Here is a 115,343-nt window from a genome sequence, read left to right as displayed (position 1 = left end):
GATAAGTAAGTGGTCACAAACGTACCGTTGCGGAATTTGTCCGCCATCTGATAGTTGCCGGCCAGCAGTGCTTCAAGGGTATAGCTGTGCCCTTTGGCCTGCAGCAGTTTGTCTTCTTCGATGTTTCCTAACTGGTTAATCACGCCGTCAGCAGGCATGACCAGTACGTTTGGATCGGTGTTAATCGGGCGAACGTCGTCGCGCAGTGGGCGAACAAAGAAGTCGTTAAAGGTACGATAGCTGGCGGTGTCCGGCTTTTGCGCCTCTTTCATATCGACCTTGTAATATTTCACGAACAGATCGATAACCAGTTTAGTCAGCCATCCCGCTCGTTTGCTCGCACCCCAACCCGCCAGGCGAGTGAGCCATAGTTTCGGCAGAATGTATTGTAGCGAAAGCTTAAATGAGTTTAACAAGGTAGCCTCCAGGCCATAATTTGTTCCCGATCCGGCATACGGGCCGGATCCTGAAAAAAGGGGGACGATTCTAGCGATGCTTAGCTTAGTTGTCAGTTGTCTGTATCAGAAAAGTTTTTACGTGTTTTTACCTGCGCCATGCTTTCCAGGATGCGGTGATAATTTTCAAACCGAGTTTCAGCTATTGCCCCTTTTTCTACGGCCTCACGGATAGCGCAGCCTGGATCGGTATCATGCTTGCAGTCGCGGTATTTGCAGTGGCCCAGGTAGTCATGGAATTCGACAAAACCATGTGTGATTTGTTCCGGCTCCAGATGCCACAACCCGAACTCACGTACGCCAGGGGAGTCGATAACGTCGCCACCGTGCGGGAAATGATACAGGCGAGAGGCAGTGGTGGTGTGCTGTCCAAGGCCGGAGTTGTCGGAGACATCGTTGGTCAGGATCTCTTCCTGCAGACCGAGAAGATTATTGAGCAGGCTAGATTTACCAACGCCCGACTGACCGGCAAAAATGCTGATGCGATCGGTTAATGCTTCTTCAAGCGGTTTCAGGCCGTCTTTCGTGCGGCTTGATACCATCAACACGCGATAGCCAATGTGGCGATAAATATCCATCTGTTCGTTAACAAAGGCCATGCCTTCGTCATCTAGCAGATCGATCTTATTCAATACGATAATTGGTTCAACGTGTAGCGTTTCACAGGCTACCAGATACCGGTCGATAATATTGAGTGACAGCTCGGGTAAGATGGCTGAGACAATAACGATCTGGTTGATGTTGGCGGCAATGGGTTTCACCCCGTCGTAAAAGTCGGGACGTGTCAGTACCGAGGTACGCTCGTGTACCGCCTCAACGATGCCTTTGACATTCACGCCTTCTGCTGCTGCTTTTCCCGGGCGCCAGACAACGCGATCGCCGGTCACCAGCGAGCGAATTGTACGGCGGATGTTGCAGCGGTGAATCTCACCGTCAGCAGATTCCACGTCGGCATGCATGCCAAAACGGCTGATAACGATGCCTTCAGCGGTTTCGCCAAACAGGTTGTCGTCGTAGTCTGGCTTCTCCGTGGACGTTTTCAGACGACGCTGGTGATTGGCGTTCACACGGCGCTGTTGGCCTTTGGAGAGTTTATTCTTACTCAATCGGACTGACTCCTGGTCGCCCATAATGGGCAAAACATTTATGATACACGCAATTTTAGATGAATATAGTCACACTGAATGTGACGCTGAAGGGTGGAAAATAGCATGAGTGCCAATGAAAACAACCTGATTTGGATCGATCTGGAGATGACAGGTCTGGATCCCGAGCGCGATCGCATAATTGAGATAGCCACGCTGGTGACGGATGCCAACCTGAATATTCTGGCTGAAGGACCGACAATTGCGGTGCACCAGTCCGACGAACAGTTGGCATTAATGGATGACTGGAACGTACGTACGCATACCGGTAGTGGGCTAGTGGATCGCGTGAAGGCGAGCACCATGGGGGATCGTGAAGCTGAACTGGCTACGCTGGCTTTTTTGAAAGAGTGGGTTCCAGAAGGGAAATCACCTATCTGCGGCAACAGCATCGGTCAGGATCGTCGTTTCCTGTTTAAATACATGCCGGAGCTGGAGGCGTATTTCCATTATCGCTATCTTGACGTCAGTACGTTGAAAGAGCTGGCGCGTCGTTGGAAGCCGGAAATTCTTGCTGGCTTCACCAAGCAGGGAACGCATCAGGCGATGGACGATATTCGTGAATCTGTTGCTGAGCTTGCTTACTATCGCGAACATTTTATTAAGCTTTGATTTTGTGGATGGCCGGACGGCGCTGCGGCTTACCCGGCCTACGAATATCGTTCCTGCGCGCTTGCACTGAGGCTGGATTGTCGCTAAATTAGACGACTTGCCGATAAATTCAGCATTTAAACAGAAAAACGAAAAAATCGCTTTTAGGGGGGTTGCAGCTAAACGGATTTCTCGTATAATGCGCCTCCCGTAACGACAGAGAATTACACGTTACGGCAGCAGCAAAAGCAGTACAAATTTGCGGGAATAGCTCAGTTGGTAGAGCACGACCTTGCCAAGGTCGGGGTCGCGAGTTCGAGTCTCGTTTCCCGCTCCAAAATTTGAAAGTGCTTGTAAAGCACAGACCACCAATCGCAGAATTTCGAATTCCGACAAGGCGGCAACTGAATGAGTCCTTAGAAGCTTACTAAAGTAAGTGACTTAAGCGAATGAAGGCAGCCAACGCAGTAGCGGTTCGAAAGACGAAGATTAAGCGGGAATAGCTCAGTTGGTAGAGCACGACCTTGCCAAGGTCGGGGTCGCGAGTTCGAGTCTCGTTCCCCGCTCCAAAATTTGAAAGTGCTTTTGTCTACAAAGCACAGACACACCCAAGCGGGAATAGCTCAGTTGGTAGAGCACGACCTTGCCAAGGTCGGGGTCGCGAGTTCGAGTCTCGTTTCCCGCTCCAAATTCTTACCCCAATAAAAATATCCACAACGAATAAATACGTTGGGGACGTTTTGTTTCGTCATTGACATACTCTTGTAAACAGACTTATCCACAGGTTCGGGTATTATTCCTGGAATGCAAAAAACTTAGTCGGGTGAATAGTATCATTTTAACTCTTTGAAAATATTGAATTAATTATCATTTCAAATTGTTAATGCGATCACTTGACGATTTTTTCCCTCTTGAATATCAATGTGTTTTTATTTTTATACACAAGCTGTGGATGACTTAAGCGTCACGCGGCAGACCCTTTTCAATGACCCTGACCAAACGTTGTTTCTTCGGTAACTGCACTTCAACTACGCAGGCATTTCGCTTCTCGATTTGCTGAGCAACCGCCCACTCTATGTGTTCGTTGAGAAGTGGGTGCTCACCTCTGCGACTTTCCAGCGCGTGAATAACGGCTTCATCCCATGGGGCATTACCCAGCGCAACAGCGATATTTCGCAGCCAGCGCAGGTGACCAATACGACGAATAGCAGACCCCTCCGTGACTTTTAAAAACCACGCTTCGCTCCAGCTAAACAGCTCTATTAACTCTGGAGCATGAAGTTGTTTGCGTGGGTTGAAGTCATCCTCTGTCGTCAACTGAGAGTAACGGTTCCACGGGCAAATGAGTTGGCAATCATCGCAGCCGTAAATTCGATTCCCCAACAGGGGACGAAACTCTTCCGGGATCGCACCTTCCAGTTCGATAGTGAGATAAGAGATACAGCGGCGCGCATCTACCGTGTAGGGTTCAACGATGGCTCCGGTGGGACAGATGGTCATACAGGCGACGCATTTCCCGCATCCTTCTTCTACTGGGTTGTCGACCGGCAGGGGCAAATCGATCAGTAATTCCCCGAGGAAGAAAAATGAACCAGCTTCGCGATTGAGGATAAGTGAGTGCTTACCTGTCCAGCCAAGCCCGGCTTTTTCCGCTAATGGACGCTCAAGAATGGGCGCAGAATCGACAAAAGGTCTAAAATTCAGCGAAACGCAGTGCTGTTGAATCCTCTCTCCCAGCTTTTTTAAGCGGTTACGCAGCAGTTTATGGTAGTCGCGCCCAAGCGCGTAACGGCTGACGTAACCCAGAGAGGGGTTTTTCAACGTGCTGGCAAAGGCCGCATTGGCAGGAAGATAGTTCATACGTACGCTGATGACACGTAACGTACCGGGTAATAATTCGTGAGGTCGGGCGCGCATCATGCCGTGACGGGCCATCCAGTCCATCTCGCCGTGATAGTGTTTATCCAGCCAGGCCTGCAGTTTGGGCTCCGCTTCGCTGAGGTCGGTGTCGGCAATACCGACCTGCTGAAAGCCAAGCTCCAGCCCCCACTGCTTAATATTTTGCGCTAACTGATTGAGATCGAGGGGCTCTGACATGACGGACCATACAATGAAGAAAAACCCCGCAAGTATACCACACTCCATTTGGCACGCCGATGACATCAGGCGGATGGAGCGAGAGGCGGCAGACAGTTTAGGACTGACGTTGTACGAGCTGATGCAACGGGCGGGAGAGGCGGCGTTTCAGGTCACCCGCAAGACATATCCAAACGCTCAGCACTGGCTGGTGCTATGTGGTCATGGCAAAAACGGTGGTGATGGTTACGTGGTGGCAAGGCTTGCCAAAGCTCAGGGTCTTGATATTACGTTGCTGGCACAGGAGAGTGATAAAGCGTTCCCCGAGGAAGCACAGCAGGCGCGCGACGCCTGGCTTAACGCCGGTGGCGTCATTCATGCTGCGGATATCAATTGGCCAGATCGCGTGGACGTCATTATTGATGCGCTGTCAGGCACAGGCTTAAAACACGCGCCGCGTGAGCCTCTCTCGGCATTGATCGAACGTGCCAATCACCATCCTGCCCCTGTCGTGGCGATAGACATTCCATCCGGCTTGCTGGCGCAGACGGGCGCGGCGCCGGGCGCGGTTATCAATGCTGCGCACACCGTGACCTTTATTGCGTTAAAGCCTGGTCTGCTAACCGGTAAAGCGCGCGATGTCACCGGACGCCTGCATGTTAACGCACTCGGACTGGACGACTGGCTGGCGGGGCAGAACGCGCCGCTGCAACGGTTTGATGCTCAACAGCTTGTAAACTGGTTAACGCCGCGTCGACCCACCTCGCACAAAGGCTCCCACGGTCGGCTGGTGATCATCGGTGGTGACCACGGCACGGCTGGCGCAATACGCATGGCCGGTGAAGCGGCGCTGCGTGCAGGAGCCGGGTTGGTCAAAGTGCTGACCCGAAGTGAAAATATTGCGCCTATTCTGACTGCCAGACCGGAACTGATGGTCGATGCGCTGACGCCGCAGACTCTGGAAGAGAGCCTGGCGTGGGCGGATGTTGTGGTGATAGGACCAGGGCTTGGTCAGCAGGAGTGGGGTAAAAAAGCGCTGCAAAAGGTAGAGAATTTTCGCAAACCGATGCTCTGGGATGCGGATGCGCTGAACCTGCTGGCAATCAACCCCGATAAACGTCACAATCGCGTGATCACGCCGCATCCTGGTGAAGCCGCGCGACTTCTGGGCTGTTCCATTGCAGAAATTGAAGACGATCGATTACTTTGTGCACAACGTCTGGTAAAACGGTACGGAGGCGTCGTCGTGCTGAAAGGCGCGGGTACGGTTGTTGCTGCCGAACAGGCCGAATTGGGTATTATTGATACCGGCAATGCTGGAATGGCCAGCGGCGGAATGGGTGATGTGCTTTCCGGTATTATTGGCGCATTGCTCGGACAGAAGCTTACCCCGTATGATGCGGCATGTGCGGGATGTGTCGCGCACGGTGCGGCGGCGGATGTGCTGGCAGCGCGTTATGGTACGCGCGGCATGCTGGCGACAGATCTCTTTACCACGCTACAGCGTATTGTTAACCCTGATGTGATTGACGTTTATCATGATGAATCGAGTAATTCCACTACCTGATGAGCAGGCGACTTTAGACCTGGGACTGCGGGTAGCCAAAGCCTGTGATGGCGCGACGGTAATTTATTTGTACGGCGACCTGGGGGCGGGTAAAACCACTTTCAGCCGGGGATTCCTGCAGGCGTTAGGTCACAAAGGAAATGTAAAAAGCCCCACCTATACGCTGGTTGAACCCTATTCGCTCGATAATTTGATGGTATATCACTTCGATCTGTACCGACTTGCGGACCCAGAGGAGCTGGAATTTATGGGGATCCGCGATTATTTTGCCAATGACGCCATCTGCCTGGTGGAATGGCCGCAACAAGGTAAAGGTGTACTGCCAGACCCGGACGTCGAAATACACATTGAATATCAGGCGCAAGGTCGAGAGGCGCGCATAAGCGCAGTCTCCTCATCGGGTGATTTATTGCTGGCGCGTTTAGCCGATTAACCTTAAGGGTGGCGGGATGATTTATCGCATCAGAAACTGGCTGATGGCAACACTGGTCCTGCTGTGCGCGCAGGCAGGGGCCGCCAGCCTCTCCGATCTTCAGGTGTCCAATGGCGATCAACAAGCGCGGATTACGCTGAGCTTTATTGGCGATCCTGAATACGCAGTTTCGCAGGACGGGAAACGAACCGTCGCGTTGGATATTAAACAAACCGGTGTGATTCAGGGGTTACCGCTGCTGTTTAGCGGCAATAATCTGGTGAAATCTATCCGTTCCGGCACGCCAAAAGATGCGCAGTCTCTGCGCCTGGTGGTGGATTTAACCGAGAACGGCAAAGCCGAAGCCGTAAAACGCCAGAACGGCGGCAATTATACCGTCGTGTTTACCATCAAAGCTGATGCGCCTCCGCCGCCTCCACCACCTCCAATGGTTGCGAAGCGTGTTGAAGCGCCGGTTATCGCCCCGCGCCCTGCCGAGCCTGCGCGTAATCCGTTTAAAGCGGAAAACGATCGCACCACGATGGTAACCAACAGTAATACCTCCACACGACCTGCGGCGCGCTCCAGTACCAGTAACGGCGAAAAAGTAGTTATCGCCATTGATGCCGGACACGGCGGGCAGGATCCTGGCGCTATTGGTCCCGGTGGCACACGTGAGAAAAACGTCACGATTGCCGTGGCGCGTAAACTGCGCAGTTTGCTCAATGATGACCCGATGTTTAAAGGCGTACTCACCCGTGATGGCGATTACTTTATCTCGGTGATGGGGCGTTCAGACGTTGCGCGTAAACAAAACGCCAACTTCCTGGTCTCTATTCATGCGGATGCTGCGCCAAACCGGGATGCCACTGGTGCTTCCGTCTGGGTACTGTCAAACCGTCGGGCAAACAGTGAGATGGCCGGCTGGCTGGAACAGCACGAAAAGCAATCGGAACTGTTGGGTGGGGCGGGCGATGTTCTGGCAAACAGCCAGTCCGATCCTTATCTCAGCCAGGCCGTGTTGGATCTGCAGTTCGGTCATTCGCAACGCGTTGGGTATGATGTGGCGACCAGCATGATCGGCCAGTTAGAACGTATTGGCTCGATGCATAAGCGTCGTCCGGAACACGCCAGCCTTGGGGTATTACGTTCGCCTGATATCCCGTCAGTGCTGGTTGAAACCGGCTTTATCAGTAACAACAGCGAAGAGCGTCTGTTGGCGAGTGATGACTACCAGCAGCAACTGGCCGAGGCAATTTACAAAGGATTGCGTAACTATTTCCAGGCGCACCCGATGCAAACCGGGCCTCAGGGCACACAGGCGCAAACCGCCAGTGCGGTATCGCCTGGTAACACGTTAACAAATTAAGGATTAGCCATGCCGATTCAGGTTCTACCGCCACAGCTGGCGAACCAGATTGCCGCAGGCGAGGTGGTAGAACGGCCTGCGTCAGTGGTGAAGGAGCTGGTGGAAAACAGTATCGATGCCGGTGCGACGCGCATTGATATTGATATTGAGCGCGGCGGCGCGAAGCTTATCCGTATTCGTGACAACGGCTGCGGGATTAAAAAAGACGAGCTGGCGCTGGCGCTGGCGCGTCATGCCACCAGTAAAATTTCCTCGCTTGACGATCTCGAAGCCATCGTGAGCCTCGGGTTTCGCGGCGAAGCGCTGGCCAGTATCAGCTCCGTTTCTCGTTTAACCCTGACGTCGCGTACGCAAGAACAACCTGAAGCCTGGCAAGCCTATGCCGAAGGGCGCGACATGGATGTGACGGTTAAACCCGCTGCGCATCCGGTGGGAACCACGCTGGAGGTGTTAGATCTGTTCTACAACACTCCGGCGCGGCGCAAGTTTATGCGCACCGAGAAAACTGAATTTAATCATATCGACGAAATAATCCGCCGCATTGCGCTGGCACGTTTTGATGTGACGATTAATTTGTCGCACAACGGCAAAGTGGTGCGTCAGTACCGGGCAGTGGCTGCGGATGGGCAGCAAGAGCGCCGACTGGGCGCGATTTGCGGCACGCCGTTTCTGGAACATGCGCTGGCGATTGAATGGCAGCATGGCGATTTAACGCTGCGCGGCTGGGTGGCCGATCCTAACCACACAACGGCGGCGCTGGCGGAAATCCAGTACTGCTATGTGAATGGCCGGATGATGCGCGACCGGTTGATCAACCATGCTATTCGTCAGGCCTGTGAAGATAAGCTGGGAGCCGATCAGCAGCCCGCTTTTGTGTTGTATCTGGAAATCGACCCACATCAGGTGGATGTTAACGTACATCCCGCCAAACATGAGGTCCGTTTTCATCAGTCCCGCCTGGTGCATGATTTTATTTACCAGGGCGTCGTTTGCGCTCAGCCGTTACTGATCCCTTTACGTCTAAAAGTAAACGCTGATGAAAAAGCGGCGCTGCAAAAAGGGCAGAGCCAACTGGCTGAGTTGGGTATTGAATTTCAACTGGATGCACAGCATGTGACCATCCGGGCGGTGCCTTTACCCTTACGCCAACAAAATTTACAAATCTTGATTCCTGAACTGATAGGCTACCTGGCGCAGCAGTCCGAATTCGAACCGGGCAATATTGCACAGTGGATTGCACGTAATCTGATTAGCGAGCATCCGCAGTGGAGTATGGCTCAGGCGATTACGCTGTTAGCGGATGTTGAGCGGCTTTGCCCACAACTCGTGAAGGCGCCGCCGGGTGGTTTGTTACAACCTGTTGATTTACATTCGGTAATGAATGCCCTGAAACATGAGTGATACCCGTAAGGCGAGCCTGCCAAAGGCGATTTTTTTGATGGGGCCGACGGCCTCCGGTAAAACGGCACTGGCAATTGAATTGCGTAAAGTTTTGCCTGTAGAGTTGATAAGCGTTGATTCCGCCCTTATTTACAAGGGGATGGATATCGGTACAGCCAAGCCTGATGCAGATGAATTACAGGCCGCGCCGCACCGGTTGCTGGATATCCGCGATCCGTCCCAGGCGTACTCTGCTGCGGATTTTCGCCGCGATGCGTTAGCCGAGATGGCCGATATCACCGCCGCGGGGCGTATTCCGCTGCTGGTGGGCGGCACAATGTTATATTTCAAAGCCTTGCTTGAAGGGCTGTCGCCGTTACCGTCGGCAGATCCGGAAGTCAGGGCCAGAATTGAGCAGCAGGCGGCAGAGCATGGGTGGGACGCGTTACACCGACAGCTTCAGGAAATAGATCCGGTGGCTGCGGCGCGTATTCATCCAAATGATCCGCAAAGACTTTCCCGGGCACTGGAAGTTTTTTTCATTTCGGGTAAAACTTTAACGGAGCTGACGCAAACGTCAGGAGATGCTTTGCCGTATCAGGTGCATCAGTTTGCTATCGCCCCGGCGAGCCGTGAACTGCTCCATCAGCGAATTGAGCAGCGTTTTCATCAGATGTTGGCTTCAGGTTTTGAAGCAGAAGTCCGGGCGCTATTTGCCCGTGGAGATTTGCATACGGATTTGCCTTCCATTCGTTGTGTAGGGTATCGCCAGATGTGGTCATACATTGAAGGCGAAATTTCATACGATGAAATGGTTTATAGAGGTGTTTGCGCCACGAGGCAGTTGGCGAAGCGACAGGTAACCTGGTTGCGTGGTTGGGAAGGGGTGCACTGGCTTGACAGTGAAAAGCCTGACCAGGCGCGAAACGAAGTATTACAGGTTGTTGGTGCTATCGCGAACTGAATGTGTACAATTGAAACGTATCGTGCGCAATTTTTCAGAATCGAAAGGTTCAAAGTACAAATAAGCATATAAGGAAAAGAGAGAATGGCTAAGGGGCAATCTTTACAAGATCCGTTCCTGAACGCACTGCGTCGGGAACGTGTTCCAGTTTCTATTTATTTGGTGAATGGTATTAAGCTGCAAGGTCAAATCGAGTCTTTTGATCAGTTCGTGATCCTGTTGAAAAACACGGTCAGCCAGATGGTTTATAAGCACGCGATTTCTACTGTTGTCCCGTCTCGCCCGGTTTCTCATCACAGCAATAATGCCACCGGCGGCACTGGCAGCAACTACCATCACGGTAGCAACGCGCAAGGTTCATCTGCGCAACAGGACAGCGAAGAAACCGAATAAGGTTGTTAGCTGTTTTACACACGGGGAGCCAGCGATCCTGCGTTCCCCGTTGATATATATTAAGGGGTTGACGCTTGTTTGACCGTTATGATGCCGGTGAGCAGGCGGTACTGGTACACATCTATTTTTCGCAAGACAAAGATATGGAAGACCTCCAGGAGTTTGAATCTCTGGTTTCTTCCGCCGGTGTCGAAGCAATGCAGGTGATTACCGGGAGCCGTAAAGCACCGCACCCGAAGTATTTTGTTGGTGAAGGTAAGGCAATCGAAATTGCGGAAGCCGTAAAAGCGACTGGCGCTGCGGTGGTGATTTTTGATCATGCTCTAAGCCCCGCCCAGGAACGTAACCTGGAACAGTTGTGCCAGTGTCTTGTTATCGACAGGACAGGTCTTATTTTAGATATTTTTGCCCAGCGTGCGCGCACCCATGAGGGTAAGTTGCAGGTTGAGCTGGCGCAGTTGCGCCATATGGCTACTCGTCTGGTCCGTGGCTGGACCCACCTTGAAAGGCAAAAGGGCGGGATTGGTTTGCGCGGTCCGGGTGAAACCCAGCTCGAAACCGACCGTCGTTTGCTGCGTAATCGCATTTTGCAAATACAGTCGCGCCTGGAAAAAGTTGAAAAGCAACGTGAGCAGGGGCGACAGTCGCGCAAGAAAGCGGATGTCCCAACCGTATCACTGGTGGGATATACCAACGCCGGAAAATCCACCCTGTTCAACCAGATCACCGAAGCCCGGGTTTACGCAGCGGATCAGCTGTTTGCAACCCTGGACCCAACGCTGCGCCGTATAGACGTAGCGGACGTCGGTGAAACCGTGCTGGCGGATACCGTAGGGTTTATCCGTCATTTGCCGCACGACCTGGTGGCGGCGTTTAAAGCCACCCTGCAGGAAACGCGTCAGGCGACATTGCTGCTGCATGTTATTGATGCTGCAGATTTTCGTGTGCAGGAAAACATCGAGGCCGTCGACACGGTGCTCGAAGAGATCGATGCGCATGAGATCCCGACTCTGCTGGTGATGAATAAAATCGATATGCTGGATGATTTTGAACCACGTATCGACAGAGATGAAGAGAATAAACCCATTCGCGTTTGGGTTTCAGCGCAAACGGGAATAGGTATACCACAGCTTTTTCAGGCTTTGACTGAGCGACTTTCCGGTGAGGTGGCGCAGCATACGTTGCGTTTGCCGCCGCAGGAAGGGCGTCTGAGAAGCCGGTTTTACCAACTTCAGGCAATAGAAAGAGAGTGGATGGAGGAGGACGGCAGCGTGGGTCTGCAGGTTCGTATGCCGATCGTAGACTGGCGTCGCCTCTGTAAACAAGAACCGGCACTGGAAGACTATATTGTCTGACCTGACGGATATGGCCTGAAGATTTTTTCGCCTCTATACCTTGTGGGTTTTGTGCAGCATGAAGGTGGCAAGTCCTGAAATCTTCAGGAGCATAGTCAACTATGTGACTGAGATTAAGGGGCGTAGCCAACGCATCGGCAGCGCAAAATACGCAGGTATAGCATCGCATAACAAATATGGAGCACAAAAATGGCGTGGAATCAGCCCGGTAATAACGGACAAGACCGCGACCCGTGGGGAAGCAGCAAACCTGGCGGCAACCCTGAGGGAAATGGAAACAAAGGTGGTCGCGATCAGGGACCTCCCGATCTGGATGATATCTTCCGCAAACTGAGTAAAAAGCTCGGTGGTCTGGGTGGCGGTAAAGGTGCTGGTTCTGGCGGCGGTAGCTCATCGCAAGGCCCGCGTCCGCAATTGGGTGGTCGAGTCTTTACTATCGCAGCGGCAGCTATCGTCATTATCTGGGCGGCCAGCGGTTTCTACACCATTAAAGAAGCGGAACGCGGCGTGGTGACACGCTTCGGTAAATTCAGCCATTTGGTTGAACCGGGTCTGAACTGGAAACCGACCTTTGTCGACGAAGTGACCCCGGTCAACGTGGAAGCCGTGCGTGAACTTGCCGCATCCGGCGTGATGCTGACCTCTGACGAAAACGTCGTACGCGTTGAAATGAACGTGCAGTACCGCGTGACCGATCCGCAGCGTTACCTGTTTAGCGTAACCAGCGCGGATGACAGTCTGCGTCAGGCAACCGACAGCGCCCTGCGTGGGGTTATCGGTAAATACACCATGGACCGTATCCTGACCGAAGGGCGTACCGTTATTCGTAGCGATACCCAGCGTGAACTGGAAGAAACGATCCGTCCGTACAACATGGGTATCACCCTGCTGGACGTCAACTTCCAGGCAGCACGTCCGCCGGAAGAAGTAAAAGCCGCGTTTGACGATGCCATTGCAGCACGTGAAAACGAGCAGCAGTACATCCGTGAAGCAGAAGCGTACACCAACGAAGTTCAGCCACGTGCTAACGGTCAGGCGCAGCGTATTCTGGAAGAAGCGCGTGCTTACAAAACGCGAACCATCCTGGAAGCACAGGGTGAAGTGGCTCGTTTCGCAAAAATTCTGCCGGAATATAAAGCCGCACCGCAAATTACTCGCGAGCGTCTGTATATCGAAACCATGGAAAAAGTGCTGAGCAATACCCGCAAAGTCCTGGTTAACGATAAGGGCAGCAATCTGATGGTTCTGCCGCTGGATCAAATGCTGAAAGGCGGTAGTGCGCCAGCAGCAAAGAGTGACAGCAGTTCAAACCTGCTGCGTCTGCCGCCAGCAACGACGTCCGGCACTGGAGCAAGCAATACCTCGTCCACCAGTCAGGGCGATATTATGGACCAACGCCGCGCGAACGCGCAGCGTAACGACTACCAGCGTCAGGGGGAATAACGATGCGTAAGTCAGTTATTGCGATTATCATCATCGTTCTGGTAGTTCTGTTCATGTCTGTCTTTGTGGTCAAAGAAGGCGAGCGCGGGATTACTCTGCGCTTTGGTAAAGTTCTGCGTGACGATGAAAACAAGCCGCTGGTTGTTGCACCAGGCCTGCACTTCAAGATTCCGTTTATTGAATCTGTGAAGATGCTGGATGCGCGTATTCAGACCATGGACAACCAGGCCGATCGCTTTGTTACCAAAGAGAAGAAAGACCTGATCGTTGACTCCTACATTAAGTGGCGCATCAGTGACTTTAGCCGTTACTACCTGGCAACGGGCGGTGGCGATGTTTCTCAGGCAGAAGTCCTGCTGAAACGTAAGTTCTCTGACCGTCTGCGTTCTGAAATTGGTCGTCTGGACGTGAAAGACATCGTTACCGATTCCCGCGGTCGTCTGACGCTGGAAGTTCGTGATGCGCTAAACTCCGGTTCTGCTGGCACGGAAGATGAAGTCGCGACACCAGCGGCAGATAGCGCGATTGCCGAAGCGGCTGAGCGTGTTCAGGCTGAAACAAACGGTAAAGTACCGGTCATCAACCCGAACAGTATGGCGGCATTGGGCATCGAAGTGGTTGACGTGCGTATCAAGCAAATCAACCTGCCTGCTGAAGTGTCTGAGGCTATCTACAACCGTATGCGCGCTGAGCGTGAAGCGGTAGCGCGTCGCCATCGTTCACAAGGTCAGGAAGAAGCGGAAAAACTGCGTGCCACGGCGGATTATGAAGTGACTAAAACGCTGGCAGAATCTGAGCGTCAAGGCCGCATCATGCGCGGTGAAGGCGATGCAGAAGCCGCTAAACTGTTTGCCGATGCGTTCAGCCAGGATCCTGACTTCTACGCCTTCATCCGTAGCCTGCGTGCTTACGAGAAGAGCTTCGAAGGCAACCAGGACGTGATGGTCATGAGCCCGGACAGCGATTTCTTCCGCTACATGAAGACACCGAGCACTACGACACGCTAATAAAGTTCCAGCGGTTTTAAACCAGCAAAACCACCGGCATCCCCAGGGATGCGGTGGTTTTCTTTTTATAAAAGGACGATGGATGAATTCAACAATTTTGCTGGCGCTCGCGCTGGTTTTGGTGCTGGAAGGCCTGGGCCCTATGCTTTATCCCCGCGCGTGGAAGAAAATGATTTCCGCAATGGCGCAACTTCCCGAAAATACTTTGCGTCGTTTTGGTGGAGGTCTTGTGGTTGCGGGCGTTGTGGTCTACTACATGTTGAGGAAAACGATTGGCTGATCAATAAGTAGCCTATTTTGCGGATTTTCGCATGCAAAAAGTGCTGTATATCTGAAAAAGCGGTGGTAGAATCCATTTTTAAGCAAACGGTGATTTTGAAAAATGGGTAACAACGTCGTCGTACTGGGCACCCAATGGGGTGACGAAGGTAAAGGGAAGATCGTCGATCTTCTGACTGAACGGGCTAAATATGTTGTGCGCTACCAGGGTGGTCACAACGCAGGCCATACTCTCGTAATCAACGGTGAAAAAACCGTCCTCCATCTTATTCCATCAGGTATTCTTCGCGAGAATGTCATCAGCATCATCGGTAACGGTGTTGTACTGTCTCCGTCCGCGCTGATGAAAGAAATGAAAGGACTGGAAGATCGTGGCATCCCGGTTCGCGAGCGCCTGCTGTTGTCTGAAGCTTGTCCGCTGATCCTTGATTATCACGTTGCGTTGGATAATGCTCGTGAGAAAGCGCGTGGCGAGAAAGCGATCGGTACTACCGGTCGTGGCATCGGTCCGGCTTATGAAGACAAAGTAGCTCGTCGCGGTCTGCGCGTTGGCGATCTGTTTGATAAAGCAACCTTCGCTGAAAAACTGAAAGAAGTGATGGAATATCACAACTTCCAGCTGGTGAATTTCTATAAAGTTGAAGCAGTTGACTACCAGAAAGTGCTGGATGATGTGATGGCGATTGCCGACATCCTGACCTCTATGGTTGTTGATGTTTCCGATCTGCTGGACCAGGCGCGTAAGCGTGGCGATTTCGTCATGTTCGAAGGCGCACAGGGTACCCTGCTGGATATCGACCACGGTACCTATCCGTACGTAACGTCTTCCAACACCACCGCAGGTGGCGTGGCGACCGGCTCCGGCCTGGGTCCACGTTATGTGGATTACGTTCTGGGTATCATCAAAGCTTACTCTACACGTGTAGGCGCGGGTCCGTTCCCGACCGAGCTGTTTGATGACGTTGGCGAGTTCCTGTGCAAACAAGGTAACGAGTATGGCGCGACCACCGGTCGTCGTCGTCGCACCGGTTGGCTGGACTCCGTTGCGGTACGCCGTGCAGTACAGATTAACTCCCTGTCTGGCTTCTGCCTGACCAAACTGGACGTACTGGACGGTTTGAAAGAGGTGAAAATCTGTGTCGCTTACCGTATGCCGGATGGCCGTGAAGTAACGACTACCCCGCTGGCTGCAGACGACTGGAAAGGTATCGAGCCGATCTACGAAACCATGCCGGGCTGGTCTGAATCCACCTTCGGTGTGAAGGAACGTAGCGGTCTGCCGCAGGCAGCACTGAACTACATCAAGCGTATTGAAGAACTGACCGGTGTGCCGATTGATATTATCTCAACTGGCCCAGACCGTACTGAAACCATGATCCTGCGCGACCCGTTCGACGCATAATTCTGGTTATAGCGTGGCGTCGAATGGCGCTGCGCTTGCACTATCTTAGGCCGGATGAGGCGCTTTGCATCATAATCCGGCTTAAAATCACGTAAGTTCCTCGCTTTTTTCCTTCCTGAACTGAAATAAATTAGCGACCTGGCTGGTGGCTGGTTTATCATCAATGTAATTAATACCACCAGGTTTATCCGTTTTGTCCCTTTTCCTGAGGTTGATGTGCAGTTAACAAGTTTCACCGATTACGGATTACGTGCGCTAATCTACATGGCGTCACTTCCCGAAGGACGTATGACCAGTATTTCTGAGGTGACAGAAGTCTACGGCGTGTCCCGTAATCATATGGTCAAAATAATCAATCAACTTAGCCGTGCGGGCTTCGTTACTGCTATTCGAGGAAAAAATGGCGGTATCCGCCTGGGTAAACCAGCTAAGGATATTGGTATTGGTGATGTGGTTCGCGAGCTGGAACCACTATCGTTGGTCAATTGTAGCAGCGAGTTTTGCCACATTACCCCAGCCTGTCGACTTAAACAGGCGCTTTCTAAGGCAGTGCAAAGTTTTCTCACGGAACTGGACAACTACACACTTGCTGATTTGGTTGAAGAGAATCAACCGCTTTATAAATTATTGCTGGTGGAGTGACGAAAATCTTCATCAGAGCTGACAATGGAGGAACCTCGATGTCACAAGATCCTTTCCAGGAACGCGAAGCAGAAAAATACGCGAATCCTATCCCGAGCCGGGAATTTATCCTCGAACATTTAACTAAACGTGAAAAACCGGCCAACCGCGATGAGCTGGCCGCTGAACTCAACATTGAAGGTGAAGAGCAGCAAGAAGCGCTGCGTCGCCGCCTGCGCGCCATGGAGCGTGACGGGCAACTGGTCTTCACTCGTCGTCAGTGCTATGCGCTGCCGGAGCGTCTTGACCTGCTGAAAGGTACCGTTATTGGCCACCGTGATGGCTACGGCTTTCTGCGCGTTGAAGGCCGCAAAGATGACCTGTACCTGTCCAGCGAGCAGATGAAAACCTGCATTCATGGCGATCAGGTGTTGGCACAGCCGCTGGGAGCGGACCGTAAAGGTCGTCGCGAAGCGCGTATTGTGCGCGTACTGGTACCGAAAACCAGCCAGATTGTCGGTCGCTACTTCACCGACGCTGGCGTTGGGTTTGTCGTCCCTGACGACAGCCGCCTGAGCTTTGATATCCTGATCCCGCCGGAAGAGGTGATGGGTGCTCGTATGGGTTTTGTGGTCGTGGTTGAGCTGACCCAGCGTCCGACGCGTCGCACTAAAGCGGTGGGTAAAATTGTTGAAGTCCTGGGCGACAACATGGGAACCAGCATGGCCGTTGATATGGCTCTGCGTACTCATGAAATCCCGTATATCTGGCCTCAGGCGGTCGAAAAACAGGTCGCCGGACTGAAAGAAGAAGTGCCGGAAGAAGCGAAAGCCGGACGTGTCGATCTGCGCTCCCTGCCGCTGGTCACTATCGATGGCGAAGATGCGCGTGACTTCGACGATGCGGTTTACTGCGAGAAGAAGCGCGGCGGCGGCTGGCGTTTATGGGTGGCGATTGCTGACGTAAGCTATTACGTTCGCCCGCCGACTCCGCTGGACCAGGAAGCGCGCAGCCGTGGCACATCCGTCTACTTCCCATCGCAGGTTGTTCCGATGCTACCGGAAGTGCTGTCTAACGGATTGTGTTCGCTCAACCCGCAGGTGGACAGGCTGTGTATGGTCTGTGAAATGACCATTTCGTCGAAAGGCCGCTTAACAGGCTTTAAATTCTACGAAGCGGTTATGAGCTCCCATGCGCGTCTGACCTACACCAAGGTCTGGCACATGCTGCAGGGCGATCAGGAACTGCGTGAGCAGTACGCGCCGTTGGTTAAACACATTGAAGAGCTGCATAACCTCTACAAAGTGCTGGATAAAGCGCGTGAAGAGCGTGGCGGTATCTCGTTTGAAAGTGAAGAAGCGAAGTTTATCTTCAATGCTGAACGCCGTATTGAGCGTATTGAGCAGACGCAGCGTAATGACGCGCACAAACTGATTGAAGAGTGCATGATCATGGCGAACATCTCAGCGGCGCGATTCGTTGAGAAAGCCAAAGAGCCGGCACTGTTCCGCATTCACGATAAGCCGACGACCGAAGCGATTAATTCGTTCCGTTCGGTGTTGGCGGAGCTGGGGCTGGAGCTGCCCGGCGGTAATAAACCCGAGCCGCGTGATTACGCCGAACTGCTGGAGTCGATTGCTGACCGTCCTGACGCAGAAATGCTGCAAACTATGCTGCTGCGTTCAATGAAGCAGGCGATTTACGATCCGGAAAACCGCGGTCACTTTGGCCTTGCGTTGCAATCTTATGCACACTTCACCTCGCCGATCCGTCGTTACCCGGATCTCTCCTTGCACCGGGCGATTAAGTATCTGCTGGCGCAGGAGCAGGGCCATAAAGGCAACACCACGGAAACGGGGGGCTACCATTATTCGATGGAAGAGATGCTGCAGCTGGGTCAACACTGTTCGATGGCCGAGCGCCGTGCTGACGAAGCCACACGCGACGTCTCTGACTGGCTGAAGTGCGACTTTATGCTGGATCAGGTAGGTAATGTCTTCAAAGGCGTGATCGCCAGCGTGACCGGGTTTGGTTTCTTCGTCCGTCTTGATGAGCTGTTTATCGACGGTCTGGTGCATGTCTCCTCCCTGGATAACGACTACTATCGTTTTGACCAGGTTGGGCAGCGTCTGACGGGGGAATCCAGCGGTCAAATGTATCGCCTGGGCGATCGCGTGGAAGTTCGCGTGGAAGCGGTCAACATGGACGAGCGTAAAATCGACTTCAGTTTGATCTCCAGCGAACGTGCACCGCGCAATGAAGGTAAAACCGCGCGTGAAAAAGCGAAAAAAGGCGATGCGGGTAAAAATACCGGTAAGCGTCGTCAGATGGGCAAAAAAGTAAATTTCGAGCCGGATAGCGCTTTCCGCGGCGAGAAGAAAGGCAGAGCCAAACCTCAGGCGGATAAAAAAACGGCTGAGAAGAAAGGCGATAAAAAAGCGAAAAAGCCATCGGCAAAAACGCTTAAAATCGCTGCCGCCACCAAAGCTAAACGCGCGACGAAAAAGAAAGTCGCGCAATAACAGCCATAAACAGTAAGTCGGGCAACCTCGCGTTGCCCGCGTTACGCATAAACTATTAACGAGTACATTCATGAGTGAAATGATTTACGGCATCCATGCGGTGCAGGCTCTGCTGGAACGTGCGCCTGAGCGCTTCCAGGACGTCTTTATTCTCAAAGGTCGTGAAGATAAACGCCTGCTGCCGCTGATCCACGCACTGGAAGCACAGGGTGTTGTCATTCAACTGGCTAACCGCCAGTTCCTGGATGAGAAAAGCGAGGGTGCGGTACATCAGGGAATTATTGCTCGCGTGAAGCCGGGTCGTCAGTATCAGGAAAACGATCTGCCGGATCTGATTGCTACGCTCGATCAGCCGTTCTTTTTGATCCTCGATGGTGTTACCGATCCGCATAACCTGGGGGCATGCCTGCGTAGCGCCGATGCTGCTGGCGTCCATGCTGTTATCGTACCGAAGGATCGTTCTGCGCAGTTGAATGCAACGGCGAAAAAAGTGGCCTGCGGCGCGGCAGAAAGCGTACCGCTGATCCGTGTGACCAACCTGGCGCGCACTATGCGTATGCTGCAGGAAGAGAATATCTGGATCGTCGGAACCGCAGGTGAAGCTGATCATACTCTCTACCAGAGCAAAATGACCGGACGTCTGGCGCTGGTGATGGGCGCAGAGGGTGAAGGTATGCGTCGTTTGACCCGCGAACACTGTGACGAACTGATCAGCATCCCGATGGCTGGGAGCGTTTCGTCGCTGAACGTTTCAGTTGCGACGGGCATCTGCCTGTTTGAGGCGGTACGCCAGCGCGGCTAAACTATCTCCCTCATTTCTCTCTTCTCTCAAGCCATCCTTCGGGATGGCTTTTTTGTGACCGTTGTCCCATGCGTGCTCCCCTCTGCCTGACCATACTTAAGGTGACGGCCATTGACGGAGGGAGACACAATGCACTGGCAAACGCATACCGTTTTTAACCAACCTGTACCGCTCAATAACAGCAACTTATATCTGTCCGATGGCGCGCTGTGTGAAGCGGTTATCCGTGAAGGCGCTGGTTGGGACAGCGATCTTCTCGCCAGTATTGGTCAGCAGCTAGGGACTGCCGAGTCGCTCGAGCTTGGCCGTCTGGCCAATGCTTTTCCACCCGAGTTGTTGCGCTACGACTCGCAGGGTCAGCGGCTGGATGATGTGCGTTTTCATCCTGCCTGGCATTTACTGATGCAGGGATTGTGCGCCAATCGCGTACATAATCTGGCCTGGGAAGAAGACGCGAGGCAGGGAACATTTGTTGCCCGGGCGGCCCGTTTCATGCTGCATGCGCAGGTGGAAGCGGGCACGTTGTGTCCGGTTACCATGACTTTTGCCGCCACGCCGTTGTTACTTCAGATGTTACCTGCACCCTTTCACGACTGGTTTACGCCGCTGCTAAGCGACCGTTATGACTCGCATTTACTGCCCGGAGGGCAAAAGCGTGGGTTATTGATCGGCATGGGAATGACCGAGAAGCAGGGGGGGTCAGATGTGCTAAGCAATACCACTCAGGCAGAACGTCTTACAGACGGCTCGTATCGGCTGGTGGGACATAAGTGGTTTTTCTCCGTGCCGCAAAGCGATGCCCATTTGGTACTGGCCCAGGCAAAGGGAGGCTTATCCTGCTTTTTTGTACCGCGATTTTTACCCGACGGGCAGCGTAATGCTATCCGTCTGGAGCGGCTGAAAGATAAGTTAGGCAATCGCTCCAACGCCAGCTGCGAGGTTGAATTCCACGATGCGATTGGCTGGCTATTGGGTGAAGAAGGGGAAGGTATACGTCATATCCTGAAAATGGGCGGGATGACGCGTTTTGACTGTGCGCTCGGCAGTCATGGCATGATGCGACGTGCTTTTTCTGTCGCGATTTACCATGCGCACCAGCGACAGGTTTTTGGCAAACCATTGATCGAACAACCGATGATGCGCCAGGTATTAGGTCGGATGGCGCTCCAACTGGAAGGTCAGACTGCGTTACTGTTCCGACTGGCACGGGCCTGGGACCGTCGCGCTGATGCCAAAGAATCTCTGTGGGCCAGGTTGTTCACGCCAGCAGCGAAATTCTCTGTTTGCAAAGCCGGTATGCCGTTTGTTGCAGAGGCGATGGAAGTGCTCGGCGGGATTGGCTACTGCGAGGAGAGTGAATTGCCGCGCCTGTATCGTGAGATGCCGGTAAACAGTATCTGGGAGGGCTCTGGCAACATTATGTGCCTCGATGTATTGCGGGTGCTGACAAAACAACCCGGCATATACGATATGCTCAGCGAAGCCTTTGCTGAGGTAAAAGGGCAAGACCGGCATTACGATCGAAGGGTACGTCAACTACAGCAGCGTTTACGTAAACCGAGCGAGGAGTTGGGACGGGAGATTACACAGCAGCTTTTCCTGCTCGGTTGCGGGGCGCAGATGTTGCGCTATGCCTCTCCGCCAGTGGCGCAGGCCTGGTGTCAAATGATGCTCGATACGCGTGGTGGACTACGATTGTCCGAGCAGGTGCTGAACGACTTGCTCCTGCGGGCAACGGGGGGATTACGGTAATAATATACCTGATGGCGACGCTGGCGCGCCTTATCATGCCTACATTCAATGTAGGCCGGATAAGTTTACGCCATCCGGCAATCTGTTAAGCATAGAGTATGGCCTGTACGCGCCAGTTGTCGGGCTGCTGGTCTTCGTACATCTGAATGATCCGATACCATGAGGCACCCTGTTCATCCGCTTTTAACGCGATTACTCGTTCTACATCCTGCGGATTCCCTGCAATGTTACTGACAGATATCAGGCCAATTTCGTTCAGGCCTGTAACGCAGTCAGCACTGGCGAACTCGGCAGACTGCGCCGTAGTACCTACCAGTCCGGCAGAAAGCAGCAGTGAGGATAAGGCAAGTGATTGTTTCATCGTCAGCTCCATTATTCGTACCCCTACACACGGCAGGGCATTCCATCGCGATAATAAACCTCAAGCTTCCTGCTGTTGGTTTATTGTGCACAGGTAAACGCATAGCGGCGCAAAGCAATGTAAAGCTGACTAAATTCCAACCCAATGTTATTTACGATACAAAATAGCCTGTGAATACCATTGGCCTGTCACGATGGTTTCATCCACTAATAAAACCACGTAGTAATCAGCTTTAGCCGCGACGGCTTTGTCACGGATCTCTGCCAGCGCATCATCCGGAGAGCCTCTTACCAGCGCGCTGACCGTTCCTATTCGCTGTAACCCATTACTCTGGTCACGGCGGATCTCCTGCGGGTGGTCGGCAACGGGCGGTGCGGGTTGCGGCGTTCCCTGTAGCACGCTACAGGCGCTTAAAAGCATCACCAGCAATAAAGAGGCAAACCGACGCATAACTCTATCTCGTTTCCTGATAGCCATAGTGTAGTGCCTTATCAATTTCCCTTTAGGGGAATGCTCCCGAAGTGTTATCTCTCACGCGATTTTCGAATGAAAATGTTGCGAAAGCGTAACCCAGTTCTCAACATTATGAATCATTGCCGAACACATTCGCTTGCGTTAAGTATTGCTGCATGGCATACCAGAAAAAAAGAGGCGACAAATGATTGAAATTGAAACACGACAGTTGGCTGGTATCCCTGTCCTGCACGCCGTTCCGGCTGGTAAACGCGAGTGTTCACTCCCTTGCATTATTTTCTATCACGGGTTTACATCTTCAAGTCTGGTTTATAGCTATTTTGCCGTTGCTCTGGCTCAGGCCGGATTCCGGGTTGTCATGCCCGATGCGCCTGACCATGGTGCCCGCTTCAACGGTGATGCTCAGGAGCGAATGTTCCGCTTCTGGCATATATTGCAGCAAAACATGCAGGAGTTTACGACGTTACGTGCGGCGCTGGTGGCGGAAAATTGGCTATCAGATGAAAGACTTGCTGTTGCGGGGGCGTCGATGGGAGGCATGACGGCGTTGGGCATTATGGCCCGCCATCCCGAGGTTAAATGTGTAGCCAGCCTGATGGGTTCGGGCTATTTTACCCGTCTTGCACAAACGCTTTTTCCCCCTTTACGGGTCCAGACGCCAGAGCAGCAGGCAGAGTTCGATGCCGTTATCGCACCGCTCGCCGAATGGGACGTTACGCATCAACTACAACGCCTGGCCGACCGACCGTTGCTGTTGTGGCATGGACAGGAGGACGATGTGGTGCCCGCGGTTGAAACCTTCCGCTTACAGCAGGCGCTGATTCAGGCAGGGCTGGATAACAATTTAACCTGCCTGTGGGAAGCGGGCGTGCGCCACCGCATCACGCCAGAGGCGCTGGCTGCGACGGTAACGTTTTTTCGCCAGCACCTTTAAACGCGCATGATGCTTACGCCCTGAGCTTCAAGTTGTTGCAGAATCTCAGGGTTAGCGTTTTTGCCGGTAATGAGCATATCGATTTGATCGGCGCGACTGAACAGCATCCCCGCGCGTTCACCGACCTTACTGCTATCGACCAGCACCACCAGTTTACCCACTACGTTAAGCATCTTCTGCTCAGCCATCGCGGTTAGCATATCGGTTTTATACAGTCCGTCCGCGGTCAACCCTTTACCGCTGGTAAACATCCAGTGTCCGGCATACAGGCTATTTTCGCTGCCTTGCGGACTAAGCGTGATGGACTGGCTTTTGTTGTATTGCCCTCCCATGATGATCACGCTGTCATGCTCCTGGTCGATCAGATAGTTCGCCAGCGGCAGATAATTGGTGATGATCTGCACTGGCTTGCCGCACATTTCACGACCAAGCAGGAAGGCGGTTGATCCGCAGTTGATCACCACGCTTTCACCCGCATTTACAAGCTGGGATGCGGCCTTGGCAATGCGAACTTTTTCATCGTGGTTCTGCGCCTGATGCAGATTCATAGGTGTCCAGCGCGGACGTTGCTGGGTGATGGCTTCTGCGCCATTGCGGACTTTCTTGAGTTTGCCGCTTTCGTCGAGTTTATTGATGTCCCGGCGTGCTGTGGCTGGTGAAATCCCCAGACGCTCAATCACGTTCTCAACGGTAACAAAGCCCAACTGCGCCAGCATATCCAGCAATATTTGATGTCTTTGTGCTTCAGTCATGAGCTATTCCGATACAAATTGATTTGAAAAGATGATATTTGAAATAGCCTGGAAATACTAAAGTAAATGGGAAAAAATGCCGGAATAGCCCGGCATTTTGTAGGGGTCACAAGAAGGATTTAAACGGCAGATCCGGTTCAATCGTGAAGCAGTCATCAAAGCCGCGCGGATAGTGATATTCAAAGTTGTCTTTGTCCAGCGGCCAGGTGAACTTACCGCCCACCTGCCAGATAAACGGCTTAAAGCCATACTTCAGTCGATCTTTTTTCATCTCCCACAGTACGCGGATCTCCTGAGGGTCGGCCTGGAAGTTTGACCAGATGTCATGATGGAAAGGGATCACCACTTTCGTATTCAACGCTTCCGCCATGCGCAGCATGTCGGAGCTGGTCATTTTGTCCGTAATCCCGCGCGGATTCTCACCATAGGAGCCGAGCGCAACGTCGATCTGGTGCTCGTTGCCATGCTTTGCGTAGTAGTTAGAGTAGTGCGAGTCTCCGCTGTGGTACAGCGTACCGCCCGGTGTTTTGAACAGGTAGTTTACCGCACGGGCATCCATACCATCCGGCAGCACACCTGCCGCTTTTTGATCGGCAGGTAGCGTGATTAATGCCGTACGATCAAACGCGTCAAGCGCATGAATTTCAATATCTTTCACTTTCACCACATCGCCTGGTTTTACCACGATGCAGCGCTCTTTTGGCACACCCCAACCGATCCACAGATCCACACAGGTTTGCGGCCCGATAAATGGCACGTCATCAGCGCAGTTTTGCATGACGGCGGCCGCGACATTCACGTCGATGTGATCGTTATGATCGTGTGTCGCCAGCACCGCATCGATCTGTCGAATTGCAAACGGATCAAGAACAAACGGCGTGGTGCGCAGGTTTGGCTGCAGTTTCTTCACCCCAGCCATGCGCTGCATCTGGTGGCCGGTTTTCATTAGCGGGTTACCGTGACTCTGTTTACCCGTTCCGCACCAGAAATCGACGCAGATGTTCGTCCCGCCTTCCGACTTCAGCCAGATGCCGGTACAGCCAAGCCACCACATAGCGAATGTGCCCGGGGCGACCTGCTCCTGTTCGATCTCTTCATTCAGCCAACTTCCCCACTCCGGGAATGTGCTCAGGATCCATGATTCACGCGTGATGCTTTTTACTTTACTCATCGCATTTACCTTCATGTCTATTCAGATTAAGTCAATTTGTGATTTATTTTGATTGATATTGACATCATTTTTTCAAGAAGGCAATGCGTTGATTTTACCTGTTCAACGGGGAAATGTGATCAAATCACAGCGTGACAGGATGGTTTGCATGAGTGTTTGTTTTGTATTTTATTGTTTTAATAGGTTTTATTTTGGAAACGATGAATTAGAAGTAAAGCCGCTCTGCAAGTGTGTGAATTATTTGCGTACTGCATCACATTTAATCAAATTCAATCTTGTTGTGATTACTTTTGAAAATTAGAGTGAGGGCACAACATCCTGGGCATCTGTAATGAATGTTCAGCAACTTCGTCTACTGGAGATCGTTATGGAGATCCTCTACAACATCTTTACCGTCTTTTTTAATCAGGTTATGACCAACGCGCCCTTGCTGTTGGGTATTGTGACCTGTCTTGGTTACATCCTGCTGCGTAAAAGCGTCAGCGTTATTATCAAAGGCACGATCAAAACGATTATCGGTTTTATGTTGTTGCAAGCGGGATCGGGCATTCTGACCAGCACGTTTAAACCGGTGGTGGCGAAGATGTCCGAAGTTTACGGTATCAATGGTGCGATTTCCGATACCTATGCCTCCATGATGGCAACCATCGAACGTATGGGCGATGCCTATAGTTGGGTGGGTTATGCTGTGCTGTTGGCGCTGGCGATGAATATTTGTTACGTACTGCTACGGCGTATTACCGGCATTCGCACCATCATGCTGACCGGCCACATTATGTTCCAGCAGGCGGGCCTGATTGCCGTCTCTCTCTACATCTTTGGTTACCCGATGTGGACCACCATCATCTGCACCGCGGTGCTGGTGTCCCTCTACTGGGGCATTACTTCCAATATGATGTACAAGCCGACGCAGGAAGTGACCGACGGCTGCGGTTTCTCCATCGGTCACCAGCAGCAGTTCGCTTCATGGATTGCCTACAAAGTCGCGCCTTATCTGGGTAAGAAAGAGGAGAGTGTTGAAGATCTGAAGCTGCCGGGCTGGCTGAATATCTTCCATGACAACATCGTTTCTACCGCGATTGTTATGACCCTCTTCTTCGGCGCGATCCTGCTCTCTTTCGGCATTGATGTGGTTCAGGCGATGGCGGGTAAAACCCACTGGACGGTCTATATTCTGCAGACCGGTTTTTCGTTTGCCGTCGCTATTTTCATCATCACTCAGGGCGTACGTATGTTCGTTGCTGAGCTTTCAGAAGCGTTCAACGGTATCTCTCAACGTCTGATCCCGGGTGCAGTGCTGGCTATCGACTGCGCGGCGATTTATAGCTTTGCGCCCAACGCGGTGGTCTGGGGCTTTATGTGGGGCACCATCGGCCAACTGATTGCGGTGGGCATCCTGGTGGGTTGCGGCTCTTCTATTCTGATTATCCCTGGCTTTATTCCGATGTTCTTCTCGAACGCGACTATCGGCGTGTTTGCTAACCACTTTGGCGGCTGGCGTGCGGCACTCAAGATTTGCCTGGTGATGGGGATGATCGAAATCTTCGGCTGCGTCTGGGCGGTGAAGCTCACCGGGATGAGCGCCTGGATGGGCATGGCGGACTGGTCAATTCTGGCGCCGCCGATGATGCAGGGCTTTGCCTCCATCGGCATCGTGTTTATGGCCGTCATTATTCTGATTGCACTGGCTTATATGTTTTTCGCAGGACGCACCTTGCGCGCTGAGGAAGACGCAGAAAAACAACTGGCAGAACACTCTGCTTAATAAGGAGTTCCGATTATGACCGTACGTATTTTGGCTGTATGTGGCAATGGGCAGGGGAGTTCCATGATCATGAAGATGAAGGTGGATCAGTTTTTAACCCAGTCAAATATTGACCATACGGTAAACAGTTGCGCAGTAGGCGAATACAAAAGTGAACTGAGCGGCGCGGATATCATCATCGCTTCTACCCATATCGCCGGTGAGATTACCGTATCGGGCAATAAATATGTTGTTGGCGTACGCAACATGCTGTCTCCCGCCGATTTTGGACCAAAACTGCTGGAAGTGATCAACGCGCATTTCCCTCAGGACGTGAAGTAAGGAGGCGGCCTATGAAATTACGTGATTCGCTGGCAGACAATAACACCATCCTTTTACAGGCCGAGGCCAGTTCCTGGCAGGAAGCGGTAAAGCTGAGCGTGGATCTGCTGGTTAAGGCTGATGTGGTTGAACCACGCTACTACCAGGCCATCCTCGACGGAGTCGAACAGTTCGGCCCGTATTTTGTGATTGCGCCCGGCCTGGCAATGCCGCACGGCCGTCCGGAGGAAGGGGTCAAGAAAACCGGTTTTGCGCTGGTGACGCTGAAAACACCGCTGGTGTTTAACCACGAAGATAACGACCCGGTCGACATCCTGATCACCATGGCGGCAGTAGACGCCAACACACATCAGGAAGTCGGCATCATGCAGATCGTGAATCTCTTTGACGACGAAGCCAATTTCGACCGTTTACGTGCCTGCCGTACCGCGCAGGAAGTGCTGGATTTAATTGATAACGCCACTGCGGCGGCTGTTTAAAAGGATACCAAAATGTCATTACCTATGTTGCAGGTTGCGCTGGATAACCAATCAATGTCTTCCGCCTATGAAACGACGCGTCTGATTGCCGAAGAGGTCGATATCATTGAGGTGGGGACGATTCTTTGCGTGGCTGAGGGGGTGCGCGCCGTACGCGATCTGAAGGCGCTTTATCCGCATAAAATTGTGCTGGCGGATGCCAAAATCGCCGACGCGGGTAAAATCCTCTCGCGCATGTGTTTCGAAGCCAATGCTGACTGGGTTACCGTCATCTGCTGCGCGGATATCAACACCACCAGGGGGCGCTGGAGGTGGCGAAAGAATTTAATGGCGACGTGCAGATTGAACTGACTGGTTACTGGACCTGGGAGCAGGCGCAGGAGTGGCGTGACGCGGGCATTGGGCAAGTGGTATATCACCGCAGCCGTGACGCGCAGGCGGCGGGTGTGGCATGGGGAGAGGCAGATATTAGCGCCATCAAACGCCTTTCTTATATGGGCTTTAAGGTCACCGTCACCGGTGGCCTGGCGCTGGAGGATCTGCCGCTGTTCCAGGGGATCCCTATCCACGTCTTTATTGCCGGACGTAGTATTCGCGATGCCGCCTCTCCGGTAGACGCTGCGCGTCAGTTCAAACGTTCCATCGCCCAACTGTGGGGATAAGGAGCGACTATGTTGTCGAAACAGGTCCCGCTCGGTATCTATGAAAAAGCGCTCCCCGGCGGGGAGTGCTGGCTGGAACGCTTGCAGCTGGCGAAGGAACTGGGCTTTGATTTTGTCGAAATATCGGTTGATGAAACCGACGATCGCCTGGCGCGTCTTGACTGGCGCCGCGAGCAGCGACTGGCGCTGGTGGCCGCTATCGCTGAGACAGGGATACGCGTACCGTCCATGTGCCTGAGCGCTCATCGTCGTTTCCCGCTTGGCAGTGAAGATGATGCGGTGCGCGAACAGGGGCTGGAGATCATGCGTAAAGCCATTCAGTTTGCGCAGGATATCGGTATTCGCGTTATTCAACTGGCGGGTTACGACGTCTATTACCAGCAGGCCAATAACGAAACGCGTCGTCGGTTTCGCGATGGGCTGAAAGAGAGCGTGGAGATGGCGAGCCGCGCGCTGGTGACGCTGGCGATGGAAATCATGGATTATCCGCTGATGAATTCGATCAGCAAGGCACTGGGTTATGCCCACTATCTCAACAATCCGTGGTTCCAGCTGTATCCCGATATTGGCAATTTGTCGGCGTGGGATAACGACGTGCAGATGGAGCTGCAGGCTGGGATGGGTCATATCGTTGCCGTACACGTGAAGGATACCAAACCCGGTGTATTCAAAAATGTGCCGTTTGGTGAAGGGGTTGTTGAGTTCGAACGTTGTTTTGCGACGCTCAAACAGAGTGGGTACTGCGGACCATACCTGATTGAGATGTGGAGTGAAACGTCGGACGACCCGGCACGTGAAGTCGCGAAGGCGCGCGACTGGGTGAAGGCTCGAATGGCCAGCGCAGGTCTGGTGGAGGCGGTGTAATGCAAAAACTTAAACAGCAGGTTTTTGAGGCCAATATGGATTTGCCGCGCTACGGGCTGGTGACGTTCACCTGGGGGAACGTCAGCGCCATTGACCGCGAGCGCGGTCTGGTGGTGATTAAGCCTAGCGGCGTCGACTACCAAACGATGCAGGTAGATGACATGGTGGTTGTGGATCTGGCCGGCAACGTAGTGGAAGGGCGCTATCGTCCTTCTTCTGATACCGTCACCCATCTGGAGCTGTATCGCCGCTATTCTTCTCTCGGCGGCGTGGTGCACACCCACTCAACGCACGCGACGGCATGGGCGCAGGCGGGTCTGGCAATTCCCTCGTTCGGCACGACGCATGCGGATTACTTCTTTGGCGATATTCCTTGCACCAGGGCGTTAACTGAAGCTGAAGTTCAGGGCGAGTATGAGCTAAATACCGGTAAGGTGATTGTCGAAACGCTGGGGGAGGTGGAACCTTTGCATACGCCTGGCGTAGTGGTGTACCAGCATGGCCTGTTTGCCTGGGGCAAGGATGCTCACGATGCGGTACATAACGCCGTGGTGATGGAGGAAGTGGCAAAAATGGCATGGATTGCGCGTGGCATTAATCCGGCGCTTAGCCCCATCGACAGTTATCTGATGAATAAGCATTTCATGCGTAAGCACGGTCCAAACGCCTATTACGGACAGAAGTAACGACTAAGTCCTGGAGCCCAATCATTCAGGGGATGTTATTGATCTGGCTGTGGGACTTTGTTGCAAAAAAAGCCCCCTGTGAAGGGGGCAAATTAAACTGCGGCAATGTTCTCGTTGGTTATTTCTGGTGCTAGCGGTAAATATCTGCACTGGCGTGCATATTTCCGTTACTACCGGGTTCCCTGGTGAGGATCACGTGGTAGTAGGTTGCGCCTTGCGCATCGGTCTCTTCATTCAGGGCCTGAGTGGCTTCACTTTCAGTGGCGAAGTTATGATTTATGTAAATGACGCCTAAGCTCTGCACATCATCCATATTCCTGGCCTGATGATTGTCAATTTTGATGGCTGCCGTTGCATTTGCACTAAGCAAAAGCATAGCCAGAAGGGTCAAAACACGGGCTCGCATATGTACCTCCTCGACTGCGGTCTCTGGTTGCCTCTCTCCTGTGAGTGATTAGCTTCTGATGTAATTTTAACCGTTACCGGCGCAGTCGATAGCGACCATTTCTGATGCAGTTGTTCAAAAAATTACCGCATGACCATCTTTTCTTTTATTAACAGGCCGCTGGTGTGTACCGCGCGGTGAAAAATACCTGTCTTTCGCGCATAAGCACTTACCAAATAGTCAATTTAATCGGGTGAGTACGCCGTTTATAGTGAGCCGGATAATTAATATAACTTTATGATAATAAGGCAAAAACTTATGGATACTTCATTCATGGATTTCAGCTACTTTGTGATTATGTTTATGGTCGCGCTGGTGGCAGGCTTTATTAACGTGGTGTCGGGCGGCGGTGGTTTTCTCTCGATTGGCGCACTGTTAATTTCTGGTTTACCCCCGGCGAATGCGCTGGCAACCAATAAAATTCAGGCGCTGGGCAGCTCGCTGACCTCCGGGATTTATTTTTTACGCCGGGGGCATATCAACGTGCAGGAGCACAAGTATGTGTTTTTATCTGCCTTTATCGGTTCTGCGATGGGAACGACGCTTATCCAGTTCATTGAACCGGAACTGCTGAAGAAACTGCTCCCGATCCTGATTATCGCGGTCGCTATCTACTTTATTTTTGCGCCAAATCTCAGCGAACCGAAAAGAAAGCAGCAGGTATCCCTGTTTCTCTTCTCATTGATTGGCGGGGGATGCATTGGTTTTTATGACGGCTTTCTCGGTGCCGGGGCTGGCTCCTTTTATACCCTCAGCTATATCCTACTGTGGGGATACAGTATCGATAAGGCGCAAATTCACTCGAATTTTATTAACCTGGCGTCCAACATCGCCTCGATTTTGTTCTTCATTTTTGGCGGTAAAATGATCTGGTCGCTGGGGCTGGTGATGTTTGCCGGGCAGTCCCTCGGCGCACGTCTTGGCGCGACGGTCGTACTAACGCGCGGCAAGAAAGTTATCCGACCCATGATTGTCATTGTCTCCATTTGCATCAGCGTCAAAATGCTGCTGGATATGTATTAATGGCGACATGATAAATAATCGTACAATTACCTTGAGTTTAGTGGCAGGCGCCAGTATTATGACGCGTCAATTTTTCAGCCGACCTTTAACACGTTCCTTGCCTCCCCGGGCCTCGGCTGACCCAGACAGGAGGCTGAATAATCCGTAAGGAGCAATTCGATGCGTCATTACGAAATCGTTTTTATGGTCCATCCTGACCAGAGCGAACAGGTTCCGGGTATGATCGAACGCTACACTGCTGCCATCACTGGTGCAGAAGGCACGATCCACCGTCTGGAAGACTGGGGCCGCCGTCAGCTGGCTTACCCGATCAACAAACTGCACAAAGCTCACTACGTTCTGCTGAACGTTGAAGCGCCGCAGGAAGTGATCGATGAGCTGGAAACTACCTTCCGCTTCAACGATGCCGTTATCCGCAGCATGGTTATGCGTACTAAACACGCTGTTACCGAAGCATCTCCGATGGTTAAAGCGAAAGACGAGCGTCGTGAACGTCGCGATGATTTCGCTAACGAAACCGCAGATGATGCTGAAGCTGGGGATTCTGAAGAGTAATTTCTGATGACCAACCGTCTGGCGTTGTCCGGCACCGTGTGCAGGGCTCCCCTTCGAAAGGTCAGTCCATCAGGAATTCCTCATTGCCAGTTCGTGCTTGAGCATCGTTCTGTGCAGGAGGAAGCCGGGTTTCACCGGCAGGCGTGGTGCCAAATGCCCGTTATTATTAGCGGACACGAAAACCAGGCCATTACTCACAGTATAACGGTCGGTAGCGCAGTGACCGTTCAGGGGTTCATCTCTTGCCACAAGGCAAAGAACGGCCTGAGCAAAATGGTTCTGCATGCCGAGCAGATTGAATTGATAGATTCTGGAGACTAGCCATATGGCACGTTATTTCCGTCGTCGCAAGTTCTGCCGTTTCACCGCGGAAGGCGTTCAAGAGATCGACTATAAAGATATCGCTACGCTGAAAAACTACATCACCGAAAGCGGTAAGATTGTCCCAAGCCGTATCACCGGTACCCGTGCAAAATACCAGCGTCAGCTGGCTCGCGCTATCAAACGCGCTCGCTACCTGTCCCTGCTGCCGTACACTGATCGTCATCAGTAATCGGTCACGGTCCATTAATACGACTTTGAGAGGATAAGGTAATGCAAGTTATTCTGCTTGATAAAGTAGCAAACCTGGGTAGCCTGGGTGATCAGGTTAACGTTAAAGCGGGCTATGCTCGTAACTTCCTGGTACCACAGGGTAAAGCTGTTCCTGCTACCAAGAAAAACGTTGAATTTTTCGAAGCGCGTCGCGCTGAGCTGGAAGCTAAACTGGCTGACGTTCTGTCCGCTGCTGAAGCTCGTGCTGAGAAAATCAACGCACTGGAAACCGTAACCATCGCGTCTAAAGCTGGCGACGAAGGTAAACTGTTCGGTTCCATCGGTACTCGCGACATCGCTGACGCTGTAACTGCAGCTGGCGTTGAAGTAGCTAAGAGCGAAGTTCGTCTGCCGAACGGCGTTCTGCGTACCACTGGTGAGCACGAAGTGAGCTTCCAGGTTCACAGCGAAGTGTTTGCTAAGCTGACTGTAAACGTAGTTGCAGAATAAGTTTTTATTCTGATTACCGCGTAAAAGCGCCGGCCTTGTGTCGGCGTTTTGCTTTTCTGTTCCCTCCGCTTTTCGCTCTGGCTATTCTTTATCCTTTTCGGGATAATCATAAAAATAAAACATTATTTTAAAATGGTGATGGAATGGAACCAACGCACCAACCTCTGTTTGCGCGTAAAAATGTTGTCTACCTGAGCGCAGCGTTCTGCTGTCTGCTGTGGGGGAGCGCCTATCCGGCGATCAAAAGCGGATATGAGATCTTCCAGATTGCCACGGATGACATTCCTTCAAAAATTGTCTTTGCCGGTTATCGCTTCCTGTTTGCTGGATTATTGCTGCTATTGCTGCTATTGCTGGCGGTGGCGCAGCGTAAACCGATTGGCCGGTTAAGCCCGCGTCAGTACGGTCAGCTCACGCTGTTGGGACTGACGCAAACCTCGCTGCAATACATCTTCTTCTATATTGGCCTGGCGTTCACGACGGGGGTGAAAGGGTCGATCATGAACGCGACCGGCACCTTCTTCAGCGTGCTGCTGGCCCATTTTATCTATCAGAACGACAAGCTGAGCTACAACAAAGTGCTGGGCTGTATCCTGGGTTTTACCGGCGTAATGGTGGTGAACTTTAGCAGCGGACTGGATTTTAACTTCAGCCTGTTAGGGGACGGTTCAGTGGTGATGGCGGCCTTTATTCTTTCTGCCGCCACGTTATACGGTAAACGCATTTCTCAGACGGTAGACCCGACGGTAATGACAGGATATCAGTTGGGTGTCGGCGGTCTGGCGCTGGTTATCGGCGGCTACGCTTTTGGTGGCACGCTGACCGTACACGGCGCGTCTTCAGTGGCGATTCTGGGCTACCTGACGTTACTCTCTTCGGTCGCTTTTGCGTTGTGGAGTATTCTGCTCAAGCATAACCGCGTGGGGATGATTGCGCCGTTTAACTTCCTGATCCCGGTTTCGGGGGCGGTTCTGTCGGCGATATTCCTCGGCGAAAACATTCTCGAATGGAAATATGCGCTGGCGCTGGTGCTGGTCTGTTCCGGGATCTGGTGGGTGAACAAGGTGAAGCGCTGACGCTTCACCTTGATGTCTGATGCGCTGTGTTTATCAGGTCTACAGGTGTGCTGGTTAACGGGCGCGAATAAAACTGCCGTTAGGTTGTCGAGTAAACAGTACCTGCTGACCATTACCGGTATCAATGGTTAATCCCGTTACCACGCCGTTGGCATTCTGCCTGATTTGTACCATCTGGCCGTCTTTCAGGTTGCTCAGCGGTTTTCCGGCACCTTCAACCTGCGCCATTGCGTATACATCGGTTGGCGGGAGGTTATGGTCACGGAATACCTGCGCCAGCGTTTTGCCCGAGTCTACGCGATAGGAGCGCCACTGCTGCTCAATTCCACTATCCTGTTGGAAAGGTTGCGTCTGCGGCTGAGATTGCTGAGCCTGCGGCTGCGCGTCTGGTTCTCCTTCCTGGATTGGCTCTGGGGCAAGCGGAGCGACCTGGCCCGGATCGTTTTGCGGGGCGACCAACTGTGCCTGCAGTTGAGCTTCGGTCGGTGGCTGCGACTGTGACTGTAAATCCAGCTGGGCAGTACGCGTAACCACAGGGGCATCGCTGGTGTCACTGGAGGGCAGCAGGAAGCCTATCACCAGCACGATAGCAGCAATTATAATGCCGCGTCGGTGCATAGGCGGTAGCGGATCCATAATGCGAAAATTGTCCGGTGCATGCCAGATTTTCGCCAGGGTTGGTTTTAATTCAAAGCGCCCGGGCATGGCTTTCCTCCTGCTCCGCGTCTCGTTCCTCGATCATAGAGTATAGATGGCTAATGCTATGATGTTCGTCATATTACCCGCTTTCGTGACGTCAACGCGGGGTATTCCTATTGTTTATGTTTCCTCGCGATTTGTCATCTGTTCCCGAGACAAAGTTTTACCGGATGCGGCATGGCTGATATGCTGCCCGCTACTTTACATCCGATGAAAGGAAATATGATGGCTAACCCGACTTTTGACACTATCGAAGCGCAAGCAAGCTACGGCATTGGTTTGCAGGTAGGACAACAGCTGAGTGAATCCGGACTGGAAGGACTGTTGCCTGAAGCGCTGGTAGCGGGTATCGCTGACGCGCTGGAAGGTAAGCACCCGGCAGTGCCGGTTGATGTTGTGCATCGCGCACTGCGTGAAATCCACGAACGCGCTGATGCAGTTCGTCGCGAGCGTTTCCAGGCTATGGCGGCTGATGGCGTCAAATATCTGGAAGAAAACCGTGAGAAAGACGGTGTGAACAGCACTGAATCCGGTTTGCAGTTCCGTGTTCTGACTCAGGGCGAAGGTGCTATTCCTGCGCGTACTGACCGCGTTCGCGTGCACTACACCGGTAAACTGATCGACGGTACCGTGTTTGACAGCTCTGTCGCACGCGGCGAACCGGCTGAATTCCCGGTTAACGGCGTGATCCCTGGCTGGATTGAAGCGCTGACCCTGATGCCGGTAGGTTCCAAATGGGAACTGACTATTCCTCAGGAACTGGCTTACGGCGAGCGTGGCGCTGGCGCGTCCATTCCTCCGTTCAGCACGCTGGTGTTCGACGTTGAGCTGCTTGAGATCCTGTAAGCAGTGACTTCTGTTCCCTCCGAGGCCGGGGGGAACAAAAAAATAGCGTGAAAAGCTATAGTTACGTGGTTGTCGATATTTTATTTTGCAAATGCCTCGTTAGCGTGTATTTTTGTGAGCTGATTCGCGCTATCAGAGTGATATGACACTCACTTTAAACATTAAATTAACATTATATCTAAATCTTAGTATTCATCCCGCCAATTCTTACCTAATATCGATGAGTCCTGATAATCAGGAACGTCGTATCATAGACACACTAAAGGCCGTAGAGCCTGAACAACACAGACAGGTACAGGAAGAAAAAACATGGTAGATCAGGTAAAAGTCGACGCCGCTGAAGAGGCTTCGTCTGAACAGTCGCTACGGCGCAATCTCACAAACCGTCATATTCAACTTATTGCCATTGGTGGTGCTATTGGTACCGGCCTGTTTATGGGCTCTGGTAAAACCATCAGCCTCGCCGGACCGTCGATCATCTTTGTGTATATGATCATCGGTTTTATGCTGTTTTTCGTGATGCGTGCAATGGGTGAATTGCTGCTCTCGAATCTGGAGTACAAATCTTTTAGTGATTTCGCCTCTGACCTGCTCGGGCCATGGGCCGGGTATTTTACCGGCTGGACTTACTGGTTCTGCTGGGTTGTTACCGGGATGGCAGACGTTGTCGCCATTACGGCGTATGCGCAATTCTGGTTCCCCGAACTTTCAGACTGGGTCGCCTCGCTGGCGGTGATCGTGCTGCTGCTGAGCCTCAACCTTGCCACTGTAAAAATGTTCGGTGAGATGGAGTTCTGGTTTGCGATGATCAAAATCGTCGCCATCATCGGCCTGATTGTCGTTGGTCTGGTGATGGTGCTGACGCACTTCCAGTCGCCAACCGGCGTTCAGGCATCGTTCACGCATCTGTGGAATGACGGTGGCTGGTTCCCGAAAGGTCTGAGCGGCTTCTTTGCTGGCTTCCAGATAGCCGTGTTCGCGTTTGTGGGGATTGAGCTGGTGGGAACGACCGCTGCAGAAACCAAGGACCCGGAGAAATCTCTGCCGCGCGCCATTAACTCGATTCCGATCCGTATCATCATGTTCTACGTTTTTGCGCTGATCGTGATTATGTCTGTAACACCGTGGAGCTCGGTAGTGCCAACCAAGAGCCCATTCGTTGAACTGTTTGTGCTGGTCGGTCTGCCTGCCGCGGCGAGCCTGATCAACTTTGTGGTGCTGACTTCAGCTGCCTCTTCCGCAAATAGTGGCGTGTTCTCTACCAGCCGTATGCTGTTCGGCCTGGCACAGGAAGGCGTAGCGCCTAAAGCGTTTGCCAAACTGTCTAAACGCGCAGTTCCGGCGAAAGGTTTAACCTTCTCCTGTATCTGTCTGCTGGGCGGCGTGGTGATGCTTTACGTGAACCCGAGCGTGATTGGCGCGTTCACCATGATCACCACCGTGTCGGCGATTCTGTTCATGTTCGTCTGGACCATCATTCTTTGCTCGTACCTGGTGTACCGCAAGCAGCGTCCGCACCTGCATGAAAAATCAATCTACAAGATGCCGCTAGGCAAGCTGATGTGCTGGGTATGTATGGCGTTCTTCGTCTTCGTACTGGTACTGCTGACGCTGGAAGATGATACCCGCCAGGCGCTGATCGTGACGCCGCTGTGGTTCATCGCGCTGGGTCTGGGTTGGTTGTTTATCGGTAAGAAACGTATGGCAGGTATGCGTTAATTTTAGTGCCCGGTAGCGCGATGCTTACCGGGCCTGAATTCCGTAGGCCGGATACGCGTTAGCGCTATCCGGCGATATCTTTACTCCCCGGCGAGAGCTCGCGGGAACAACACATTATTTTCCAGACTGATGTGTTCCATCAAGTCGTCGATCATCTCGTTAATGCCGTTATACATGGCTTTCCAGGTGGTGCAGGCTTCTGGCGGCGGCGTCACGTTATGGGTGATGTGTTTGATCACTTCGACCAGTTCACCGGCATCGTCATGTTCGCTTTCCATCACGCTGATTGGTCCCATCGCCTGGCTACCCATGCCCTGTTTGATCATCGGGAACAGGATCTGCTCTTCTTTCATCATATGGCTGGACAGCTCTTCATGCAGCATGGTCAGGTTTTTCGCCAGACCGCGTGGTACGTTCGGTTTATCTGCGTGAACGCGTTCAACTTTCGTGGCCTGCAGAATCAGTTCCGGCAGTTGTTCGCGGTGTCTGTCGTGATAACGCACGATGATATGATCGATGATTTCAGCCAGTGCCACGGTACGCCAGTCTTTCTCCAGCGGCTGTTCAGCCAACTGCGCGAGCTGTGCCTCAATAAAGTCTAAATCCAGCTCTTTACGCGCAGCAGCGCGTGCCAGCGTTTGCTTACCGCCGCAGCAGTAATCCATATCGTATTTACGAAACAGGGCCGAAGCGCGAGGAATAGAGAGCGCCAGTTCACCTAAAGGTTGATCGCGATAAGACATTGCCGTTACCTCATTCTCAATAATATAAGATGTATTTTAAATGCAACTTATGGCGAAGGATATAACCCTTTCGGGGTGGGGTGTTTTGTGAGGAATGTCACGAAAATTTCTTGTTTCGTTAAGGTGCTGAATCTTATTAGAAAGGAGAGGGGCGGCGAAAAAAGCCGCGCGACAGGATTAAATAAGCGCACGCCGCTGCCGATAGTTAGACCTCAGACAATACCTGCATAATAAAAGGCTACAGATGTTTAAACGAATCAAAGTGATAACCCTACTTATCACCGTGTTACTCGCCCTTGGCGCGATGCAGCTCATCTCCGCGGGCGTCTTTATTGGCGCGCTCAATAACGATAAGCAAAATTTTAACGTCTCTCAGCTTTCCAGCCAGAACGTGGCCGAGTTTACCGATGCGTGGATTAGCCTGAACCAGGCTCGCGTCACGCTCAACCGGGGCATGTTGCGTTTACAGGGAACGATGGCCAGCGAGATTAACGGCGGTCAGTTGAAGGAACTGGTGAACACGGCAAATCGCCTGTTAGCCGAATCGAAAGAGCATTACGATAAATACTACGCCCTGCCGGAAACGCCGGGGCTTGATGAACATCTGGCCGATCGACTGGAAGAGCAGTACGGCATCTATTCTGCGACGCTGGCTAAAATGAACGCGCTGCTGGCTGAAGGTAAGCTGGAAGAGATGTTCAAGCAGAATGCCGAGCAAAAGCAAACGGCCATGCAGGAAGTCTATCGGGAATGGCGTAGCGCGCAAACGGCGCTGGCCACTGCCGGGGTGCAGGACAATGAGAGTGATTACCAGAAGATAATCTGGCTGCTGTCTGCCGTGATGCTGATTGTCATCACCGTGATTATCGCCAGCTGGCTGGCGATGCAGCGAGTGCTGCTCAAGCCTCTCCACGAAGTGATGGGACATATTCGCCACATTGCTGCGGGTGATTTGACGCACAGCATCAACGCCGATGGCAGCAATGAGATGGCGCTGCTGGCAGTCAACGTTCGCGACATGCAGCAGGCGCTGGCGAACACAGTCAGCGTGGTACGTGACGGGGCTGACACCATCTATACCGGCGCAGGTGAAATTGCCGCCGGCAGTAACGATCTCTCTTCACGTACCGAGCAGCAGGCCGCCTCTCTGGAAGAGACTGCTGCCAGCATGGAACAACTCACCGCTACCGTGAAACAGAACGCGGATAACGCGCGTCAGGCGACCAGTCTGGCAAAAAATGCCTCACAGACGGCGCAGAAAGGCGGAACCGTGGTTGATGGCGTAGTGCGTACGATGGATGAAATCGCCACCAGTTCCAGCAAAATCGCGCAAATTACCAATGTTATCGACGGCATTGCCTTCCAGACTAATATTCTGGCGCTGAACGCGGCAGTAGAAGCGGCGCGTGCGGGCGAGCAGGGGCGCGGGTTTGCCGTGGTCGCTGGCGAGGTCCGTACACTGGCACAGCGTAGAGCTCAGGCGGCGAAAGAGATTAAGGCACTGATTGATGACTCGGGGAATCGGGTGAATGCCGGTACGGCGCTGGTGCATGAAGCGGGTGAAACGATGGCGGAAATTGTGAGCGCCGTGACCCGTGTGACCGACATCATGGGCGAGATAGCCTCGGCTTCTGATGAACAGAGCCGGGGTATCGATCAGGTAGGTCAGGCGGTTGCCGAGATGGATCGCGTGACGCAGCAAAACGCCTCGCTGGTGGAGGAGTCCGCTTCCGCCGCCGCCGCGCTCGAAGAGCAGGCAGCACGACTGAATCAGACCGTAGCGGTGTTTAAAGTTTAACGTCTACTCCGGCCTACAAAATAATATCTTGTAGGTCGGATTAGCGCAGCGCCGTCCGGGCCATTATGATTGTGGAACCACGACGACGCTTGGTTTCTGTGGTTTGGCTCTGACGGCTATCACCACCCCAACAATCAGCAGCGCAATGCCGCTTACCGTCAGCAGCGGCGGAAATTCCTGGCGCAGGATAAAGGTGTACACCAGGCCAGCCAGCGTTTCGAAGACAATCAGCGGGCCGAGGATCACCGTCGGCAATTTTTGGCTGGCGACGTTCCAGCACAGTGCGCCAACCCACGAACACAATACCGCAATCGCTATCATCAGGCCGATAAACACGCCCGGACGTGGGCCGAAGGGCAGGGCAAAGTCCGGCGTTTGCCCGTTCAGCCACAGGCAGGCTGCAATATAACCGAGCAGAGAAACAGGCAACGTTACCAGTGCCTGGGCCGTCGCCCACATCATCGGGTGCTTATCTGGATTCTCGCGCAGCCAGCGGGCATTACGCAGCGCATACCACGCCCAACACACTACCGAGATCAGCGCCAGCGCGATTCCAGAACCATAACGCCAGCCGCTAAAGTCGGGTAAGCCTTGATTCAGCTCCGAGATATTCACGCACAGCAGACCGATACCAATCAGCACCAGCGCAGGCGACAGACGCCACCATGATAATTTGCCGTCGCGCTGGCTGTAGAGCAGGTTAGCGAAGACCGGGATCACAACCGGCAATGTACCAATAATCATCGTTGAAACCGGCGCGCCAGTGCGCTGGATGGCGCTTGCCAGGCAAACGTAATAAATCAGATTACCCATCATCGTTAGCGCCAGCGCAGTGACCCAGTCTTTACGCGTCAACTGACGCAAGCGCACACGCCCCAGCCAGGCAATCGGCAACGCTATCAGCCCCAGCGCAAGATAGCGCCCCATCGACTGCAATACCGCCGGGTATTCCGGTACGATCAGCGGCCCAACAAAAATTAATCCCCACATTAGCCCAGCCAGCAGGGCATACAACACGCCGCTAATCATTTTTGACATCCACATCGCTTAACAATAAGTCGAGTGTAGGCAGGAAAAATGCAGCCGTATTGTATGAGATTGCTGTTCAACGCCGGACGACTTGTTTCTGATAACGTACCGGTGTAATACCGTAGCGATGGGTAAACGCGCGGGTGAGATGCGACTGGTCGGTGAGGCCGGTTGCGGCAGCGACCTCCGCGGCGGGCATTCCGTGAGTGAGAAAACCTTTGGCTCGCCACAGGCGAATCGCCATCAGCATCTGGTGCGGCGTGACGTGGAAATGAGATTTAAACTGGCGCTGAAAATGCCAGGGACTCAGCGCTGCAACCCGCGCCAGTTCGTCGAGCGTGACCGGGTGCATATAATTATCGTGCAAATACTCACGTACCCGCTCAAAGCGATGCGCTCCCTCCGGTAATACCGGCGCATGGCGGGCCAGCGGCTGGAACGTGTCGATCAGATCGAGTAATAACCCTTTTTGCGCCAGCGGATCCTCAGTGTTCCACAGGCCATGGATCAGCGAGCAGATCTGGCGCGAGCGTAGCGGATCGTGACGCGTTACGTCATGAAACCACCAGTGGCGGATCCCGGTGACTTCTTCCAGAAGATCGGGCTCAAGATAGATCATCCGATAGCGCCAGCCGTCGGCGGTTTCCGCTTCGCCGGTATGTAGCTCATCGGGATTCATGGTGACGACGGAATGGGCGGGGGCCACGTACTGCGTGCCGCGATAGCGAAAACGTTCGGCTCCGGCTTCTATCGCGCCAATACCAAACGCTTCATGGGTGTGGGGTTCAAAGGCGTAACGCGAGATGTGCGCATGATACAGCTCAACGCCCGGCACCTGTGCCAGATGGCGAAAGCGGGCGCTGTCTTTCTCATCAATAAACTGCTCAGGTACACCTTGCACGTATTCTCTCCCCACGCATCATCATGTCATTATCAGAGAGGATGCGCGGGGATGCCACCACAATTAACTAATTTTTAACACTTACACGATGCCTTTGACGCTGTCTGCCAGCGACGTGGTTGGACGACCAATCAGTTTGCTCAGCGTATGGCTGTCGTCGAAGAGGCCACCTTTAGAGGCACCAACGTCTGAGTCAGCCAGCATGTCCGCCAGTCCGGCAGGCAGACCAACACCTTTCAGCGCGGCCGCAAAATCAGCTTCGCTCAGGTTTTGATACACCACTTTTTTACCGCTCTGTTTTGCCAGTTCGGCCGCCAGTTGGCTCAGGGTCCAGCCTGCGTCGCCCGCCAGTTCATAGATTTTACCGGCATGACCGTCTTCACTGATGACGCGCGCGGCGGCGGCGGCATAGTCGGCACGGGTCGCCGAGGCGATTTTGCCTTCTCCCGCCGCCCCAATAAACACGCCGTGTTCCAGCGCGGCTGGTGCGCTGGCGAGATAGTTTTCGGTGTACCAACCGTTACGCAGCAGCGCGTACGCGATACCGGATTCAGCCAGCATCTTCTCGGTTGCGACATGCTCATCAGCCAGCCCCAGCGGGGAGCGATCGGCGTGCAGCAGGCTGGTGTAGGCGATAAATTTCACGTGGGCCGCTTTCGCCGCGTTAATCACGTTGCGATGCTGCGGGGCACGTTGTCCCACTTCGCTGGAGGAGATTAGCAGTAACTTGTCTATCCCCTGTAAGGCCGTGGTAAAGGCAGCTTCATCACTGTAATCCGCCTGACGAACGGTAATGCCCTGCTGGCTAAGCGCCGTCGCTTTAGCAGGATTACGCACAATAGCCACAATCTGGCTGGCAGGAACGGTTTTCAGTAGCGTTTCAATAACGTGTTGGCCCAGTTGGCCAGTGGCACCAGTAATCGCGATCATAGGATAACTCCTTTGGTATTGGTCTTGTGTTTAATCACATTAACACCTAAACTTACTTTTAGTAAGTACGTACAAAAAGGTTAGTATGAAAATGACAGCTTTGACGCTCTCCCAGCAATTACGTGATGGCAACTTGTTTGCCGAGCAGTGTCCCTCCCGCGAGGTGTTAAAACACGTCACCAGCCGCTGGGGTGTATTGATTCTGGTGGCGCTGCGCGACGGTACGCACCGTTTCAGCGATTTGCGTCGTAAGATGGGCGGCGTCAGTGAAAAAATGCTGGCGCAATCCCTGCAGGCGTTAGAACAGGACGGGTTTATCAATCGGGTGTCATATCCAGTGGTACCGCCGCATGTGGAGTATAGCCTGACACCGTTGGGTGAGCAGGTGAGCGAAAAAGTCGCAGCGCTGGCGGACTGGATAGAGGTGAATTTGCCGCAGGTTTTGGCAAATCATACCGTTAAGAACGAAGACGTCCCGGCATCGACGTAAACGACCTGGTCGGGCTTGCCGGATGGCGCAGCGCCACCCGGCGTGGTCTTACTTACTCAAATCCAACTGATAAATGGCGAAGCCGATGTCATCGGTAGCGACTTTCTTCAGTGGATACTGGCCTTTCTCTTTGATAAACGCAGCGGCTTTATCAGACGGTGATGTTTCAAAGCGAATATCCAGTTGTGTCTCGCTGTGAATCGGCGCCAAACGCCAGTTGTTATCTGCCGCCGGATGAATTTCGCCTGCGCTCTTTGTCTGGGAACCTATCCATGCTGCCAGCACCGAGCGGTTTTCATCTGGTGATGCAAACGCGATGTGGCTGTCGCCGGTCCCGGCAAACTTACCGCCGTAGGCGCGGTAGTTGTTGGTCGCGACGAGGAAGGTTGCGTTCGGATCGATCGGTTTGCCGTTAAAGGTCAGATTTTTAATACGCTCCGCTTGCGGGTTAATCGTCTGGCATTCACCGTCATAGCGAGCGGGTTGTGAAACATCAATCTGATAATTCACGCCGTCAATCACGTCGAAGTTATAGGTACGGAAGCCATCCCAGTTAATTAACGACTGTGGTTTGCTGCTGTGGATATCAATCTGATTAAACTGCCCGGCGGAACATTCCAGCCACTCTTTCACCTCTTTACCGCTGGCTTTCACCACGACCAGGGTATTGGGATAGAGATACAAATCAGCGGCGTTACGGAAGGTAAGCTGACCTTTTTCGACTTCGACAAAGCTGGCCGGATCGTTCTTGCGTCCACCGACTTTAAACGGCGCAGCGGCGGAAAGTACCGGTAGTTTTGCCAGGTCCGGATCGCCCTGGATAAAATGTTCCACATAGGCTTTCTGCGCGTTATTCACCACCTGCACGGTCGGGTCGTCCTGAACCAGCGCCAGATAGCTGTACATGTTGTCGGCAGATTTACCGATTGGTTTGCTGACAAATTCACGCGTGGCATCGTGATCGGCTTTTAGGATCTCAACGATTTTTTGGTCTTCGCCAGCCAGTGATTTTTTCGCCGCGGCGTCATAAATCGGGCGCGCCTGCGCTTTCCCCTGCGTAACCTGCCATTTACCACTATCGTTATTCAGCACTAAATCTACTACGCCCAGGTGATCGCCCCACATGCCCGGCATCACCGCAGGAACGCCATTGAGCGTACCTGTTGTGATATCTGCGCCTTTGATGTTGGCAAAGTCTTTCCCCGGGAAAACGGCGTGAGCGTGACCAAACATAATGGCATCCACGCCCGGAACTTCACTGAGGTAGTAAACGGAGTTTTCCGCCATCGCCTGGTATGGGTCGGCAGAAAGCCCGGAGTGAGCAACCACCACCACGACATCGGCACCTTTGGCTCGCATTTCCGGCACGTATTTACGAGCGGTTTCCGTAATGTCATTCACCGTCACTTTGCCGCTGAGGTTGGCTTTATCCCAGGTCATGATCTGCGGCGGCACAAAACCGATATAGCCAATTTTCAGCGTCTGCTTGTTTCCTTCCTGATCGACAACCTCAGTCTCTTTGATCAGATAAGGAGTAAACAGCGGCTTTTTGGTCTTAACGTCGATGATATTGGCGTTAACGTAAGGGAACTTCGCCCCGGCTAGCGCGTTGTGCAGATACTCAAGACCGTAGTTAAATTCATGGTTGCCAAGGTTACCCACTGCGTAATCCAGCGTATTCAGTGCCTTATATACCGGATGCGTTTCGCCCGCTTTCAGCCCCTTGGCCGCCATATAATCCCCGAGCGGGCTGCCCTGAATCAGATCACCGTTATCAACCAGCACGCTGTTTTTGACTTCACCACGTGCTGCGTTGATCAGGCTTGCCGTACGAACCAGGCCAAATTTTTCAGTCGGCGTATCTTTGTAATAATCGAAATCCATCATATTGCTATGTAAATCAGTGGTTTCCATTATGCGCAGATCGACGGTCGCGGCATTGACGCTGGCTGCAATCAGCGTGGCCAGAAACGTTGCACTAAACTTAATCATCAGGGGCATCCTTTTAAGATCTAAGCCACAAAAGAAAATGTATATAAATCTTCTTGCTTACAGAACTGTGAATCATGACATGAATATAGCGTTTAAAACCGCAGACGCTATCACAGTTGGCGGATCCTTTGGCGATCGGGTATAAGTAAAACAACGAGTTAACACCACGACAGAAACGAGGTGGAGAATGTTAGAATATGTATGCCAGCTTGCACGGAATGCGGGCGATGCCATTATGCAGGTCTACGATGGAATCAAACCGATGGAGATTACCAGCAAGCAGGACGATTCTCCGGTCACGGCGGCGGATATCGCCGCGCATACGGTGATCCTCGAAGGATTACTGGCGCTGACGCCGGATATTCCGGTCCTGTCTGAAGAAGCGCCTCCTGGCTGGGATGTTCGCCAGCACTGGCAGCGCTACTGGCTGGTAGACCCGCTGGACGGTACCAAAGAGTTCATTAAGCGTAACGGTGAATTCACCGTCAATATTGCGCTTATCGAGCAAGGAAAGCCGGTACTGGGCGTGGTTTACGCGCCGGTGATGAAAGTGATGTACAGCGCGGCAGAAGGTAAAGCGTGGAAAGAAGAGTGCGGCGTGCGCAAACAAATCCATGTTCGTGACGCGCGTCCGCCGTTGGTGGTGATTAGCCGCTCGCATGCTGACAATGAGTTAAAAGAGTATCTGCAACAGTTGGGTGAGCACCAGACCACGTCGATTGGCTCATCGCTGAAGTTCTGCCTGGTGGCGGAAGGGCAGGCACAGCTGTACCCACGTTTTGGGCCAACTAACGTATGGGACACTGCCGCTGGCCACGCCGTTGCCGCCGCAGCCGGGGCGCACGTTCACGACTGGCAGGGGAAATCTCTGGATTACACCCCACGTGAATCATTCCTCAACCCCGGCTTCCGCGTCGCTATTTACTGAGTAATTTGTGCAGCAGGGCAATAACCTGCTGCACCTCTTCCTGCGTTAACGCACCATCTTTTGCCCACTGAACGCGTCCGTCCTTATCAAGTACGGCGATAGCGGAGCTCTCTTCATCCAGTTGCCAGGCTTTACGCGCAATGCCATTGCTGTCGACAATAAATTGTGACCACGGGTAGAGCTTCTTATTGCTCTCCAGACTGCTGCGCACAAACATACCTGAGCCAGGAATGGCGTCATCGGTGTTGACGATCGTGGTGGTCTGGTATTTGTCGTGCGGCAGGTTGGCCGCTTTGATTGCCTCGATCAGCGTAGCATTTTTCTCTTTGGCGGAGGTGCGTCCGGCAATGTGTTGCACAATTCGCACTTTCCCTGGCAGCTGCGCGCTATTCCAGCTTTTGTAGCTAAACTTATCGTTCTCGAGAATCAGTTCGCCACGATCGGCGATCCCCACCGGCGGTACGCGCTGGTTGGTCTCAAACGAATGCGCACCGGCAATCATCGGCAGCAGCAGGCACGACAGCGCCAGTAGTTTTTGTAAGGTCATAGGTTTTCCTTCTTTCTTTATTTTGCAGGTGATCCGACCACTTGGGCCTGGAATTTAATCATATGTGCGATTGATGCTTTTTCCCGCAAGCGCGATGCCAGTTTGCGGACGGGCGCACAAATCCTGCGAAAAATGAAGGCTTATACTGAAGACAGCGAAGCGTTGAAAAGATAATTCTGAATATTTGTAACCTGAAGGTAAATAAACTTATACACGCTGGAAACATGAGCGAGATAGTCTATAGTCATAGGGCATTAAAATTTGCGCCTGAGGATTGTCGGACCGATTGTGGTACCGCAAAGGCGTAATGCTCAGCAGGAGACAACAATGAAAATTTTCCAACGATACAACCCGCTGCAGGTGGCGAAGTACGTGAAGATCCTGTTTCGTGGACGGTTATATATCAAGGATGTAGGCGCTTTTGAATTTGATAAGGGTAAGATTCTTATCCCAAAAGTGAAGGACAAACTGCATTTTTCCGTGATGTCCGAAGTTAACCGTCAGGTCTTGCGTCTGCAAACTGAGATGGCTTGATCAGAGTGCTATGCGGTAGTTAAAAAAACGGCTCCTGGATGGGAGCCGTTGATGTTTCTGCAGGACGTTAAGACGCCTTTGCCTCTTCTTTTGCATCCGGCAGTTTCGGTACCAGTACGGTAGGTTTACTGTCCAGACGCGTCACCAGCAGCTGATCGATCTTGTAGTTATCGATATCCACCACTTCAAATTTGTAGCCTGAATACTTCACCGAGTCGGTGCGTTTCGGGATTTTACGCAGCATGAACATCATAAAGCCGCCGATGGTTTCATAGTTGCCGGACTGCGGGAACTCATCGATATCCAGGACGCGCATAACGTCATCAATCGGCGTACCGCCATCGACTAACCATGAGTTTTCATCGCGCGCCACGATCTGCTCTTCCAGACCCTGACCGACTAAATCGCCCATCAGCGTAGTCATAACGTCGTTGAGCGTGATAATCCCCACCACCAGCGCGTACTCGTTCATGATGACGGCAAAGTCTTCGCCTGCGGTTTTGAAGCTTTCCAGCGCTTCAGAGAGCGTCAGCGTATCCGGCACAATCAGCGTATTGCGGATCTGTACGCCACTGTTCAACGCCATGCTTTGGTTCGCCAGTACGCGGTTGAGGAGATCCTTTGAATCGACATAGCCAATGATGTGGTCGATATCTTCGTTACACACCAGGAATTTGGAGTGTGGGTGTTCCGCCACCTTGTTCTTCAGGCTTTGCTCATCTTCGTGGAGATCGAACCAGATAATATTCTCGCGCGAGGTCATGGAAGACGGTACGGTACGGGATTCCAGTTCGAACACATTTTCAATCAGCTCATGTTCCTGCTTACGCAGAACCCCCGCCAACGCACCCGCTTCGACCACGGCGTAAATATCGTCCGAGGTGATGTCGTCTTTACGCACCATCGGGATCTTAAACAGACGGAAGATGTTATTTGCCAGACCGTTAAAGAACCACACCAGCGGGCGGAAGACGAGCAGGCAGAAGCGCATCGGGTTGATGATACGCAAAGCCACAGCTTCTGGCGCAATCATACCGATGCGTTTCGGAGTTAAATCCGCGAACAGGATGAACAGGCCAGTAACCAGCGAGAACGACAGAATAAAGCTTAACTGTTCGGACAGCTCTGGAGTGAAGTACTTCGAGAAAAGGCTGTAAAACGCCGGGGAGAATGCCGCATCACCGACAATACCACCGAGAATAGCGACCGCGTTAAGGCCAATTTGCACGACGGTAAAAAACATGCCGGGGTTTTCCTGCATCTTCAAAACACGTTGTGCGTTTACGTTGCCTTCATCGGCAAGCAGTTTAAGTTTTATTTTGCGTGATGCAGCAAGCGAGATCTCGGATATCGAGAAAAACGCACTCACGGCGATCAGGCAGAGAATGACTAAAATACTGTTTAACATATCTTATCCGACCGTTAAGGCCAGATCCTCGGAAGGGATAAATTGATAAATCCGTGTGAAATACACATTGAAAACCGGTCCGAAGGGAGTGGACCGGCAATTTCAGGAGCTAGTATAGCGTAAGGTACTGTAAAGCCGCCAGAGGGTGGCGATTATCCTTGTGGCGGCAGACAAACGCCAATCCCGCCAATGCCACAGTACCCATAAGGATTTTTATGCAGATACTGCTGGTGGTCGTCCTCGGCATAGTAGAACGGGGTTGCGCTAGTGATTTCCGTTGTAATAGTGCGCTCGTCGCCAGCGGCGGTCATTGCTGCCTGAAAACGCTCAAGGCTTGCCTGTGCCGCGACGGTTTGCTCCGGTGTTAACGGGTAAATGGCGGAGCGATACTGCGTCCCCTGGTCGTTCCCCTGACGCATGCCCTGCGCCGGGTCGTGATTTTCCCAGAACACCTGCAGCAGTTGCTCGTAGCTGATAACATGCGGATCATAGACGACGCGTACCGCTTCGGCGTGTCCGGTATCGCCGGAACACACTTCCCGATAGGTTGGGTTAGGGGTGTAGCCGCCGGTATATCCGGCCGCTGTGCTGTATACCCCGGGTAATGACCAGAATAAACGTTCAACGCCCCAGAAACATCCCATGGCGAAAAAGGCTATCTCCATACCGTCGGGCACGTTGGTCATCGAATGTTGGTTAACCGCATGCAGCGTTGCCACTGGCATCGGGGTGTTGCGTCCAGGTAGGGCATCTGCTTGAGTAACAAGATGCTTTCTATCAAATAAACTCATGGCCGTTCTCCCGAAATCAGTCATTTGGGTTAAGGTTGTAACGAGACGCGTCTTTGCCCACAATAAACGGCGTGAATACGTCTAGAGTTAAACATAAGAAATATTTGGGTTGTCGTCTGTTTTTCAACTCTTATTGTTGATTTTTTGTTAAGCCGAGGAACGGCATAGTATTTTTTTCCAGGGGTGGGAAAAAAGGATATTCAGGAGAAAATGTGCCACATATCCGTCAGTTATGTTGGGTGGGATTACTGTGCTTAAGTGGCTCCGCCGCCGCAGCGAATGTTCGCTTACAGGTCGAAGGATTATCAGGACCGCTGGAGAAAAACGTCCGTGCGCAGCTATCCACGATTCAAAGTGATGAAGTCACTCCAGACCGACGCTTTCGTGCGCGCGTTGATGATGCCATCCGCGAAGGGCTAAAAGCGCTGGGCTACTTTGAGCCCACCATTGATTTTGAGCTGCGTCCGCCGCCGGCGAAAGGACGCCAGGTGCTGATTGCCAAAGTGACCCCTGGTGAGCCGGTGCTGATTGGCGGCACCGAAGTGATTCTGCGCGGTGGCGCACGTACGGATAAAGATTACCTCGATCTGCTGAAAACGCGACCGGCAATCGGCACCGTGCTGAATCAGGGGGACTATGATAACTTCAAAAAATCACTCACCAGCGTGGCGCTGCGCAAAGGCTATTTCGACAGTGAATTTAATAAAAGCCAGCTTGGGATAGCGCTCGAACGCCGCCAGGCATTCTGGGATATCGATTACAACAGCGGTGAACGCTATCGCTTTGGGCATGTCACTTTTGAAGGCTCGCAAATTCGCGATGAGTACCTGCAAAATCTGGTGCCCTTTAAAGAGGGTGAAGAGTACGAGTCGAAAGATCTGGGCGAACTGAACCGTCGTCTGTCGGCGACCGGATGGTTTAATTCCGTGGTCGTCGCACCGGAATTTGATAAAGCCCGTGAAACCAAAGTGCTGCCGCTGAAAGGCGTGGTGTCGCCGCGAACTGAAAATACCATCGAAACCGGGGTCGGTTACTCAACTGACGTCGGTCCACGGGTGAAGACCTCGTGGAAAAAGCCGTGGATGAACTCCTATGGCCACAGCCTGACCACCAGCGCCAGCATCTCTGCGCCAGAGCAGGTTCTTGATTTCAGTTATAAAATGCCGCTATTAAAGAACCCGCTGGAGCAGTATTACCTGGTGCAGGGGGGCTTTAAGCGTACCGATTTAAACGATACCGAGCAGGACTCCACTACGCTTGCGGTTTCCCGCTACTGGGATCTCTCCAGCGGCTGGCAGCGCGCGATTAACCTGCGCTGGAGCCTCGACCACTTTACCCAGGGTAACGTCACTAACACCACCATGCTGCTCTATCCGGGCGTGATGATCAGTCGGACGCGCTCGCGCGGCGGTCTGATGCCAGTTTGGGGCGACTCCCAACGTTATTCCATCGATTACTCCAACACGGCCTGGGGCTCAGACGTTGATTTCTCCGTCTTCCAGGCGCAAAACGTCTGGATCCGCACCCTGTACGATCGTCATCGCTTTGTGATGCGCGGCAACCTCGGCTGGATCGAAACCGGGGACTTCGACAAAGTACCGCCGGATCTGCGTTTCTTCGCCGGGGGCGATCGCAGCATTCGCGGCTACAAATACAAATCTATTTCGCCTGAAGGCAGCGACGGCAAGCTGAAAGGGGCCTCGAAGCTGGCGACCGGCTCGCTGGAATATCAGTACAACGTGACCGGAAAATGGTGGGGCGCGATGTTTGTCGATAGCGGCGAAGCGGTCAGCGATATCCGCAGAAGCGATTTCAAAACCGGTGCCGGGGTCGGCGTACGCTGGCAATCGCCAGTGGGACCCATCAAGCTCGACTTTGCTGTCCCTGTGGGCGACAAAGATGAACATGGTTTACAGTTTTACATCGGTCTGGGGCCTGAATTATGAGTTTATGGAAGAAGATAAGCCTCGGCGTGCTGATTTTTATCCTGCTGTTGTTAGGCACGGTGGCGTTCCTCGTCGGCACCACTTCGGGCCTGCATCTGATCTTCAAAGCGGCGAATCGTTGGGTTCCGGGGCTGGAGATTGGTCAGGTCACCGGCGGCTGGCGGGATTTATCGCTCAAAAATATTCGTTATGACCAACCTGGCGTGGCGGTGAATGCTGGCGAAGTGCATCTGGCCGTGGGGCTTAACTGCCTGTGGGACAGCAGCCTGTGCGTCAACGATCTGTCGCTGAAAAATATCAACGTGGCGATCGACAGCAAAAAGATGCCGCCATCAGCGCCGGTTGAAGAGGAAGAGAGCGGTCCGCTTAACCTTTCCACACCTTACCCAATCACGCTTTCGCGCGTGGCGCTGAACAACATCAATATCAAAATCGATGACACCACGGTTTCGGTGCTGGAATTTACCTCCGGCCTGAACTGGCAGGAAAAAACGCTAACCCTGAAGCCAACGTCATTACAGGGGCTGCTGATTGCCCTGCCTAAAGTGGCGGAAGTGGCGCAGGAAGAGGTTGTCGAACCAAAGATTCAAAATCCGCAACCGGATGAAAAACCGCTCGGCGAAACGCTAAAAGATCTGTTCTCAAAGCCGGTGCTGCCGGAAATGACCGATGTCCATCTGCCGCTCAATCTCAACATTGAAGCGTTTCGCGGCGAGCAGCTGCGCGTGACCGGGGATAAGGATTTAACGGTACATAACATGCTGCTGAAAGTGAGCAGCATTGACGGCAACATGAAACTCGATGCACTGGATATCGACTCGAATCAGGGGACGGTAAAAGCCAGCGGCACGGCGCAACTGACCGACGCGTGGCCGGTCGATATTACGTTAAACAGCACGCTCAACGTCGACCCGTTAAAAGGCGAAAAGGTGAAGCTGAAGGTCGGCGGCGCGCTGCGTGAACAGCTGGAAGTCGGCGTAAATCTGTCTGGTCCGGTGGATATGGATCTGCGCGCCCAGGCGCGTCTGGCGGAAGCCGGATTGCCGCTCAACCTTGAGGTGGTGAGTAAGCAGGTTTACTGGCCGTTTACCGGCGACAAGCAGTTCCAGGCTGATGACATCAAGCTCAAACTGACCGGTAAGATGACCGACTATACGCTGTCGATGCGTACCGCTGTGAAAGGTCAGGATATTCCTCCGGCTACCATCACGCTGGACGCCAAAGGCAACGAACAGCAGATCAATCTCGACAAACTCAGCGTTGCGGCGCTGGAAGGGAAAACTGAGCTGAAAGCGCTGGTGGACTGGCAGCAGGCGATCAGCTGGCGCGGGCAGCTAACGCTGGATGGCATCAACACGGCGAAAGCGATCCCGGAGTGGCCATCAAAACTGAATGGCCTTGTGAAAACTCGCGGCAGTCTGTACGGCGGAAGCTGGCAGATGGAGGTGCCTGAGCTGAAGCTGACCGGCAACGTGAAGCAGAACAAGGTTAATGTGCACGGTTCGCTGAAGGGTAACAGCTACCTGCAGTGGACGATCCCGGGCCTGCATCTGGAACTGGGACGCAACAGCGCGGATGTGAAAGGGGAACTGGGGGTCAAAGACCTCAATCTCGACGCGACGATTGATGCCCCGAGCCTGGATAACGCGCTGCCTGGACTGGGCGGTACGGCGAAAGGGCTGGTAAAAGTTCGCGGTACGGTTGAAGCGCCACAGCTGCTGGCGGATATCACCGCCCGGGGTCTGCGCTGGCAGGAGCTGTCCGTCGCTCAGGTGCGCGTCGAAGGCGACGTGAAATCGGCAGAGCAAATCGCTGGTAATCTCAACGTTCGCGTAGAGCGGATTGTACAGCCTGACGTGAATATTGGCCTGGTGACGCTCAATGCCAAAGGTAGCGAAAAGAAGCATGAGCTGCAGTTGCGCATTCAGGGGGAACCGGTCTCCGGGCAGCTCTCCCTGGCAGGTAGCTTTGATCGCCAAGAGCAGCGCTGGAAAGGTGCGTTAAGCGATACCCGCTTCCAGACGCCGGTCGGTCCGTGGTCCCTTAACCGCCCTGTCGCGCTGGATTATCGCAATCAGGAACAGAAAATCAGCATTGGGCCGCACTGCTGGAACAACCCGAATGCGGAACTGTGCGTACCGCAAACTATTGATGCCGGTGCACAAGGACGCGCGGTGGTGAACCTTAACCGCTTTGACCTGGCGATGCTAAAACCGTTTATGCCGGATACAACCCAGGCCAGCGGTGTTTTCACTGGCAAAGCTGATGTGAGCTGGGACACCACCAAAGAGGGGTTGCCGCAGGGGCAGGTTACGCTGAGCGGACGTAACGTGAAGGTCACGCAAAGCGTGAACGATGCGCCGCTCCCTGTGGCGTTTGAAACGCTGAATCTGACCGCCGACCTGCACAATAACCGTGCCGAGCTGGGCTGGCTGATTCGCCTGACCAACAACGGGCAGTTTGACGGCCAGGTGCAGGTGACTGATCCGCAAGGACGCCGCAGTCTCGGCGGCAACGTCAACATCCGCAACTTTAATCTGGCGATGGTGAACCCCATTTTCTCGCGCGGTGAAAAAGCGGCTGGGGTGATCAACGCCAACCTACGTCTGGGCGGTGATGTGCAAAGCCCGCAACTGCTCGGACAACTGCAACTGAGCGGTCTGGATATCGACGGCAACTTTATGCCGTTTGACATGCAGCCAAGCCAGTTAGCCGTTAACTTCACCGGAACACGCTCAACGCTGGCGGGCGTGGTGCGTACGCAGCAGGGCGAAATTAACCTGAGCGGCGATGCCGACTGGAGTCAGATAGACAACTGGCGGGCGCGCGTTGCGGCTAAAGGCAGCAGGGTTCGTATTACCGTGCCGCCGATGGTCCGCCTGGACGTATCGCCGGACGTGGTCTTTGAAGCCACGCCGAGCCTGTTTACTCTTGATGGCAACGTGGATGTGCCGTGGGCGCGTATCGTGGTACACGACCTTCCGGAGAGCGCGGTAGGGGTTTCCAGCGATATGGTCATGCTTAACAACAATCTGCAACCGGAGAAACCGCAGACAGCAGGTATTCCGATCAACAGCAACCTGAACATCCACGTCGGTAACAACGTGCGTATTGACGCCTTTGGTCTAAAAGCGCGTCTGACGGGCGATCTGAAAGTGGTGCAGGATAAGCAGGGGCTGGGGCTGAACGGACAAATTAATATTCCGAGCGGGCGTTTCCATGCCTATGGTCAGGATCTGATTGTGCGTAAGGGCGAACTGTTGTTCTCCGGTCCGCCTGATCAGCCGTTACTCAACATCGAAGCAATTCGTAACCCGGAAGCCACCGAAGACGACGTGATCGCCGGGGTTCGCGTCACGGGCACTGCCGATGAACCGAAGGCGGAAATCTTCTCCGACCCGGCGATGTCGCAGCAAATGGCGCTTTCCTACCTGCTACGCGGACAAGGACTGGATAGTGAACAGAGCGACAGCGCGGCAATGACTTCAATGCTTATTGGTCTGGGGGTTGCACAAAGTGGTCAGGTTGTGGGTAAAATCGGGGAGACATTTGGCGTAAGCAATCTGGCACTGGACACACAAGGGGTGGGTGATTCATCTCAGGTGGTTGTCAGCGGATACGTACTGCCAGGTCTGCAGGTGAAATATGGTGTGGGTATATTTGACTCCTTAGCGACACTCACGCTACGTTATCGTCTGATGCCTAAGCTATATCTGGAAGCTGTGTCTGGCGTAGATCAGGCACTTGATTTGCTCTATCAGTTCGAGTTTTAGCAATGCGAATATTTGTCTACGGCAGTTTACGAACCAAACAAGGCAACAGCCACTGGATGACCAATGCCCTGTTGCTGGGAAATTTCAGTATCGACAACTACCAGTTGTATAGCCTGGGCCACTATCCAGGCGCCGTTCCAGGAGAGGGAACAGTACACGGGGAAGTTTATCGTATTGATAACGCCACGCTGGCAGAGCTTGACGCTCTGCGTACCCGTGGCGGTGAATACGCACGCCAGTTAATTCAAACGCCGTACGGAAGTGCATGGATGTACGTGTACCAACGTCCGGTTGATGGCTTAACGCTGATTGAAAGCGGTAACTGGTTAGACCGAGACCAGTACTGATATGAACACGCCACCCTCGGGTGGCGTTGTTTTATTCTGGATTTAAAACTCCACGCGCGCGCCGAGGTTATAGCGGCGTCCTTCCACCTGTGCGGATTCGTTCCACGCGGTTGTCAGTTTCGGATCTTCATCCAACACGTTGTAGACCCCAGCCATCAGTTGCGTGTGCTTATTGAGCTGATAACGTACGCCTACGTCCACCATTGTGTAGTCATCGTATTTATAGTTATTGCCGCTGTTGCGGTTACTGCTGCGATAATTCACCGTACTCCATACGTCCAGGCTTTGCGTTGCCGCCCAGTTCAGCGACAGATTCGCCATATGGCGCGGATAATCGTTGAGCGCGTAGCCTTTGTTAACGCCGCTTTTTTGTTCGCTGTGGTTCCAGGTGTAGTTAGCGTTGGCTTTTACATCGGCGGTAATCTGCCAGTCGGCATTCAGTTCTATACCGTATACATCCGCCTCGCTGACGTTGAAGTATTTACTGACGGAATCCGCGTTGTAGCCGTTGACGGAGCACTGGTTCGTCGACGTGGTTTCACAAATAGTTTGTTCAGCAATTTTGTCTTTGAACTGCGTATAGAAGACGGTGCTGTCGAGCGATAGCGCATCTCCCGTCCAGTAGAGGCCCAGTTCAGAGTTAACGCTTTGTTCAGGTTTCAGGTCGTCGTTACCAACGGTGAGGAAGGGATAAGGTACGGTTGAGCCGTAAGGAGTTACGAAGTTGCTGGACGTCGCGCGCAGCTCCGGTTTTTTATAGCCTGCGGAAACGCCGCCTTTCAGCGCCCAGTCATTGCTAAAGGCCCAGTTACCGTACATTTTCGGCGTAATATGTGTGCCAAAATTGTCATCCTGGTCCATCCTCGCTGACGTGGTCAGGATGAAATCGCCAATGCTCCAGCCGTCTTCAGCAAACAATGCCCAATCGTTACGGCTGATTTTGGTCACCGGGTCAGATCCGGGCAGCGTTTTGTTGGCCACATCAAAGCGGTCATTCAGCTCTTCGCGCGTGAAATTCGCCCCAACGGTCAGTTTATGGGTGTCGAGCGTGAAAGTGGTTTGCGAATTGGCGACGTAGTTCTCCATCTGCACATACTGCGGGGACTGTCCGTCATAAACGTACTTCGAACGGCCTTTTTCATAGTTTATGTAGTTGGTTGTCGCGATGGTGTCGTCTGCATACCAGCCGGTATGCGTCAGGGTGGCGGCGTTACGATCGAACAGCCATGACCACGGCGCACCGCGTTTCTGGGTACGGTTTTTTTCCTGCTCACCGGTGACCACGTTGAGATCGAACAGGTTATTCTCGCTGGCGGCCAGGCCCAATGTCATATCAACGGATTTACGATTGTGTTTGCCAAAATAGTTATTGCGATCGTCATCGCGACGGTCAAGCCAGTCGGCCGCCACGCTAAGGCCGAGAACATCGGGCACAATCGGCCCCATGGTAAACAAATTCATCTGGCTGGTATTACCTAAATACTGGTGTTCCTGCAGCCAGGTATTGGCAGCAATTGCCGTGGTCCACTCTTTTGCGCCGTACGGTTTTTTGGTAATGACGTTAACCACACCGCCGATGGCGTCTGAACCGTACAGCGAGGACATCGGCCCACGGATAACTTCGATACGCTCAATGGCCTCCATTGGCGGTAAGAAGTTGGCTTCAGTACCAATATCATGTCCGTAAGGACGAGATTCACCGGTATTTTGTTTGACGCTGTTGACCATAAAAGCGGTATAGGACGGGTCCATGCCGCGGATCATAATGCTACCGGCGTTCATGCCACTGCTGTTGGTGACCGAGACACCGGGAAGGTTTTTAATGGCTTCACCGATGCTACGGTCCGGCTGAATATCCAGCGTGTTACGATCGATAACTGAAATAGTGGCCGGCGCTTCGCGTTTTTGCTGCGAGAATCCGGATGCGGTGATCACCATTTCATCTTCGCTAGTGCGTGAGGTCTCGGTGAGTTCTTCTGCCTGGGTGGGGAAAATAACACCGCCTGAGAATGCAACGATCCCTGTCAGCGTAATAAGTTGACGCGTTTTCATAATATAGACACCTGAAAAGTAAAAAATAAAAACATCACCTTGCAGCTCAAAAAAGCTGCAAGGTGCAGATAGTTTTTTAATTATTAATATTTAGAGAGATCGATTTTCAGCACGTAGTCGGGCTTCACACCTGTCATTTTTTCCGACTGTTTGACGCTGACGTACAGGGTGTTAGCATCTGCCGAGAGCGCCAGGCTGTTAGGTAATGCATTGGTTTCAATGCTTTGTTTTACCTGGTAGGTCTTGCTGTTCACAATGCTGATGCGTTTAGCATTACGGTGGGTGATATAAACTTCCTGGCGTTTTTCGTTATATATCACTACCAGCGAGTTAATAACCTTAATTGGTGCAATAACCTTACCGGTATTAAGATCAAAAACCAGTACGTCCGCTAAATCCGGATCGGTCAGGAATGCGCGGTTATTTTTTGCATCCAGGGCAATATTCAGGAAAAAATGTTTTTTATCTGGCTCAATGGTAAAGCGATTAATAATTTGATGGTTGGTGGTATCCAGCGTAATAAGTTCGTTTCGGCCATTCACAACATACAGGCGGTTCTTATTTGCATCCACGGCCATGCCGGTCGGGTACTGGCCCATGTTCTCGAGGGTGGCGATTTTCTCGCGCTTTTGTGTGTCCACCACCCAGACTATGCCCTTTTCAGCCACGCCGGAAACGTACAGACGGTGGTGCTGTTTATCGAGCACCATTTCACGCGTATGAACAATATCTTTCGGGTTTTTGGCTTCGCTCAGTTGCAGTATCGCCAGCTCTTTACCGCTGCGGGTATCGACTAGCGTTACTGAACCTTCCAGCGTGTTGCCGACATACAGCACCTGGTTTTCTTCATCCAGCGCGGTGGCAAAGGCACGACGACTGGTGTCGATGACTTCAGTCGTCGTGAGTTTCTCCAGATCGAGTTTGTAGATAAGCCCGCTGGTTTTATCTTTATCAAACGACGGCGACGAGGCGACAAAAAGCGCATTCTGCTGGCTATCAACCGCCAGCTCATACACGCCGTTACCGACATCGCGAGTCAGAAAATCTTTCTCAGGTAGCGTCTGCGCCACGCTGGACAGGCTGGTAAATAACAGCGCTGTGGCGAGTGCCACGCAGGAATAGCGTTTCAGGGACTTCACATTGTGGAGGTTCATTGACTTTTATTCACATTTATTTACATGATGAGAATGATAATGAGATCTAATATCATTCGCAATTAAGATAAATGAAATGTGACTACCCATTCTGGTAGGTCAAAAAGAAAACAGCGAAGGGGAGAGGTGGTAGAACGTAGAAATTTAAAAACCCTTACTAACCAGAGACTGGCGTTCAGGGTTTTAAGCTAACGCGAACTTACTTCTTCGCGCGCTCGAAAGAAGCAACGATTTCAGCTTTAGCGGCTTCAGCGTTGTCCCAACCGTCAACTTTCACCCATTTGCCCGCTTCGAGATCTTTGTAGTGTTCGAAGAAGTGGGTGATCTGTGCTTTCAGCAGTTCCGGCAGGTCGGTCACATCTTTGATGTGATCGTATTCTTTGCTCAGCTTAGTGTGCGGAACCGCAACCAGTTTCGCATCTTCACCGGATTCGTCAGTCATTTTCAGTACGCCAACCGGACGGCAGCGGATCACTGAACCTGGCTCCAGCGGGTACGGAGTCGGGACAAGAACGTCTACTGGGTCACCGTCCAGAGACAGGGTGTGGTTGATGTAACCGTAGTTGCACGGATAGAACATCGCGGTGGACATGAAGCGGTCAACGAACAGGGCGCCGCTCTCTTTGTCAACTTCGTATTTGATCGGATCTGCGTTGGCAGGGATCTCGATAACAACGTAGATATCTTCCGGCAGATCTTTACCGGCAGGGACGTTGAGTAAGCTCATGTCTGTTTCCTTTAAATAAGCTATGGCAAACAAGTGGCGGGTATTATAGCCAACTCGCGCTGAATGTCTCCGCTTGTTTTCGCTTTCTCTGCGCTCATTTTCTTCTTTTTACCCCTCTCTCGTGACAGAAAAATCCATATCTTCAGCCGCATTTTTCATAGCGGGATGAAAGCGATTACAAAGTTGTGATTAACGTTTTATTTACTTTTTTGAAGTGTGATGTAACGCAATTCGTTACATGCTCAATTATCTATAGTTTTTTCGCGACGGTTTATTAACCAACAATAATCACCCTACGAGGACGCACTTATGTGGAAGCGCTTACTTTTAGTCACAGCAGTTTCGGCAGCCATGTCGTCTATGGCAATGGCAGCCCCTTTAACCGTAGGATTTTCGCAAGTTGGCTCTGAATCCGGCTGGCGCGCCGCAGAAACCAACGTTGCGAAAAGCGAGGCTGAAAAGCGTGGTATTACGCTGAAAATCGCTGACGGCCAGCAAAAGCAGGAAAACCAGATTAAAGCAGTTCGCTCATTTGTTGCGCAGGGCGTTGACGCCATCTTTATTGCGCCGGTCGTGGCAACGGGTTGGGAACCGGTTTTAAAAGAAGCTAAAGATGCCGACATTCCGGTCTTTTTGCTCGATCGTTCCATCGATGTAAAAGACAAATCTCTCTATATGACCACGGTCACCGCCGACAACGTGCTGGAAGGTAAATTGATCGGCGACTGGTTGATTAAACAGGTGAACGGCAAGCCGTGTAACGTCGTTGAGCTGCAAGGGACCGTCGGGGCCAGCGTGGCCATCGATCGTAAAAAAGGGTTTGCTGAAGCCATCGCCAACACGCCAAACATTAAGATTATCCGCTCACAGTCCGGCGACTTCACCCGCAGTAAAGGGAAAGAAGTGATGGAGAGCTTTATCAAAGCGGAAAACAATGGCAAGAACATCTGCATGGTTTACGCCCACAACGATGACATGGTGATCGGGGCAATCCAGGCGATTAAAGAAGCAGGCCTGAAACCCGGCAAAGATATTCTGACCGGTTCCATCGACGGTGTACCGGATATCTACAAAGCAATGATTGACGGTGAAGCCAACGCCAGCGTCGAGCTGACGCCGAATATGGCAGGCCCGGCATTCGACGCGCTGGAGAAATTCAAAAAAGACGGCACGATGCCTGAGAAGCTGACCATTACCAAGTCGATCCTCTATCTGCCGGATACGGCGAAAGAAGAGTTAGAGAAGAAGAAAAACATGGGCTACTAGTTTTGCTGCCGGTCTTCCGTAGGCCTGATGGCGTTGCGCTTATCAGGCCTACGAAAAGGCCGTGATTTCGTACCGGAGGAATGCCATGACCACCGACCCCCATCAGGAAATCCTCCGCACCGAAGGATTAAGCAAATTCTTTCCCGGCGTCAAAGCGCTGGATAACGTGGATTTCAGCTTGCGTCGCGGTGAGATTATGGCGCTGCTGGGAGAAAACGGAGCCGGTAAATCGACGCTGATCAAAGCGCTGACCGGCGTTTACCATGCAGATCGCGGCACGATCTGGCTCGAAGGCCAGCCTATCTCCCCCAAAAATACCGCCCATGCCCAGCAGTTGGGGATCGGTACCGTGTATCAGGAAGTGAATCTGCTGCCCAATATGTCGGTAGCGGATAACTTGTTTATTGGCCGTGAACCGCGGCGTTTTGGCCTGCTGCTGCGCAAGCAGATGGAAAAACGCGCGACGGAGTTAATGGCGTCATACGGTTTTTCACTCGACGTGCGCGAGCCGCTGAACCGCTTTTCCGTGGCGATGCAGCAGATCGTCGCCATCTGTCGGGCGATCGATCTCTCCGCGAAAGTGCTGATCCTCGATGAGCCCACCGCCAGTCTTGATACCCAGGAGGTAGAAATGCTGTTCGGCCTGATGCGGCATCTGCGCGATCGGGGCGTCAGTCTGATCTTCGTTACCCACTTCCTCGATCAGGTCTATCAGGTCAGCGATCGCATTACCGTCCTGCGTAACGGCGGCTTCGTTGGCTGCCGTGAAACCCGCGAACTGCCACAGATCGAACTGGTCAAAATGATGCTGGGTCGCGAACTGGATACCCATGCGCTACAGCGTGCGGGCCGTACGCTGCTGAGTGATAAACCAGTGGCGGCCTTTAGCGACTTTGGCAAGAAAGGCACCATCGCGCCGTTTGATCTACAGGTGCGCCCTGGTGAGATCGTCGGTCTCGCTGGACTGCTGGGATCCGGGCGAACGGAAACGGCGGAGGTGATCTTCGGTATTAAACCCGCCGACAGCGGCAGTGCGCTGATCAAAGGCAAAGCGCAGACCTTGCGATCGCCGCATCAGGCTTCGTGTCTGGGGATCGGCTTCTGTCCGGAGGATCGCAAAACGGATGGTATTATCGCCGCCGCTTCGGTGCGGGAAAACATCATTCTGGCATTACAGGCGCAGCGTGGCTGGCTGCGGCCTATTCCGCGGAAAGAACAAAATGAGATTGCCGAGCGTTTTATCCGCCAGCTCGGAATTCGCACCCCCAACGCTGAACAGCCGATCGAATTCCTCTCCGGCGGCAATCAGCAAAAAGTATTGCTCTCGCGCTGGTTACTGACCAAACCGCAGTTCCTGATCCTCGATGAACCTACGCGTGGGATCGGCGTCGGCGCGCATGCCGAGATCATCCGCCTGATCGAAACGCTGTGCGCGGATGGTCTGGCGCTGCTGGTGATTTCATCCGAACTGGAAGAGTTAGTGGGCTATGCCGATCGGGTCATTATTATGCGCGATCGCAAACAGGTGGCCGAGATCCCGCTGGCTGAACTGTCCGTACCGGCGATCATGAACGCCATTGCGGCCTAAGGAGACTATGGTGATGCCTCAATCTCTCCCTCAATCCACTCCGCCGCAACGGCGATTCCGCTGGCCAAAAGGCATGCCACAACTGGTGGCGCTACTGCTGGTGCTGCTGGTGGATAGCCTGGTCGCACCGCACTTTTATCAGGTGATTTTGCAAGATGGTCGGCTGTTCGGTAGCCCGATTGATATTCTCAACCGTGCCGCCCCCGTGGCGCTGTTAGCGATTGGCATGACGCTGGTGATTGCCACCGGCGGCATCGACCTTTCCGTAGGCGCCGTCATGGCCATTGCCGGTGCCACCACCGCGGCGATGACGGTGGCCGGGCACAGTTTGCCGGTGGTGCTGCTTGCCGCCTTAGGCTCCGGCATTCTGGCAGGGTTATGGAACGGGATTCTGGTGGCAATCCTCAAGATCCAACCGTTCGTTGCCACGCTAATCCTGATGGTGGCCGGGCGCGGAGTGGCGCAGCTTATCACCTCCGGGCAGATCGTCACCTTCAACTCGCCCGAACTGTCGTGGTTTGGCAGCGGCTCGCTCTTACTGTTCCCCACGCCAGTGATCATTGCCCTGCTAACGCTGGTGGTGTTCTGGCTACTGACGCGTAAAACGGCGCTGGGGATGTTTATTGAAGCGGTAGGCATCAACATTCGTGCGGCAAAAAACGCCGGGGTGAACACGCGCATTATCGTGATGCTCACCTATGTGCTGAGCGGTCTGTGTGCGGCTATCGCCGGCATTATCGTCACGGCGGATATCCGCGGGGCAGATGCCAATAACGCCGGATTGTGGCTGGAACTGGATGCCATCCTGGCGGTAGTCATCGGCGGCGGCTCGCTGATGGGCGGGCGCTTTAATCTGCTGCTGTCGGTGGTCGGGGCATTGATTATTCAGGGCATGAATACCGGGATTTTACTGTCGGGCTTCCCGCCAGAACTAAATCAAGTGGTCAAAGCCGTGGTGGTGTTGTGTGTGCTGGTCGTGCAATCACAACGCTTTATCAGCCTGATAAAAGGAGTGCGTGGTCATGATAAAACGTAATTTACCGCTGATGATCACCCTCGGCGTGTTTGTACTGGGTTACCTCTACTGCCTGACACAGTTTCCGGCTTTTGCTTCAACCAGAGTTATCTGCAATATCCTGACCGATAACGCTTTTCTGGGCATCATCGCCGTGGGCATGACTTTCGTGATTCTCTCTGGCGGGATCGACCTGTCCGTTGGCTCGGTGATCGCGTTTACCGGCGTATTTCTGGCGAAGGCCATTGGCTACTGGGGTATATCTCCGCTGTTGGCGTTTCCCCTGATTCTGCTGATGGGCTGCGCGTTTGGCGCGTTTATGGGGTTACTGATTGATGCGCTGAAGATCCCAGCATTCATTATTACCCTGGCGGGAATGTTCTTCCTGCGCGGCGTCAGCTATCTGGTGTCTGAAGAGTCGATCCCAATTAACCATCCGGTTTATGACATGCTCTCAAGCCTGGCATGGAAAATTCCCGGCGGCGGTCGCCTGAGTGCAATGGGATTGCTGATGCTGGCGGTAGTCGTCATTGGCATATTCCTGGCGCACCGTACGCGCTTTGGTAATCAGGTTTACGCGATTGGCGGCAACGCCACCTCTGCCAACCTGATGGGGATCTCAACCCGCAGCACGACCATCCGTATCTATATGCTGTCGACCGGGCTTGCGACGCTTGCTGGCATTGTCTTTTCAATTTACACCCAGGCGGGTTATGCGCTGGCGGGCGTCGGCGTTGAGCTGGATGCGATTGCCTCAGTCGTGATTGGCGGAACCCTGTTGAGCGGTGGGGTCGGTACGGTGTTAGGAACGTTGTTTGGTGTCGCCATTCAGGGGTTGATCCAGACCTACATTAATTTTGACGGCACATTAAGTTCCTGGTGGACGAAGATCGCGATTGGCATTTTATTGTTTATTTTTATTGCCTTACAGCGCGGTCTGACGGTACTTTGGGAAAATCGTCAAAGCTCGCCAGTAACCAGAGTGGGCACGGCGGCAACACCAAAGTAACATCCTGATTTTTCACTAAACATTTAAATACCTAAACTTTTTCCGGTTGTAGTCGATAGGTTCTGTACAGGTCTGTTTTAACCCTACAACCGGAAATATAACGATGCCAAAATCCCTTTCAATTCGATCAAGTTTGTTGGTGTTATTGTCTCTGCTGACGTTCCTTCTGTTGCTGACCGGCGGTATGGGGCTATATGCCTCTACCCGTATCATTACTTCGTTGATTTACCACGGTATTATGAGTGCCTCGATGTTGGCTGCCCTCGCATTGCTGGCGGTGATTTGGTTCATGTTGCGAAATAAGTTTCTCAAGCCGCTGGATAATATGGTTGAGCAACTGGAACGCCTGGCGACGGGGGATTTGTCGCCGGTTACCGCGCTGTCGGCCAGCGCCGAATTCAACCGTCTGAACGCGGCAATGGATGAAATGCGCCATGCGCTGGGCGACTCGGTACAGCGTGTCCGCGATGCCAGTTTACAAATTGATATTGGTAGCCGTGAGCTGACGGCCGGGAACCAGCATCTGGCACAACGTACTGAATCGACAGCCACTTCGCTGGAGCAGACCGCCGCCAGTATGGAAGAACTCACGGCGACCGTGAAACAGAATGCGCAGAACGCGGAACAGGCACACCAGTTGGCAAAATCGGTGTCGGATACCGCCGATCGCGGCAGTGAGATGGTGTGCTATGTGATTGAGAAAATGCGCGATATTTCCGGCAGTTCCAGCCGAATCGCCGACATCCTCAGCGTAATCGACGGTATTGCTTTCCAGACCAATATCCTGGCGCTCAATGCTTCTGTTGAAGCGGCGCGTGCCGGTGAGCAAGGGCGGGGCTTTGCGGTCGTTGCGGGTGAAGTGCGTAATCTGGCCAGCCGCAGCGCCGAGGCGGCAAAAGAGATCCGCACGTTAATCAGCGATTCACACACCCACGTGGGAGAAGGCAGCGAGCTGGCGCAGCAGGCGGGCGAAACCATGGATGAGATTGCCAATGAAGTGATGCGCATGACCAAACTGATGCGTGAAATTGCCAGCGCGTCGCAGGAACAGAGTCGCGGCATTGAGCAGGTGAATATCGCGGTGATTCAGATGGATGAAACGGCGCAGCAAAATGCGGCGCTGGTACAGCAATCTTCAGCGGCTACCCGCTCGCTGGAAGAGCAGTCACATGCGCTGCTCGAAGCAATGGCGGCGTTTAAAGTACAAACGGCGTAGGGTTAAATTTGCCGGATGATGGCGTTAACACGTCTCATCCGGCAAAGCGTATTACGCGTCCGGGAATTCGCGGATAAAGCGTTCTACATCTTCAACCATATGGTCGTTACCTACGAAGAAGGAGCGACGCTGGTGCAGGCTTTCCGGGGTGATATCCAGAATGCGATCTTTACCATCGCTCGCTTTGCCGCCCGCCTGCTCGGCCAGGAAGGCCATCGGATTGCATTCGTACAGCAGACGCAGCTTCCCTTGCGGGTGGCTGGCGGTGCTTGGGTACAGGTAGATCCCGCCTTTGAGCAGATTACGATGGAAATCCGCAACCAGAGAGCCAATGTAGCGCGAGGTGTACGGGCGCTGAGTTGACTTATCTTCTTCCTGGCAGAATTTAATGTACTTCTTCACGCCGTTCGGGAATTTAATGTAGTTGCCTTCGTTAATGGAGTACGTGCTGCCTTTCGCCGGGAAGCGCATACGTTCCTGGCTGAGGCAGAATACGCCCAGAGAAGGATCGTAGGTGAAGGCGTGTACGCCACAGCCGGTGGTATACACCAGCATGGTGGAAGAACCATAAACAACGTAGCCCGCAGCAACCTGCTTGTTGCCTGGTTGCAGGAAATCCTCTTCCGTGACCGGCGTGCCGACTGGGGTTACGCGGCGATAAATAGAGAAAATCGTACCGACAGAGACGTTAACATCGATGTTGGATGAGCCATCCAGAGGATCCATCAGCACAACATATTTTGCGTGTTCACAGCCTTCAAAGACGACGATTTCATCTTCTTCTTCCGAGGCAATGCCCGCCACAATGTCGCGCGCCTTCAGTGCAGCTTTCAGTTTTTCGTTCGCGAACAGATCGAGTTTTTGCTGAACCTCTCCCTGCACGTTCTCAGCACCGCTGGCACCCAGGATATCGACCAGACCGGCCTTGTTGATATCGCGGTGGATGATCTTGGCGCCCAGCTTTATTGCCGACAACAAAGCAGTGAGTTCACCGGTAGCATGAGAAAACTCGTGCTGCTTTTCGACAATAAATTCACCTAACGTTTTCATAACACTTTCCCTGCAATTTATGTGGAGTAAAGCGACCGCAACAATATTAACAAATATTTCCATTGTCGCGCTTAGGTGAATCGCGCCAGCAAACTACGGAATATCCTGAAATGCGTTTCTCACTTGCCGGACATGTGCGTAAAATGGCACCCAGATTAAAAAAGGATAGTGACGTATGCGCATTCATATTTTGGGAATTTGTGGCACTTTCATGGGCGGTCTGGCGATGCTGGCGCGCTCACTCGGTCATGAAGTAACCGGTTCGGACGCCAATGTGTATCCGCCGATGAGTACCTTACTTGAGAAGCAAAGCATTGATCTGATTCAGGGTTACGATGCCAGCCAGCTCGATCCGCAGCCGGACCTGGTGATCATTGGCAATGCCATGACCCGGGGTAATCCGTGTGTGGAAGCGGTGCTGGAAAAGAACATTCCGTATATGTCCGGCCCGCAGTGGCTGCATGACTTTGTGCTGCGCGATCGTTGGGTACTGGCGGTTGCGGGGACGCACGGCAAACCACCACCGCCGGAATGGCGACCTGGATCCTCGAAGCCTGCGGCTATAAGCCTGGCTTTGTGATCGGCGGCGTACCGGGTAACTTTGAGGTTTCCGCGCGCCTGGGTGAGAGCGACTTCTTCGTGATTGAAGCGGATGAGTACGATTGCGCCTTCTTCGATAAGCGTTCTAAATTCGTACATTACTGCCCGCGTACGCTGATCCTCAACAACCTTGAGTTCGATCACGCGGATATTTTTGACGATCTGAAAGCGATCCAGAAACAGTTCCACCACCTGGTGCGTATCGTGCCGGGCCAGGGACGCATTATCTACCCGGAAAACGACATCAATCTGAAACAGACGATGGCGATGGGCTGCTGGAGCGAACAAGAGCTGGTTGGTGAACAAGGTCACTGGCAGGCGAAAAAGCTGACCACTGATGCATCCGAATGGGAAGTGTGGCTGGACGGTGAAAATGTTGGCGTGGTGAAGTGGGGCCTGGTAGGTGAGCACAACATGCACAACGGTCTGATGGCGATTGCTGCCGCGCGCCATGTTGGCGTCGTGCCTGCGGATGCAGCCAATGCGCTGGGCTCGTTCATCAACGCCCGTCGCCGTCTTGAGCTGCGCGGCGAAGCCAATGGCGTGACGGTGTATGACGATTTCGCCCATCACCCAACGGCCATTCTGGCAACGCTTGCGGCGCTGCGCGGTAAAGTGGGGGGCACGGCGCGCATCATCGCGGTGCTGGAACCACGCTCGAACACCATGAAAATGGGCCTGTGCAAAGATGACCTGGCGCCGTCGTTAGGGCGTGCGGACGAAGTGTTCCTGCTGCAACCCCCGCATATTCCGTGGCAGGTAGCAGAAGTCGCTGAAGCCTGCGTTCAGCCTGCGCACTGGAGCGGCGATGTGGATGCACTGGCAGATATGGTGGTGAAAACTGCACAGCCTGGCGATCACATCCTGGTGATGAGTAACGGCGGGTTTGGTGGCATCCATCAAAAACTGCTGGATGGCCTGGCGAAGAAAGCCCAGGCAGAAGAAGAGTAAAAAATGCCCGGTGGCGCTATGCTTACCGGGCCTACGATCCGTTGTGGGCCGGATAAGGTGTTTACACCGTTATCCGGCACTTTCTCAGGAGCACGATCTCCGTTGCCATCCGGCCTTCTGGTTACGCCATACTTCTCAACGGAATGGGAAGCCTCCATATGGAAATTTATAACTCAGATCGCAGAAATTAATTTCTAAATCATAAAATCTATTTCCGCTTTTCCCTTGCTAATATCCCCTCGAGAGCCAATGTGGCGTAAGTGCCACATAATAAAAGGTGCGCTCCATGCGAAAAAATTTAACCAATAACGAACTGCGAGTTTATAAATTCTGTCAGGAGAACCCTGCTGATGTTTATAAAATGAAAATTCATGAACTGGCAGATCGCGTTTATACTACCGCGCCATCTATTTCTAAGTTGGTAAAGAAATTAGGCTTTAATAATTTCCAGGAGTTTAAGGTCAACATTCGGGACGTATTCTCCAGATCGCAAAACTCGCAGCACCATAACGCGTTTGTTAGCGAATATATACAAGAAATGCAGGATGCTTTAACCAGAGTGTCTGAGAATAAAGTCAAAGTCTTTTGTGATTTTTTGTCCGACTGCAATACGATTATCACCTGGGGATACGGTACATCAGATAGCGTGGCGAACTATGTTAGCTATAATTTGATGGTGCTGGGCTTTAATATCCTCAATGAAACCGACTACACCAACTGTAATGTCCGCAGCCGCTTTCTGACCGCTAACGATTGTATGCTGATTGTTTCCAACAGCGGTGAGTCAGAAATGCTGGAAGAGATAATTTTTAATGCCAGAAAAAACGGCATCAAGGTGGCCGCGATTACCAGCCGGGAAAACTCTACGCTGGCGCTTAAGGCCGATGCGGTCTTGATCTACAAAAACGCCATTATTAAAGATACTGCTTTCGAAAATATAAGCTATCCGATCCAGATAGCCATCGTAGATATTATGCTTTTCCATTTATCCAATGTCAGAAAAGTGTCGTTGAAATTTAATTCAAAAGTAGAAGACTAATGAAAAAACTAAAACTCGTGGTGATTGGTGCGGGTAGCAGCTATACGCCAGAACTGATTGAAGGGGTAATTAAAAACTACCACCAGCTTCCCATCTCTCACATCGCTTTTGTCGACGTTGAAATGGGTAAAGAGAAAATGAACATCATTTTCGACCTCACCAAAAGAATGCTTGCCAAAGCAAATTTACCAATTGATGTCATCCAAACTTTTGACCGCAAAACAGCGCTGCTGGGTGCCGACTTCGTGGTGACTCAACTGCGCGTCGGTGGTATCGATGCCCGAATCGTTGATGAAAAACTGCCGAAGTCATACGGTTTTATTGGCCAGGAAACCAACGGTGCGGGCGGGATGTTCAAAGCTCTGCGCACCATTCCGGTCATCATTGAAATAGCGAATGAAATGAAGGCGATTTGTCCAAACGCCTGGCTGATTAACTTCACCAATCCAGCTTCCATGGTGACAGAAGCGGTACTCAAATACAGCCACAACAATCGGGTCATCGGCCTGTGCAATGGTCCTGTCAATATGACCCATCAGGTGGCCGGGCTGCTGAATGCCAACGTAGAGGATTTATACGTCGAGTTCAAAGGCTCCAACCATATGAACTTTATTACCAAAATTTTGCATAACGGCGTCGACCGTACCCGCGAAACCATCGAGATAATCAACGCCGCCGACGTCGATGCACTGAGCTTTAAAAACATCAGCAATGAGCAGTTTAATAAAGAGCTGCTGGCCGCCACCAATCTGATCCCCTCTTCCTATTTAAAATACTACCTTAAGACGACTGAAATGCTGGCCGAGCAGGAAGCAGCCGAGCAATCACGGGGTGAGATCGTCAAAAATATCGAAGCCGAACTGTTTAAAAAATACAGCGACGTTACGCTTCAGGATAAGCCTAAAGAGCTGGAAGCCCGCGGCGGTGCGCTTTATTCCACCGCCGCGCTGAACGTTATTCGCGCTATTTACCTCGACGATAAGAGCATTCAAACCGTCAACGTTCGAAACGATGGTGCTATCACTAATTTACCGGAAGAGGCGGTAGTTGAAGTGAACTGTGTGCTTACCCGTAATGGTCCGATTCCAATTTGTACTGGCGAGATCCCATCTCCTGCGAAAGGGATTGTTTCCATGATGAAAGACTATGAAGCGCTGATCGTCAAAGCCGCCGCCACCGGCGATTATCAAGCGCTTATTTCAGGCTTTATTTTCAACCCATTATGCTCAAGCGACACTTCGGGCGTGGCGTTAGTCAAAGAGATGCTGCTGGCCAATAAAAAGTATCTTCCTTTATTCGCCAAAAAGATTGAATCACTTTAATAGCGAGAAGAAACGGATGAAATGTACAACGTTTGATACCAATGCCGCGCTGGCTGAACAGGTCGTTAGTGAGCTATCCGCGCTCAAACCACATTCTCGCGTGCTGATCCCCTCCGGTAGCACGCCTCACTGGATTTACGAAGCACTGGCAGCGACACCGTTTGCCGAACGCCTTACCTTCTTTGCGCTGGATGAGTGGGTCAACGTGCCCAGCGAATCAGATGGCAGTTGTCTGAACATGATTAATCAGGACTTTGTGCACAAATGTGCCTATCCGGTGCGGTTAGTCCATTTCAATCCGTTTGCCTCTACGGCACAAAATATTGCCCATTACCAAACCGCGCTCAACGGTGAAGAGTTTGACTATGTAATTCTGGGCGTGGGAATGAACGGGCATATCGGCTTAAACGAGCCGGGCGTGCCGTTTGATGAGGATTATCTACAAACTGAACTGGATGACGTAACAATTAACGTCGCCAGCCATAAATACTTCTCCGGAGATGTCACCCTCACCGAGGGTATTACCGTCGGGCTGAATAAAATCATCAAGGCTGGAAAAGTGATTGTCATCATCAACCACGATACGAAAAAAGATATTTATCAGGAGATTGTTAACGGCGATGCGCACCACACTCAGGTTCCTGCCATCTATATCAAGCAGTTCCCGCAGGTTAATTATTACGTGACAAAAAACCTTATAGGGTAAGCGGGCATGAGCATAACCTCTCTACTCGAACAAAAGATGTTGCCACTGGCCGAGAAAATCTCGTCAAACATCTACCTGACCGCACTAAAAAATGCGTTTATTGCCCTGATTCCCTTTTTGATTGTCGGTTCATTTTTCGTATTGTTAACCAACTTTCCTGTTAACGGCTATCACGAGTTTATGAGTTCGCTGTTAGGGGAAGGCGTGCTGGATAAGCTCAATTACGGGATTAACGCCAGCTACGGATTAATGACGCTGCTGGTGATTATCACCTTCTCAAAGGAGTTAGTTGAAAAGCTTAATCTCAGCCAAAGTTCCGCTATTTTACCAGTGGCGATCTTCTTCTTAATGTCGCCTGGTCATATTACGACAGGATCGGGAGAAATCGTCGCCGATGCTTACGCGCTGCTCGACTTTAGCTCTGAATCGATGTTCTTAGGGATTATCGTTACTGTGGTCACCATCAAGGTGGTTCAGTTTCTGGAAAACAGGGCTTTTACCATCAAGATGCCTGCGAGTGTCCCGCCAGAGATTGCCAGGTCGTTTAAATCGCTGGTACCTATCTTCTTAGTGCTACTGTTCTGGATTATCGTCAAGGTGCTGTTTGAGAACACGCCTTTTGGTACGCCGGGGAAATTTATCAGCGTCATGCTGCAACAGCCGTTGCTGTATCTGGGGAATTCCCTCTTATCGCAACTGATTGCTGAGATGATGATCAGTTTCTTCTGGTTCTTTGGGATCCATGGCGACTCTATCATGACATCCGTAATGGGGCCTATCTGGCAAACGCTCAGTGCGCAGAACCTGGCGCAAACTCAGGCCGGGCTGGTAGCGACCAACATCATTACTCAGCAGTTCAGGGATGTCTATTTGATTGCCGGCGGTACGGGTTTTACCGGGGCACTGTTGATTAGCATCTTTATGGTTGCCAAAAGTACGCGATTAAAGCAGCTCTCACGGCTGGCGGCACCGGCGGCAATTTTTAACATTAATGAGCCGGTTATTTTTGGTTTGCCAATCGTGCTTAATCCGCTGATGCTTATCCCGTTTATCATTACCCCAATGGTGCTGTGTACGGTTACTTATGTGGTTATCGCATTCGGCTGGGTTCCCCCCACCTCTGGTATCTCCATTCCCTGGACAACGCCGATCTTTATTTCTGGTTTCCTCACCACCGGGATTTCAGGCATTGTTTTACAGGCCGTGAATCTGGTTATCGCCACCGCGATTTATACACCGTTCGTGAAGATTTTAGATAAGCAGTATCTGCATGAAGAGAGTCAGTCAGAGAACGCTATGGGCGAAATGCAGCCCCAGCAGTAAGAGCACAGAATCCAGGCCGGATGAAGTATTTACATCATCCGGCACTTTCTGCAGACGAAGAGGTTAGATTTCGTTTTCCGCCAGTTCACGCAGATACTGGAAAATCTGACGTGCTGATTTCGGCGGCTTGTTGCCTTCTTGCTCTTTCTTCGCATTGCGAACCAGAGAACGAAGCTGCTGGCGATCGGCGTTTGGCCACAGGTTCAGCACTTCCGCTACCGCATCATCACCTTCGGCGATCAGGCGATCGCGCAGTTGCTCAAGCTTGTGAAACAGTACAACCTGTTGGTTGTGACGGTTTTTCAGCTTGTCCAGCGCCTGACGGATAGGATCAACATCGCGCTGGCGCAACATTTTGCCAATCAGCTGCAGCTGGCGGCGGCGACCTTCCATCTTAATACGCTGGGCCAACTCAATCGCGGCACGTAAATCCGCGTCGAGCGGGATCTTATCCAGCGCGTTTTTCCCCAGTTTTACCAGTTCCACACCCAGGTGTTTTAACTCCTCGGCGTCACGTTTTATTTCACTTTTACTGACCCAGATAATTTCATCGTCTTCGTCTTCGATGTCATCACCGGGAACGTCGTCGAGCCAGTCTTCGGGCTGCTTAGTCATGTCAGGCTCCTTAAAAAAAGAGGCTAATGTTACCAGTTAAGATGCGCACTGAAAAACGGTTCTCTGTTAGACTTCAGAGAAACTCTCTCTACATTATGGCATTTGCGATGAAAGTAATCTCACAAGTTGAAGCGCAGCGTAAGATTCTGGAAGAAGCGGTCTCGACGGCACTGGAATTAGCGTCAGGTAAGTCGGATGGCGCGGAAGTCGCTGTGAGCAAGACCACGGGTATTAGCGTCAGCACCCGTTATGGTGAAGTGGAGAACGTAGAATTCAATAGCGATGGCGCGCTGGGGATTACGGTTTATCACCAAAACCGTAAGGGCAGCGCATCGTCCACCGATTTAAGCCCGCAGGCGATTGCACGTACCGTGCAGGCTGCGCTGGATATTGCACGTTACACCTCACCGGACCCGTGCGCGGGCGTGGCAGATAAAGAACTGCTGGCCTTTGATGCGCCCGATTTGGATCTGTTCCACCCGGCGGAAGTTTCCCCTGACGAAGCTATCGAACTGGCAGCCCGCGCTGAACAGGCGGCGCTACAGGCCGATAAGCGTATCACCAATACCGAGGGTGGCAGTTTTAACAGCCACTATGGCATCAAAGTGTTTGGTAATAGTCACGGGATGCTGCAGGGCTACTGTTCCACGCGTCACTCTCTTTCCAGCTGCGTCATCGCGGAAGAAAATGGCGATATGGAGCGTGATTACGCCTACACCATTGGCCGGGCGATGGGCGATCTGCAAACGCCGGAATGGGTGGGGGCAGACTGTGCTCGCCGCACCTTATCTCGCCTCTCTCCGCGTAAACTTTCCACCATGAAAGCACCGGTGATTTTTGCCAACGAAGTGGCGACTGGGCTGTTCGGACATCTGGTCGGCGCGATTGCCGGTGGTTCGGTGTACCGTAAATCCACCTTCCTGCTCGACTCGCTGGGCAAACAAATTCTGCCGGAATGGCTGACTATTGAAGAACATCCGCACCTGCTGAAAGGGCTGGCGTCGTCGCCGTTCGACAGCGAAGGCGTACGGACCGAACGCCGTGACATTGTTAAAGACGGCGTGCTGACCCAATGGCTGCTGACCAACTATTCCGCACGTAAGCTGGGACTGAAGAGCACCGGTCATGCGGGCGGGATCCACAACTGGCGAATTCCGGGACAGGGTCTAAGCTTCGAGCAGTTGCTCAAAGAGATGGGCACAGGTCTTGTGGTTACCGAGCTGATGGGGCAGGGCGTTAGCGGCATTACCGGCGATTACTCGCGCGGCGCGGCGGGTTTTTGGGTCGAAAACGGCGAAATTCAGTATCCGGTGAGTGAAATTACCATCGCCGGGAACTTAAAAGAGATGTGGCGCAATATTGTGACCGTAGGCAACGATATTGAAACGCGCAGTAATATTCAGTGTGGTTCGGTATTGTTACCGGAGATGAAAATCGCCGGGCAATGATACTCGTTAAGGCGTTAATTTTTTAATAATAAAAAAGGAAGTGAGCAATGCGTAAACACCTGTTAGCGATCGTCGCGGCTTCAACGCTGGTTCTTGGTTCTTCTGCGTTTGCAGCCGATCTCGAAGATGACATGGGGATCCTCAACGACAACCTGAATGTCGTCGAAAAAACGGACAATGCGACTGAACTGAAAGACGCGTTGACCAAAATGCGTGCAGCCGCGCTGGATGCTCAAAAGGGAACGCCACCGAAGCTGGAGAGCAAATCCCCGGACAGTGCGGAGATGAAAGATTTCCGCCACGGCTTTGACACGCTGATCGGTCAGATTGACGGCGCGCTTAAACTGGCGAACGAAGGTAAAGTCAAAGAGGCGAAAGCCGTTGCGGAAGACCTGAAAAAAACGCGCAACGAAAACCACAAGAAGTTCCGCTAATCTACTCTATCCGGCCTGCATAACCGTAGGCCGGATAAGACGCTGCGCCCCTGCATCCCATAAGTAAACGCTATCCCCATCACATTTTTTCATTTTTATCGTCCATTCATTGTTCGCATTTCCTTCCATTTTGCTGCTCACTCTTGCGATCTCAATCACATTCTTCCAGTGATTAATCGTGGTCCCGGCCCTTTTTGCGGCACAGATCACTATCGCTGCGCCCCTTTCCACTTCGAAGTGGAAAACAACTCGCTACAAACTTTTAACCCCCGCCGCTAAGTTACCCTCAGAGCCACTAGGGGGTAAGACGAGTGAATAACGGAGCTGTAATGAATGACATGGGGGAATCGGTGGAACTGGCCGACCGCATGCTGGCGCAGGTGTATGCCTTGCTGCGTGAACGCCACATTATTCCCAACGCTGTACAGGAACAGATGCTGACGTCGCATGTTCGCGCCATGGCGCACCGCTCGGTAACGGGTGAACCCTTACCAGAAGTCGATGCCAGCTTGTTTGATGAAATTTCTGCCGAATCAATGGCGCTTGCCCGTGACGTGGTCGCTGAGTTTGGCAATCTTCCTGAGGAAGAGGCCTGGCTGCTGTCGGTGCACTTCGAAGTCGCGAAAGACAACCTTTAAGGAGCAAAAGATGGAACAGATTACCGTAGTGATTGGCGATCGTCTGGGTAAAGGCCAGAAAGTGGCGGCAGGCGTTGAGAAAGCGGGCGGCCGTGCGGTTGTGGTGCCGGGCGTTGCGGCAGATATGAAGCTGGGTGACGTGATGAAAGCGGAAAACGCCACCTTTGGTATCTCGTTTTGCGGCAGTGGCGGCGCGGGTGCGATTACCGCGCAGACCAAATACGGCTACAAGGCGAAATACGGCATGCGCTCGGTTGATGAAGGGGTCACGGCCATCAACGAAGGTTGCAACGTGCTGGGGTTCGGTTTTATGGACAAAGAAGAACTCGGTGAGCGCCTGGTACAGGCGTGGCAAAAGAAACACGGCGCTTAAGCATGAAAGAACAATTCACCACCACGGTGAGAGTCACTGGCAAGGGCGAGGCCAAAGCGCGCGCCTTTGCCGATGCCCTGAACCACGTTCAGGCAGCGGTGATGAAAGCGTCGCCGCATATCTTACTGCGTATTGAGCCACAGGATGTGCAGGTTGTTCAAGCGCGTGAATCGGTGCGCAAAGAGGCATTTTTATTCCTCTTTTTGCGCCGGGAAAGACGCACCTTCAGCGTGGAGCTGGACGTGACCGTCAACGTGACTGCCATCAATCTCGACAAGGTGGATTTCGTTACGCAACGCTGATTCTTTATTAAAAGGCATAATTATGTTCCTGATAATATTAATAAAATCGCTCATCATCGGCGGCCTGGTTGGCGTCGGTGTCGGCGCTGGGGCTGCACGCATGTTTCATGCGCCTACCACTCAAGGGATGGGCGCGTTTCGTACTCTGGGAGAACTGAATTCCTGCGAAGGGGATCCGGCTTCTCACTTCTCGTTCGGCCTGGGCTTTTTCTTTAACGCCTGGGCTTCCTCCGTTGCGGCGGGGGCGTTCACTCAAGACGTCGACCATCGCATCATCCCCAACTGGGGCGCTGCTGCGCTGATGGTTAAAAACCGCAACGTCGGTGAAACGCTGCACGATCCCAAGCGCATGGCGATTGCCTGCGGTGTTATCGGGATGATCGTCGTGACCTTCCTGAACCTCACAGCGTCATCCGTACCGGAAGCGTTGCAGGTGACCGCCGTCAAGGTGCTGGTGCCTGCGGCTAACCTGCTGGTCAACACCGTGATGCCGGTGATCTTCTGGCTGGCGGCGATCGATGCCGGTAAAAAATCAGGCTTCTGGGCCACCGTCTTTGGCGGCGCGGCGCAGCTGATTATGGGCAACGCCGTTCCGGGTCTGGTCCTTGGCATTCTGATCGGTAAAGGCGTGGAAGAGAGCGGCTGGAACCACGTCACTAAAGTGATGATGGTGGCTATCGTCGCGCTGTTTGTCCTGAGCGGCTTCTTCCGCGGCTTCGACATGAAGATGATCGAATCCTTCCATCTGACCGTGCCTAACTGGCTCGAACTGATCCACAACTCGCTCAGCGGCAAATAACGGAGGCCATCATGGAACAGAATAAAGGTTTTTGGTTCGCTGACTGGTCGTTCCCGATCTTCGTTGGTCTGCTCTCCTCTGGCGTATTTGCCGGAACGCACATGTACTACCTGTACGGTATTGGCGCATTTAACGAAGTCGCTTTTGTGGCGATGCTGAAGGCGGGAATGGACACCGGCTCCTACGGGGCGGTGGCGGCATTTGGTGCAAGCTTCCTGTTTGCCCGCATCATTGAAGGTTCGCTGGTGGGGATTCTGGATATTGGCGGGGCTATTCAGACCGGGGTCGGGTTAGGTGTTCCGGCGCTGCTGTTGGGCGCAGGTATTATCTTCCCGGTTGCCAACTTCGCAGCGTCGCTGGTCACCGGTCTGGTGATTGGTCTGGCGATTGGCTACATCATTATTCTGGCGCGTAAGTTCACCATCAACCAGAGCGACTCGACCTACGGTGCAGATGTCATGATGGGGGCCGGTAACGCCTCTGGCCGCTTCCTCGGACCATTGATTATCCTCAGCGCGATGACGGCGTCTATCCCTATCGGCATCGGTTCACTGGCGGGCGCGCTGCTGTTTTACCTGTGGCAGAAACCGATCACCGGCGGGGCGATCCTTGGGGCGATGATCCTCGGGTCCATCTTCCCGATTGCCATTAGCTAACTGTTGATTTGTAGGCCGGATGAGGCAGTTGCGCCGCCATCCGGCAAAGGAGAGAGCGATGTTTGATTTACTCCTGCGCCGTGCGCGCCTCGTTGACGATACGGTGAGCGATATTGCGCTCAAAGACGGCAAAATTGCGGCGTTGGGCGACGTTGATGGCCCGGCGCTGAAAACCATCGAACTGGGCGGCGAGTACTACGTCAGCGCAGGTTGGATTGATTCCCACGTTCACTGCTATCCGAAATCCCCGATTTATCACGACCAGCCGGACAGCGTCGGTATAGCTACCGGCGTTACCACGGTGGTGGATGCGGGCAGTACCGGGGCGGATGATATCGATGATTTTTATACCCTGACCCGGGAAGCGACCACCAAAGTGTATGCGCTGCTGAATATTTCCCGCGTTGGGCTTATCGCCCAGAACGAGCTGGCTAATATGGCCAACATTGACGCCGATGCGGTTCGACAGGCGGTGAAGCGCCATCCTGATTTTATCGTCGGCCTGAAGGTACGCATGAGCAGCAGCGTGGTCGGTGAAAACGGCATTACGCCGCTGGAGCGCGCCAAAGCGATGCAAGCGCAGAACGGTGACCTGCCGCTGATGGTGCACATCGGCAACAATCCGCCGGATCTGGATGAGATCGCCGAACGCCTGACCGCGGGCGACATCATTACCCACTGCTACAACGGTAAGCCGAATCGCATTCTGACGCCGCAAGGCGAGTTGCGGGCGTCAGTGACGCGGGCGATTTCACGCGGTGTGCGTCTGGACGTTGGGCATGGCACCGCCAGCCTGAGCTTTGCGGTGGCAAAACGCGCTATTGGTCTGGGCATTTTGCCGCACACCATCAGCTCCGATATTTATTGTCGCAACCGTATCAGCGGCCCGGTGTATTCCCTGGCGAATGTGATGTCGAAATTTCTCGCCATTGGGATGTCGCTCCCGCAGGTCATTGAGTGCGTTACTGCCAATGCCGCCGATGGTCTGCGCCTGAAACAGAAAGGGCGGCTGCAGGTTGGTCTGGATGCCGATTTAACCCTCTTTACGCTTAAGCGCCAGCCAACCGTGCTGGTAGATGCAGAAAACGACAGCCTGCAGGCTGAACAACTGCTGGTGCCGCTTGCCGCAATACGTGCGGGCAAGGGCTATATGACCGAACAAGGGAGCGCGGAACATGCCTTCGATTTTTGAGAAATACAATTTAAAACAGGTGATTAACACCTCAGGCCGCATGACGGCGCTCGGCGTTTCTACGCCACGACCAGAAGTGGTTGAGGCCGCAATGGCGGGGATGAATCAATATTTTGAGATGAAAGACCTGGTCAATAAGACCGGTGACTACATTGCAAAATTGCTGGAGGTGGAAGGGGCAACCGTCGTCTCCTGCGCTTCGGCCGGAATCGCCCTGTCAGTGGCTGGAGTGCTGGTTAAGGACAGCGACTGGCTGCTGGAGAACCTGCACGTCGCGCCGATCGAGAACAACGAAATCGTGCTGCCCAGAGGCCACAACGTCAACTTTGGCGCTCCGGTTGGCACCATGGTGGCGCTCGGCGGCGGCAAGCTAGTGGAAGCGGGTTATGCCAACGAATGTTCCGCCACTCAGTTGGCGGCGGCCATTACGCCACGCACGGCGGCCATTCTGTATATCAAATCTCACCACTGCGTCCAGAAAAGCATGCTCAGCGTGGAACAGGCTGCGGTGGTGGCGCGTACGCATAATCTGCCGCTAATCGTGGATGCGGCAGCGGAAGAGGATTTGCAGTGCTACTACCGGGTTGGTGCGGATCTGGTGATTTATAGCGGTGCGAAAGCGATTGAAGGGCCAACCAGCGGCCTGGTGATTGGCAAAACCCAATACGTTGAGTGGGTGAAGCGCCAGACCGCGGGGATTGGCCGGGCGATGAAGGTGGGTAAAGAGGGGATTCTTGGCCTGACCTGCGCCATCGAACTGTATCTGAACGCGCAGAAAGAGAGCGGCGCGGAGATGGTCGAGAAAATGACGCCGTTCATTAATGCGTTAAACCAGCTTCACGGCGTAAGCGCCCGCGTGGTGTGGGACAGCGCAGGGCGCGACATCGCGCGCACGGAAATTAAGTTTGACGAAGCGGTAACCGGGATCGCCACAGGTGAACTGGTCGACGCGCTCAAGCAGGGAGAGTACGCGATTTACTTCCGTGGTTACAAAGCTAACGAAGGCATTATCGAAGCCGATGTGCGCAGCGTGGATCGCGCGCAACTGGAGATTGTGGCCCGTCGAATTGGTGAAGTGATTTCGCAGGAGAAAAAAGCATGAAACTGACCCCTAACTTTTATCGCGACCGCGTCTGCCTGAACGTGCTGGCGGGCTCCAAAGAAAATGCCCGGGATATTTACGCGGCGGCGGAAGGACACGTGCTGGTCGGTGTGTTGTCAAAAAATTACCCGGATGTCGCAAGCGCGGTTGCGGATATGCGTGAATACGCAGCGCTTATCGACAATGCCCTCTCCGTGGGGCTAGGGGCGGGCGATCCCAACCAGTCGGCGATAGTCAGTGAAATCTCCCGTCAGGTGCAGCCACAGCATGTTAATCAGGTCTTTACCGGCGTGGCGACCAGCCGCGCGCTGCTGGGTCAGAAGGAGACGGTGGTCAACGGTCTGGTCTCGCCAACCGGCACTCCGGGCAGGGTGAAAATCTCCACCGGTCCGCTGAGCAGCCAGACGCCGGACGGCATTGTGCCGGTAGAAACCGCGATTGCGTTGCTCAAAGACATGGGGGGAGCTCGATTAAATACTTCCCAATGGGCGGCCTGAAGTGCCGTGAGGAGTACGTTGCAGTCGCCCAGGCCTGCGCCCGTCATGACTTCTGGCTGGAGCCAACTGGCGGTATCGATCTGGATAATTTCACTGAAATTTTGCAGATCGCCCTGGATGCCGGAGTGAGCAAAATCATTCCTCACATCTATAGTTCGATTATTGATAAGGTGAGTGGTAACACCCGACCGGACGACGTGCGCCAGCTGATGGCGATGACCCGGGCCTGCGTAGGCTAACTGACTGATGAGGAAACTGACGTGCGATTCCCCAACCAACGTTTAGCGCAGCTGTTTGGCATGCTGCAAAACGAAGCGCTTCCACAGGACGAGCTGGCGCAGCGGTTGTCGGTTTCCACACGCACCGTACGGGCGGATATCACTGCGCTAAACGCGCTGCTCACCCAGTACGGCGCGCAGTTTGTCCTCAGCCGGGGTAACGGTTATCAACTCAAAATTGACGACCCGGCACGTTATCATGCCCTGCAAACGCAGCGGCCAGACGCGTTGCTGCGCATCCCGCGCACCAGCCAGGAGCGGGTGCACTGGCTGGTGGTTCGTTTTCTGACGTCGGCCTTTTCGCTGAAGCTGGAGGATTTGGCTGATGAATGGTTTATCAGCCGCGCGACGCTGCAAAACGATATGGCTGAGGTGCGCGAGCATCTGCAACGTTATCATCTGACGCTGGAAACGCGCCCCCGTCACGGTATGAAGCTGTTTGGCAGCGAGATGGCGATCCGCGCCTGTTTGACCGATCTGCTATGGACGCTGGCACAGCAGGATCCACAGCACCCGCTAGTGACGCAAGAGGCACTAAATGCCGGGATCCCTGAACAGCTACAACCTGTTTTGCAGGATATTTTTGCCCGTTTTCACATTCGCCTGACCGATGAGGGTGAGCTGTTTTTGCGGTTGTACTGCGCGGTGGCGGTACGGCGGATTAGCGAAGGGTATCCCCTCCCGGAATTTGCCGCAGAAGAAGCCGAGCAATCAGTGTGCCTGGCCACGCGGGAAATCGCAGCGGTATTGCACCGACTGGCGGATAAACCGCTTACCGTTTCCGAAGAGAACTGGCTGCAGGTGCATATCGCCGCCCGCCAGGTACAAGAGATCGCCCCCAGCGCCATCAATGCGGATGATGACGAAGCGCTGGTCAATTACATCCTGCGTTTTATCAACAGCCAGTACAACTACAACCTGTTGAATGACAAACAGTTACATGCTGATCTGCTGACGCATATTAAGACGATGATCACCCGGGTGCGTTACCAGATAATGATCCCCAATCCGCTACTGGAAAATATTAAACAGCACTACCCGATGGCGTGGGACATGACGCTGGCCGCCGTCTCGGGATGGGGAAAATATACGCCGTACACCATCAGTGAAAATGAGATTGGCTTCCTTGTGCTGCATATTGGCGTCGGGCTGGAGCGTAGTTACAACATCGGTTACCAGAGGCAGCCGAAAGTTCTGCTGGTATGCGATGCTGGAAATGCGATGCTGCGGATGATTGAGGCGGTGCTGGCGCGTAAGTATCCGCAGATAGAAATCGTTGATACCGTGACGCTACGCGACTACGAACAGCGGGAAAGCATCAGCGAAGATTTCGTCATCTCTACCGCGCGGGTTGGTGAAAAAGATAAGCCTGTGGTGATGATTGCACCGTTCCCTACCGATTATCAACTGGAGCAAATTGGCAAACTGGTGCTGGTCGACAGAACCCGTCCGTGGATGTTGAACAAATTCTTCGATGCTGCCCATTTTCGTGTGATCGATGAGCCAATGGATCAACAAACGTTGTTCAACGTTTTATGTCGCCAGTTGCAGGATGAAGGCTTTGTCGATGCGGAGTTTCTTGATTCGGTGGTTGAACGTGAGGCCATCGTCAGCACCATGCTGGGTGACAGCATTGCCCTGCCGCACGCCCTCGGTCTGCTGGCAAAGAAAACGGTGGTCTACACCATCCTCGCCCCGCGGGGTATCGCCTGGGGGGATGAAACGGCGCATGTGATCTTCCTGCTCGCCATCAGCAAAAGCGAATACGAAGAAGCGATGGCGATCTACGATATTTTCGTCACCTTCCTGCGCGAGCGCGCGATGACGCGGCTCTGCGCGTGCCGGAATTTCAGCGAGTTCAAAACGGTTGCAATGGAGTGTGTGAGCCGTTTTTAACGACGCTGCAACTATCTTGCTGCGTCGTCTCCTGCAACTGTTACCCTTAATTTCAAGAGGATAACATCACGCGACGACGGTCGTTAACTGCCCGGGAAAGCTAATTTGAATCAACCCACCCCAGGCGCACATTAACTGCGATTGCGCAGTAAGAGCCGGCGCATTGCCGACTATTATCGTCGGTGAACCGGGCATCCATGGCGCAATGGTGGCAGGAATGCACGGCATTGGCGTCAGCACGCCGAGCGCCGCGGCGGTTGCGGCAGCAACGGTCGGGTTGGCGATGCTGTTGCACATGCCGAACGGCAGAATGTTTACAAATGGTTTGTTATCCATAATATTCGCCATCGGCAGGCTGTTGACGATAGTTCGGCTGGTGGGCAACACGTTCAGTGTGGCGGGCGCTATGCCAAACGAGCATTGCAGCATCGCACCTGTACATACGGCAGGACAACTCATGGCAGTACCCCCAATTGTCTCCACAGTCGGCGAGCGGATTCGTCGCTGGTGATCAGTTCATTGAGCAGTTCCGGCAGTGGTGTATGTCCCCAGGTATAGGCCCGGTACAGTAGATACGGTACCGGACTGTGGGGCTCGGTACGCGCCAGATAGTCTGCCACCTGTTTAATCATCTGATACGCCTCTTCGCGGTGAAGAAACGTGGCGCCGTTGCTGACCGTTGATGCGGCTTCTTGCCCGACAGGTTGCGACTGTTCCGGCAAGGTGTTGCCCAACGCCTGCAGGCAGGTTTTGATTTTTTGCTCCAGTACATTAAATGAAGGTGCCGATTCGGTAGGCCAACTCTGACAGACGTTGTTGAGCCGTTGGAGCCACTCCATGCTGGATGTCAGGGATAATATGGTGGCCTCGTCCGCGCCAGGCAGCGGAACGTCAGCTAATTTTCCCTGCTGCCACTGGATCAGGGAGATGTTTTCCCCATGAGCTATAAACAGCGGGGATTCAGCGACCAGCGTGGCGTAATGTTGCGCTATCCAGCACAGTGGCGCGGCGCGATAGTCATAGTCACCTTCTTTAATTTTAGGATGTAATTGCTCCGGGTATTGCTCCAGCGCCAGGGCCACTAATTCCAGCGCATTGGGCAGGGCTGCTAAGCCGTGAACTCTAATCCATGCCTCACCCAACCAGCTCATAATGACCAGATCCTTACTGAGCGTTTTCGTCAGCACAGTGGCGATTTTGGCGACTTCATCCCAGTCGGCGCGGCGCGGCGTACTTTGCCAGACGCCGGTGGGCAGCGTTTCGTCATCCTGCTGGCGGGCGGCGACCAACTGGTCGAACTCTGGTGAATAACGGATAGAGTCCCCGCACGGATTATCCGCCTGAATGGGGGCCAGTAATGCCTCAATATGTTCCATCATTTTCCTCCTGATAATCCCTGCTCGGTAAGCGGTATCCATGGTAGCGGCGCTTTGCTTTGGGCATCTAACAACGTGACCTGCCAAAATACGGTTGACTGCAATTGCTTCTGACCATCGCCCACGGGGAGCGAAAAACGCAGCGGCAGCGGTTGCGTCGGCGCGCCACCGACGCGCTGTTGTTCAATCATCCTGAGCAGTGCCCACGCTCCCTGCCAGCGCCAACGACCAGTATCACCGCTTACCGTTACGCCTGTCTGTGACAGGCCTGGCATTGGACGCCATGCGGAATTGGCTGCCCAGCGCAGACTAAAGTTCAGACTATCACCGCTGCGCCAGTGCAGGTCAGTCGTGCCGCCGGGGTAGCTAATCGATTGTTGATTGCCAACAAGCCGCCAGTCGGCAATCTGATCCGCGCCAGCCTCATGGTTGCGTGAGGTCCGCCAGATAACCCGTAACGTCACGCCTTCAGGGCTGACCAACGCCGACAGTAACGGCTGTGCCGCTGCCAGTTGTTGAATGAGTGGCGGCTGTTCGGATAGCGTTTCGGCGGGGAGTTGCGCCAGCAAAAGAGTCAGTTCACGTACCCGATCGACATCTGCATCTGTTGAGTGCGGCACGGCGGTAAAGGGGAAGCGCCCTGCAAGCCAGGTGTTGTACAGATTGAAGATCTTCTGTACCGCACCAATGCTGGCCTGTTGGCGTAACTGCTGACATTTTTGCAATGATGCGTCTGCCAGCGCGTTCAGCGACTGACCGTAAAAATCGTTACTGCTGGCGGTGCGAAACTGCGTCAGTTCACTCTGGCAGTTCTGCGCAGAGAGCGTCGGCAGCGCGGCAGCAAGGGCCGCCATCTGCATCGGCGAACTGGCAGGATCCTGTTGTTGCAGCCGCTTCATGGTCGCCAGTGAATTGCTCCAGCGAACGATAAGCTGGTTATCCGTCGCGCTTAGCCATGGGCGCTGTTTATCGAGCCAGTCAATATCCTGCTTATAGCGGGTTAATGCGCCAGAGATTTGTTCTGCCTGGGCGCTAGCCCATCCGATAATTTTCTGTCCGCTGGCCTGCGCCTGTTCTGTCGTCGCGTAATTGACCGCCGGAGGGGTAATCGGCGGAAGTAACGCGCTGCCGTCCTGACGCACCCGTGCAATCACCTGGGCCGCCGTTTGTTGGCGCAATGCGATGGCAAGCTGAGGACGATTAAGCTGGTTGAAGGCTTCAATGATGTAATCCGCGCTGGCGGTGCTGACATTGCTGTTATCCGGGGTTCCGGTGGCCCCTGTGTATAGCGTCTGACGTATGGCGTTTTCCACCGCCTGTCGCGCCAGCATGGTGATTTTAGGTCGCCAGATGCTGTCTGGAAGCTGCTGCATAAATCGTTCAAATCCGCCATACAGCGCCAGCGCCTGCTGAAGTTGCAGGTTGCCAGGATAACCGACGGAGAGCTCGGTAGGCTGGCTTGCCCCCTGCTGCCAGAAGGGTTGGTTAAGTAAATCACGCAAACTTTTTTGTAATGCCAGAAGATCCGGCGATACGCTGAATTGTCCTTCCGGGGATTGCTCGGTTAATGAGGAGAAGTGCAGCCTGGAGCCATCAACCTGCGCCAGAAAGCGTTGGCGCAGTAGGGTTTCGTGGCGGAGCAGTTCCTGAACCACGCTGTTGTCGATAAGCCTAAGGGTTCGTGCCTGCGTGAGCAGCTCATCCAGTGGCAGTCTGATTGGCGAATTTGTTGCGTCACGACTCAGGTTATTAATGGTCGTCAGTGTTGCTTGTAAGCGGCTGACCTGGCGGACCAGCGAGCGGACGAACAAGGGGGTAACCCCGGTGCCATTGCCAAACAGCGCCAACAGTTGTTCGAGCTGCTCTTCGTTGTTATCCAGGCTGGTATTGCCATAGTTTTGCTCCAGCCAGCGCATGGTTTCGTGAGAAAAAAGTACGCTGTTGCGCTGAGTCAGCTCGCTAGCGTCGGGTAATTTCAGACGCGAGAGATTGAGAGTGGCAAACATCTCGTTGAGCTTTTCCTGGGAGGGTAAAGAGTCGGTGTCAACGGTCACGCCCCAAACGCTGGCGCTGACGTTTGCCAACGTCTGCACAGTCGGTTGCTTCATCTGCATTAATTGTAGCAACGGCAAATAGCGCGACTCCATTTGTTTTGCCTGAGTGAGCAAGTTCTGAATTTGCCGGTAACGCTCTTCGGGTAGCAAATCGTCCTGCTCAAAGCCCCTTTCATTGTGATTTTGCAGGCAGATACTGTTGGTGGCTGGTACCAGCAGGCTAGCCAGGGTGACGTTGTTAAACGTCTCGCGCAATTTTGTATCGGTGCGGCTGAACAGCGAGCCGGGCCAGACGATGGAACGAAACTGCCACTGTGGAATGCCATTGAGAACGCGCCAGTACAGCGCGGTGGAACGCTCACCAGTGATATCGGCCCGGACGGCTGTGGCGAGGACCTGCAGACGATCGTGCAATAGTACGGCATGGGTGTGCTGGTATTGCCAACTCCAGGTCATCGCGACAAGCCAAAGAACGCAAAGGCAGCTATAGCACGCGAGAGTGATGAAATGGCGGCGTAAATTCACGCGCAGCAAACGGCGCACCGGAAGCGCGAGACCGCGCTCAGCGGTAATTTTGCTGCTCAGTAGCGACTGACAAAACTGCATCTGTGGTTTGTCATGGTCCAGCGTACGGGCAACAAACCAGATCCCGCGCAGCTGCGGTGGCTCATCGCGGGCATGACTGTTAAACAGGGCGTCAAAAGCGTCATGCAACGGTGCGGCAAGCGGCGGGAAGCTTTCTGGCAAGCGGAATAATTCCTCCGGCGTGTTGCCTCGCAGCGCGCCAAGCTCGGTGATGAACAGCCGCAGAGAAGTCCGGGTATTGTCCAGCGCATTGTCGATCCACTGCGGTTTCCAAATGGCTTCTCTGGCGACCGGAATCGTGCTGCCAATCGGACTGCGGCGAGCATCTTCCGGCAATAGCTCCAGCAGATCGGCTGTACCTTCCAGTGATTCCATGCCGCTGATGATCAGGTAAATTGGCAGACTCAGTCCGCACACCTGCTGCAACTGCTGACAGTTATGCAATAAGCTGGCGCGGACGGTATCATCGTCATGCAGCGTCTCTAATGAAAGGGTGATAATCAGTGCATCCAGTGGTCGCTGGGGGCGGCTTTTCACCAACGCAGACAGCGTCTTCTGCCAGTCATTCTGACGGATTAGCCGCTTCTTCCCAACGGTTTGTAGCGTTTGCGGCAGGCACAGAAGGCTGCACTGAGGATTAAACCACCATTGCCCGAACCAGTATTCCTGGCCGTCGGTAAGTGACCAACTGCGGCACAGCAGACGGTTATCCTCTTCGTCGCCAAGCATCAGGATTCGCACGCTGTCGTAAGGATCCTGACTGGTACAGGCTCGCTGGATCTCCTTTTGCGCACGGTTGAACGTATCGTTTCGGTATTCCCATTGCCACCAGACGCACCAGAGAGTCATCGCCAACAGCACCAGGAGAATAATCAGTAGCGTAAGCCAGGGTTGCGTCACTTATCATCTCCCTGGCAGGACTGGGTTACCGGGAAATCTGGCAGCGAATTTACGCCGATGGCATCTTCAATACTTAGCCACAGTCGCTGACTCAACAGCAATAACGCCAAAAGTATTACGAGGGCGATGAGATGCAGGCGCGAATTGTCTGGCAGGCGGCGATGCGCCGGAAGGTGTAAAGGCGTCCCCAGCGCGGTCGATTCCATGCGTTCGGCAATATCACTGAGCTGAGCGTCATGCTGAAAGGCAAAATGCCACAGCAGGCGGCAGGTTTCCTGATGATTCTGCAGGTTAAAATCGCCACGTCGGGAACCAAACCCCAGCGTCAGGCAGCGCAAATACAGCGCGGCTAAATCCCGCTTTCCTGGGTTACGTTCATTGAGCAGAGCGGTGATCTGGCGGGGGATCTGGTCCCCAGCGCTATGGGTTTGCCACAAATGATACTCCAGCGGGCAGGACTGCCACAGGGAGAGCGCGGGCCAGTCACCATAGAGTACGGACTCATCAATCAGCGCGACCAGGGCATAAACGGACGCGTCAATCTGCTGCTGAAACGGCGAACCCAGTTCGCGGGTCAGGCGTCGGTTATACTCTTCTACCACCTGACTGGCGTATACAAGGGCCTGATTATGCAACTCATCTGGCGGTAGCGGAGTGCGTTTCCAGCGTTCAAACTGCGCCAGCCAGCGGGTGTAAATCTCATCAAACAGACGGCTGGCAGGCATATCAGGATTGGCGATTGTCATGGCGATCCTCCTGACGGTAGAGCATGATCTGCTGCGGCATATCCTCTGTTTCATGCAATGGGGCAATAACCAACGGCGTCCCTTTTTCAAACCACTGGATGGTAAGGGTCAGGGTAAACAGGGCCACCTTGCCGTCGATTTCCCAGTCACTGCTCTGCTCTGCAGCCAGCGGCGTGAAAGTCATCCCGTGCATCCGCTGACGACGCAGAACAGGTACAAAGGGTTGGCTGGTGATAAGACTCATTTGTAACCACTTTTCAGCTTTGGAGGCGTTGTCTCCGGGCATCAGCAGGCCTATCACCACCTGCTCTCCCGCGTGGATATCTGTAGGGAGTTGCAGTGAAAAAGAGTTATCCAGCTTGCTGAAATTCAGCCGCTGATAGCGGCGATGAATATGCGCCAACTGGTTTTTCAGTACGGTGAAAAGAGAGGCAAATGCGGGCAGCATGTTCTGATAATCAAAGGTTGGCAGCAGGGGCAGCGTTTTATCCTGAGTCAGTATTGCCGTTTGTCCGATAAAGAGACACAGCGCGCGGTAAAGATCCTGTGGATGTGGCCGCCCGCTGCTGAGCAAGCTTTCCACCAGCGGCAACGCCCCCTGGATACTATGCAGTGACAGCGTAAGCCATAGCCAGTCGTTGGTGCGTTGTCCGTGTTGCGCCAACTGCATTTCACGGCTCAGAAACAGAATTTTTTCTCTTGCCTGCAGGCAGAGTTGTCGGGTTTGGCGTGCCAGATAACTCTCTTCGTTGAAGGCGGGAGAGGGGGGAAACCACTCGCTCTGACGAAATCCACCTTCGCTATACACAACCTGCAGCAGCGGCAGACAGACGAAATCAGCGCGATCGTGCTGGCAAACCAGACGCGGTACGGGCTGCCATTGCGAAATGCTCTCGGGGAATTCACCGCTACTCAGGTCAGGTAGCGGGGCGCTGTTGACTGAGCGATAGCGGCTATTCATCAACTGCCACTGTCCGGCACGGTTTAGCGGCGGCAGCGCCAGCCAAAGGATATGTTCACTGTCTGGTACGGCAGGCAGCAAGCGGGCGCAGTCAAACTCCAGCGATAAATCGTCGCTAATGTCATAATTGACCGGCGTGCCATCGGGCATCATCGCCTCCAGGCGCAAAATACGCAGCGTTCCTGCACACAGCGCAGCCTCGTCAATCTGGAGCCGGTTGACGCCCCAGAACCACGGATTAGCGCACCCGGTGAGCGCGGCACAAAGTGTTTCATTACGCAATGCCTGCAACTGGAAATGTTGAGGTAGCATTGCCATCCCTTCATACCAGCAAACCATTGCCGGAATTGTGCTCATAGTCCCTTCCTTGTTCATGGTGCCAGGACGGCTTCATCCGTCATTAGTAACAGATGCAGTGAATCTGCTTTTTCCAGTGTTAATCGGTGTTCTCCTGCGCTGCTGTAGCGGGCAAACAGCAGAATTGCCTCTGCCTTAACGCCGTGCAGAGGGGAGCTTTTGGTCACAAAACGCGAATCCGGCACCAGCTCCAGCGACCAGACATGCAACCCGTCAGGGCTATCGCGCAGGAGTTGTGATTTGGCGTTAAACCACTGTGTCGCACTCAGCGATTGTACGGTTGGCAGTAACGCATTATCGGCAATCGCGACAATATCCACGGCGACTGGCGTGTTATCGTTTGCATCTGCTGCGGTTTCAATGACCACATCATTAAATGCCACACGGTTTTGCCATAATGAACAACCGCTACTCAGTAAAATTAAAATACTGATTAATATTATATTGGCTGGATGGCATAGGCCGTTTGTCATATAAAGTCCTTTTATATTGTCATTAATAAGGTAATTAATGGTGGGGGTTGTTTTTTTGACTTAAATCATCATTGGATGAGTCTTAAGTAATAAATTTTTTTAACATTTAAATATTCACTAAATTTATATTTTCAGTGCAAAGTATTATTTTATAATCAATTTTAATTGCAACATGTTGATTTTTATTGGTTAATTTTTTGTTAATTGATTTTTATCAAACAATTTATTTTTTTGTGTGAAAAGTAAAAAATTAAGTTGATATTTATTGGGTGTTGTGTTTTTTATAATACGGCTAGTTATTCATGAATATGAATTTTCGAATAATGGTGCGGTAAATGTCGTGCCAGGGATACTATTGCAATAAAAAGGATTAAATATGGCCGAGAGCATTCAGCATAAACTCAACCGTATTAGGCCGCCGCGCGTGCAAATAACGTATGATGTGGAAACAGGTGGCGCGATTGAGAAGAAAGAGCTTCCCTTAGTTGTTGGTATTTTAGCTGATTTATCCGGACATCCCGCATGCCCACCCGCTAAATTACGTGAGCGGCGATTTGTCGAAATTGACCGTGATAATTTTGACGATGTGCTTTCCTCCCTCTCACCTCGTCTGGCGATACAGGTTGAAAATCGTCTGGCTAATGATGGCAGCAAATTGAACGTTGAGCTGTGCTTTAACGAGTTCGATGATTTTTCTCCACTCAATATTATCAATCAGGTTAAACCCCTTCAGCGACTGTTTCTTGCCCGGCAGCGTCTGCGCGATCTGCTCACCAAACTGGATGGTAACGACGATTTGGATGCGCTGCTACAGCAGGTGGTAAACGATAACGCCGAGCTTCAGGCTTTGAGACCCATCGTTGAAGAAAAACCGGCTGAAAACGCGTAACTGAATCAGGAGAAGAACAATGGAAAATGTTCAGGAACAAGCTGAAAACGGCGGACAGACGGTCACGCTGAGCGTGCTGGATCGCATTATCCAGGAAGGGCGGATGGCGCGCGATGAGCTACAACAGACCTACGCGCGTGACATGCTGGAAGAACTGGCGACGCAAATTCTTGATGAAGGGATGGCGATAGGAAGCGATACGGTGGCGATGATCAACCATCGCATCGCGCAGATCGACGAGCTTATCAGCGGCCAGTTGAATGAGGTATTGCATCACCCGGATATGCAGAAACTGGAAGCCTCCTGGCGCGGTCTGCATCAGTTTGTGATGAATACGGAGACCAGCACCCGACTGAAATTACGTCTGCTAAACGTTTCGCGCAAAGAACTGCAGGACGATCTGGAAAAAGCGGTTGAGTTCGATCAGAGCACGTTGTTTAAGAAATTGTATGAGGATGAATACGGTACTTTTGGGGGGAATCCCTATAGCGTGCTGGTCGGTGATTTCGAGTTTGGCCGTCATCCGCAGGATGTGGCGCTACTGGAAAAACTTTCCCAGGTCGCGGCGGCCGCGCATGCGCCGTTTATCGCCGCTGCCAGTCCTCGTTTGTTTGATATGGGATCGTTTCTCGAGTTAGGTGTCCCGCGCGATCTGGCGAAGATCTTCGAAAGCACCGAGCTGATTAAATGGCGGGCATTCCGCGAAAGCGACGACTCCCGCTATGTCTCATTAGTGCTGCCGCACGTGTTGCAGCGCCTGCCTTACGGCCCGGATACGGTGCCGGTGGAAGGCGTGAACTTTATCGAGGATGTCGACGGCCTTGATGCCAGCAAATATCTGTGGGGCAATGCCGCCTGGATGCTGGCCAGTCGTATTACCGAAGCTTTTGCCTTATACGGCTGGTGTGCGGCGATCCGCGGTGCGGAAGGCGGCGGCCTGGTATCAGATCTCCCGGCGCATACGTTCTCCACGCCATCCGGCGATATCAGCCTGCGCTGCCCGACGGAAATAGCCATTACCGACAGGCGTGAGAAGGAGCTTAACGATCTGGGATTCATCGTGCTGTGTCATAAGAAGAATACCAACACCGCCGCGTTCTTTGGCGGACAGACCACCAATCAGGCAAGGATCTACAACACCCCGGAGGCCAATGCCAACGCGAGGATCTCCGCAATGCTGCCTTACATCCTCGCCGCTTCCCGTTTTGCGCATTACCTGAAGGTGATTATGCGCGACAAGGTCGGCAGCTTTATGAGCCGCGATGATGTTGAGAGTTACCTCAATAACTGGATTGCTGACTATGTGTTGCTGCGCGACAGCGCGCCACAGGAGATTAAAGCGCGTTATCCGCTGCGTGAAGCACGGGTGGACGTGAGTGATGTTCCCGGCAAACCGGGCGTTTATCGCGCCGTTGTATTCCTGCGTCCGCACTTCCAGTTAGAAGAGTTGACCACCTCAATTCGTCTGGTGGCTGAACTGCCGCCGCCAGCTGCCGCTTGATTACTAAGGAGATAGACCATGGATGCGATTTTTTTAAAGCTTGACGATATCAAAGGCGAAAGCCAGGCCGATGGCTTCAAAGATCAGATAGAGATCATGTCCTACAGCCATAACGTGGCGATGCAGGTCACTAACGACGTCAGTAATACCGAACGTACTTCCGGGCGGGCGCACGTGGGTGAAATGTCGCTGACCAAGTTTGTCGATCTCGCCACGCCGGTGCTCAATGAGTATTGCTGTAGCGGGAAGGTGATCAAAGAAGCGAAGTTGACGCTCTGTCGTAACGACAATAGCGCGATGCTGCCGTTTATTGTCTATACCCTGAGTAACGTGGTGATCTCGCACCTGAGCGTCAGCGGCGGGTCCGGCGGTAAGCCGGTAGAGACGATGTCGCTGAACTTCACCAAAATCAAATGGGAAATCACCGCCCAGAAATCGGAAGGCACCCAGCAGGGCACCAGTTCATCCGTCTGGGATATGGCGCTGAATAAGAAAGGCAGCTAATGGTGGAGCCTTTCATCCCGGTTGCGCTATTCGACAGGCTGCTGGATGAGGAGATAAGCCCACGAGAGTCGGTGTGCCGGGAGTTGAATCGATTATTCAACTCCCGAGCCCCTACGGATGATGACGCACTACCGCTGTTGCTTAGCTGGGGCGTCCCGGAATGGCACGGATGTAACGCGGGCGATGAGCGGGTGCTTAACTGGTATTGTCGCCAGCTACGCGCAGCCATTTTACGCAACGAGCCGCGGATTCAGGCGCTAACTGTCAGCGTGAAAGATGCGCATCATCAGACGCTGGCGCTGCATCTCGAGGTGATGTTGTGGCACGACGACGATCCGCTGACGCTGGATCTAACGTATCTGCACGGCAGCTGGCGATGACTATCGCAGGAGAAGATCAATGGACGATCGATTGCTGGAAGACTATTTGCAGGAGTTGAGATGGTTGCGTACCGCCAGCGGCGAGTTCGCCCGGCGGCACCCGCACGTTGCCTCTCGTCTGCGGCTGAGCGAATTTGATTGCCCGGATCCCCACGTTGAAAGGCTTTTAGAAGGTTTCGCCCTGCAAAGCGCCAAATTGCATCAGCGCCTTGATGATGGTTTTGGTGAACTGTGTGAATCGCTGCTGGAGCAGCTCTCACCTCATTCGATACGCCCTTTCCCTTCCACAGCTACCGCCAGTTTTACTGCGGATCCGCTGGCAGGTGATTTGAGTCAGGGTTACGCCCTTCCTGCCGGAACGCCGCTTTACGCGTTAACGCAAAGCGGTAAAACGATCTGGTGGCGTACCGCGCTGGCGCAAACGCTGTGGCCTATTGAGATTGACGATGTTACCTGGTGCGATGCGGCGCAGGCCCGGCAATTAACCGGGCTGACGAGGGCGCGCGGCGCATTGCTTATTCAGCTACGTTGTCTGCCGCCACATCAGTTTTCGACGTTGGCGGTTACACAGTTACGCATTCATCTCAGCGGTTCGCCGCAAATCAACGCCACGCTATTTGATTTGTTGTACGCCCATGTCATTGGGCCGCTGCGCCCACATCCCATTGGCCTGCTGAATGCCGAAAAGATTTTGCCCTGCGAACCGGGCGTAGAGTCCAGCGTGCTGGCGCTCAGTGCCTGGATGAACAGCCCGCAGGCGCTGATGTATTTCGATTTGCCGCTGCCGCCTTCGGGGGAGGGCGACGGCATGATCTTGTGTATTCCTTTCGATCGCGCTCCGCCGGGGGCGCAGCATATTCACTCGGGTGATATTCGTTTGGGGTGTGTGCCTATCGTTAACCTGTTCACCCGGACCTCTGAGCCGCTGATCGCCGGGCATATTCGCAGCGAGCATCGGCTGGTGGCCGATCATCATGATCAACATGTACAGATCTACCGTGTACAGACGCTGTGGATGAGCCGCCGTGAAGAAGCCTGGCGCGTGCCCGCATATTATTCCGCTCACGGGCATAGCGAGTCCCGCTGGTTCTGGCATGCACGACGCAACCGCCAGCAGGGCAATGCGTTGTGGTTAACGCTGGTGGACAGCCGTTTCGACCCGTTTGCGCCGGATGAAGAAGCGAGCCTGACGGCGACGCTCTGGTGCAGCAACGGTGAGCAGGCCGCACTGCTTTGTGCGGGAACGCCACTAACCTTTGAAGTACCCGGCCCGGTTGCGCAGGTGCATTTACTGGGAACGCCGACCACGCCTTCAGCGCCTGCGTTACAGCGAGATGCACGCTGGAAACTGCTCTCAACGCTTGCGCTCAACCATCTCTTATTGAACGAAGGTCAGAGCGCGCTGGACTCGCTGAAAGAACTGCTGGCCCTGTATGCCCCTTCCTCTGCGTCACCCGCTGTCTGGCAGCAGATCAATGGCATCCGCGAGATGTGTTGCCAACGGGTGAGTGAGCATCGGGGGCGGGATGCCTGGCGCGGCTGGCATAACGGTATCAAGGTGACGCTGGAACTCGATCCACAAGCCTTTACTGGAAGCAGCCGACTGTTGTTTGCGGGCGTTATTGCCCGTTTTCTGGCGCGTAATGCCACCGCAAACTGCTTTATCCACACGATATTGCAAGACGAAGGAGAGGAGCTGTCGCTATGGACAGACGTCGAACAGACCACGCTGATAGCGTAATCGCCCAGCTTAAGGCCGAGCCGTGGCGCTTCTCGCTGGAGCAGTGTGTCCGCATCCTGGAAGCGGCGGGTGAGACGCCCGAACTGCGGGGCGATCTGGGGCTGGCATTTAGCCCAGCGGAAGTCAGTTCGCTGAACGAAGACGTTGTGCAGGTGCGTAGCCTCGGGCCAGGGGGGGCGGATGGCGTATTGCCCTACGGCTGGCTGGAATGGCTACAGCAGGCGACGCAGGATAAAAACAGCGCACTGCAGGATTTTATCTTTATGTTTCAACAGCGTTTTCTTCAACATCACTACCGTAGCCTGAGCCTGCATCGGCTGGCCAGGCCTTACGCCAGGCGAGAAGATGCGCCAGGGCTTTCTGTAATGCGTGCGCTGTGTGGTTTCAGGCTCGACGCCATGGAAAAGTATGAATCTGCGCAGGTACCGAGTCTGCTGATGCAATGCGGCAACCTGCCTAATCGCAGGCGTTCTACGGCTGGATTTGTGGCGCTGGTCAAGGCCGTACTGAACGTCACCGTGCATGTCGAAGAATTTGTCGGCCGCTGGCAGCCTTTGCCACAGGCATCAATAAGCCGGACGGGATGTCGGCTGGGGCGCAATAGCGTCGCCGGTCGGCGAATATGGAACCAGCATGCGGCGCTACGGGTGCATCTGCGTGCTAAAAACGCTACGCAGTGGCGCGAATTTTTACCCGGCAGTCAGGGTTTTCTCCAGCTCAGTAAGTTAGCGGAAATCTGGTTTGGCGCGGGAATAACGCAGGAATTGATGATGCGCGCAACCCTGACGCTGGATCATCGCTTAACCCGCGCTGCGCCGCCGCGTCTGGGGTATACCGCGCAACTGGCAGGGCGCAAGCCCGCCATGTTCCATTGCCAACAGCATCTTGAGGAGAACAGTAAATGGATTTGAAAGCGCTGGTAAAACGACTGAACCCCATTTGTTTTCGTGCGCTGGAACAGGCCGCCGAACGCAGCCGGGCGCAGGGACACTGGTTCGTTGAGCCGGAGCATATGCTGCTGGCTTTACTGGATGATGAACACTGTGATTTAGCGTATTGCCTGAGCAACGCGGCTATCTCCACCGATACGTTACGTGAAGAGATCCAGCGTGCTCAGGCGCAGTTCAAAGCGGGCTGTACGCGGATGCCGGTGTTTTCCGTACAACTGATAGAGCTACTGGAAGGGGCGATTTTGCAGGCGACATTCCAGCGTATTCCTCTGGTTCGTTCGGCCTTATTGCTCCTGACCTTACTCACCCGAGAACGGCTGCGTACCCAGTTGGCGCAGGGAATGCCACTGTTGTTACAGCTTCCGGCTGCGGAGCTGGAAAGCCAGTGGCAGACCTGGTGTCGCAACTCCGTTGAGGAGGCTGCAGACCCTGACAAGGGAGAATCCCCGAAGCGTGAAGGCGGGGTACTGGATCAATACACGCACGATCTGACTCGTGACGCGCGGGAAGGGCGGATCGATCCGATCATCGGGCGCGACGCGGAGATCCGCCAGTGTATCGACATCCTGCTGCGTCGCAGGCAAAACAACCCGATTCTGGTGGGGGCGCCAGGTGTGGGCAAAACCGCCGTCGCCGAAGGGCTGGCGCGACGCATTGCCGAAGCCAGCGTGCCGCCGCCGTTGCGTGATGTCGCTCTGCTGGCTCTCGATCTTGGCTTGTTGCAGGCGGGAGCGGGCGTGAAAGGCGAGTTTGAACAGCGTTTGCGCGGCGTAATCGACGCGGTAAAAAAATCCCCGCAGCCGATCATTTTATTTATCGACGAAGCCCACACGCTGATAGGCGCGGGCGGTGCCGAGGGGGGCAGTGATGCCGCCAACCTGCTGAAACCGGCGCTGGCGCGTGGGGAACTGCGCACCATCGCCGCCACCACATGGCAGGAGTACAAAAAATATTTCGAGAAGGATCCGGCGCTGGACCGACGTTTTCAGCGTATCCAGATTGAAGAGCCGGACGAAAATAGCGCGGTGATCATGCTGCGCGCGGTGGCCGACAAGCTCGAGGCACACCACGGCGTGCAGATCCTCGATACCGCCATCCGCGAGGCGGTGCGTCTGTCGCAGCGCTACATCTCCGGGCGTCAATTGCCGGACAAAGCCATCAGCGTGCTCGACACTGCCTGCGCAAGAGTGGCGCTGGCGCAGCATGACGTGCCGCCTGCGCTGGAGGAAATTCGTCAGCAGCAGGCAGCGATAGAAGAAGAGAGCGAGCGTCTGAATCGTGAACTGCTGGTGGGCGTCGATCATCACGACAGGCTGTGCGAGCTGGAAGCGCAGGCGGAGAAACTGCAGGTTCAGGCGCGGGAAGTGGAAGGACGTTGGCAGGATGAGCGTCAGCGGGTCGGTGAACTGCTGGCCGCTCGTCAACGGATGTTGGATCTCAGCGAACGGCTGGACGATGATGAGGAACTGGAGCAAGAGCTGGTGGAGTGCGCGGCGCTGATCGGCAAACTGGAAACCGCCGCTGCCCAACTGCGCGACGAAGTGCCGCTGGTGCCGGACTGCGTGGATACCGCCACGGTAGCGGCGGTGATTGGCGGCTGGACCGGTATCCCTATCGGCCAGATGCTGACCGACGAAGCCCACGCCCTGCGCACGTTGGTTGAGCGAATGAGCGAGCGGGTGATGGGGCAGCAGGCGGCGCTGGAGACTATCGCCCAGCGTTTACGTGCTTATCGCAGCGGTCTGACCGACCCGCAAAAGCCGGTCGGCGTGTTCCTGCTGGTGGGGCCAACCGGTGTGGGCAAAACCGAAACCGCCTATGCGCTGGCGGATGCCCTGTACGGCGGCGAACGTAATCTGATCACCATTAATCTGTCTGAATATCAGGAGGCGCACACCGTCAGCCAGCTGAAAGGCGCGCCGCCGGGCTACGTGGGCTACGGCAGCGGCGGGGCGTTAACCGAAGCGATGCGCCGTCGACCTTATTCGGTGGTACTGCTCGACGAAATCGAAAAGGCGCACCCGGACGTGCTGGAGGCGTTCTATAACGTCTTCGACAAAGGCGTAATGGAAGACGGCACCGGGCTGATTGTTGATTTCAAAAACACGGTGATGCTGGCGACCAGCAACGTCGGCGCGGAGCTGATTCTCGACACGCCTGCGGCTGAATTAAACAGCGAGCGGTTTAACGAAGATTTGCGAGCAGAATTATTAACCCATTTTCGTCCGGCGTTTTTAGCGCGGATGACCACGGTGGCCTATCGGGCACTGGATGAAGAAATATTGAAGGGAATTGTGTTGGCTAAATTGGAAAAGTTATCACAGAGATATTTTGTGGCGACGGGGGATAAATTAAATATGGAGGATGGATTGGTGGAAAGAGTGATGGAGAAATGTAAGGGCGTGGGGGCCAGAGATGTTGAGAATCTGGTGGTTGGGGAAGTGATGAGATAATACTTTGTATAATTTAAATTAAAATTTATCTGGATGAGAAATATGTTTAGAAACAGAGTGCTATTTAGAGCTGATTTGCGTGGCCCCGAGGTGATTTTTGAAGAAGGATTTCATCCCAGATATACTGGCGGGATTATAGTTCATCCTGGCGGGCAAGCTACAGGTGGTATTTCTACAACGAAAGAGCTACTAATTGCAATGGATTATGCAGCTCGTTATGGTGGCTATGTGTATGCGGTTGTAGCTTCAGGGGTAGATATATTGGAATGGCTGTATCAGCATCATGCTACGCAGGGAGCAAAGGCGAATGCTATGACACAAATGGAGATTCATTGTAATTATATTGAGGCAAATAAGATAGCATTTGCAAGAAAAGCTATTTTAGTTGATGGAAAGTTAAGCTTTAGTGATTTGCTAATTACTAATCGTATGTGCATTTACCCTCCGGAGGACCTTATTAGAGTTAGAGAGCTTTTTTATTGGACGGGCAGTTTGATAAATCTCTTTATCAGTGAATATATGAAGAATTTTTGTTTATTACAAATGTTTAATATGACTGAAATTATATAATAAGGACTCTCCCATGCCCAACACCACCATTATCAAACTCACCGCTCCGGTCCTTACCGCCACCACCGCGCACACCGACTTCCAACTTAACGGCCTGACCATCGTCACCATCGCAGGAACCACCTCCGCGCCGTTAACCTGACAACGAACCACACATCATGGTTATAAGCATCATTAATGATGCTTATAAAGGTGCTTTTAATGGTCTATACTAAAACCTCATTAACGAGGAAAACACCATGCCATTTCATATCCTGACCAAAACCGCTGCCAGTATCACCGACCTGAAACGTAACCCAATGGGGACAGTCAACGCCGGGGAGGGTGAAGCGGTGGCGATTCTGAACCGCAATGAGCCAGCGTTTTACTGCGTGCCGCCTGCGGTTTATGCGTATCTGCTGGAGCTGGCAGAAGACGCCGAGCTGAACCGTATCGCCGACGAACGTGAAGATGGAAAGCGAATAAAGGTGTCTTTAAATGACCTATAACCTGGAGTTTTTAGATATTGCGCTCAAGGAGTGGCGCAAGCTTTCCCCTGCATTACGCGAGCAGTTCAAAAAGAAACTGGCGGAGCGGCTGGAAAATCCCCATGTCCCTGCCGCCCGCCTTTCCGGCAAATTACACCGTTACAAAATCAAGCTTCGCAGTGCCGGGTATCGTCTGGTCTATCAGGTCGAGGACGAGCAGGTTGTCGTTCTTGTGATCGCAGTGGGCAGACGTGATGGTGATGAGGTTTATCATCAGGCTAACCGGCGCTAGCGCTATCGTTGAAAAAGGAATTTCCCCATGCCAGATACCACCATTATCACACTCACCGCCCCAGCCCTGACCGGCCTTACCGCCGCCACTGTGCACACCGATTCCCAACTTAACAGTTTGACCACCGCGACCGTCGCGGGAACCACCTCCGCGCCGTTGACTCTCGATACTGCGCTGGCGACCCATCTGACCGCCACCATCAACAGCGCCGACTACGACGGATTGATTGCCGAGGCGCACCAGCTTCCGGCGACCGGTAACGCCGATCGCTACCAGTTTGTGCTGCGCCCGTGGCTGTGGTGGCTGACGCTTGCCAGCAATAACCGCGTGTTTCAGAACCTCAGCGCGCAGGAGATCGTCGAGAAGGTGTTTAAGGATGCCGGGTTTACCGACTATCAGTTCAAACTCAAAACCAAATCAGAAAAGCGCGAATACTGCCTGCAATACAACGAAAGCGATTTTAATTTTGTCTCGCGGCTGCTGGAGCTGGAGGGGATCTTCTGGTTCTTCACCCATAAGGAAGGCAAACACACGCTGGTGCTGGCGGATGATAACAGCGCCTTCCCGCCGATAGCGGGTGAGAAAAAGGTCAAGTATCAGGCGGCACAGAGCGGCGAGCGGGAAACCGGGGCGATTCGCTCGGCAGAGCTGCGTTTGCAGGCCACCGCGCAGGGCTTCCAGAGCAGCGACTATAACTACGAGCAGCCGAAAGCGGCGCTGTTCGCGCAGGCTGGTGAGAAGAAGGGTGGTATGCAGTATCAGCATCCGGGGCGTTTTAGCGTTAAAGCCGAAGGCGACGCGCTGGCGGCGTGGAAAGTTAACGCCCTGAAGGCGCAGGCGAAACAGCTGGTCGGCGAAAGCGACTGCGCGGCGCTGACCGCCGGGCACTGGTTTACTTTGACCGATCACGATGACAAAGCATTGAACATCGACTGGCTGGTCATCGCCGTCAGCCACGAATACGACGGCGAGCGCTATCGCAACCGCTTTACCGCCATCCCGAAGGCCACGCCGTACCGTCCGCTCGCCGTGACGCCGCAGCCTTTTATGCATACGCAAACAGCGGTGGTGGTGGGTAAAAGCGGAGAAGAAATCTGGACTGATAAGCTTGGTCGGGTGAAGGTGCAGTTCCCGTGGGACAGAGAGGGCAAAAACGACGAAACCAGCTCCTGCTGGCTGCGGGTCGCCACCGCCTGGAGCGGCAACGGCTTCGGCGCGCAGTTTATCCCGCGCATCGGCCAGGAAGTGGTGGTGAGCTTTATCGATGGCGACCCGGATAAGCCGCTCATTACCGGCTGTGTGTACAACGGCGCGAATGCACTGCCGTACGCACTTCCGGCGAATCAAACCCAGTCGGGCATTAAGACCAAAAGTGAAAAAGGTTTTAACGAACTGCGCTTCGACGACAAAAAAGATGCCGAGCTGCTGGCGATGCAGGCGCAGAAAGACTTCCAACTTACGGTGCTCAACGACAGCAAAACGACTATCAGCCATGACGATATTCAGAACGTCAAAAACGACCGCACACGTACCGTTGAAGAGGGCAACGAAACCGTCACCCTGAAAAAGGGTAATCGCACGGTCAAAATTGAGAAGGGCAGCGACACGCTGGAAGTAAAAGATAAACGCAGCGTGACGGTGAAAGGCGATCAGGAACACGCCATCGATGGCAATGAGACACATAAGGTAAAAGGTAACTACACGCTGAACGTCGACGGCAATCTGACGATTAAGGTCAGCGGTTCGCTTACCCTGGAGAGCGGCAAAACCCTGAAAGTGAAAAGCGGAGCGGATCTCAGCGCCAGCGCCGCATCGGGTCTGAAACTGGACGCCACCAACATCGCCAGCGAAGCCAAAGCCTCGCTGACGCAAAAAGCCGCGACGATAACCCACGAAGCAAAAGCCACGCTTACCAGCAAGGCCAGCGCCACCCAGACAGTGGACGGCGGTGGCATGTTGACCATCAAAGGCGGGATGGTGAAAATTAACTGATGCGTGAAGTGTTGGAACATCAGCAGGAGAGTACCTGCTTTCAGGCCGAGCTGACCGACGGTCTGCTGAACGGCGAAATGCGGATCGAAGAGCATGGTCGGCTGCTGTCGGTGCTGCGCTATCGGCAGGGCGCGTTGCATGGCGAGATTGAAAGCTGGCATGCCAACGGCCAGCTTGCCATGCAGCAGAGCTATCGCGATGGTCTGGCACAGGGCGTGGCGCGTTATTTTTCAGAAGAGGGGGCGCTGATACGTGAAGAGCAGTGGCTTGATGGTCAACTGCACGGTGAATGCTGCAGCTTTTATCCTTCCGGCCAGTTGCAGATACGCGAACAGTGGCGGCACGGGTTGCGTCACTCGCTCAGCGAGCAGTTTTACCCGGACGGCGCGCCAGCCCAGCGGCAATCTTATGAACAGGGAAAACAGAAGGGAGAAGTGGAGCGCTGGCTACCGGATGGGCGTGCCATTGATGCCCGTGGTAAAGCGCAATCGCGAATGAGTAAATGGACGGAGAGGCTGTGAAAAGCCTCTCCAGAGCGCGTGTTAACGTAAATGATGTACAACCTGATTACTGCTGCCGCGCCAGATTAGCGCCGGGTCTTTAAGATCCTGCACGTATTTGCCATCGACCAGCACGTTGATGAGATCGACAACCTGCATTTGCGCGGCGTTGAGTTCATCGAGCTTGTAGCCGGTCCACACCCAGATGTCTTTTCCCGGACACTCAGCGCGAATGCGCTGCACCAGTTGCAGAATATCCGGCACGTTTTGTGGATGCAGCGGATCGCCGCCGGAGAGCGAGATCCCCTGACGGTGAATACGCGTGTCGTTCAGATCGGCAATGATCTTGTCTTCCATCTCTTTGCTAAACGGCTGGCCGGAATTGAGCCGCCAGGTGCTTTTGTTATAGCAACCGGGGCATTCATGCACGCATCCTGAAACAAACAGGGTACAGCGAGTACCGGGACCATTAACGATGTCGACAGGGTAATACTGATGGTAATTCATTTGCGCTTCTCATCCGTTTATCAATTCGCGCCATAGCTGCGTTCGTGCGCCCGAGTCACTTACTTATGTAAGCTCCCCGGGACTTACTCATTTGCTGCCTTGCTATGACGTGAATTGCGTTGCGGAAATAATGGCCCGAAAAGCGTCGCATCGCCGGGCAATAAAATCGTCTAAATTAACCGATCTGCCCGTTCCCTAAATGCTTAACGCGGCGCTTCACTTCTTCCTGCTTACCGGCGTTAAACGGACGTGCGTCCGGGCTGCCTAAATAACCGCAGACGCGGCGGGTGACCGATACGCGGGCGGCGTCGTGGTTACCACATTTCGGGCAGGTAAAGCCTTTGCTGGTGCACTCAAATTCACCGGTAAAGCCGCACTCGTAGCATTCATCGATTGGCGTGTTGGTCCCGTAATAGGGCACGTGCTGATAGCTGTAATCCCAGACGTCTTCCAGCGCTTTCAGGTTGTGCTGAATATTCGGGTATTCGCCGTAGCAAATGAAGCCCCCGCTTGCCAGCGGCGGGTACGGCGCTTCGAAATCGATCTTGTCGTACGGGTTAACCTTCTTCTCCACGTCGAGGTGGAAGCTGTTGGTGTAGTAGCCTTTGTCGGTCACGCCCGGGACCACGCCAAATTCGGCGGTATCCAGACGGCAGAAACGGTCGCACAGGTTTTCACTTGGCGTGCTGTACAGGCTAAAGCCGTAGCCAGTCTCGTCTTTCCACTGATCGACCGCCTGACGCAGGCGTTCCACAATGGCGATACCTTTGGCGCGCAGCTGCTCGCTGTCATACACATGCTTGTCGCCAAACAGCGCATTGATGGTTTCGTGAATACCGATGTAGCCCAGAGAGATGGATGCACGACCATTTTTAAAGATTTCTGACACATCATCGTCCGCTTTCAGACGCACGCCGCAGGCCCCTTCCATATACAGAATTGGCGCCACGCGGGCCTTCACGCCTTCCAGGCGCGCAATGCGGGTCATCAGCGCTTTACGCGCCAGCACCAGACGATCGTCGAGAAGCTTCCAGAAGGTGGCTTCATCGCCATGCGCTTCCAGCGCGATACGCGGCAGGTTGAGGCTGATAACGCCGAGGTTGTTACGTCCGTCGTGAATCTGTTCGCCGTTCTCGTTTTCCCACACGCCGAGGAAGCTGCGACAGCCCATTGGCGTTTTGAACGAGCCGGTCACTTTGACCACCTGATCGTAGTTCAGGATGTCCGGATACATACGCTTGCTCGCGCACTCCAGTGCCAGCTGCTTGATGTCGTAGTTCGGATCGCCAAACTTGTGGTTCAGACCGTCACGAATCGCGAACACCAGTTTCGGGAACACTGCGGTTTTACGATTTTTACCCAAGCCGGCAATACGGTTACGCAGAATGGACTGCTGGATCAAACGCGATTCCCAGCTGGTTCCCAGGCCAAAACCAAAGGTCACGAACGGCGTCTGACCGTTGGCGGTATGCAGGGTGTTCACTTCATACTCGAGAGACTGGAATGCGTCGTAGCACTCTTTCTCGGTACGGGAATGGGCATAACCGTCGGCGTCCGGGATCTGCCATTCTTCAGCGGTTTTACGATGTTTATTAAAGCTCTCGGTGACGAACGGCGCAAGAACTTCATCAATACGGTTAATGGTGGTGCCGCCATAAATATGGCTGGCAACCTGCGCGATAATTTGCGCGGTGACGGCGGTCGCGGTAGAGATGGATTTTGGCGGTTCAATCTCCGCATTACCCATCTTAAAGCCCTGCGTCAGCATGCCTTTGAGGTCGATCAGCATGCAGTTAAACATTGGGAAGAACGGAGAGTAGTCGAGATCGTGATAGTGAATATCACCACGCTCGTGCGCCTGGACGACATCACGCGGCAGCAGGTGCTGACGCGCATAGTGTTTGGCAACGATACCGGCCAGCAGGTCGCGCTGGGTCGGGATCACTTTGCTGTCTTTGTTGGCATTTTCATTCAGCAGAGCAGAGTTGGTTTGCTCAACCAGACCACGAATTTCCTGGTTCAGACGGCCACGTTTTTCACGCTGGATATCACGGTCGTGGCGATATTCGATGTACGCACGGGCGAGTTGTTTGTACGGGCCAGACATTAGCTGGTTTTCTACCGCTGTCTGGATCTCGTTGATATCGACCTTGCTGCGCTCATTCATCTGGCTACTAACGACTTCTGCGACGGTGGCACAGTAATCTGCGTCATCGACTCCCGCTGCTTTAGCTGCACGCAGAATGGCTTCTTTGATGCGCTCTGATTTAAACGGCACTTTACAGCCATCTCGTTTCATCACATGCGGTGTCATGATCACTCCATATTTATAAGAACAGGTTATCCACAGAGGTTGGGGAGGCCATCAGGGCTTTATTCATCTCTATTGCCAATGACTTCCCGCAATCCTGACCCACTTTATCCACAATTCCACCGTGAAGCGGTGCACTGTAGTTGTAGCAATTGTAGTCGATTAATACAACATATTGGGTCGGCGTGCATTTTAAGTTCTATATGTAGTGATTTGCATCAAGGATGTTTACGATTTATTTGATGTAGCGCAAAGTAAAAATCGGAGCGTACAGATGACGGGCACTACAGCCGATTGTAAATTGTGGGCAGAAAATTCTGATTAATTATTCAACAAAAACAGAAAGGTAAGCTGAGCGTATGCATCAAAGCCCGGCAGCGTTATGCGTACCGGGCCTGAACATAATTGCAAGCTATTTTTGCAACCACCAGACGGCTTCAAAAGGACGCAGCGTCATGTCTGCGGGTTGGCTGGCGACCTCGGCATAGTTGTGCATCAGCACCTGCCAGTTGCCGTCGGTCTGGGTCGGCTGCCAGCTCTGGAAGGTATCGCTCAGATTAGCAATGACCAGCAACCGCTGTCCTTGCCATTCACGTTGATAGCACCACAGATGCGGGCTGTCCGGTAGCAGATCCTGATAGTCGCCCCAGGTGATAACCGGCTCTGCTTTACGCAATGCGATCAGCTTCTGATAGGTATAGAACACCGAGTCGGTATCGCGCAGCGCTGCCGCCACGTTGATATCCGCTGCGTTGTCGCACAGATTGATCCACGGCTCACCCTGGGTGAAGCCCGCGTGTTTGCTGGCATCCCACTGCATCGGCGTGCGGCTGTTATCGCGCGATTTACTGGCGAGGATCGCCAGCAGTTCTTGCGCATCGCGCCCCTGGCCGTTCAGGGCGGCAAACATGTTATGGCTTTCCACATCGCGGTAATCGGTAATCTGGCGGAAGTGCGGATTGGTCATGCCGATCTCTTCACCCTGGTAGATGTAGGGCGTGCCCTGCATACCGTGCAGCACCATCGCCAGCATTTTTGCGGCCGGAACGCGGTATTTACCTTCATCGCCAAAACGCGACACGATGCGTGGCTGGTCGTGGTTACACCAGAACAGCGCGTTCCAGGCCTGATTGTGCATGCCTTGCTGCCAGTGGCGGAACAGGGTTTTGAGCGCCACATAGTCGGGTTTGGCTAACGTCCACTTCTCACCGTTGGGGTAATCCACTTTCAGGTGGTGGAAGTTGAAGGTCATCGACAGTTCGCTGCCATCGAGTGCGGCGTACTGCTGGCAGTTTTCCAGCGTGGTGGAAGACATTTCGCCGACCGTCATCAGGCCGCAGGGCGTGAAGACGTCGCGATTCATTTCACGTAAAAACGCATGCGCGCGCGGGCCGTCGGTATAAAAACGCCGCCCATCGCCGTCGGGATCGCTCGGGAAGTCCTGATCTTTAGAGATAAGATTCACCACGTCGAGACGCAGCCCGTCCACGCCGCGATCGGCCCAGAACTCGCACACTTTTTTTAGCTCGGCGCGGACCGCCGGGTTCTCCCAGTTCAGGTCTGCCTGCTCCGGAGCAAAGAGGTGCAGATAGTACTGCTCGCTTTCGGCGTGCCAGCCCCAGGCGCTGCCGCCAAATTTGGAGCGCCAGTTATTCGGGAGACTGTCTGGCGTGCCGTCGCGCCAGAGGTAAAACTGACGATACGGGCTGTCTTTATCCAGCGCCTCGCGAAACCAGGGGTGCTGGGTTGAAGTGTGGTTAAACACCATATCGAGAATAATACGGATGCCGCGCGCTTTCGCCTGCGCCACCAGTTCGTCAAAGTCTGCAAGCGTTCCGTAGGCCGGATCGACAGACATGTAATCCGCGACGTCGTAACCGTTATCAACCTGCGGCGAAATATAGAACGGCGTTAGCCAGATGGCATCAACCCCCAGCGTTTGCAGATAGCCGAGGCGTTGCGTCACACCGCGTAAATCGCCGGTGCCGCTGCCGGTGGTGTCCTGAAAACTCTTGGGGTAAACCTGATAGATGACGCCGTTTTGCCACCAGTGGGGAATATTCATGGTTGTTTCCTGGAAATACGATGGGGCGCAACTGCGCCCCGAAGAAAAGTTAGACAATTTGTAGTGTGCCCATACGGTGTTTACGCTGATAAACGAATGAGGTCAGTGCCATGGGGATAACAATCGCAATGACCATTGCCATGCCAAATACCTGCCAGTAAGTCGGCTGGATGGAGAGGATGCCCGGCAAACCGCCGACGCCAATTCCGTTCGCCAGCACACCGTTCAGGCCGCACAGCAGTCCGGCGAGACCGGAACCGATCATCGCGCACAGCATCGGGAAGCGGTATTTCAGGTTGATCCCGTACATGGCCGGTTCAGTGACCCCGAGATAGGCGGAGATCGCGGCAGGAACGGAGATTTCACGTTCATTGTGTTTGCGACTGGAGATGATGATCCCGACTACCGCAGAGGCCTGAGCGATATTCGACAGTGCGATCAGCGGTCATACCGGCGTACCGCCCATGCTCTGAATCATCTGCATGTCGATAGCCAGCGTGGTCTGATGCACGCCGGTTATCACCAGCGGGGCATACAGGAAGCCGAACAGCGCCGCGCCAATCGGGGCAAAGCTGCCGGTCAGCAGGTGACGGACCGCAAACGCGACACCGTCGCCGATCATGCGGCCAAACGGACCAATAAAGGCGTGCGCGAGGAATACCGCGAGGATCAACGAGCACACCGGGACGATCACCAGATACAGATAATCCGGGACGATGCGTTTCATGCGTGTTTCAATAAACCCGAGCGCCAGACCGGCCAGCAGTGCCGGAATAACCTGCGCCTGATAGCCCACTTTCTCAATGCTGAACAGGCCGAAGTTCCACACTTCCGGTACCTGTTGACCGAGTAGATAGGCGTTCATTAGCTGCGGTGAAACCAGGGTCACACCCAGCACAATACCGAGGATCGGCGTACCGCCCATTTTCTTCACTGCCGACCAGCAGATCCCGACCGGCAGATAGAAGAAGATCGCTTCGCCAATTAGCCACAGGAAGTCGTAAAGAGTTTTCAGCGAAGGATGCATCTGCGCCAGCGTCTGCCCGTTGCTCATGGGCAGATCGCCAATCACATTACGGAACCCCAAGATCAAGCCGCCGCTAATCAGCGCTGGCAGCAGCGGGAAGAAGATCTCCGCAAAATGAGAAATCAGCTGTTCGTGCCATTTCATATTCTGCCGCGCGGCTTTTTTCGCCTGCTCTTTGTCGGCGCTGGCCTGACCGGTTGTCGCCAGCAGCGCTTTGTAGTAATCGCCCACTTCGGTGCCAATCACTACCTGAAACTGCCCGGCGTTGGTGAAGCAGCCTTTGACCATCGGCAACTGTTCGATCTCTTTTGGCCTGGCATTCGCAGGCTGATTCAGCACAAAACGCAGGCGAGTAATGCAGTGACTTACCGTGGCGATATTGTCGCGCCCGCCTACCAGCTCAATCAGCCGGTCGATGTCTGCTTGTTTAATTTTGCTCATTATTAAGCCCTATTGTTGACCTGCCGCCAGAGTATATCGTCGATGAAAATTTAAAAATGGGAACGTTCCCGAAACGCAGCGAAGATCACAAATTAACGCTCAGAAAGCGATCAGGAGAGGGTGGAAGGAATAACGATTTGTCGTAGTTCGCTACGGCCGTTGATCTGCTCGATCAGCTGCGAGGCCGCTTGTCGTCCGGCTTCGGCATATCCTGGATCGACGGTGATAATTTCCGGATGGAGGAATTTCATCAGCGGCGTACTGCCCACGCTCGCCAGCTGTAGATTCTCAATTCGCTGCTCTTGCAGATATTTGCTGACACCAAGGGCGAGGGTATCCGTCGCGCAGACTAAGGCAGTGGTTTCCGGGGTGATGACGTTGGCGGCCTGCTCATAACCCTGCTTCATGGCAAGCCCCGGTAGCGCGGCTACAGGATGCAGTTTGTGTTTCTTACAGAACGCCAGGTAGGCTTCATGGCGGCGCTTACCGGTGGTCACGTCGCTATGGGGAACGCCAAGAAAGCTGATATAGCGATGCTCGCGATCGTATAAACGCTGCATCAGGGTGCGAATGGCGCCTTCATCGTCATAGCAGACGGAGGCAAAGCCTTTGGCATCTCTTGCCAGCAGCACCAGCGAATCCTGCCAGGAGGCGAGCATGGATTCACTTATGCCGGTAAAACCAAACAGCACCACGCCGTCAATATTGCGGCGTCTGAGCATGCCGAGATGCTCTTCAACCAGCTCGGGCGAGAACTGGCTTTCCATCATGATCGGGTCGTAACCCTGCTCATAAAAGGCGGGCAGCATGGTTTGCACGGCGAGATTTTCCGAAAGCGAGTCCAGACGCGTGACGATGATCGCCACCACCTTGTCACTTTGTCCGCGCATGGCGCGAGCGGAGCGGGAAGGGGAAAAACCGTGCTGATTCATCACCGCTTCAACGCGTTCGCGGGTGCGTTCGCTCACACCGCTTTCATTGTTAAGCACACGGGAAACGGTTGATTTTCCCACACCGCTTAAGCGGGCGATGTCTTTAATTGTCAGCCGGTTTTGCATCCTGTTTTCCCGTGTTGCGTGTGAAGTTATGCCAAATAGAGAATAACTTTACTCAAGCGCAGCGCAATGGGCAAAGTCTGGTATACGTTTGGTTTAGTTTCCATGGTTTATCATACTGCCATAATTGCCACAAACCTTATGGTTTTCTGCGTATAATCCGCAGCGTAAATCATTCACTTACCGGAGGCTATATGGATCCCGATCCCACCCCTCTCCCGAGATGGAGAAACACCCCTTTCCGGTAAGCCTGTCTTTCACTGTCTTACCGGAGCAGTAAGACAGTGACGTTCTGACGTCCCTGTTGTGATTTTAATATTGCCATCAGGTAAGGCTTTGCCACGCCTGAAGGATTTACTGCGCCTGTTGAGACTGGCGCAGAGGGACTGCCTATGTTCAAAAATATTACTCGCCAGCTATTTGCCCGGCTAAACCGCCATTTACCACATCGTCTGGTGCATCGCGATCCGTTGCCTAATGCCCAGACCGTTGCCAGCACGCCGATCCCACCATCGCTGAGCGAACATTGTCTGAAAATGGCGCTGATGGACGAAGCCGCGCTGTGGAAAACGTTTGGCGCGCACCCGGAAGGATTAAACGCCGCAGAAGTGGAAAATTCTCGCGAATTACATGGTGAGAACCAACTGCCGGCGCAGAAGCCGTCGCCGTGGTGGGTGCATCTGTGGGTCTGCTACCGTAACCCGTTTAATATTTTGTTGACCATCCTCGGTGCGATTTCCTATGCCACCGAAGATCTGTTTGCCGCTGGCGTCATTGCTCTGATGGTCGTCATCTCCACGTTACTGAATTTTGTGCAGGAGGCGCGTTCCACCAAAGCGGCAGATGCGCTGAAAGCGATGGTCAGTAACACCGCTACGGTGCTGCGCGTTATCAACGAGAAAGGAGAGAACGGCTGGGTTGAACTGCCGATCGACCAGTTAGTTCCCGGCGATATCATTAAGCTGGCGGCAGGGGATATGATCCCGGCCGATCTGCGTGTGGTGCAGGCTCGTGACCTGTTCGTGGCCCAGGCTTCGCTGACCGGTGAATCGCTGCCGGTGGAGAAAGTCGCAACCAGCCGCGACCCACAGCAAAGCAACCCGCTCGAATGCGATACCCTGTGCTTTATGGGCACCAACGTGGTGAGCGGCACGGCGCAGGCCATCGTGATTGCGACCGGAGCCAATACCTGGTTCGGGCAACTGGCGGGCCGCGTCAGCGAGCAGGAAAGCGAGCAGAATGCTTTCCAGAAAGGGATCAGTCGCGTCAGCATGCTGCTGATCCGTTTTATGCTGGTGATGGCGCCGATTGTGCTCATCATCAACGGCTATACCAAAGGCGACTGGTGGGAAGCGGCGCTGTTTGCCCTGTCTGTCGCGGTGGGGCTGACCCCGGAAATGCTGCCGATGATCGTCACCTCGACGCTGGCGCGCGGGGCGGTGAAGCTGTCAAAACAAAAGGTCATCGTCAAACACCTCGACGCTATTCAGAACTTTGGCGCGATGGATATCCTGTGTACCGATAAAACGGGCACCCTGACACAAGACAAAATTGTACTTGAGAATCATACAGATATATCTGGTAAGCCCAGCGAGCACGTCCTGCATTCTGCGTGGCTGAACAGCCATTACCAGACCGGGTTGAAGAATCTGCTGGATACGGCAGTGCTGGAAGGCGTGGACGAAGAATCAGCCCGCCAGCTCTCTACCCGCTGGCAGAAAATTGATGAGATCCCGTTTGACTTCGAACGCCGCCGCATGTCGGTGGTGGTCGCTGAAGAAACCGATGTGCATCAGCTGGTGTGCAAAGGCGCGCTGCAGGAGATCCTCAGCGTCTGCACCCAGGTGCGCTACAGCGGTGAGGTTGTCCCGTTAGATGACAACATGCTGCGTCGGGTGAAGCGCGTCACGGATACGCTGAACCGCCAGGGGCTGCGCGTGGTGGCGGTGGCGACGAAGTACCTGCCAGCGCGTGAGGGCGATTACCAGCGTATTGATGAATCAGATCTGATCCTCGAAGGCTATATTGCGTTCCTCGATCCGCCGAAAGAGACCACCGCGCCAGCGCTCAAAGCGCTGAAAGCCAGCGGTATTACGGTGAAAATCCTGACTGGCGATAGCGAGCTGGTGGCGGCGAAAGTGTGTCACGAAGTGGGGCTGGATGCGGGCGATGTGGTTATCGGCAGCAGCATTGAAGGGTTAAGCGACGATGAGCTGGCAACGCTGGCCCAGCGCACCACGCTGTTTGCTCGTCTGACGCCGATGCACAAAGAGCGCATTGTCACGCTGCTCAAGCGCGAAGGTCATGTGGTTGGCTTTATGGGGGATGGCATTAACGATGCCCCGGCGCTGCGCGCGGCGGACATTGGTATCTCCGTTGACGGCGCGGTTGATATTGCGCGTGAAGCGGCTGATATCATCCTGCTGGAAAAGAGTCTGATGGTGCTGGAAGAAGGGGTGATCGAAGGACGCCGTACTTTTTCTAACATGCTGAAGTATATCAAAATGACGGCCAGTTCTAACTTCGGTAATGTGTTTAGCGTGCTGGTGGCGAGCGCCTTCTTACCGTTCCTGCCGATGTTGCCGCTGCACTTACTGATTCAGAACCTGCTGTACGATGTATCCCAGGTGGCGATTCCGTTTGATAACGTCGACGAAGAGCAGATCAAAAAGCCGCAGCGCTGGAATCCCAGCGAGTTGGGGCGCTTTATGATCTTCTTTGGACCGATCAGCTCGATCTTCGACATTCTGACATTTTGCTTGATGTGGTTCGTCTTCCATGCGAATACGCCAGAACATCAGACGTTGTTCCAGTCTGGCTGGTTCGTGGTAGGCCTGCTGTCGCAAACGCTGATTGTGCATATGATCCGTACCCGCCGCGTGCCGTTCATCCAAAGCCGCGCCGCATGGCCGCTGATGCTGATGACGCTGGTGGTCATGGTGGTAGGCATTGCATTACCGTTCTCCCCGCTGGCCAACTATCTGCAATTGCAGGCGCTGCCGCTGAGCTACTTCCCGTGGCTGATTGCGATTCTGGCGGGCTACATGACATTAACCCAGCTCGTGAAAGGTTTTTATAGCCGCCGCTACGGCTGGCAGTAAGCACAAGATATCGGCTGCGTTGGCCCCTTAAAAAGCCAACGCAGCTGTAACCTGGCGCAGGAGGAATATCGGTATCGCCCGATGATTCGTGCCGCAGAAAATTCATGCGTATTATTATTTCTGTTAAAAGATAATTAATTCGATAAATGTGAATGATAAGTGAATAAATTCACGTAGAATATTGTTTTTTAATATTCATACATTAAAAATTATAATTTATAAGATATGCCTTAGCACTCCCCCTCCATTCATTCCGCAAAATATCGAGAATTAAAAAATTTACATAAAAATCTATGATTGCAACATGTTGTATTTTATGTTTTTTTTAATGATTCCTTTATTCTTATTTTTATCAATCCCAATAAAAACAATGCGTTGAGATATATATTCATGGCGGTGATTCGTTGTTATGAAATATGTCTTTGGATATACTCGCTTCTATATAAATTTATTTATATGGTGCCGCTGTATTACAGATTCGGAGAATCTGCGGCGGCGTGTTTCGTCGCTATGTCGTTTTATCTATATCATTTCGCTCACATCAGAGAGACTCACATTATGCAAAGGAAAGCTATTTCATTTTGTATTGCCCTGGCATTAAGCGGTAATACATTTGCCGCCGATCTTAACAACAACGAAGACAAAAAAAAGCAGTGTCCCGAAAATATCAGCAGCCTTTCTCAGGCTGAGCTGACCAAACTGTCGCCGGAGTGCCAGAAAGCCACGGAAAGCGTTTTAGAGCAGGGCTGGGCATGGGCGGTGGGCGGTATCGCTGCTGTGGCCGCCACGGTGGGTATCGCGGCGAGCGGCGGCGGCGGCAGCAGCCATTCGTCCTCCGGGTTGCCTGTTGATCCAGTAACGCCTGTGGACCCGGTAACACCTGTGGACCCGGTAACACCTGTCGATCCGGTGGACCCCGTTACACCTGATACCCCCCCCTCCGTTTATGACAATGGCGTTACCCTTGACCGGGGCGCGAAAACCCTGACCTTTGCCTCGCTGGTGGTGAACGGCGTCACTTATACCAATACCACCTTCGCCATTACCAAGCAGGGCGACGGCTACCTGCTGACCGCGCCGGACGGCAAAACCCTGACCGTGACCAGCCTGAACGTGATGGGCAATGCGCTGGTGATGCAGGGAACGTACGGCAGTAACAACCTGTTCTGGTCGTACAACCGCGCAGGAAAGCTTACTCTTGCGGGGCCAGAAACCACGGTTATTGACGGCGACGGGCAGCAGAAAACAGTTGATGGTGGCTCCACCGCAGGCGGCCCGGGCGATACCGGGACGATTATCAACGGCGATGGTAACGATATTAATGTGAATGGTGACACCGGCGCTACTGGCGGCGGCACCGGCACCGACGTGAACGGCAACGACAACACCATCAACAACGGCGGTAAAAATACCGCAGACGGTGAAGGTTCCGCCGGTACAGACGTGACCGGCGACGGCAACGACATCAACAACACCGGTGATAACAGCGGCACCAACGGCGGCACTGGCACCGGCGTGGACGGTAACGACAACACCATCAACAACGGCGGCAAAAATACCGCAGACGGTGAAGGCTCCACCGGTACAGACGTGACCGGCGACGGCAACGACATCAACAACACCGGCGACAACGGCGCCACCAACGGCGGCACCGGCACAGACGTGGACGGCAACGGCAACACAGTTGATAACGGTGGCAACAACACCGCCGACGGTGCAGGCTCCACCGGTACAGACGTGACTGGCGACGGCAACGACATCAACAACACCGGTGATAACAGCGGCACCAACGGCGGTACCGGCACCGGCGTGGACGGCAACGACAACACCATCAACAACGGCGGCAAAAACACCGCAGACGGTGAAGGCTCCACCGGTACTGACGTGACCGGCAACGGCAACGACATCAACAACACCGGTGACAACGGCGCTACTGGCGGCGGCACCGGCACTGACGTGGACGGCAACGACAACACCATCAACAACGGCGGCAAAAATACCGCAGACGGTGAAGGCTCCACCGGTACTGACGTGACCGGCGACGGTAACGACATCAACAACACCGGCGACAACGGCGCCACCAACGGCGGCACCGGCACCAGCGTGGACGGAGACGGCAACACGGTTGATAACGGCGGTAAAAACACTGCCGACGGTGCAGGCTCCACCGGTACAGACGTGACCGGCGACGGCAACGACATTAACAACACCGGTGATAACAGCGCCACTGGCGGCGGCACCGGCACTGACGTGGACGGCAACGACAACACCATCAACAACGGCGGCAAAAACACCGCAGACGGTGAAGGCTCCACCGGTACTGACGTGA

At 53.5% G+C, this 115,343-nt stretch carries 104 protein-coding genes, 3 tRNA genes and 4 pseudogenes (1 of these 111 running past the window's edge); 78 read left to right on the top strand and 33 right to left on the bottom strand.

The genetic code is table 11. From position 1 onward, the window contains the following. Together asd and rsgA are read right to left on the bottom strand one after the other, a co-directional pair. Window positions 1–416: the beginning of an archaetidylserine decarboxylase gene (gene asd / locus OGV38_RS24810; protein WP_016155504.1), read on the bottom strand. 553 nt of this gene lie to the left of the window's left edge; the window shows 416 of its 969 coding nt (coding positions 1–416); the start codon lies at window positions 414–416; its stop codon lies beyond the left edge, outside the window. A gap of 92 nt (window positions 417–508) precedes the next feature. Further along, window positions 509–1,561 (bottom strand): small ribosomal subunit biogenesis GTPase RsgA, encoded by a 1,053-nt coding sequence (gene rsgA / locus OGV38_RS24805; protein WP_019078196.1) that lies wholly within the window; start codon window positions 1,559–1,561, stop codon window positions 509–511. 105 nt (window positions 1,562–1,666) lie between these two features. On the opposite strand from rsgA, the gene orn reads away from it, so the two are divergent. From orn to OGV38_RS24785, 4 genes are all read left to right on the top strand, one after another. After that, window positions 1,667–2,212 carry an oligoribonuclease gene (orn, locus tag OGV38_RS24800; protein WP_016151407.1) on the top strand — a complete coding sequence of 182 codons (546 nt, stop codon included), beginning with the start codon at window positions 1,667–1,669 and terminating at the stop codon, window positions 2,210–2,212. Between the two features lie 240 nt (window positions 2,213–2,452). Continuing rightward, a tRNA-Gly gene (locus OGV38_RS24795) sits at window positions 2,453–2,528 on the top strand. 156 nt (window positions 2,529–2,684) lie between these two features. Continuing rightward, window positions 2,685–2,760 (top strand) — tRNA-Gly (locus OGV38_RS24790). 43 nt (window positions 2,761–2,803) lie between these two features. After that, window positions 2,804–2,879 (top strand) — tRNA-Gly (locus OGV38_RS24785). A 269-nt stretch (window positions 2,880–3,148) separates the two neighbouring features. On the opposite strand, the gene queG is transcribed toward OGV38_RS24785, so the two are convergent. Then, window positions 3,149–4,288: a tRNA epoxyqueuosine(34) reductase QueG gene (queG, locus tag OGV38_RS24780; RefSeq protein WP_269518233.1), complete on the bottom strand. Its 1,140-nt coding sequence runs from the start codon at window positions 4,286–4,288 to the stop codon at window positions 3,149–3,151. Between queG and nnr the strand changes: the two genes are divergently transcribed. The 15 genes from nnr (at window position 4,287) to OGV38_RS24705 (ending at window position 21,535) form a co-directional block, all read left to right on the top strand. After that, complete coding sequence (gene nnr / locus OGV38_RS24775) at window positions 4,287–5,834, top strand: bifunctional ADP-dependent NAD(P)H-hydrate dehydratase/NAD(P)H-hydrate epimerase (protein ID WP_269518235.1); 1,548 nt, start codon at window positions 4,287–4,289, stop codon at window positions 5,832–5,834. The two genes, queG and nnr, sit on opposite strands and share 2 nt — an antisense overlap. Continuing rightward, a complete protein-coding gene (tsaE, locus tag OGV38_RS24770; protein ID WP_016151410.1) occupies window positions 5,806–6,267 on the top strand; it encodes a tRNA (adenosine(37)-N6)-threonylcarbamoyltransferase complex ATPase subunit type 1 TsaE in 462 nt (153 codons plus the stop codon). The genes nnr and tsaE overlap by 29 nt, the downstream gene beginning before the upstream one ends. Before the next feature lie 16 nt (window positions 6,268–6,283). Beyond that, the gene (gene amiB, locus OGV38_RS24765) at window positions 6,284–7,615 is read left to right on the top strand and encodes an N-acetylmuramoyl-L-alanine amidase AmiB (protein WP_286475401.1); all 1,332 of its coding nucleotides are present in this window, start codon (window positions 6,284–6,286) and stop codon (window positions 7,613–7,615) included. Window positions 7,616–7,624: 9 nt separating this feature from the next. Next, on the top strand, window positions 7,625–9,016 hold the full coding sequence (mutL, locus tag OGV38_RS24760) for a DNA mismatch repair endonuclease MutL (RefSeq protein WP_286475397.1): 1,392 nt from the start codon (window positions 7,625–7,627) through the stop codon (window positions 9,014–9,016). Then, the gene (gene miaA / locus OGV38_RS24755; RefSeq protein ID WP_016151413.1) at window positions 9,009–9,959 is read left to right on the top strand and encodes a tRNA (adenosine(37)-N6)-dimethylallyltransferase MiaA; all 951 of its coding nucleotides are present in this window, start codon (window positions 9,009–9,011) and stop codon (window positions 9,957–9,959) included. Before mutL ends, miaA begins: the two co-directional genes overlap by 8 nt. 84 nt (window positions 9,960–10,043) lie before the next feature. Beyond that, window positions 10,044–10,352 (top strand): RNA chaperone Hfq, encoded by a 309-nt coding sequence (gene hfq / locus OGV38_RS24750; protein WP_003025584.1) that lies wholly within the window; start codon window positions 10,044–10,046, stop codon window positions 10,350–10,352. A 74-nt stretch (window positions 10,353–10,426) separates the two neighbouring features. Then, window positions 10,427–11,707 carry a ribosome rescue GTPase HflX gene (hflX, locus tag OGV38_RS24745; protein WP_016151415.1) on the top strand — a complete coding sequence of 427 codons (1,281 nt, stop codon included), beginning with the start codon at window positions 10,427–10,429 and terminating at the stop codon, window positions 11,705–11,707. A 189-nt stretch (window positions 11,708–11,896) separates the two neighbouring features. Beyond that, window positions 11,897–13,150, top strand: a complete 1,254-nt coding sequence (gene hflK, locus OGV38_RS24740) for an FtsH protease activity modulator HflK (RefSeq protein ID WP_016151416.1) — start codon at window positions 11,897–11,899, stop codon at window positions 13,148–13,150. Window positions 13,151–13,152: 2 nt separating this feature from the next. Next, window positions 13,153–14,157, top strand: a complete 1,005-nt coding sequence (hflC, locus tag OGV38_RS24735; protein WP_016155510.1) for a protease modulator HflC — start codon at window positions 13,153–13,155, stop codon at window positions 14,155–14,157. Between the two features lie 82 nt (window positions 14,158–14,239). Further along, on the top strand, window positions 14,240–14,437 hold the full coding sequence (locus OGV38_RS24730; RefSeq protein ID WP_019078201.1) for a DUF2065 domain-containing protein: 198 nt from the start codon (window positions 14,240–14,242) through the stop codon (window positions 14,435–14,437). 102 nt (window positions 14,438–14,539) lie between these two features. After that, the gene (purA, locus tag OGV38_RS24725; RefSeq protein ID WP_003025606.1) at window positions 14,540–15,838 is read left to right on the top strand and encodes an adenylosuccinate synthase; all 1,299 of its coding nucleotides are present in this window, start codon (window positions 14,540–14,542) and stop codon (window positions 15,836–15,838) included. Between the two features lie 216 nt (window positions 15,839–16,054). Further along, window positions 16,055–16,480, top strand: coding sequence for a nitric oxide-sensing transcriptional repressor NsrR (gene nsrR / locus OGV38_RS24720; RefSeq protein ID WP_003025609.1), 426 nt, complete (start codon window positions 16,055–16,057; stop codon window positions 16,478–16,480). Between the two features lie 38 nt (window positions 16,481–16,518). Then, on the top strand, window positions 16,519–18,981 hold the full coding sequence (gene rnr, locus OGV38_RS24715; protein WP_016151418.1) for a ribonuclease R: 2,463 nt from the start codon (window positions 16,519–16,521) through the stop codon (window positions 18,979–18,981). A gap of 70 nt (window positions 18,982–19,051) precedes the next feature. Beyond that, the gene (gene rlmB, locus OGV38_RS24710) at window positions 19,052–19,783 is read left to right on the top strand and encodes a 23S rRNA (guanosine(2251)-2'-O)-methyltransferase RlmB (protein ID WP_003830482.1); all 732 of its coding nucleotides are present in this window, start codon (window positions 19,052–19,054) and stop codon (window positions 19,781–19,783) included. Between the two features lie 129 nt (window positions 19,784–19,912). Then, window positions 19,913–21,535: an isovaleryl-CoA dehydrogenase gene (locus OGV38_RS24705; RefSeq protein WP_046275838.1), complete on the top strand. Its 1,623-nt coding sequence runs from the start codon at window positions 19,913–19,915 to the stop codon at window positions 21,533–21,535. An 85-nt stretch (window positions 21,536–21,620) separates the two neighbouring features. Here OGV38_RS24705 and yjfN read toward each other — a convergent pair whose 3' ends face one another. Beyond that, complete coding sequence (gene yjfN / locus OGV38_RS24700) at window positions 21,621–21,896, bottom strand: DUF1471 family protease activator YjfN (protein WP_016155512.1); 276 nt, start codon at window positions 21,894–21,896, stop codon at window positions 21,621–21,623. A 147-nt stretch (window positions 21,897–22,043) separates the two neighbouring features. Continuing rightward, a complete protein-coding gene (gene bsmA / locus OGV38_RS24695; RefSeq protein WP_029139740.1) occupies window positions 22,044–22,373 on the bottom strand; it encodes a biofilm peroxide resistance protein BsmA in 330 nt (109 codons plus the stop codon). A gap of 181 nt (window positions 22,374–22,554) precedes the next feature. Here bsmA and yjfP point away from each other — a divergent pair, with 181 nt between their 5' ends. Next, entirely contained in the window at window positions 22,555–23,304 is a 750-nt protein-coding gene (gene yjfP, locus OGV38_RS24690; protein ID WP_016155514.1) for an esterase, read from the top strand. On the opposite strand, the gene ulaR is transcribed toward yjfP, so the two are convergent. Together ulaR and ulaG are read right to left on the bottom strand one after the other, a co-directional pair. After that, the gene (ulaR, locus tag OGV38_RS24685; protein ID WP_003025646.1) at window positions 23,301–24,056 is read right to left on the bottom strand and encodes an HTH-type transcriptional regulator UlaR; all 756 of its coding nucleotides are present in this window, start codon (window positions 24,054–24,056) and stop codon (window positions 23,301–23,303) included. The genes yjfP and ulaR overlap by 4 nt on opposite strands. Window positions 24,057–24,162: 106 nt before the next feature. Continuing rightward, window positions 24,163–25,227 carry an L-ascorbate 6-phosphate lactonase gene (gene ulaG / locus OGV38_RS24680; protein WP_016151424.1) on the bottom strand — a complete coding sequence of 355 codons (1,065 nt, stop codon included), beginning with the start codon at window positions 25,225–25,227 and terminating at the stop codon, window positions 24,163–24,165. Window positions 25,228–25,594: 367 nt separating this feature from the next. Between ulaG and ulaA the strand changes: the two genes are divergently transcribed. From ulaA to OGV38_RS24650, 6 genes and pseudogenes are all read left to right on the top strand, one after another. Then, window positions 25,595–26,992, top strand: a complete 1,398-nt coding sequence (gene ulaA / locus OGV38_RS24675; RefSeq protein ID WP_075848999.1) for a PTS ascorbate transporter subunit IIC — start codon at window positions 25,595–25,597, stop codon at window positions 26,990–26,992. Between the two features lie 15 nt (window positions 26,993–27,007). Then, window positions 27,008–27,313: a PTS ascorbate transporter subunit IIB gene (gene ulaB / locus OGV38_RS24670; protein ID WP_016151426.1), complete on the top strand. Its 306-nt coding sequence runs from the start codon at window positions 27,008–27,010 to the stop codon at window positions 27,311–27,313. Window positions 27,314–27,324: 11 nt separating this feature from the next. Next, window positions 27,325–27,792, top strand: coding sequence for a PTS ascorbate transporter subunit IIA (gene ulaC, locus OGV38_RS24665; protein ID WP_016155516.1), 468 nt, complete (start codon window positions 27,325–27,327; stop codon window positions 27,790–27,792). 12 nt (window positions 27,793–27,804) lie between these two features. Further along, window positions 27,805–28,454, top strand: a pseudogene (locus OGV38_RS24660) (3-keto-L-gulonate-6-phosphate decarboxylase UlaD). A 9-nt stretch (window positions 28,455–28,463) separates the two neighbouring features. After that, on the top strand, window positions 28,464–29,318 hold the full coding sequence (locus tag OGV38_RS24655; protein WP_269518251.1) for an L-ribulose-5-phosphate 3-epimerase: 855 nt from the start codon (window positions 28,464–28,466) through the stop codon (window positions 29,316–29,318). Then, a complete protein-coding gene (locus OGV38_RS24650; protein ID WP_269518253.1) occupies window positions 29,318–30,004 on the top strand; it encodes an L-ribulose-5-phosphate 4-epimerase in 687 nt (228 codons plus the stop codon). The genes OGV38_RS24655 and OGV38_RS24650 overlap by 1 nt, the downstream gene beginning before the upstream one ends. A 130-nt stretch (window positions 30,005–30,134) precedes the next feature. On the opposite strand, the gene yjfY is transcribed toward OGV38_RS24650, so the two are convergent. Further along, on the bottom strand, window positions 30,135–30,410 hold the full coding sequence (gene yjfY, locus OGV38_RS24645; RefSeq protein ID WP_016155520.1) for a DUF1471 family protein YjfY: 276 nt from the start codon (window positions 30,408–30,410) through the stop codon (window positions 30,135–30,137). A gap of 297 nt (window positions 30,411–30,707) precedes the next feature. Here yjfY and OGV38_RS24640 point away from each other — a divergent pair, with 297 nt between their 5' ends. The 6 genes from OGV38_RS24640 to OGV38_RS24615 all read left to right on the top strand — a co-directional run bounded on the left by OGV38_RS24640 (window position 30,708) and on the right by OGV38_RS24615 (window position 34,147). After that, entirely contained in the window at window positions 30,708–31,472 is a 765-nt protein-coding gene (locus OGV38_RS24640; protein WP_016151432.1) for a TSUP family transporter, read from the top strand. 159 nt (window positions 31,473–31,631) lie between these two features. Next, the gene (rpsF, locus tag OGV38_RS24635) at window positions 31,632–32,027 is read left to right on the top strand and encodes a 30S ribosomal protein S6 (RefSeq protein WP_016151433.1); all 396 of its coding nucleotides are present in this window, start codon (window positions 31,632–31,634) and stop codon (window positions 32,025–32,027) included. A 6-nt stretch (window positions 32,028–32,033) separates the two neighbouring features. Further along, on the top strand, window positions 32,034–32,348 hold the full coding sequence (gene priB / locus OGV38_RS24630; protein WP_003025674.1) for a primosomal replication protein N: 315 nt from the start codon (window positions 32,034–32,036) through the stop codon (window positions 32,346–32,348). A gap of 4 nt (window positions 32,349–32,352) precedes the next feature. After that, a complete protein-coding gene (gene rpsR, locus OGV38_RS24625) occupies window positions 32,353–32,580 on the top strand; it encodes a 30S ribosomal protein S18 (RefSeq protein WP_000135199.1) in 228 nt (75 codons plus the stop codon). Window positions 32,581–32,621: 41 nt separating this feature from the next. After that, window positions 32,622–33,071 (top strand): 50S ribosomal protein L9, encoded by a 450-nt coding sequence (gene rplI, locus OGV38_RS24620; RefSeq protein WP_003025676.1) that lies wholly within the window; start codon window positions 32,622–32,624, stop codon window positions 33,069–33,071. 143 nt (window positions 33,072–33,214) lie between these two features. Next, entirely contained in the window at window positions 33,215–34,147 is a 933-nt protein-coding gene (locus OGV38_RS24615) for a DMT family transporter (RefSeq protein ID WP_286475389.1), read from the top strand. A gap of 54 nt (window positions 34,148–34,201) precedes the next feature. On the opposite strand, the gene OGV38_RS24610 is transcribed toward OGV38_RS24615, so the two are convergent. After that, entirely contained in the window at window positions 34,202–34,852 is a 651-nt protein-coding gene (locus OGV38_RS24610; RefSeq protein WP_016151435.1) for a LysM-like peptidoglycan-binding domain-containing protein, read from the bottom strand. 219 nt (window positions 34,853–35,071) lie between these two features. On the opposite strand from OGV38_RS24610, the gene bamJ reads away from it, so the two are divergent. Then, window positions 35,072–35,692: a BamJ family beta-barrel-assembly machinery protein gene (gene bamJ / locus OGV38_RS24605; RefSeq protein ID WP_029139741.1), complete on the top strand. Its 621-nt coding sequence runs from the start codon at window positions 35,072–35,074 to the stop codon at window positions 35,690–35,692. 309 nt (window positions 35,693–36,001) lie between these two features. After that, window positions 36,002–37,411 (top strand): D-serine/D-alanine/glycine transporter, encoded by a 1,410-nt coding sequence (cycA, locus tag OGV38_RS24600; protein WP_016151437.1) that lies wholly within the window; start codon window positions 36,002–36,004, stop codon window positions 37,409–37,411. 80 nt (window positions 37,412–37,491) lie between these two features. Here cycA and ytfE read toward each other — a convergent pair whose 3' ends face one another. Then, window positions 37,492–38,154, bottom strand: a complete 663-nt coding sequence (ytfE, locus tag OGV38_RS24595) for an iron-sulfur cluster repair protein YtfE (protein ID WP_269518262.1) — start codon at window positions 38,152–38,154, stop codon at window positions 37,492–37,494. Between the two features lie 244 nt (window positions 38,155–38,398). Between ytfE and OGV38_RS24590 the strand changes: the two genes are divergently transcribed. After that, the gene (locus OGV38_RS24590) at window positions 38,399–39,952 is read left to right on the top strand and encodes a methyl-accepting chemotaxis protein (RefSeq protein WP_286475386.1); all 1,554 of its coding nucleotides are present in this window, start codon (window positions 38,399–38,401) and stop codon (window positions 39,950–39,952) included. Between the two features lie 63 nt (window positions 39,953–40,015). Here the strand turns inward: OGV38_RS24590 and OGV38_RS24585 are convergent, their stop codons facing one another. From OGV38_RS24585 to OGV38_RS24575, 3 genes are all read right to left on the bottom strand, one after another. Further along, a complete protein-coding gene (locus OGV38_RS24585; protein WP_016151440.1) occupies window positions 40,016–40,981 on the bottom strand; it encodes a DMT family transporter in 966 nt (321 codons plus the stop codon). Window positions 40,982–41,057: 76 nt separating this feature from the next. After that, window positions 41,058–41,882: an AraC family transcriptional regulator gene (locus tag OGV38_RS24580; RefSeq protein WP_016155523.1), complete on the bottom strand. Its 825-nt coding sequence runs from the start codon at window positions 41,880–41,882 to the stop codon at window positions 41,058–41,060. Between the two features lie 81 nt (window positions 41,883–41,963). Continuing rightward, window positions 41,964–42,812: an SDR family oxidoreductase gene (locus tag OGV38_RS24575; RefSeq protein WP_046275833.1), complete on the bottom strand. Its 849-nt coding sequence runs from the start codon at window positions 42,810–42,812 to the stop codon at window positions 41,964–41,966. Window positions 42,813–42,897: 85 nt separating this feature from the next. Between OGV38_RS24575 and OGV38_RS24570 the strand changes: the two genes are divergently transcribed. Continuing rightward, the gene (locus OGV38_RS24570; RefSeq protein ID WP_047358571.1) at window positions 42,898–43,302 is read left to right on the top strand and encodes a winged helix-turn-helix transcriptional regulator; all 405 of its coding nucleotides are present in this window, start codon (window positions 42,898–42,900) and stop codon (window positions 43,300–43,302) included. Window positions 43,303–43,350: 48 nt separating this feature from the next. Here OGV38_RS24570 and cpdB read toward each other — a convergent pair whose 3' ends face one another. Then, a complete protein-coding gene (cpdB, locus tag OGV38_RS24565) occupies window positions 43,351–45,294 on the bottom strand; it encodes a 2',3'-cyclic-nucleotide 2'-phosphodiesterase (protein WP_016155525.1) in 1,944 nt (647 codons plus the stop codon). 187 nt (window positions 45,295–45,481) lie between these two features. Here cpdB and cysQ point away from each other — a divergent pair, with 187 nt between their 5' ends. Then, window positions 45,482–46,222, top strand: a complete 741-nt coding sequence (gene cysQ, locus OGV38_RS24560; RefSeq protein WP_286475383.1) for a 3'(2'),5'-bisphosphate nucleotidase CysQ — start codon at window positions 45,482–45,484, stop codon at window positions 46,220–46,222. Here cysQ and OGV38_RS24555 read toward each other — a convergent pair. Further along, on the bottom strand, window positions 46,212–46,769 hold the full coding sequence (locus OGV38_RS24555) for a YtfJ family protein (RefSeq protein ID WP_269518269.1): 558 nt from the start codon (window positions 46,767–46,769) through the stop codon (window positions 46,212–46,214). The genes cysQ and OGV38_RS24555 overlap by 11 nt on opposite strands. Before the next feature lie 327 nt (window positions 46,770–47,096). On the opposite strand from OGV38_RS24555, the gene OGV38_RS24550 reads away from it, so the two are divergent. Further along, a complete protein-coding gene (locus tag OGV38_RS24550) occupies window positions 47,097–47,303 on the top strand; it encodes a DUF1107 domain-containing protein (RefSeq protein WP_003025710.1) in 207 nt (68 codons plus the stop codon). Between the two features lie 67 nt (window positions 47,304–47,370). Here OGV38_RS24550 and paeA read toward each other — a convergent pair whose 3' ends face one another. Continuing rightward, window positions 47,371–48,711 carry a polyamine export protein PaeA gene (gene paeA / locus OGV38_RS24545; RefSeq protein WP_003830418.1) on the bottom strand — a complete coding sequence of 447 codons (1,341 nt, stop codon included), beginning with the start codon at window positions 48,709–48,711 and terminating at the stop codon, window positions 47,371–47,373. 152 nt (window positions 48,712–48,863) lie between these two features. Then, complete coding sequence (gene msrA, locus OGV38_RS24540; RefSeq protein ID WP_269518272.1) at window positions 48,864–49,502, bottom strand: peptide-methionine (S)-S-oxide reductase MsrA; 639 nt, start codon at window positions 49,500–49,502, stop codon at window positions 48,864–48,866. A gap of 212 nt (window positions 49,503–49,714) precedes the next feature. On the opposite strand from msrA, the gene tamA reads away from it, so the two are divergent. The 3 genes from tamA to OGV38_RS24525 are packed head-to-tail and all read left to right on the top strand — an operon-like array spanning window position 49,715 to window position 55,568. Further along, window positions 49,715–51,448 (top strand): autotransporter assembly complex protein TamA, encoded by a 1,734-nt coding sequence (tamA, locus tag OGV38_RS24535; RefSeq protein WP_016155528.1) that lies wholly within the window; start codon window positions 49,715–49,717, stop codon window positions 51,446–51,448. Next, complete coding sequence (gene tamB, locus OGV38_RS24530) at window positions 51,445–55,221, top strand: autotransporter assembly complex protein TamB (protein WP_286475379.1); 3,777 nt, start codon at window positions 51,445–51,447, stop codon at window positions 55,219–55,221. The genes tamA and tamB overlap by 4 nt, the downstream gene beginning before the upstream one ends. Before the next feature lie 2 nt (window positions 55,222–55,223). Then, window positions 55,224–55,568: a gamma-glutamylcyclotransferase family protein gene (locus OGV38_RS24525; protein WP_016151451.1), complete on the top strand. Its 345-nt coding sequence runs from the start codon at window positions 55,224–55,226 to the stop codon at window positions 55,566–55,568. 42 nt (window positions 55,569–55,610) lie between these two features. On the opposite strand, the gene OGV38_RS24520 is transcribed toward OGV38_RS24525, so the two are convergent. The 3 genes from OGV38_RS24520 to ppa form a co-directional block, all read right to left on the bottom strand. Further along, window positions 55,611–57,620, bottom strand: a complete 2,010-nt coding sequence (locus OGV38_RS24520; RefSeq protein ID WP_286475377.1) for a TonB-dependent receptor domain-containing protein — start codon at window positions 57,618–57,620, stop codon at window positions 55,611–55,613. Between the two features lie 83 nt (window positions 57,621–57,703). After that, a complete protein-coding gene (yncE, locus tag OGV38_RS24515; protein WP_286475372.1) occupies window positions 57,704–58,774 on the bottom strand; it encodes a 7-bladed beta-propeller protein YncE in 1,071 nt (356 codons plus the stop codon). 199 nt (window positions 58,775–58,973) lie between these two features. Then, window positions 58,974–59,501 (bottom strand): inorganic diphosphatase, encoded by a 528-nt coding sequence (gene ppa, locus OGV38_RS24510; RefSeq protein WP_003025726.1) that lies wholly within the window; start codon window positions 59,499–59,501, stop codon window positions 58,974–58,976. Between the two features lie 309 nt (window positions 59,502–59,810). On the opposite strand from ppa, the gene ytfQ reads away from it, so the two are divergent. The 5 genes from ytfQ to OGV38_RS24485 all read left to right on the top strand — a co-directional run bounded on the left by ytfQ (window position 59,811) and on the right by OGV38_RS24485 (window position 65,595). Beyond that, window positions 59,811–60,767, top strand: a complete 957-nt coding sequence (gene ytfQ / locus OGV38_RS24505) for a galactofuranose ABC transporter substrate-binding protein YtfQ (RefSeq protein WP_049270636.1) — start codon at window positions 59,811–59,813, stop codon at window positions 60,765–60,767. Window positions 60,768–60,852: 85 nt separating this feature from the next. Next, entirely contained in the window at window positions 60,853–62,355 is a 1,503-nt protein-coding gene (gene ytfR / locus OGV38_RS24500; RefSeq protein WP_286475369.1) for a galactofuranose ABC transporter, ATP-binding protein YtfR, read from the top strand. Window positions 62,356–62,368: 13 nt separating this feature from the next. Then, the gene (gene ytfT, locus OGV38_RS24495) at window positions 62,369–63,391 is read left to right on the top strand and encodes a galactofuranose ABC transporter, ATP-binding protein YtfT (RefSeq protein WP_016155534.1); all 1,023 of its coding nucleotides are present in this window, start codon (window positions 62,369–62,371) and stop codon (window positions 63,389–63,391) included. Further along, complete coding sequence (gene yjfF / locus OGV38_RS24490) at window positions 63,378–64,379, top strand: galactofuranose ABC transporter, permease protein YjfF (RefSeq protein WP_016151457.1); 1,002 nt, start codon at window positions 63,378–63,380, stop codon at window positions 64,377–64,379. The genes ytfT and yjfF overlap by 14 nt, the downstream gene beginning before the upstream one ends. A 103-nt stretch (window positions 64,380–64,482) precedes the next feature. Next, window positions 64,483–65,595 (top strand): methyl-accepting chemotaxis protein, encoded by a 1,113-nt coding sequence (locus OGV38_RS24485; RefSeq protein WP_016155535.1) that lies wholly within the window; start codon window positions 64,483–64,485, stop codon window positions 65,593–65,595. A gap of 51 nt (window positions 65,596–65,646) precedes the next feature. On the opposite strand, the gene fbp is transcribed toward OGV38_RS24485, so the two are convergent. Further along, a complete protein-coding gene (gene fbp / locus OGV38_RS24480; protein ID WP_016151459.1) occupies window positions 65,647–66,645 on the bottom strand; it encodes a class 1 fructose-bisphosphatase in 999 nt (332 codons plus the stop codon). Window positions 66,646–66,820: 175 nt separating this feature from the next. On the opposite strand from fbp, the pseudogene mpl reads away from it, so the two are divergent. The 5 genes and pseudogenes from mpl (at window position 66,821) to OGV38_RS24455 (ending at window position 72,586) form a co-directional block, all read left to right on the top strand. Then, window positions 66,821–68,196 (top strand): annotated as a pseudogene (gene mpl / locus OGV38_RS24475) (UDP-N-acetylmuramate:L-alanyl-gamma-D-glutamyl-meso-diaminopimelate ligase). Between the two features lie 286 nt (window positions 68,197–68,482). Beyond that, window positions 68,483–69,235, top strand: coding sequence for a MurR/RpiR family transcriptional regulator (locus OGV38_RS24470; RefSeq protein WP_016151461.1), 753 nt, complete (start codon window positions 68,483–68,485; stop codon window positions 69,233–69,235). Next, window positions 69,235–70,557 carry a 6-phospho-beta-glucosidase gene (locus OGV38_RS24465; RefSeq protein WP_269518285.1) on the top strand — a complete coding sequence of 441 codons (1,323 nt, stop codon included), beginning with the start codon at window positions 69,235–69,237 and terminating at the stop codon, window positions 70,555–70,557. Before OGV38_RS24470 ends, OGV38_RS24465 begins: the two co-directional genes overlap by 1 nt. 16 nt (window positions 70,558–70,573) lie before the next feature. Then, window positions 70,574–71,263 (top strand): 6-phosphogluconolactonase, encoded by a 690-nt coding sequence (locus OGV38_RS24460; protein ID WP_016151463.1) that lies wholly within the window; start codon window positions 70,574–70,576, stop codon window positions 71,261–71,263. Window positions 71,264–71,269: 6 nt separating this feature from the next. Beyond that, window positions 71,270–72,586: a PTS sugar transporter subunit IIC gene (locus tag OGV38_RS24455; protein WP_016155539.1), complete on the top strand. Its 1,317-nt coding sequence runs from the start codon at window positions 71,270–71,272 to the stop codon at window positions 72,584–72,586. A 63-nt stretch (window positions 72,587–72,649) separates the two neighbouring features. Here OGV38_RS24455 and yjgA read toward each other — a convergent pair whose 3' ends face one another. Next, window positions 72,650–73,201 carry a ribosome biogenesis factor YjgA gene (gene yjgA / locus OGV38_RS24450; RefSeq protein ID WP_016151465.1) on the bottom strand — a complete coding sequence of 184 codons (552 nt, stop codon included), beginning with the start codon at window positions 73,199–73,201 and terminating at the stop codon, window positions 72,650–72,652. A gap of 95 nt (window positions 73,202–73,296) precedes the next feature. Between yjgA and pmbA the strand changes: the two genes are divergently transcribed. From pmbA to OGV38_RS24395, 11 genes and pseudogenes are all read left to right on the top strand, one after another. Next, complete coding sequence (pmbA, locus tag OGV38_RS24445) at window positions 73,297–74,649, top strand: metalloprotease PmbA (protein WP_047358563.1); 1,353 nt, start codon at window positions 73,297–73,299, stop codon at window positions 74,647–74,649. A gap of 47 nt (window positions 74,650–74,696) precedes the next feature. Continuing rightward, on the top strand, window positions 74,697–75,083 hold the full coding sequence (gene cybC / locus OGV38_RS24440; protein ID WP_286475363.1) for a cytochrome b562: 387 nt from the start codon (window positions 74,697–74,699) through the stop codon (window positions 75,081–75,083). A 329-nt stretch (window positions 75,084–75,412) separates the two neighbouring features. After that, window positions 75,413–75,721, top strand: coding sequence for a PRD domain-containing protein (locus tag OGV38_RS24435; protein ID WP_016151467.1), 309 nt, complete (start codon window positions 75,413–75,415; stop codon window positions 75,719–75,721). A gap of 10 nt (window positions 75,722–75,731) precedes the next feature. After that, window positions 75,732–76,094: an SFCGS family glycine-rich protein gene (locus OGV38_RS24430; protein WP_003830384.1), complete on the top strand. Its 363-nt coding sequence runs from the start codon at window positions 75,732–75,734 to the stop codon at window positions 76,092–76,094. A gap of 2 nt (window positions 76,095–76,096) precedes the next feature. Continuing rightward, window positions 76,097–76,396 carry a DUF4312 family protein gene (locus OGV38_RS24425; RefSeq protein ID WP_016151468.1) on the top strand — a complete coding sequence of 100 codons (300 nt, stop codon included), beginning with the start codon at window positions 76,097–76,099 and terminating at the stop codon, window positions 76,394–76,396. Between the two features lie 22 nt (window positions 76,397–76,418). Beyond that, window positions 76,419–77,195 (top strand): DUF4311 domain-containing protein, encoded by a 777-nt coding sequence (locus OGV38_RS24420; RefSeq protein ID WP_005134210.1) that lies wholly within the window; start codon window positions 76,419–76,421, stop codon window positions 77,193–77,195. An 11-nt stretch (window positions 77,196–77,206) separates the two neighbouring features. After that, window positions 77,207–77,851 carry a DUF4310 family protein gene (locus OGV38_RS24415; RefSeq protein ID WP_003830379.1) on the top strand — a complete coding sequence of 215 codons (645 nt, stop codon included), beginning with the start codon at window positions 77,207–77,209 and terminating at the stop codon, window positions 77,849–77,851. 58 nt (window positions 77,852–77,909) lie between these two features. After that, entirely contained in the window at window positions 77,910–79,043 is a 1,134-nt protein-coding gene (locus OGV38_RS24410; protein WP_286475361.1) for an amidohydrolase/deacetylase family metallohydrolase, read from the top strand. Next, window positions 79,027–80,145, top strand: a complete 1,119-nt coding sequence (locus tag OGV38_RS24405) for a DgaE family pyridoxal phosphate-dependent ammonia lyase (protein ID WP_047358559.1) — start codon at window positions 79,027–79,029, stop codon at window positions 80,143–80,145. The genes OGV38_RS24410 and OGV38_RS24405 overlap by 17 nt, the downstream gene beginning before the upstream one ends. Beyond that, a pseudogene (gene dagF, locus OGV38_RS24400) lies at window positions 80,142–80,881 on the top strand (2-dehydro-3-deoxy-phosphogluconate aldolase). The gene OGV38_RS24405 and the pseudogene dagF overlap by 4 nt, the downstream one beginning before the upstream one ends. 21 nt (window positions 80,882–80,902) lie before the next feature. After that, window positions 80,903–82,816 carry a BglG family transcription antiterminator gene (locus OGV38_RS24395; protein WP_181635066.1) on the top strand — a complete coding sequence of 638 codons (1,914 nt, stop codon included), beginning with the start codon at window positions 80,903–80,905 and terminating at the stop codon, window positions 82,814–82,816. A 66-nt stretch (window positions 82,817–82,882) separates the two neighbouring features. Here OGV38_RS24395 and OGV38_RS24390 read toward each other — a convergent pair whose 3' ends face one another. From OGV38_RS24390 to OGV38_RS24365, 6 genes are read right to left on the bottom strand one after another with little or no spacing between them, the layout of a single operon-like run. Beyond that, entirely contained in the window at window positions 82,883–83,275 is a 393-nt protein-coding gene (locus tag OGV38_RS24390; protein ID WP_181635065.1) for a DUF4280 domain-containing protein, read from the bottom strand. Next, window positions 83,272–84,195 (bottom strand): type VI secretion system protein TssA, encoded by a 924-nt coding sequence (locus OGV38_RS24385; protein ID WP_249415449.1) that lies wholly within the window; start codon window positions 84,193–84,195, stop codon window positions 83,272–83,274. The genes OGV38_RS24390 and OGV38_RS24385 overlap by 4 nt, the downstream gene beginning before the upstream one ends. Continuing rightward, on the bottom strand, window positions 84,192–87,731 hold the full coding sequence (locus tag OGV38_RS24380; protein WP_247799410.1) for a type VI secretion system protein: 3,540 nt from the start codon (window positions 87,729–87,731) through the stop codon (window positions 84,192–84,194). The genes OGV38_RS24385 and OGV38_RS24380 overlap by 4 nt, the downstream gene beginning before the upstream one ends. After that, window positions 87,728–88,477 carry a DotU family type IV/VI secretion system protein gene (locus tag OGV38_RS24375; protein WP_049043247.1) on the bottom strand — a complete coding sequence of 250 codons (750 nt, stop codon included), beginning with the start codon at window positions 88,475–88,477 and terminating at the stop codon, window positions 87,728–87,730. The genes OGV38_RS24380 and OGV38_RS24375 overlap by 4 nt, the downstream gene beginning before the upstream one ends. Further along, entirely contained in the window at window positions 88,458–89,795 is a 1,338-nt protein-coding gene (gene tssK / locus OGV38_RS24370; protein ID WP_109017790.1) for a type VI secretion system baseplate subunit TssK, read from the bottom strand. Before tssK ends, OGV38_RS24375 begins: the two co-directional genes overlap by 20 nt. Window positions 89,796–89,809: 14 nt before the next feature. Continuing rightward, window positions 89,810–90,178 carry a T6SS protein Cts2N gene (locus tag OGV38_RS24365; protein WP_225836825.1) on the bottom strand — a complete coding sequence of 123 codons (369 nt, stop codon included), beginning with the start codon at window positions 90,176–90,178 and terminating at the stop codon, window positions 89,810–89,812. Window positions 90,179–90,644: 466 nt separating this feature from the next. On the opposite strand from OGV38_RS24365, the gene tssB reads away from it, so the two are divergent. The 13 genes from tssB to OGV38_RS24300 all read left to right on the top strand — a co-directional run bounded on the left by tssB (window position 90,645) and on the right by OGV38_RS24300 (window position 102,528). After that, window positions 90,645–91,157 carry a type VI secretion system contractile sheath small subunit gene (gene tssB, locus OGV38_RS24360; RefSeq protein WP_016155549.1) on the top strand — a complete coding sequence of 171 codons (513 nt, stop codon included), beginning with the start codon at window positions 90,645–90,647 and terminating at the stop codon, window positions 91,155–91,157. Between the two features lie 19 nt (window positions 91,158–91,176). After that, window positions 91,177–92,658 (top strand): type VI secretion system contractile sheath large subunit, encoded by a 1,482-nt coding sequence (gene tssC / locus OGV38_RS24355; protein ID WP_016155550.1) that lies wholly within the window; start codon window positions 91,177–91,179, stop codon window positions 92,656–92,658. Window positions 92,659–92,676: 18 nt separating this feature from the next. Further along, window positions 92,677–93,162, top strand: coding sequence for an Hcp family type VI secretion system effector (locus tag OGV38_RS24350; protein WP_016155551.1), 486 nt, complete (start codon window positions 92,677–92,679; stop codon window positions 93,160–93,162). Then, window positions 93,162–93,542, top strand: a complete 381-nt coding sequence (locus tag OGV38_RS24345; protein WP_019078239.1) for a GPW/gp25 family protein — start codon at window positions 93,162–93,164, stop codon at window positions 93,540–93,542. Before OGV38_RS24350 ends, OGV38_RS24345 begins: the two co-directional genes overlap by 1 nt. 19 nt (window positions 93,543–93,561) lie before the next feature. Continuing rightward, a complete protein-coding gene (gene tssF, locus OGV38_RS24340; protein WP_049270656.1) occupies window positions 93,562–95,283 on the top strand; it encodes a type VI secretion system baseplate subunit TssF in 1,722 nt (573 codons plus the stop codon). After that, window positions 95,247–96,194, top strand: coding sequence for a type VI secretion system baseplate subunit TssG (gene tssG / locus OGV38_RS24335; protein ID WP_269518309.1), 948 nt, complete (start codon window positions 95,247–95,249; stop codon window positions 96,192–96,194). The genes tssF and tssG overlap by 37 nt, the downstream gene beginning before the upstream one ends. Beyond that, complete coding sequence (gene tssH / locus OGV38_RS24330; RefSeq protein ID WP_269518312.1) at window positions 96,185–98,686, top strand: type VI secretion system ATPase TssH; 2,502 nt, start codon at window positions 96,185–96,187, stop codon at window positions 98,684–98,686. The genes tssG and tssH overlap by 10 nt, the downstream gene beginning before the upstream one ends. A gap of 42 nt (window positions 98,687–98,728) precedes the next feature. Next, window positions 98,729–99,256 carry a hypothetical protein gene (locus OGV38_RS24325; protein ID WP_286475340.1) on the top strand — a complete coding sequence of 176 codons (528 nt, stop codon included), beginning with the start codon at window positions 98,729–98,731 and terminating at the stop codon, window positions 99,254–99,256. Between the two features lie 13 nt (window positions 99,257–99,269). After that, window positions 99,270–99,398 carry a hypothetical protein gene (locus OGV38_RS24320; protein WP_016155557.1) on the top strand — a complete coding sequence of 43 codons (129 nt, stop codon included), beginning with the start codon at window positions 99,270–99,272 and terminating at the stop codon, window positions 99,396–99,398. A gap of 97 nt (window positions 99,399–99,495) precedes the next feature. After that, window positions 99,496–99,744: a type II toxin-antitoxin system Phd/YefM family antitoxin gene (locus OGV38_RS24315; protein WP_137380106.1), complete on the top strand. Its 249-nt coding sequence runs from the start codon at window positions 99,496–99,498 to the stop codon at window positions 99,742–99,744. Further along, on the top strand, window positions 99,734–100,015 hold the full coding sequence (locus OGV38_RS24310; RefSeq protein ID WP_019078244.1) for a type II toxin-antitoxin system RelE family toxin: 282 nt from the start codon (window positions 99,734–99,736) through the stop codon (window positions 100,013–100,015). The genes OGV38_RS24315 and OGV38_RS24310 overlap by 11 nt, the downstream gene beginning before the upstream one ends. 27 nt (window positions 100,016–100,042) lie before the next feature. Then, window positions 100,043–102,007: a type VI secretion system Vgr family protein gene (locus OGV38_RS24305; protein WP_019078245.1), complete on the top strand. Its 1,965-nt coding sequence runs from the start codon at window positions 100,043–100,045 to the stop codon at window positions 102,005–102,007. Continuing rightward, entirely contained in the window at window positions 102,007–102,528 is a 522-nt protein-coding gene (locus OGV38_RS24300) for a toxin-antitoxin system YwqK family antitoxin (protein WP_019078246.1), read from the top strand. The genes OGV38_RS24305 and OGV38_RS24300 overlap by 1 nt, the downstream gene beginning before the upstream one ends. A gap of 21 nt (window positions 102,529–102,549) precedes the next feature. Here the strand turns inward: OGV38_RS24300 and nrdG are convergent, their stop codons facing one another. From nrdG to treR, 5 genes and pseudogenes are all read right to left on the bottom strand, one after another. After that, the gene (gene nrdG / locus OGV38_RS24295) at window positions 102,550–103,014 is read right to left on the bottom strand and encodes an anaerobic ribonucleoside-triphosphate reductase-activating protein (RefSeq protein ID WP_016155562.1); all 465 of its coding nucleotides are present in this window, start codon (window positions 103,012–103,014) and stop codon (window positions 102,550–102,552) included. 175 nt (window positions 103,015–103,189) lie between these two features. Continuing rightward, a complete protein-coding gene (gene nrdD / locus OGV38_RS24290) occupies window positions 103,190–105,328 on the bottom strand; it encodes an anaerobic ribonucleoside-triphosphate reductase (protein ID WP_016151477.1) in 2,139 nt (712 codons plus the stop codon). A 409-nt stretch (window positions 105,329–105,737) separates the two neighbouring features. Further along, a complete protein-coding gene (gene treC, locus OGV38_RS24285) occupies window positions 105,738–107,390 on the bottom strand; it encodes an alpha,alpha-phosphotrehalase (protein WP_269518323.1) in 1,653 nt (550 codons plus the stop codon). Window positions 107,391–107,439: 49 nt separating this feature from the next. Then, window positions 107,440–108,858 (bottom strand): annotated as a pseudogene (gene treB, locus OGV38_RS24280) (PTS trehalose transporter subunit IIBC). 110 nt (window positions 108,859–108,968) lie between these two features. After that, window positions 108,969–109,916, bottom strand: coding sequence for a trehalose operon repressor TreR (treR, locus tag OGV38_RS24275; RefSeq protein ID WP_103766885.1), 948 nt, complete (start codon window positions 109,914–109,916; stop codon window positions 108,969–108,971). A 191-nt stretch (window positions 109,917–110,107) separates the two neighbouring features. Here treR and mgtL point away from each other — a divergent pair, with 191 nt between their 5' ends. The 3 genes from mgtL to OGV38_RS24265 form a co-directional block, all read left to right on the top strand. After that, window positions 110,108–110,161 (top strand): mgtA regulatory leader peptide MgtL, encoded by a 54-nt coding sequence (mgtL, locus tag OGV38_RS25025; protein WP_219816547.1) that lies wholly within the window; start codon window positions 110,108–110,110, stop codon window positions 110,159–110,161. A 144-nt stretch (window positions 110,162–110,305) separates the two neighbouring features. Continuing rightward, window positions 110,306–113,014: a magnesium-translocating P-type ATPase gene (gene mgtA / locus OGV38_RS24270; RefSeq protein ID WP_269518328.1), complete on the top strand. Its 2,709-nt coding sequence runs from the start codon at window positions 110,306–110,308 to the stop codon at window positions 113,012–113,014. Window positions 113,015–113,572: 558 nt separating this feature from the next. Continuing rightward, the coding region (locus tag OGV38_RS24265) for a beta strand repeat-containing protein (protein ID WP_502874085.1) at window positions 113,573–115,343 on the top strand (1,771 nt) is incomplete at its 3' end.

Origin of the sequence: Citrobacter sp. Cb080, from assembly GCF_030334745.1 — a bacterium.
Taxonomy (GTDB): Bacteria; Pseudomonadota; Gammaproteobacteria; order Enterobacterales; family Enterobacteriaceae; genus Citrobacter; species Citrobacter braakii.
The sequence above is the reverse complement of the archived record's forward strand: the minus strand, read 5'-3'. Positions and strand labels throughout refer to the sequence as shown.

What these genes read in the sequence shown, in the direction of transcription:
- orn (WP_016151407.1), top strand. Translation starts at nt 1,667, where the DNA reads ATGAGTGCCAATGAAAACAACCTGATTTGGATCGATCTGGAGATGACA.
- nnr (WP_269518235.1), top strand. Translation starts at nt 4,287, where the DNA reads ATGACGGACCATACAATGAAGAAAAACCCCGCAAGTATACCACACTCC.
- queG (WP_269518233.1), bottom strand. Translation starts at nt 4,288, where the DNA reads ATGTCAGAGCCCCTCGATCTCAATCAGTTAGCGCAAAATATTAAGCAG.
- tsaE (WP_016151410.1), top strand. Translation starts at nt 5,806, where the DNA reads ATGATGAATCGAGTAATTCCACTACCTGATGAGCAGGCGACTTTAGAC.
- amiB (WP_286475401.1), top strand. Translation starts at nt 6,284, where the DNA reads ATGATTTATCGCATCAGAAACTGGCTGATGGCAACACTGGTCCTGCTG.
- mutL (WP_286475397.1), top strand. Translation starts at nt 7,625, where the DNA reads ATGCCGATTCAGGTTCTACCGCCACAGCTGGCGAACCAGATTGCCGCA.
- miaA (WP_016151413.1), top strand. Translation starts at nt 9,009, where the DNA reads ATGAGTGATACCCGTAAGGCGAGCCTGCCAAAGGCGATTTTTTTGATG.
- hfq (WP_003025584.1), top strand. Translation starts at nt 10,044, where the DNA reads ATGGCTAAGGGGCAATCTTTACAAGATCCGTTCCTGAACGCACTGCGT.
- hflK (WP_016151416.1), top strand. Translation starts at nt 11,897, where the DNA reads ATGGCGTGGAATCAGCCCGGTAATAACGGACAAGACCGCGACCCGTGG.
- hflC (WP_016155510.1), top strand. Translation starts at nt 13,153, where the DNA reads ATGCGTAAGTCAGTTATTGCGATTATCATCATCGTTCTGGTAGTTCTG.
- OGV38_RS24730 (WP_019078201.1), top strand. Translation starts at nt 14,240, where the DNA reads ATGAATTCAACAATTTTGCTGGCGCTCGCGCTGGTTTTGGTGCTGGAA.
- purA (WP_003025606.1), top strand. Translation starts at nt 14,540, where the DNA reads ATGGGTAACAACGTCGTCGTACTGGGCACCCAATGGGGTGACGAAGGT.
- rnr (WP_016151418.1), top strand. Translation starts at nt 16,519, where the DNA reads ATGTCACAAGATCCTTTCCAGGAACGCGAAGCAGAAAAATACGCGAAT.
- rlmB (WP_003830482.1), top strand. Translation starts at nt 19,052, where the DNA reads ATGAGTGAAATGATTTACGGCATCCATGCGGTGCAGGCTCTGCTGGAA.
- OGV38_RS24705 (WP_046275838.1), top strand. Translation starts at nt 19,913, where the DNA reads ATGCACTGGCAAACGCATACCGTTTTTAACCAACCTGTACCGCTCAAT.
- yjfN (WP_016155512.1), bottom strand. Translation starts at nt 21,896, where the DNA reads ATGAAACAATCACTTGCCTTATCCTCACTGCTGCTTTCTGCCGGACTG.
- bsmA (WP_029139740.1), bottom strand. Translation starts at nt 22,373, where the DNA reads ATGGCTATCAGGAAACGAGATAGAGTTATGCGTCGGTTTGCCTCTTTA.
- yjfP (WP_016155514.1), top strand. Translation starts at nt 22,555, where the DNA reads ATGATTGAAATTGAAACACGACAGTTGGCTGGTATCCCTGTCCTGCAC.
- ulaR (WP_003025646.1), bottom strand. Translation starts at nt 24,056, where the DNA reads ATGACTGAAGCACAAAGACATCAAATATTGCTGGATATGCTGGCGCAG.
- ulaG (WP_016151424.1), bottom strand. Translation starts at nt 25,227, where the DNA reads ATGAGTAAAGTAAAAAGCATCACGCGTGAATCATGGATCCTGAGCACA.
- ulaA (WP_075848999.1), top strand. Translation starts at nt 25,595, where the DNA reads ATGGAGATCCTCTACAACATCTTTACCGTCTTTTTTAATCAGGTTATG.
- ulaB (WP_016151426.1), top strand. Translation starts at nt 27,008, where the DNA reads ATGACCGTACGTATTTTGGCTGTATGTGGCAATGGGCAGGGGAGTTCC.
- ulaC (WP_016155516.1), top strand. Translation starts at nt 27,325, where the DNA reads ATGAAATTACGTGATTCGCTGGCAGACAATAACACCATCCTTTTACAG.
- OGV38_RS24655 (WP_269518251.1), top strand. Translation starts at nt 28,464, where the DNA reads ATGTTGTCGAAACAGGTCCCGCTCGGTATCTATGAAAAAGCGCTCCCC.
- OGV38_RS24650 (WP_269518253.1), top strand. Translation starts at nt 29,318, where the DNA reads ATGCAAAAACTTAAACAGCAGGTTTTTGAGGCCAATATGGATTTGCCG.
- yjfY (WP_016155520.1), bottom strand. Translation starts at nt 30,410, where the DNA reads ATGCGAGCCCGTGTTTTGACCCTTCTGGCTATGCTTTTGCTTAGTGCA.
- OGV38_RS24640 (WP_016151432.1), top strand. Translation starts at nt 30,708, where the DNA reads ATGGATACTTCATTCATGGATTTCAGCTACTTTGTGATTATGTTTATG.
- rpsF (WP_016151433.1), top strand. Translation starts at nt 31,632, where the DNA reads ATGCGTCATTACGAAATCGTTTTTATGGTCCATCCTGACCAGAGCGAA.
- priB (WP_003025674.1), top strand. Translation starts at nt 32,034, where the DNA reads ATGACCAACCGTCTGGCGTTGTCCGGCACCGTGTGCAGGGCTCCCCTT.
- rpsR (WP_000135199.1), top strand. Translation starts at nt 32,353, where the DNA reads ATGGCACGTTATTTCCGTCGTCGCAAGTTCTGCCGTTTCACCGCGGAA.
- rplI (WP_003025676.1), top strand. Translation starts at nt 32,622, where the DNA reads ATGCAAGTTATTCTGCTTGATAAAGTAGCAAACCTGGGTAGCCTGGGT.
- OGV38_RS24615 (WP_286475389.1), top strand. Translation starts at nt 33,215, where the DNA reads ATGGAACCAACGCACCAACCTCTGTTTGCGCGTAAAAATGTTGTCTAC.
- OGV38_RS24610 (WP_016151435.1), bottom strand. Translation starts at nt 34,852, where the DNA reads ATGCCCGGGCGCTTTGAATTAAAACCAACCCTGGCGAAAATCTGGCAT.
- bamJ (WP_029139741.1), top strand. Translation starts at nt 35,072, where the DNA reads ATGGCTAACCCGACTTTTGACACTATCGAAGCGCAAGCAAGCTACGGC.
- cycA (WP_016151437.1), top strand. Translation starts at nt 36,002, where the DNA reads ATGGTAGATCAGGTAAAAGTCGACGCCGCTGAAGAGGCTTCGTCTGAA.
- ytfE (WP_269518262.1), bottom strand. Translation starts at nt 38,154, where the DNA reads ATGTCTTATCGCGATCAACCTTTAGGTGAACTGGCGCTCTCTATTCCT.
- OGV38_RS24590 (WP_286475386.1), top strand. Translation starts at nt 38,399, where the DNA reads ATGTTTAAACGAATCAAAGTGATAACCCTACTTATCACCGTGTTACTC.
- OGV38_RS24585 (WP_016151440.1), bottom strand. Translation starts at nt 40,981, where the DNA reads ATGATTAGCGGCGTGTTGTATGCCCTGCTGGCTGGGCTAATGTGGGGA.
- OGV38_RS24575 (WP_046275833.1), bottom strand. Translation starts at nt 42,812, where the DNA reads ATGATCGCGATTACTGGTGCCACTGGCCAACTGGGCCAACACGTTATT.
- OGV38_RS24570 (WP_047358571.1), top strand. Translation starts at nt 42,898, where the DNA reads ATGAAAATGACAGCTTTGACGCTCTCCCAGCAATTACGTGATGGCAAC.
- cpdB (WP_016155525.1), bottom strand. Translation starts at nt 45,294, where the DNA reads ATGATTAAGTTTAGTGCAACGTTTCTGGCCACGCTGATTGCAGCCAGC.
- cysQ (WP_286475383.1), top strand. Translation starts at nt 45,482, where the DNA reads ATGTTAGAATATGTATGCCAGCTTGCACGGAATGCGGGCGATGCCATT.
- OGV38_RS24555 (WP_269518269.1), bottom strand. Translation starts at nt 46,769, where the DNA reads ATGACCTTACAAAAACTACTGGCGCTGTCGTGCCTGCTGCTGCCGATG.
- OGV38_RS24550 (WP_003025710.1), top strand. Translation starts at nt 47,097, where the DNA reads ATGAAAATTTTCCAACGATACAACCCGCTGCAGGTGGCGAAGTACGTG.
- paeA (WP_003830418.1), bottom strand. Translation starts at nt 48,711, where the DNA reads ATGTTAAACAGTATTTTAGTCATTCTCTGCCTGATCGCCGTGAGTGCG.
- msrA (WP_269518272.1), bottom strand. Translation starts at nt 49,502, where the DNA reads ATGAGTTTATTTGATAGAAAGCATCTTGTTACTCAAGCAGATGCCCTA.
- tamB (WP_286475379.1), top strand. Translation starts at nt 51,445, where the DNA reads ATGAGTTTATGGAAGAAGATAAGCCTCGGCGTGCTGATTTTTATCCTG.
- OGV38_RS24525 (WP_016151451.1), top strand. Translation starts at nt 55,224, where the DNA reads ATGCGAATATTTGTCTACGGCAGTTTACGAACCAAACAAGGCAACAGC.
- OGV38_RS24520 (WP_286475377.1), bottom strand. Translation starts at nt 57,620, where the DNA reads ATGAAAACGCGTCAACTTATTACGCTGACAGGGATCGTTGCATTCTCA.
- yncE (WP_286475372.1), bottom strand. Translation starts at nt 58,774, where the DNA reads ATGAACCTCCACAATGTGAAGTCCCTGAAACGCTATTCCTGCGTGGCA.
- ppa (WP_003025726.1), bottom strand. Translation starts at nt 59,501, where the DNA reads ATGAGCTTACTCAACGTCCCTGCCGGTAAAGATCTGCCGGAAGATATC.
- ytfQ (WP_049270636.1), top strand. Translation starts at nt 59,811, where the DNA reads ATGTGGAAGCGCTTACTTTTAGTCACAGCAGTTTCGGCAGCCATGTCG.
- ytfR (WP_286475369.1), top strand. Translation starts at nt 60,853, where the DNA reads ATGACCACCGACCCCCATCAGGAAATCCTCCGCACCGAAGGATTAAGC.
- ytfT (WP_016155534.1), top strand. Translation starts at nt 62,369, where the DNA reads ATGCCTCAATCTCTCCCTCAATCCACTCCGCCGCAACGGCGATTCCGC.
- yjfF (WP_016151457.1), top strand. Translation starts at nt 63,378, where the DNA reads ATGATAAAACGTAATTTACCGCTGATGATCACCCTCGGCGTGTTTGTA.
- OGV38_RS24485 (WP_016155535.1), top strand. Translation starts at nt 64,483, where the DNA reads ATGCCAAAATCCCTTTCAATTCGATCAAGTTTGTTGGTGTTATTGTCT.
- fbp (WP_016151459.1), bottom strand. Translation starts at nt 66,645, where the DNA reads ATGAAAACGTTAGGTGAATTTATTGTCGAAAAGCAGCACGAGTTTTCT.
- OGV38_RS24470 (WP_016151461.1), top strand. Translation starts at nt 68,483, where the DNA reads ATGCGAAAAAATTTAACCAATAACGAACTGCGAGTTTATAAATTCTGT.
- OGV38_RS24465 (WP_269518285.1), top strand. Translation starts at nt 69,235, where the DNA reads ATGAAAAAACTAAAACTCGTGGTGATTGGTGCGGGTAGCAGCTATACG.
- OGV38_RS24460 (WP_016151463.1), top strand. Translation starts at nt 70,574, where the DNA reads ATGAAATGTACAACGTTTGATACCAATGCCGCGCTGGCTGAACAGGTC.
- OGV38_RS24455 (WP_016155539.1), top strand. Translation starts at nt 71,270, where the DNA reads ATGAGCATAACCTCTCTACTCGAACAAAAGATGTTGCCACTGGCCGAG.
- yjgA (WP_016151465.1), bottom strand. Translation starts at nt 73,201, where the DNA reads ATGACTAAGCAGCCCGAAGACTGGCTCGACGACGTTCCCGGTGATGAC.
- pmbA (WP_047358563.1), top strand. Translation starts at nt 73,297, where the DNA reads ATGGCATTTGCGATGAAAGTAATCTCACAAGTTGAAGCGCAGCGTAAG.
- cybC (WP_286475363.1), top strand. Translation starts at nt 74,697, where the DNA reads ATGCGTAAACACCTGTTAGCGATCGTCGCGGCTTCAACGCTGGTTCTT.
- OGV38_RS24435 (WP_016151467.1), top strand. Translation starts at nt 75,413, where the DNA reads ATGAATGACATGGGGGAATCGGTGGAACTGGCCGACCGCATGCTGGCG.
- OGV38_RS24430 (WP_003830384.1), top strand. Translation starts at nt 75,732, where the DNA reads ATGGAACAGATTACCGTAGTGATTGGCGATCGTCTGGGTAAAGGCCAG.
- OGV38_RS24425 (WP_016151468.1), top strand. Translation starts at nt 76,097, where the DNA reads ATGAAAGAACAATTCACCACCACGGTGAGAGTCACTGGCAAGGGCGAG.
- OGV38_RS24420 (WP_005134210.1), top strand. Translation starts at nt 76,419, where the DNA reads ATGTTCCTGATAATATTAATAAAATCGCTCATCATCGGCGGCCTGGTT.
- OGV38_RS24415 (WP_003830379.1), top strand. Translation starts at nt 77,207, where the DNA reads ATGGAACAGAATAAAGGTTTTTGGTTCGCTGACTGGTCGTTCCCGATC.
- OGV38_RS24410 (WP_286475361.1), top strand. Translation starts at nt 77,910, where the DNA reads ATGTTTGATTTACTCCTGCGCCGTGCGCGCCTCGTTGACGATACGGTG.
- OGV38_RS24405 (WP_047358559.1), top strand. Translation starts at nt 79,027, where the DNA reads ATGCCTTCGATTTTTGAGAAATACAATTTAAAACAGGTGATTAACACC.
- OGV38_RS24390 (WP_181635065.1), bottom strand. Translation starts at nt 83,275, where the DNA reads ATGAGTTGTCCTGCCGTATGTACAGGTGCGATGCTGCAATGCTCGTTT.
- OGV38_RS24385 (WP_249415449.1), bottom strand. Translation starts at nt 84,195, where the DNA reads ATGATGGAACATATTGAGGCATTACTGGCCCCCATTCAGGCGGATAAT.
- OGV38_RS24375 (WP_049043247.1), bottom strand. Translation starts at nt 88,477, where the DNA reads ATGACAATCGCCAATCCTGATATGCCTGCCAGCCGTCTGTTTGATGAG.
- tssK (WP_109017790.1), bottom strand. Translation starts at nt 89,795, where the DNA reads ATGAGCACAATTCCGGCAATGGTTTGCTGGTATGAAGGGATGGCAATG.
- tssB (WP_016155549.1), top strand. Translation starts at nt 90,645, where the DNA reads ATGGCCGAGAGCATTCAGCATAAACTCAACCGTATTAGGCCGCCGCGC.
- tssC (WP_016155550.1), top strand. Translation starts at nt 91,177, where the DNA reads ATGGAAAATGTTCAGGAACAAGCTGAAAACGGCGGACAGACGGTCACG.
- OGV38_RS24350 (WP_016155551.1), top strand. Translation starts at nt 92,677, where the DNA reads ATGGATGCGATTTTTTTAAAGCTTGACGATATCAAAGGCGAAAGCCAG.
- OGV38_RS24345 (WP_019078239.1), top strand. Translation starts at nt 93,162, where the DNA reads ATGGTGGAGCCTTTCATCCCGGTTGCGCTATTCGACAGGCTGCTGGAT.
- tssF (WP_049270656.1), top strand. Translation starts at nt 93,562, where the DNA reads ATGGACGATCGATTGCTGGAAGACTATTTGCAGGAGTTGAGATGGTTG.
- tssG (WP_269518309.1), top strand. Translation starts at nt 95,247, where the DNA reads ATGGACAGACGTCGAACAGACCACGCTGATAGCGTAATCGCCCAGCTT.
- tssH (WP_269518312.1), top strand. Translation starts at nt 96,185, where the DNA reads ATGGATTTGAAAGCGCTGGTAAAACGACTGAACCCCATTTGTTTTCGT.
- OGV38_RS24325 (WP_286475340.1), top strand. Translation starts at nt 98,729, where the DNA reads ATGTTTAGAAACAGAGTGCTATTTAGAGCTGATTTGCGTGGCCCCGAG.
- OGV38_RS24320 (WP_016155557.1), top strand. Translation starts at nt 99,270, where the DNA reads ATGCCCAACACCACCATTATCAAACTCACCGCTCCGGTCCTTACCGCC.
- OGV38_RS24315 (WP_137380106.1), top strand. Translation starts at nt 99,496, where the DNA reads ATGCCATTTCATATCCTGACCAAAACCGCTGCCAGTATCACCGACCTG.
- OGV38_RS24310 (WP_019078244.1), top strand. Translation starts at nt 99,734, where the DNA reads ATGACCTATAACCTGGAGTTTTTAGATATTGCGCTCAAGGAGTGGCGC.
- OGV38_RS24305 (WP_019078245.1), top strand. Translation starts at nt 100,043, where the DNA reads ATGCCAGATACCACCATTATCACACTCACCGCCCCAGCCCTGACCGGC.
- OGV38_RS24300 (WP_019078246.1), top strand. Translation starts at nt 102,007, where the DNA reads ATGCGTGAAGTGTTGGAACATCAGCAGGAGAGTACCTGCTTTCAGGCC.
- nrdG (WP_016155562.1), bottom strand. Translation starts at nt 103,014, where the DNA reads ATGAATTACCATCAGTATTACCCTGTCGACATCGTTAATGGTCCCGGT.
- nrdD (WP_016151477.1), bottom strand. Translation starts at nt 105,328, where the DNA reads ATGACACCGCATGTGATGAAACGAGATGGCTGTAAAGTGCCGTTTAAA.
- treC (WP_269518323.1), bottom strand. Translation starts at nt 107,390, where the DNA reads ATGAATATTCCCCACTGGTGGCAAAACGGCGTCATCTATCAGGTTTAC.
- treR (WP_103766885.1), bottom strand. Translation starts at nt 109,916, where the DNA reads ATGCAAAACCGGCTGACAATTAAAGACATCGCCCGCTTAAGCGGTGTG.
- mgtA (WP_269518328.1), top strand. Translation starts at nt 110,306, where the DNA reads ATGTTCAAAAATATTACTCGCCAGCTATTTGCCCGGCTAAACCGCCAT.